101 protein-coding genes and 1 tRNA gene (2 of these 102 cut by a window edge) are annotated in these 113,799 nt (G+C 71.6%); 51 read left to right on the top strand and 51 right to left on the bottom strand.

The window, feature by feature from the left end; genetic code table 11:
• Both OHO83_RS34755 and OHO83_RS34750 read left to right on the top strand, forming a co-directional pair.
• A protein-coding gene (locus OHO83_RS34755) for an XdhC family protein (RefSeq protein WP_266668657.1) crosses the window boundary here: on the top strand, positions 1–1,009 show its 3' portion. It extends 86 nt beyond the left edge of the window; the window shows 1,009 of its 1,095 coding nt (coding positions 87–1,095); its start codon lies beyond the left edge, outside the window; it ends in the stop codon at positions 1,007–1,009.
• Between the two features lie 180 nt (positions 1,010–1,189).
• Positions 1,190–2,380, top strand: a complete 1,191-nt coding sequence (locus OHO83_RS34750; RefSeq protein ID WP_330280249.1) for a TetR/AcrR family transcriptional regulator — start codon at positions 1,190–1,192, stop codon at positions 2,378–2,380.
• A 79-nt stretch (positions 2,381–2,459) separates the two neighbouring features.
• Here OHO83_RS34750 and OHO83_RS34745 read toward each other — a convergent pair whose 3' ends face one another.
• Positions 2,460–3,824, bottom strand: a complete 1,365-nt coding sequence (locus OHO83_RS34745; RefSeq protein WP_266668659.1) for an MFS transporter — start codon at positions 3,822–3,824, stop codon at positions 2,460–2,462.
• A 299-nt stretch (positions 3,825–4,123) separates the two neighbouring features.
• Between OHO83_RS34745 and OHO83_RS34740 the strand changes: the two genes are divergently transcribed.
• The 14 genes from OHO83_RS34740 to OHO83_RS34675 all read left to right on the top strand — a co-directional run bounded on the left by OHO83_RS34740 (position 4,124) and on the right by OHO83_RS34675 (position 17,422).
• Complete coding sequence (locus tag OHO83_RS34740; protein WP_266668661.1) at positions 4,124–5,608, top strand: aldehyde dehydrogenase; 1,485 nt, start codon at positions 4,124–4,126, stop codon at positions 5,606–5,608.
• Between the two features lie 24 nt (positions 5,609–5,632).
• Positions 5,633–6,571, top strand: a complete 939-nt coding sequence (locus OHO83_RS34735; RefSeq protein ID WP_266668663.1) for a VOC family protein — start codon at positions 5,633–5,635, stop codon at positions 6,569–6,571.
• A complete protein-coding gene (locus OHO83_RS34730) occupies positions 6,568–7,365 on the top strand; it encodes an aspartate dehydrogenase domain-containing protein (protein WP_266668665.1) in 798 nt (265 codons plus the stop codon). Before OHO83_RS34735 ends, OHO83_RS34730 begins: the two co-directional genes overlap by 4 nt.
• A complete protein-coding gene (locus OHO83_RS34725; protein WP_330280248.1) occupies positions 7,362–8,141 on the top strand; it encodes an alpha/beta fold hydrolase in 780 nt (259 codons plus the stop codon). Before OHO83_RS34730 ends, OHO83_RS34725 begins: the two co-directional genes overlap by 4 nt.
• Before the next feature lie 10 nt (positions 8,142–8,151).
• Positions 8,152–8,673 (top strand): cupin domain-containing protein, encoded by a 522-nt coding sequence (locus OHO83_RS34720; protein WP_266668669.1) that lies wholly within the window; start codon positions 8,152–8,154, stop codon positions 8,671–8,673.
• Positions 8,666–9,418, top strand: coding sequence for an SDR family oxidoreductase (locus OHO83_RS34715; RefSeq protein WP_266668670.1), 753 nt, complete (start codon positions 8,666–8,668; stop codon positions 9,416–9,418). Before OHO83_RS34720 ends, OHO83_RS34715 begins: the two co-directional genes overlap by 8 nt.
• 19 nt (positions 9,419–9,437) lie before the next feature.
• Positions 9,438–10,220: an SDR family oxidoreductase gene (locus OHO83_RS34710; protein ID WP_116503067.1), complete on the top strand. Its 783-nt coding sequence runs from the start codon at positions 9,438–9,440 to the stop codon at positions 10,218–10,220.
• 10 nt (positions 10,221–10,230) lie between these two features.
• Positions 10,231–11,859 carry a thiamine pyrophosphate-binding protein gene (locus OHO83_RS34705; protein WP_266668673.1) on the top strand — a complete coding sequence of 543 codons (1,629 nt, stop codon included), beginning with the start codon at positions 10,231–10,233 and terminating at the stop codon, positions 11,857–11,859.
• A gap of 15 nt (positions 11,860–11,874) precedes the next feature.
• Positions 11,875–12,819, top strand: coding sequence for a PDR/VanB family oxidoreductase (locus OHO83_RS34700; RefSeq protein WP_330280247.1), 945 nt, complete (start codon positions 11,875–11,877; stop codon positions 12,817–12,819).
• A 20-nt stretch (positions 12,820–12,839) separates the two neighbouring features.
• Positions 12,840–13,064 (top strand): recombinase-like helix-turn-helix domain-containing protein, encoded by a 225-nt coding sequence (locus OHO83_RS34695; protein WP_266668678.1) that lies wholly within the window; start codon positions 12,840–12,842, stop codon positions 13,062–13,064.
• A gap of 5 nt (positions 13,065–13,069) precedes the next feature.
• Positions 13,070–14,062, top strand: a complete 993-nt coding sequence (locus tag OHO83_RS34690; RefSeq protein WP_266668680.1) for an aromatic ring-hydroxylating oxygenase subunit alpha — start codon at positions 13,070–13,072, stop codon at positions 14,060–14,062.
• Positions 14,059–15,327, top strand: a complete 1,269-nt coding sequence (locus OHO83_RS34685) for an MFS transporter (RefSeq protein WP_330280246.1) — start codon at positions 14,059–14,061, stop codon at positions 15,325–15,327. The genes OHO83_RS34690 and OHO83_RS34685 overlap by 4 nt, the downstream gene beginning before the upstream one ends.
• A 198-nt stretch (positions 15,328–15,525) precedes the next feature.
• Positions 15,526–16,197 carry a FadR/GntR family transcriptional regulator gene (locus tag OHO83_RS34680; protein WP_116503058.1) on the top strand — a complete coding sequence of 224 codons (672 nt, stop codon included), beginning with the start codon at positions 15,526–15,528 and terminating at the stop codon, positions 16,195–16,197.
• A gap of 184 nt (positions 16,198–16,381) precedes the next feature.
• Positions 16,382–17,422: a PAC2 family protein gene (locus OHO83_RS34675; RefSeq protein WP_329435931.1), complete on the top strand. Its 1,041-nt coding sequence runs from the start codon at positions 16,382–16,384 to the stop codon at positions 17,420–17,422.
• A 160-nt stretch (positions 17,423–17,582) separates the two neighbouring features.
• On the opposite strand, the gene mshC is transcribed toward OHO83_RS34675, so the two are convergent.
• From mshC to OHO83_RS34650, 5 genes are all read right to left on the bottom strand, one after another.
• The gene (gene mshC / locus OHO83_RS34670; RefSeq protein ID WP_266668688.1) at positions 17,583–18,812 is read right to left on the bottom strand and encodes a cysteine--1-D-myo-inosityl 2-amino-2-deoxy-alpha-D-glucopyranoside ligase; all 1,230 of its coding nucleotides are present in this window, start codon (positions 18,810–18,812) and stop codon (positions 17,583–17,585) included.
• Between the two features lie 92 nt (positions 18,813–18,904).
• Positions 18,905–19,345: an SRPBCC domain-containing protein gene (locus tag OHO83_RS34665; protein ID WP_266668690.1), complete on the bottom strand. Its 441-nt coding sequence runs from the start codon at positions 19,343–19,345 to the stop codon at positions 18,905–18,907.
• A 121-nt stretch (positions 19,346–19,466) separates the two neighbouring features.
• On the bottom strand, positions 19,467–20,303 hold the full coding sequence (locus OHO83_RS34660) for an SCO1664 family protein (RefSeq protein ID WP_266668692.1): 837 nt from the start codon (positions 20,301–20,303) through the stop codon (positions 19,467–19,469).
• Positions 20,267–20,857 carry a DUF3090 domain-containing protein gene (locus OHO83_RS34655; protein ID WP_266566185.1) on the bottom strand — a complete coding sequence of 197 codons (591 nt, stop codon included), beginning with the start codon at positions 20,855–20,857 and terminating at the stop codon, positions 20,267–20,269. Before OHO83_RS34655 ends, OHO83_RS34660 begins: the two co-directional genes overlap by 37 nt.
• Positions 20,858–20,957: 100 nt before the next feature.
• Positions 20,958–21,644: a histidine phosphatase family protein gene (locus OHO83_RS34650; protein ID WP_329435930.1), complete on the bottom strand. Its 687-nt coding sequence runs from the start codon at positions 21,642–21,644 to the stop codon at positions 20,958–20,960.
• 62 nt (positions 21,645–21,706) lie between these two features.
• Here OHO83_RS34650 and corA point away from each other — a divergent pair, with 62 nt between their 5' ends.
• The gene (corA, locus tag OHO83_RS34645) at positions 21,707–22,705 is read left to right on the top strand and encodes a magnesium/cobalt transporter CorA (protein ID WP_266668697.1); all 999 of its coding nucleotides are present in this window, start codon (positions 21,707–21,709) and stop codon (positions 22,703–22,705) included.
• Between the two features lie 19 nt (positions 22,706–22,724).
• On the opposite strand, the gene OHO83_RS34640 is transcribed toward corA, so the two are convergent.
• Both OHO83_RS34640 and OHO83_RS34635 read right to left on the bottom strand, forming a co-directional pair.
• Positions 22,725–23,513 (bottom strand): ferritin-like domain-containing protein, encoded by a 789-nt coding sequence (locus OHO83_RS34640; protein ID WP_266668702.1) that lies wholly within the window; start codon positions 23,511–23,513, stop codon positions 22,725–22,727.
• A 233-nt stretch (positions 23,514–23,746) separates the two neighbouring features.
• On the bottom strand, positions 23,747–24,802 hold the full coding sequence (locus OHO83_RS34635) for an LLM class F420-dependent oxidoreductase (RefSeq protein WP_266668704.1): 1,056 nt from the start codon (positions 24,800–24,802) through the stop codon (positions 23,747–23,749).
• Positions 24,803–24,930: 128 nt separating this feature from the next.
• Between OHO83_RS34635 and OHO83_RS34630 the strand changes: the two genes are divergently transcribed.
• Positions 24,931–25,914, top strand: coding sequence for an aldo/keto reductase (locus OHO83_RS34630; RefSeq protein WP_266668706.1), 984 nt, complete (start codon positions 24,931–24,933; stop codon positions 25,912–25,914).
• Positions 25,911–28,175 carry a helix-hairpin-helix domain-containing protein gene (locus OHO83_RS34625; protein ID WP_330280245.1) on the top strand — a complete coding sequence of 755 codons (2,265 nt, stop codon included), beginning with the start codon at positions 25,911–25,913 and terminating at the stop codon, positions 28,173–28,175. The genes OHO83_RS34630 and OHO83_RS34625 overlap by 4 nt, the downstream gene beginning before the upstream one ends.
• Before the next feature lie 78 nt (positions 28,176–28,253).
• Here the strand turns inward: OHO83_RS34625 and OHO83_RS34620 are convergent, their stop codons facing one another.
• Entirely contained in the window at positions 28,254–28,955 is a 702-nt protein-coding gene (locus tag OHO83_RS34620; protein ID WP_330280244.1) for a hypothetical protein, read from the bottom strand.
• Positions 28,956–29,002: 47 nt separating this feature from the next.
• Here OHO83_RS34620 and OHO83_RS34615 point away from each other — a divergent pair, with 47 nt between their 5' ends.
• Positions 29,003–29,191 carry a DUF5703 family protein gene (locus tag OHO83_RS34615; RefSeq protein ID WP_067429589.1) on the top strand — a complete coding sequence of 63 codons (189 nt, stop codon included), beginning with the start codon at positions 29,003–29,005 and terminating at the stop codon, positions 29,189–29,191.
• A 76-nt stretch (positions 29,192–29,267) separates the two neighbouring features.
• Here the strand turns inward: OHO83_RS34615 and OHO83_RS34610 are convergent, their stop codons facing one another.
• The 3 genes from OHO83_RS34610 to OHO83_RS34600 all read right to left on the bottom strand — a co-directional run bounded on the left by OHO83_RS34610 (position 29,268) and on the right by OHO83_RS34600 (position 31,835).
• Entirely contained in the window at positions 29,268–29,984 is a 717-nt protein-coding gene (locus tag OHO83_RS34610) for a chaplin (protein ID WP_323186857.1), read from the bottom strand.
• 141 nt (positions 29,985–30,125) lie between these two features.
• Complete coding sequence (locus OHO83_RS34605) at positions 30,126–30,359, bottom strand: chaplin (protein WP_329435924.1); 234 nt, start codon at positions 30,357–30,359, stop codon at positions 30,126–30,128.
• 150 nt (positions 30,360–30,509) lie between these two features.
• Positions 30,510–31,835, bottom strand: a complete 1,326-nt coding sequence (locus tag OHO83_RS34600) for a M20/M25/M40 family metallo-hydrolase (RefSeq protein WP_165914451.1) — start codon at positions 31,833–31,835, stop codon at positions 30,510–30,512.
• Positions 31,836–32,023: 188 nt separating this feature from the next.
• On the opposite strand from OHO83_RS34600, the gene OHO83_RS34595 reads away from it, so the two are divergent.
• Positions 32,024–32,111 (top strand) — tRNA-Leu (locus OHO83_RS34595).
• A 13-nt stretch (positions 32,112–32,124) separates the two neighbouring features.
• On the opposite strand, the gene OHO83_RS34590 is transcribed toward OHO83_RS34595, so the two are convergent.
• The 15 genes from OHO83_RS34590 to tkt all read right to left on the bottom strand — a co-directional run bounded on the left by OHO83_RS34590 (position 32,125) and on the right by tkt (position 50,691).
• Positions 32,125–33,351 (bottom strand): ROK family transcriptional regulator, encoded by a 1,227-nt coding sequence (locus OHO83_RS34590; protein WP_330280243.1) that lies wholly within the window; start codon positions 33,349–33,351, stop codon positions 32,125–32,127.
• On the bottom strand, positions 33,348–34,334 hold the full coding sequence (locus OHO83_RS34585; RefSeq protein WP_330280242.1) for an ABC transporter ATP-binding protein: 987 nt from the start codon (positions 34,332–34,334) through the stop codon (positions 33,348–33,350). The genes OHO83_RS34590 and OHO83_RS34585 overlap by 4 nt, the downstream gene beginning before the upstream one ends.
• Positions 34,331–35,302, bottom strand: coding sequence for an ABC transporter ATP-binding protein (locus OHO83_RS34580; protein WP_266668718.1), 972 nt, complete (start codon positions 35,300–35,302; stop codon positions 34,331–34,333). The genes OHO83_RS34585 and OHO83_RS34580 overlap by 4 nt, the downstream gene beginning before the upstream one ends.
• Positions 35,295–36,218 (bottom strand): ABC transporter permease, encoded by a 924-nt coding sequence (locus tag OHO83_RS34575; RefSeq protein WP_266668720.1) that lies wholly within the window; start codon positions 36,216–36,218, stop codon positions 35,295–35,297. Before OHO83_RS34575 ends, OHO83_RS34580 begins: the two co-directional genes overlap by 8 nt.
• A gap of 7 nt (positions 36,219–36,225) precedes the next feature.
• Positions 36,226–37,215: an ABC transporter permease gene (locus OHO83_RS34570; RefSeq protein WP_266668722.1), complete on the bottom strand. Its 990-nt coding sequence runs from the start codon at positions 37,213–37,215 to the stop codon at positions 36,226–36,228.
• A 10-nt stretch (positions 37,216–37,225) separates the two neighbouring features.
• Positions 37,226–38,920: an ABC transporter substrate-binding protein gene (locus OHO83_RS34565; protein ID WP_329435915.1), complete on the bottom strand. Its 1,695-nt coding sequence runs from the start codon at positions 38,918–38,920 to the stop codon at positions 37,226–37,228.
• A gap of 31 nt (positions 38,921–38,951) precedes the next feature.
• Positions 38,952–39,818 carry an ROK family protein gene (locus OHO83_RS34560; RefSeq protein ID WP_266668726.1) on the bottom strand — a complete coding sequence of 289 codons (867 nt, stop codon included), beginning with the start codon at positions 39,816–39,818 and terminating at the stop codon, positions 38,952–38,954.
• A 196-nt stretch (positions 39,819–40,014) separates the two neighbouring features.
• Positions 40,015–41,706 (bottom strand): carbohydrate binding domain-containing protein, encoded by a 1,692-nt coding sequence (locus tag OHO83_RS34555; RefSeq protein WP_266668728.1) that lies wholly within the window; start codon positions 41,704–41,706, stop codon positions 40,015–40,017.
• A gap of 112 nt (positions 41,707–41,818) precedes the next feature.
• Complete coding sequence (locus tag OHO83_RS34550) at positions 41,819–42,418, bottom strand: histidine phosphatase family protein (protein WP_330280241.1); 600 nt, start codon at positions 42,416–42,418, stop codon at positions 41,819–41,821.
• 20 nt (positions 42,419–42,438) lie between these two features.
• Positions 42,439–43,314, bottom strand: coding sequence for a phosphogluconate dehydrogenase (NAD(+)-dependent, decarboxylating) (gene gnd / locus OHO83_RS34545; RefSeq protein WP_266676216.1), 876 nt, complete (start codon positions 43,312–43,314; stop codon positions 42,439–42,441).
• 17 nt (positions 43,315–43,331) lie between these two features.
• Positions 43,332–44,978, bottom strand: a complete 1,647-nt coding sequence (pgi, locus tag OHO83_RS34540; protein WP_330280240.1) for a glucose-6-phosphate isomerase — start codon at positions 44,976–44,978, stop codon at positions 43,332–43,334.
• Entirely contained in the window at positions 44,971–45,906 is a 936-nt protein-coding gene (opcA, locus tag OHO83_RS34535; protein ID WP_329435911.1) for a glucose-6-phosphate dehydrogenase assembly protein OpcA, read from the bottom strand. The genes pgi and opcA overlap by 8 nt, the downstream gene beginning before the upstream one ends.
• Positions 45,903–47,435: a glucose-6-phosphate dehydrogenase gene (gene zwf, locus OHO83_RS34530; RefSeq protein WP_266668736.1), complete on the bottom strand. Its 1,533-nt coding sequence runs from the start codon at positions 47,433–47,435 to the stop codon at positions 45,903–45,905. The genes opcA and zwf overlap by 4 nt, the downstream gene beginning before the upstream one ends.
• Positions 47,432–48,568, bottom strand: coding sequence for a transaldolase (gene tal, locus OHO83_RS34525; protein ID WP_405601914.1), 1,137 nt, complete (start codon positions 48,566–48,568; stop codon positions 47,432–47,434). Before tal ends, zwf begins: the two co-directional genes overlap by 4 nt.
• 38 nt (positions 48,569–48,606) lie before the next feature.
• Positions 48,607–50,691, bottom strand: coding sequence for a transketolase (gene tkt / locus OHO83_RS34520; protein ID WP_330280238.1), 2,085 nt, complete (start codon positions 50,689–50,691; stop codon positions 48,607–48,609).
• Between the two features lie 193 nt (positions 50,692–50,884).
• Here tkt and OHO83_RS34515 point away from each other — a divergent pair, with 193 nt between their 5' ends.
• The 8 genes from OHO83_RS34515 to OHO83_RS34480 all read left to right on the top strand — a co-directional run bounded on the left by OHO83_RS34515 (position 50,885) and on the right by OHO83_RS34480 (position 60,810).
• Entirely contained in the window at positions 50,885–51,799 is a 915-nt protein-coding gene (locus OHO83_RS34515) for a helix-turn-helix domain-containing protein (protein WP_330280237.1), read from the top strand.
• A gap of 178 nt (positions 51,800–51,977) precedes the next feature.
• The gene (locus tag OHO83_RS34510) at positions 51,978–53,258 is read left to right on the top strand and encodes an ABC transporter substrate-binding protein (RefSeq protein WP_330280826.1); all 1,281 of its coding nucleotides are present in this window, start codon (positions 51,978–51,980) and stop codon (positions 53,256–53,258) included.
• Positions 53,259–53,299: 41 nt separating this feature from the next.
• Positions 53,300–54,238: a carbohydrate ABC transporter permease gene (locus OHO83_RS34505; RefSeq protein WP_266668744.1), complete on the top strand. Its 939-nt coding sequence runs from the start codon at positions 53,300–53,302 to the stop codon at positions 54,236–54,238.
• Between the two features lie 14 nt (positions 54,239–54,252).
• Positions 54,253–55,098, top strand: coding sequence for a carbohydrate ABC transporter permease (locus OHO83_RS34500; RefSeq protein ID WP_330280236.1), 846 nt, complete (start codon positions 54,253–54,255; stop codon positions 55,096–55,098).
• A gap of 47 nt (positions 55,099–55,145) precedes the next feature.
• A complete protein-coding gene (locus OHO83_RS34495; RefSeq protein ID WP_266668747.1) occupies positions 55,146–56,144 on the top strand; it encodes a LacI family DNA-binding transcriptional regulator in 999 nt (332 codons plus the stop codon).
• A gap of 31 nt (positions 56,145–56,175) precedes the next feature.
• A complete protein-coding gene (locus OHO83_RS34490) occupies positions 56,176–58,110 on the top strand; it encodes a glycoside hydrolase 5 family protein (RefSeq protein ID WP_330280235.1) in 1,935 nt (644 codons plus the stop codon).
• Positions 58,107–60,368, top strand: coding sequence for a glycoside hydrolase family 3 N-terminal domain-containing protein (locus OHO83_RS34485; protein WP_330280234.1), 2,262 nt, complete (start codon positions 58,107–58,109; stop codon positions 60,366–60,368). Before OHO83_RS34490 ends, OHO83_RS34485 begins: the two co-directional genes overlap by 4 nt.
• 49 nt (positions 60,369–60,417) lie before the next feature.
• On the top strand, positions 60,418–60,810 hold the full coding sequence (locus tag OHO83_RS34480; RefSeq protein WP_330280233.1) for a YchJ family protein: 393 nt from the start codon (positions 60,418–60,420) through the stop codon (positions 60,808–60,810).
• A gap of 16 nt (positions 60,811–60,826) precedes the next feature.
• On the opposite strand, the gene OHO83_RS34475 is transcribed toward OHO83_RS34480, so the two are convergent.
• Positions 60,827–61,528 carry a FadR/GntR family transcriptional regulator gene (locus OHO83_RS34475; RefSeq protein ID WP_330280232.1) on the bottom strand — a complete coding sequence of 234 codons (702 nt, stop codon included), beginning with the start codon at positions 61,526–61,528 and terminating at the stop codon, positions 60,827–60,829.
• A 130-nt stretch (positions 61,529–61,658) separates the two neighbouring features.
• On the opposite strand from OHO83_RS34475, the gene OHO83_RS34470 reads away from it, so the two are divergent.
• The 4 genes from OHO83_RS34470 to OHO83_RS34455 all read left to right on the top strand — a co-directional run bounded on the left by OHO83_RS34470 (position 61,659) and on the right by OHO83_RS34455 (position 65,572).
• Positions 61,659–62,171 carry a gluconokinase gene (locus tag OHO83_RS34470; protein WP_266668753.1) on the top strand — a complete coding sequence of 171 codons (513 nt, stop codon included), beginning with the start codon at positions 61,659–61,661 and terminating at the stop codon, positions 62,169–62,171.
• Between the two features lie 72 nt (positions 62,172–62,243).
• A complete protein-coding gene (locus tag OHO83_RS34465) occupies positions 62,244–63,641 on the top strand; it encodes a GntT/GntP/DsdX family permease (protein WP_266566119.1) in 1,398 nt (465 codons plus the stop codon).
• A 99-nt stretch (positions 63,642–63,740) separates the two neighbouring features.
• The gene (locus OHO83_RS34460; RefSeq protein ID WP_266668755.1) at positions 63,741–64,514 is read left to right on the top strand and encodes an SDR family oxidoreductase; all 774 of its coding nucleotides are present in this window, start codon (positions 63,741–63,743) and stop codon (positions 64,512–64,514) included.
• Between the two features lie 26 nt (positions 64,515–64,540).
• Positions 64,541–65,572: an L-idonate 5-dehydrogenase gene (locus OHO83_RS34455; protein WP_330280825.1), complete on the top strand. Its 1,032-nt coding sequence runs from the start codon at positions 64,541–64,543 to the stop codon at positions 65,570–65,572.
• Between the two features lie 10 nt (positions 65,573–65,582).
• Here the strand turns inward: OHO83_RS34455 and OHO83_RS34450 are convergent, their stop codons facing one another.
• The 5 genes from OHO83_RS34450 to OHO83_RS34430 form a co-directional block, all read right to left on the bottom strand.
• A complete protein-coding gene (locus OHO83_RS34450; RefSeq protein ID WP_266668757.1) occupies positions 65,583–66,227 on the bottom strand; it encodes a cytochrome b/b6 domain-containing protein in 645 nt (214 codons plus the stop codon).
• A complete protein-coding gene (locus OHO83_RS34445) occupies positions 66,211–66,876 on the bottom strand; it encodes a molybdopterin-dependent oxidoreductase (RefSeq protein ID WP_266676222.1) in 666 nt (221 codons plus the stop codon). Before OHO83_RS34445 ends, OHO83_RS34450 begins: the two co-directional genes overlap by 17 nt.
• A 141-nt stretch (positions 66,877–67,017) precedes the next feature.
• The gene (locus OHO83_RS34440) at positions 67,018–68,580 is read right to left on the bottom strand and encodes an APC family permease (RefSeq protein ID WP_330280231.1); all 1,563 of its coding nucleotides are present in this window, start codon (positions 68,578–68,580) and stop codon (positions 67,018–67,020) included.
• A 70-nt stretch (positions 68,581–68,650) separates the two neighbouring features.
• Positions 68,651–69,610 carry a hypothetical protein gene (locus OHO83_RS34435; RefSeq protein WP_330280230.1) on the bottom strand — a complete coding sequence of 320 codons (960 nt, stop codon included), beginning with the start codon at positions 69,608–69,610 and terminating at the stop codon, positions 68,651–68,653.
• 235 nt (positions 69,611–69,845) lie between these two features.
• A complete protein-coding gene (locus OHO83_RS34430) occupies positions 69,846–71,513 on the bottom strand; it encodes an FAD-binding dehydrogenase (protein ID WP_266668763.1) in 1,668 nt (555 codons plus the stop codon).
• 186 nt (positions 71,514–71,699) lie between these two features.
• On the opposite strand from OHO83_RS34430, the gene OHO83_RS34425 reads away from it, so the two are divergent.
• The 4 genes from OHO83_RS34425 to OHO83_RS34410 are packed head-to-tail and all read left to right on the top strand — an operon-like array spanning position 71,700 to position 73,961.
• Entirely contained in the window at positions 71,700–72,590 is an 891-nt protein-coding gene (locus OHO83_RS34425; protein ID WP_266668765.1) for a DMT family transporter, read from the top strand.
• Between the two features lie 37 nt (positions 72,591–72,627).
• Positions 72,628–73,206: an NUDIX hydrolase gene (locus OHO83_RS34420; RefSeq protein ID WP_266668767.1), complete on the top strand. Its 579-nt coding sequence runs from the start codon at positions 72,628–72,630 to the stop codon at positions 73,204–73,206.
• Between the two features lie 9 nt (positions 73,207–73,215).
• Positions 73,216–73,608: a YidH family protein gene (locus OHO83_RS34415; RefSeq protein WP_266668769.1), complete on the top strand. Its 393-nt coding sequence runs from the start codon at positions 73,216–73,218 to the stop codon at positions 73,606–73,608.
• Positions 73,605–73,961 (top strand): DUF202 domain-containing protein, encoded by a 357-nt coding sequence (locus tag OHO83_RS34410; protein WP_330280229.1) that lies wholly within the window; start codon positions 73,605–73,607, stop codon positions 73,959–73,961. The genes OHO83_RS34415 and OHO83_RS34410 overlap by 4 nt, the downstream gene beginning before the upstream one ends.
• Before the next feature lie 85 nt (positions 73,962–74,046).
• Here the strand turns inward: OHO83_RS34410 and OHO83_RS34405 are convergent, their stop codons facing one another.
• Positions 74,047–74,979, bottom strand: coding sequence for an NADP-dependent oxidoreductase (locus OHO83_RS34405; protein WP_266668773.1), 933 nt, complete (start codon positions 74,977–74,979; stop codon positions 74,047–74,049).
• 86 nt (positions 74,980–75,065) lie between these two features.
• Between OHO83_RS34405 and OHO83_RS34400 the strand changes: the two genes are divergently transcribed.
• Entirely contained in the window at positions 75,066–75,362 is a 297-nt protein-coding gene (locus OHO83_RS34400; RefSeq protein ID WP_266668775.1) for a hypothetical protein, read from the top strand.
• Between the two features lie 101 nt (positions 75,363–75,463).
• Here the strand turns inward: OHO83_RS34400 and OHO83_RS34395 are convergent, their stop codons facing one another.
• From OHO83_RS34395 to OHO83_RS34385, 3 genes are read right to left on the bottom strand one after another with little or no spacing between them, the layout of a single operon-like run.
• Entirely contained in the window at positions 75,464–76,057 is a 594-nt protein-coding gene (locus tag OHO83_RS34395; protein ID WP_266676224.1) for a TetR/AcrR family transcriptional regulator, read from the bottom strand.
• A gap of 26 nt (positions 76,058–76,083) precedes the next feature.
• Positions 76,084–77,751 (bottom strand): class I adenylate-forming enzyme family protein, encoded by a 1,668-nt coding sequence (locus tag OHO83_RS34390; RefSeq protein ID WP_330280228.1) that lies wholly within the window; start codon positions 77,749–77,751, stop codon positions 76,084–76,086.
• Positions 77,748–78,515: an SDR family oxidoreductase gene (locus OHO83_RS34385; RefSeq protein WP_329435893.1), complete on the bottom strand. Its 768-nt coding sequence runs from the start codon at positions 78,513–78,515 to the stop codon at positions 77,748–77,750. Before OHO83_RS34385 ends, OHO83_RS34390 begins: the two co-directional genes overlap by 4 nt.
• Positions 78,516–78,664: 149 nt before the next feature.
• On the opposite strand from OHO83_RS34385, the gene OHO83_RS34380 reads away from it, so the two are divergent.
• A complete protein-coding gene (locus tag OHO83_RS34380) occupies positions 78,665–79,915 on the top strand; it encodes an exo-beta-N-acetylmuramidase NamZ family protein (protein WP_330280227.1) in 1,251 nt (416 codons plus the stop codon).
• Between the two features lie 84 nt (positions 79,916–79,999).
• On the top strand, positions 80,000–81,325 hold the full coding sequence (locus tag OHO83_RS34375) for an MFS transporter (protein WP_330280226.1): 1,326 nt from the start codon (positions 80,000–80,002) through the stop codon (positions 81,323–81,325).
• A gap of 50 nt (positions 81,326–81,375) precedes the next feature.
• On the opposite strand, the gene OHO83_RS34370 is transcribed toward OHO83_RS34375, so the two are convergent.
• A complete protein-coding gene (locus OHO83_RS34370) occupies positions 81,376–84,231 on the bottom strand; it encodes a penicillin acylase family protein (RefSeq protein ID WP_266668785.1) in 2,856 nt (951 codons plus the stop codon).
• A gap of 257 nt (positions 84,232–84,488) precedes the next feature.
• Here OHO83_RS34370 and OHO83_RS34365 point away from each other — a divergent pair, with 257 nt between their 5' ends.
• On the top strand, positions 84,489–85,091 hold the full coding sequence (locus OHO83_RS34365) for a hypothetical protein (RefSeq protein WP_266668787.1): 603 nt from the start codon (positions 84,489–84,491) through the stop codon (positions 85,089–85,091).
• 77 nt (positions 85,092–85,168) lie between these two features.
• Here OHO83_RS34365 and OHO83_RS34360 read toward each other — a convergent pair whose 3' ends face one another.
• The 3 genes from OHO83_RS34360 to OHO83_RS34350 form a co-directional block, all read right to left on the bottom strand.
• Positions 85,169–85,681 carry a hypothetical protein gene (locus tag OHO83_RS34360; protein WP_330280225.1) on the bottom strand — a complete coding sequence of 171 codons (513 nt, stop codon included), beginning with the start codon at positions 85,679–85,681 and terminating at the stop codon, positions 85,169–85,171.
• 105 nt (positions 85,682–85,786) lie between these two features.
• Positions 85,787–86,638, bottom strand: a complete 852-nt coding sequence (locus OHO83_RS34355) for an ABC transporter permease (protein WP_266668791.1) — start codon at positions 86,636–86,638, stop codon at positions 85,787–85,789.
• A complete protein-coding gene (locus OHO83_RS34350; RefSeq protein ID WP_266668793.1) occupies positions 86,635–87,573 on the bottom strand; it encodes an ABC transporter ATP-binding protein in 939 nt (312 codons plus the stop codon). The genes OHO83_RS34355 and OHO83_RS34350 overlap by 4 nt, the downstream gene beginning before the upstream one ends.
• A gap of 133 nt (positions 87,574–87,706) precedes the next feature.
• Here OHO83_RS34350 and OHO83_RS34345 point away from each other — a divergent pair, with 133 nt between their 5' ends.
• Positions 87,707–88,933 (top strand): sensor histidine kinase, encoded by a 1,227-nt coding sequence (locus tag OHO83_RS34345; RefSeq protein WP_330280224.1) that lies wholly within the window; start codon positions 87,707–87,709, stop codon positions 88,931–88,933.
• Positions 88,930–89,592, top strand: coding sequence for a response regulator transcription factor (locus tag OHO83_RS34340; protein WP_329435884.1), 663 nt, complete (start codon positions 88,930–88,932; stop codon positions 89,590–89,592). The genes OHO83_RS34345 and OHO83_RS34340 overlap by 4 nt, the downstream gene beginning before the upstream one ends.
• Before the next feature lie 11 nt (positions 89,593–89,603).
• On the opposite strand, the gene soxR is transcribed toward OHO83_RS34340, so the two are convergent.
• The gene (soxR, locus tag OHO83_RS34335; protein ID WP_266668799.1) at positions 89,604–90,071 is read right to left on the bottom strand and encodes a redox-sensitive transcriptional activator SoxR; all 468 of its coding nucleotides are present in this window, start codon (positions 90,069–90,071) and stop codon (positions 89,604–89,606) included.
• A gap of 125 nt (positions 90,072–90,196) precedes the next feature.
• On the opposite strand from soxR, the gene OHO83_RS34330 reads away from it, so the two are divergent.
• Positions 90,197–90,658 carry a MaoC family dehydratase gene (locus OHO83_RS34330; protein ID WP_330280223.1) on the top strand — a complete coding sequence of 154 codons (462 nt, stop codon included), beginning with the start codon at positions 90,197–90,199 and terminating at the stop codon, positions 90,656–90,658.
• Positions 90,659–90,670: 12 nt separating this feature from the next.
• On the opposite strand, the gene OHO83_RS34325 is transcribed toward OHO83_RS34330, so the two are convergent.
• From OHO83_RS34325 to OHO83_RS34315, 3 genes are all read right to left on the bottom strand, one after another.
• A complete protein-coding gene (locus OHO83_RS34325; RefSeq protein WP_266668800.1) occupies positions 90,671–91,309 on the bottom strand; it encodes a TetR/AcrR family transcriptional regulator in 639 nt (212 codons plus the stop codon).
• Positions 91,310–91,383: 74 nt separating this feature from the next.
• Positions 91,384–91,674: a YiaA/YiaB family inner membrane protein gene (locus tag OHO83_RS34320; protein WP_266668801.1), complete on the bottom strand. Its 291-nt coding sequence runs from the start codon at positions 91,672–91,674 to the stop codon at positions 91,384–91,386.
• Positions 91,675–91,775: 101 nt separating this feature from the next.
• Positions 91,776–92,927: an acyl-CoA dehydrogenase family protein gene (locus OHO83_RS34315; protein WP_266668802.1), complete on the bottom strand. Its 1,152-nt coding sequence runs from the start codon at positions 92,925–92,927 to the stop codon at positions 91,776–91,778.
• A gap of 79 nt (positions 92,928–93,006) precedes the next feature.
• Here OHO83_RS34315 and OHO83_RS34310 point away from each other — a divergent pair, with 79 nt between their 5' ends.
• The 3 genes from OHO83_RS34310 to OHO83_RS34300 are packed head-to-tail and all read left to right on the top strand — an operon-like array spanning position 93,007 to position 95,569.
• A complete protein-coding gene (locus tag OHO83_RS34310) occupies positions 93,007–93,654 on the top strand; it encodes a TetR/AcrR family transcriptional regulator (protein WP_266668804.1) in 648 nt (215 codons plus the stop codon).
• Positions 93,655–93,697: 43 nt separating this feature from the next.
• The gene (locus tag OHO83_RS34305; protein ID WP_330280222.1) at positions 93,698–94,408 is read left to right on the top strand and encodes an ArsR/SmtB family transcription factor; all 711 of its coding nucleotides are present in this window, start codon (positions 93,698–93,700) and stop codon (positions 94,406–94,408) included.
• A gap of 51 nt (positions 94,409–94,459) precedes the next feature.
• Positions 94,460–95,569, top strand: a complete 1,110-nt coding sequence (locus tag OHO83_RS34300; protein ID WP_405601882.1) for an urea transporter — start codon at positions 94,460–94,462, stop codon at positions 95,567–95,569.
• On the opposite strand, the gene OHO83_RS34295 is transcribed toward OHO83_RS34300, so the two are convergent.
• From OHO83_RS34295 to OHO83_RS34285, 3 genes are all read right to left on the bottom strand, one after another.
• A complete protein-coding gene (locus OHO83_RS34295) occupies positions 95,535–96,863 on the bottom strand; it encodes an MFS transporter (protein ID WP_330280221.1) in 1,329 nt (442 codons plus the stop codon). The genes OHO83_RS34300 and OHO83_RS34295 overlap by 35 nt on opposite strands.
• Before the next feature lie 196 nt (positions 96,864–97,059).
• On the bottom strand, positions 97,060–98,142 hold the full coding sequence (locus OHO83_RS34290) for a Zn-dependent alcohol dehydrogenase (protein WP_330280220.1): 1,083 nt from the start codon (positions 98,140–98,142) through the stop codon (positions 97,060–97,062).
• Between the two features lie 16 nt (positions 98,143–98,158).
• The gene (locus OHO83_RS34285) at positions 98,159–99,547 is read right to left on the bottom strand and encodes an aldehyde dehydrogenase family protein (protein ID WP_330280219.1); all 1,389 of its coding nucleotides are present in this window, start codon (positions 99,545–99,547) and stop codon (positions 98,159–98,161) included.
• A 283-nt stretch (positions 99,548–99,830) separates the two neighbouring features.
• Here OHO83_RS34285 and OHO83_RS34280 point away from each other — a divergent pair, with 283 nt between their 5' ends.
• The 3 genes from OHO83_RS34280 to OHO83_RS34270 all read left to right on the top strand — a co-directional run bounded on the left by OHO83_RS34280 (position 99,831) and on the right by OHO83_RS34270 (position 108,704).
• Positions 99,831–102,419, top strand: coding sequence for a S8 family serine peptidase (locus OHO83_RS34280; protein ID WP_330280218.1), 2,589 nt, complete (start codon positions 99,831–99,833; stop codon positions 102,417–102,419).
• On the top strand, positions 102,419–105,349 hold the full coding sequence (locus OHO83_RS34275; RefSeq protein ID WP_330280217.1) for an FG-GAP-like repeat-containing protein: 2,931 nt from the start codon (positions 102,419–102,421) through the stop codon (positions 105,347–105,349). The genes OHO83_RS34280 and OHO83_RS34275 overlap by 1 nt, the downstream gene beginning before the upstream one ends.
• A gap of 85 nt (positions 105,350–105,434) precedes the next feature.
• Positions 105,435–108,704, top strand: a complete 3,270-nt coding sequence (locus tag OHO83_RS34270) for an ATP-binding protein (RefSeq protein ID WP_266668811.1) — start codon at positions 105,435–105,437, stop codon at positions 108,702–108,704.
• A 140-nt stretch (positions 108,705–108,844) separates the two neighbouring features.
• Here OHO83_RS34270 and OHO83_RS34265 read toward each other — a convergent pair whose 3' ends face one another.
• The 3 genes from OHO83_RS34265 to OHO83_RS34255 all read right to left on the bottom strand — a co-directional run bounded on the left by OHO83_RS34265 (position 108,845) and on the right by OHO83_RS34255 (position 112,400).
• Entirely contained in the window at positions 108,845–110,113 is a 1,269-nt protein-coding gene (locus OHO83_RS34265) for an MFS transporter (protein WP_330280216.1), read from the bottom strand.
• A gap of 5 nt (positions 110,114–110,118) precedes the next feature.
• The gene (locus OHO83_RS34260; protein WP_330280215.1) at positions 110,119–111,567 is read right to left on the bottom strand and encodes a CitMHS family transporter; all 1,449 of its coding nucleotides are present in this window, start codon (positions 111,565–111,567) and stop codon (positions 110,119–110,121) included.
• Positions 111,568–111,767: 200 nt separating this feature from the next.
• The gene (locus tag OHO83_RS34255; protein ID WP_389566049.1) at positions 111,768–112,400 is read right to left on the bottom strand and encodes a TetR family transcriptional regulator; all 633 of its coding nucleotides are present in this window, start codon (positions 112,398–112,400) and stop codon (positions 111,768–111,770) included.
• 101 nt (positions 112,401–112,501) lie between these two features.
• On the opposite strand from OHO83_RS34255, the gene hmgA reads away from it, so the two are divergent.
• A protein-coding gene (hmgA, locus tag OHO83_RS34250; RefSeq protein WP_266668814.1) for a homogentisate 1,2-dioxygenase crosses the window boundary here: on the top strand, positions 112,502–113,799 show its 5' portion. Its footprint extends 19 nt past the window's final position; only the first 1,298 of its 1,317 coding nucleotides appear in the window; it begins with the start codon at positions 112,502–112,504; its stop codon lies off the right edge, out of view.

The raw sequence follows: 113,799 nt of genomic DNA, 5'->3' as shown, positions 1-113,799 counted from the left end.
CGCCCCGCACGCCGCGGGTACGTCGATGCTGGTCGCCGAGGACGGCCGCGTGGTCGGCAGCGTCTCCGGCGGCTGTGTGGAGGCCTCGGTGTGCGCGGTCGCGGAGGACGTCCTCGCCGGTGCGGGGCCCGCCCGCGAGACGTACGGGGTCAGCGACGACGACGCCTTCTCGGTGGGCCTGACCTGCGGCGGAACCATAGAGGTGCTGATACGCGAGGTCACCGCCGACGCACCGCTCGCCCGTGTGGCAGCCGACCTCGCGGCCCATGTCCCGGTGGCGCTGGTGACGCCGGTGGAGGGCGGGCCGGGAAGCCTCGCCACGGGCGCTTCCGGGGTGAGCGGGACACTCGGCGACGCACGGCTCGACCGTGCCGCGGCTCAGGCCGCCGAAGCGCTGCTCACCCGCGGCACGAGCGGCCTCGTACGCGTCGGCGAGCCGGGCCCGGACCCGTCGTGCACGCCCGAGCGGGACCTGTTCGTGCAGGCCTTCGGGGTGCCGCCGCACCTCCTGGTGTGCGGCGCGGTCGAGTTCGCTCGCCCCCTCGTACGGATCGGGGCGCTGCTCGGACACCGGGTGACCGTGTGCGACGCCCGCCCGGCCTTCGCCACGGCCGCCCGTTTCCCGGACGCGCACGAGGTCGTCGTGGACTGGCCGCACCGCTGGTTCGCGGCCCACGAGGACCAGGTGGACGCGGCCACCGCCGTGTGCGTGCTGACCCATGACGCCCGCTTCGACGTGCCCGTCCTCGAACTGGCTCTGCGCAGCAGGGCCGGGTACGTGGGCGCCATGGGCAGCCGGCGTACGCACGAGGACCGGCTGGCACGACTGCGGGCCGCGGGGCTCGGCGAGGCCGAACTGGCGCGGCTGCGCTCACCGATCGGCCTCGACCTCGGCGGGCGCGGGCCGGAGGAGACGGCCGTGTCCATCGCGGCGGAGCTCATCGCGGTGCGGCGGGGCGGCAGCGGCCGGGCGCTGAGCGGTCTCGCGGGGCCGGTGCACGCGTCGTGAGCCATTTTTGAACGGGCGTTTTGAACGGCTGTTCCCGAACGCGCTCCGCGCGCGCTCGCCGGGCAGGCGCGGGCCGGTGATGGTGGCCCGGGCCCGTGGCGGCGACGGCGGCCCGGGCAGGTCACCGCCGTACGGCCGGCACGAACACCCCATTCTGAACACTCGTTTAATCTGAGGCACGTGGACGCAGAGCACAGCACTCCGGACCGGACCGCCCCCGAGCCCCGTCGCGGCCGCTCCCACGACCCCGAGGGGCGGCGCAGCGCCGTGCTGGAGGCGGCCCGTCGGCTGTTCGCGGCCCAGGGCTACAAAGGGGTCGGCATCCGGGCCATCGCCGCCGAGGTGGGCGTCACCCCCGGCCTGGTCATGGCGTACTTCGGCTCGAAGGACGGACTGTTCCGCGAGGTCGTCGGCGGCGGGACCGGGGTCACCGAGGGCGTGCTCGACGATCCCTCGGTCGGCCGGGAGGAGCTGCCGCACGCGCTCGCCCACGACTATCTCGACCGCTGGGACCGGCTCCCCGCGCACGACCCCTGGCCGGCGCTGATCCGCTCGGGGCTCAGCCATCCCCCCAGCGCCGAGCTGCTGTCCACGATCCTCGACCGGCAGGTGAGCGAGCCCCTGCGACGGCTGCTCGGTGACTGCGACGCGGCGGACGCGCGGATCGCCATGATCCGCAGCATCCTCTTCGGCGTGATCATGGAGCGCTATCTGTTCGCCCACGAACCGGCCACGTCGGTACCGACGGACACCCTGGAGCCCGTCCTCGCGGACGTCCTGACGGCGGCGCTGACCGGGCGGATCCTGGAGCCGCAGACCCCGGAGCCGCAGGCCCCGGAACGGCAGATCCCGGGACCGCAGGTCGCCGAGCGGCAGGCCCCGGAGCCGGACCCCGCGTCGGCCCGCCTCAGGCCCGCGCGCGAGGCCCCCGGCGCGTCCGGCCCCGCCGTGTTCGCCGCCCTCAACGCCTGCACCGCGCGCTACCGGACCCTGATCGGCCGCGTCGTGAAGCGGCACGGCATCAGCCTGGCCGCCTTCGAGGTGCTGTCCGCGCTGCACGCGACGGGCGCCCCCTACCGGCGCACGATGGGCGAGATCGCCGCGGCCGGCGCGGTCAGCGCGGGCGGTGTCACCCAGCACGCCGACCGCCTCGTGGAGGCGGGCCTCATCGAACGCGAACGTGACGGCCAGGACCGCCGCATCGTCCACCTCCGCCTCACCCCGGCCGGGGCCGACCTGGTCGGCCGGGTGGCCGAGGAGCGACGCACACACGAACGGGAGCTGCTCGCGGGGCTCGTTCCGGGCGAGCAGCGGCAACTCGCGGCGCTGCTGGGCGGTTTGGGACGGTCGATGACGGCGGGACAGGACTGAGCCGACGCCGGGCACGCGAACGGCGCCGCCCCCTCGCACCCCCCGCGCGAGAGACCGGCGCCGCACACCCGTACCACCGTCAGGAGTTGAGCTCCTCCAGCGTCTTGCCCTTCGTCTCCACCGCGAACAGCGCGATCACCGCACCCACCGCGGCGACCGCGGCGAGCTGGGCGAAGACGATCGTGAGGCTGCCGCCCCCGCCGATGATCGCGCCGACCGTGATGGGGCCCAGGATGACGCCGAGGCGGTTCCACAGGCCGCCGAACGCGGCGCCCTTGGCGCGGTTGCGCGTCGGGTACAGCTCGGGTGAGTAGAGGTAGAGGCCCGCGTTGATGGCGTACACGAAGAACGTCGTGCAGGAGGCGAAGATCGCGACCTGGCTGCCCGACGTCACACCGACCAGGGCGAGCGTCGCGAGGGTGAACGTGGTGCCGCCGAGCGCGGCCACGAGGGCGGGGCGCCGGCCCACGCGGTCGATGACGAGGGCGACGCAGAGGGTGCCGAGGAGTCCCGTCACGTTGCTGAGCAGCGTGTAGACGAGCGCGGTGGTCAGGTCGAGCCCGAAGTTCTTGGTGTAGAGCGACGGCAGCCACGTGGAGATGCCGTGGTTGACGTAGTACGCGACGAACCAGAGCCCGGAGACCACGGTCGTGCGGCGCAGGTAGCGGCCGGTGAACAGCTCGCGCAGGCGGCCCCGGGAGGTCTCCTCCACCCGGTCCGCGGCCGGTTGCGGCAGGGGTTCCCCGGTGGCGGCGGTGACCTCCGCCTCGATCCGGGCGATGGCCTGCTCGGCCTCCTCGGTGCGGCCCTGGGACAGCAGCCACCTGGGCGACTCGGCGACGTGCTTGGGCAGGGCGGCGGCGAGCAGGACGGGCAGGGCGCCGATCACGAACATCGCGCGCCAGCCGAGGTTCGGCACCACCCACACGGCGACGAGGGTGGCCGCGGCCAGACCGGCCGGGAAGATCATCTCGTAGATCAGGACGAAGCGTCCGCGTTTGTCGGAGCGGGCGATCTCGTTGATGTACGTGGCCGCCACGGGGACGACGCCGCCGATGCCGAGGCCCTGGACGAAGCGGAAGAGCGAGAAGAGCTCGATGCCGTTCGAGAAGGCCACGGCGAGGCTCCCGAGCGCGGTGACGGCGACGCCGAGGGCCACGGTCCGCACCCGGCCGATCCGGTCGCCCAGCCATCCGGCGACCAGGGCGCCCAGGAGCATGCCCACGGAGCCGGTGGTGACCGCGAAGGTGGCCTGGCCCGTGGTCAGGTGCCAGTCCTTGATCAGAACGGGCAGCGCGGACGCGGCAAGGAGCTGGTCGAACGCCTCGAAGAACGTCACGGCACCGATCAGGAACCGGACCTTCACGTGCCAGCGGGATTGCGGGAGTCGTTCGAGCCGGGCTGCTATCGAGCCGAGGCCTGGCTTGCCGGCCACAGTCGTCATGAGGGGGTCCTTCCGCGACAACGCGAACAGAGGAGTTGCGCAGACACTAAGAGGACTTATCTAAGCGGTCAATGATTAACGACTTAGATACATCGGAAGTGACCGCACCGTCACCCTCACGTAACCCACCTCGGACACTGTCGCGCGACGACTTTTCCGCAGGGTCTTGCGGGAAAATACTTAAGCGCTTAGATTTCTAGCACCGAGCAAGCCGATGGGCGCGACCAACGTGAGTGAGCGCCCCGGTGAGCCCAACTCCCCCGCACCCGTTGGCCGTAGACCGCCTGGAGGTCCCGCCCGTGCCTCACCACCCCACCGACATCCTGATCGCGGGCCAGTGGCGACGCGGCGCGGGCGAGCCGGTCGAGACCGTCGACCCGGCGACCGGAGAGGTGCTCGCCACCGTCCACTCCGCGTCCGCGGACGAGGTCGACGAAGCCGCTCGGGCCGCCGCGCTCGCCGTGGCCGACCCGGCCTGGCGCGACCTCCTCCCCCACCAGCGGGCCCGGCTCCTCTACCGCATAGCGGAGTTGACCGAGGAGGCCGCCGGCGAACTCTCGGCCCTCCAGACCGCCGACACCGGCAAGACCCTCACCGAGACGAAGGCCCTCGCGCTCAGCGCGGCCGGCACGTTCCGGTACATGGCGGCGGCCCTGGAGACGGCCGAGGAGACCCTCACCCCGTCCCGCGGCCCGTACGTGACGATGAGCGTGTACGAGCCGATCGGCGTCGTCGGCGCGATCAACCCCTGGAACTCGCCGGTCGCCAGCGACGCGCAGAAGATCGCGCCCGCCCTCGCCGGCGGCAACGCCGTCCTGCTCAAGCCCGCCGCCTGGACCCCGCTGGTCTCCCTCGCGCTCGGGCGCCTGATCCACCGGGCGCTCGGCGAGCTCGGACTGCCCACCGCCCTGCTGTCGGTCCTGCCCGGCAGCGGCCGGGTCGTCGGGGACGCGATCGTGCACCACCCCCTGGTGACCAGGATCGGCTTCACCGGCGGCACGGAGACCGGCCGGTCCATCGCGGCGGTGGCGGCCTCGAAGCTGATCCCCGCCTCCCTCGAACTCGGCGGCAAGTCGCCGACGATCGTGCGCGCGGACGCGGACGTCGAGCAGGCCCTGGCGGGCGTGATGTTCGGGATCTTCTCGTCCAGCGGCCAGTCGTGCATCGCCGGTTCACGGCTCTTCGTCGCACGCGAGATCTACGACAGCTTCGTCGGCGAACTCGTCGAGCGCGTGAGCAAGTTGCGCGTCGGTCCCGGCACGGACCCCGGCACCCAGGTCGGACCTCTGGTCCACCACCGGCACCGGGACTCCGTCGCCGCCTATGTCGATCTGGCCCGCTCGGAGGGCGCCCGGGTGCTGTGCGGCGGCCGGGCGCCCGAGAGCGACGGGTACCAGGACGGCGCGTACTACCTGCCCACCGTCCTCGACGGGCTCCCCAACACCTCACGGACCTGCCAGGAGGAGATCTTCGGGCCCGTCCTGGTCGCCCTGCCCTACGACGACGAGGACGACCTGGTCCGCCAGGCCAACGACTCGGTCTACGGGCTCGCCTGCGGGATCTGGACCCGTGACCACCGGGCCGCGTGGCGCCTGGCCCGCCGGATCGAGGCGGGGACGGTCTGGATCAACACGTACAAGCAGTTCAGCGCGTCCACCCCGTTCAGCGGGATGAAGGACAGCGGTCTCGGTACGGAGAAGGGCCGCGACGCCATCCGCGCCTACCAGCGCCAGAAGTCCCTGTACTGGGGCACTTCGGACGCGCCCCTGCCCTGGGCCAACTGACCGCCCCGTCGTCTGGAGACACTCATGCCCCACCCATCGCCAGGACCCGTCGCCCGCCTGCGCTCCCTGCGCTACGTCGAGCTGCTCACCCCCGCCTTCACCGAGGCCGCCGACTTCTACGAGGAGGTCTGGGGCCTGCGGACCGTCGAGGCGGAGCGCGGCGCGGCGGCCTGGCTGCGCGGCACCGGCGAGGAGCACCACGTCCTGCACCTCACCCGCGCGGACCGCACGGGACTCGGCCGGCTCGCGTTCGCCGTCGCCACGCCCGCCGAGGTCGACGAGGCGGCCCGGCGCCTGGAGGCCCGCGGGATCACCCCGGTCTTCGGCCCCGGACCGCTCGACCAGGTGGGCGGCGGCTACGGCCTGCGCTTCACCGACCCCGAGCAGCGGCTCGTGGAGATCAGCGCGCAGGTCGAGGCGGTCGCACCGCGCGGCAGGGATGCCGCCGTCCCCGTCGGCGTCACGCACGCCGTCCTGAACACCGCCGACATCGACGCGTCCGTCGCGTTCTACTGCGACGTCCTCGGGCTGCGCGTCTCCGACTGGTCCGAGCACCAGATGGCGTTCCTGCGCTGCAACGCCGACCACCACTGCATCGCGTTCAACCAGGCCGAGTGGGCTTCCCTCAACCACGTGGCCTACGAGATGAGTTCGGTCGACCACTTCATGCGGGGACTCGGCCGGCTCAAGCACCACGGCATCGACCCGCAGTGGGGCCCGGGCCGCCACGGCCCCGGCAACAACACCTTCTCCTACTTCACCGACCCGTCCGGGCTCGTGTGCGAGTACACGTCCGAGGTCGCGCAGATCGTCGAGGACGCCTGGATCGCGCGGGTGTGGCGGCGCGTGCCCGAGCTGTCCGACCTGTGGGGCACGGCGGGCCCGCCGTCGAAGGAGATCCGCTGTCACATGGCCGGCACCCCCGACCCCGGCCCGCTCGCTTCCCTGGAGGTCAACGCATGAGCACGGTACGCAAGGTGGGCCTCGTCGGCTGGGGCGCGATCGGCCGCGTCGTCGGCACCGCACTCGCCGAACAGCAGGTCCCCGGGGCCGAGTTGACATGCATCATCGACAACCGCCCCCTCGGCGACACGGCGCCCGCGCCCCAGCGGACCTTCGACGAGGCCCTGGAGTGCTGCGACCTGATCGTCGAGGCGGCCGGGCAGGGTGTCGTACGGGAGTGGGGTGAGCGGGTCCTCGCCTCCGGCACCGATCTGCTCGTCGCGTCGACCGGGGCGCTGACCGACGACGAGCTGTCCAAGCGGCTGCTCGCGGCGGGCCCGGGCCGGGTGTACTTCACCGGCGGCGCGGTCGGCGGCCTCGACCTCCTCCAGGCGGTGCGCTCCCTCGGCCCCCTCGACGAGGTGCGGCTCACCACCACCAAGCTGCCGTCCACCCTCGAACAGCCTTGGATGGACGAGCAGTTGCTGTCCAAGCTGCGGACGGCGACCGGGCCCGTCGAGGTCATGTCCGGCACGGCGCGCGACATCCCCGTGAAGTTCCCCAAGTCGACGAACGTGGCCGCCTCGGTCGCCCTCGCCGTCGGCGACCTGGACGCTGTGCGGGTCCGGGTCGTCGCCGACCCGGGCGCCCGCCACACCCGGCACGTCGTCGAGGCGTCCGGCGCGCACGGCGCGTACCGCTTCGACGTCGCGCACCTGCCGGACCCGGGCAACCCCGCGACCAGCCAGGTCGTGCCGTACGCGGTGCTGCGCAGCCTGGCGGCGCTGGCCGGGCGGACGGGCCAGATCCTGTGAGCGCCGTCCACGTCGAGGAGGCGGGCGACCACGGCCCCCTGCTGCTGTGCCTGCACGGCATCGGCTCCTCGTCGGCGGCGTTCGCCCCGCAGCTGGCCGAGCTGTCCGCGTACGCGCGGGTGGTGGCCTGGGACGCGCCCGGCTACGCCAAGTCGCCGGATCCGGAGGGGCCGTTGGACCTCGACGGGTTCGCGGACGCGGCGGCCGAGGTCATCCGGGAGCGCGGCGGGCGCGCGCACGTCCTCGGTGTCTCCTGGGGCGGGGTGATCGCGCTGCGGCTCGCGGCCCGCCACCCGGACCTGGTCGAGTCCCTCGTCGTCGCCGACTCCAGCGCGGGCTCCGGCACCGACCCCGCCAAGGCCGAGGGCATGCGGGCGCGGGCAGCCGAGCTGGCCGAACTCGGACCGCGCGCCTTCGCCGAGAAGCGCGGGCCGCGGCTCGTGTCCGGCGGGGCGCCCGAGGAACTCGTACAGCGCGTCGTCGACACCATGGCCTGGTCCGTGCGGCTGCCCGGCTACGCCTACGCCGCCGAGTCCATGGCCGGCGCCGACCTGCGGCCCGAACTGCCCAGGATCGCCGCGCCCACGCTCGTCCTGTGCGGCGACCAGGACCAGGTCACCGGTGTCGAGGCCTCGCAGGTCCTCGCCGGCGGCCTCCACAAGACCGCCTACGTGATCGTCAAGGACGCCGGTCACCTGGCCAACCAGGAACAGCCCGCGCGCTTCGACGCGTGGGTCCTGTCCCACCTCCGCATCACCGCCCGCATCCCCGAGTAGGAGTCCAGCCATGCCTCTGACCACCACCGACTACGACAACGGCAGCGACCTCGGCAAGTACACCGACTCGCTCATCGCCACCAAGGAGTCCCGTGTCGCGGACTTCAACACGCTCTCCTTCCAGGAGAAGGCGGGCCCGCAGTACCGCCGCGGCCAGATCCGCTACGTCGGCTCCGGCGCCACCGGCAACCACGAGAACGACTCGCGGATCCTCCCGTCCGGCGGCTTCACCTTCTCCAACATGCTGCTTCCGCCCGGCGCCGAGGGCCCCGAGCACACCCACCACGACGTCGAGGAGGCCTTCTTCGTCCTGGAGGGCCAGGTCCGCGTCGGCATCCACCGCGGCGCCGACGAGGTCGAGTACCGCACCCTCGGCTACCGCGACATGATCGTCGTGCCCGCGGGCGTGGCCCGGTCCCTGAAGAACGAGGGCGACACCGACGCCCTGTTCTGCGTCGTCATCGGCACGCAGAAGCCGCAGGTCCCGTCGTACCCGGAGCACTCGCCGATGCACGGTGTCACCCGTGACTGACCCCTCAGGGGGCGCCGGCACCGTCGTCGTCACCGGGGCGGGCCGTGGCCTGGGACTGGCCATGGCCCGCCGGGCCGCCGAGGACGGCTTCCGCGTCGTGGTCGCCGAGCTCGACACCGAGCGCGGCACCGACGCGGTCGAGGGACTGCGCGGCGACGGGCTCGACGCCCACTTCGTGCGCTGCGACGTGTCCGACCCCGAGTCGGTCACCGAACTCGCCGACCGAGTACGGGAACTGGGTCCGCTGTACGGCCTGATCAACAACGCGGCTCTCGCCAACGGCGTGGGCGGCAAGGAGTTCCAGGACATCGACGTCGAGGTGTGGGACCGCCTGATGACGGTCAACGCCCGCAGCCCCTGGCTGGTGTCGAAGGCCCTGTACCCGCTCTTCGGCTCGCCGGGCCGGATCGTGAACGTCGCCTCGGACGCCGCGCTCTACGGCTCCCCCCGCCTCGCCCACTACATCGCCTCGAAGGGCGCGGTCATCGCGCTGACCCGGGCGATGGCCAGGGAACTCGGCGACAAGGGCATCACCGTCAACGCGGTCGCGCCCGGCCTCACCGAGTGCGAGGCCACCGAGACCGTCCCCGAGGAACGGCACGAGCTGTACCGCTCGGGCCGGGCCATCTCGCGGCCGCAGGAGCCCGGCGACCTCATCGGTCTCGTCGCCTTCCTGCTCGGCGAGGAGTCCCGCTATCTCACCGGACAAGTGATCGCCGTCAACGGCGGCTTCACGATGAACTGACCCACAGGAGTGCAGAATCATGGATCTGGGCCTCGCCGACCGGACCGTCCTGGTCACCGGCGGCAGCTCGGGCGTCGGCCTGGCCACGGTCCGCGCCCTTCTGGACGAGGGCGCGCGCGTCGCGACCTGCGGCCGTGACGCCGACCGCCTCGCGAAGGCGGCGGCGCGCCTCGGCAGCGACCGCCTCCTGACCGGCGTCTGTGACGTGCGGGACGCGACGGCCGTACGGGACTTCGTCCGGCATGCCGCCGACACCTTCGGGGGCCTCGACGGGCTCGTCAACAACGCGGGCCAGTCCCGTATGAAGAGCCTCGACGAGTCCACCGCCGAGGACTGGCGCGACGAGCTGGAGCTGAAGTTCTCCGGCGTCCTCAACCCGCTGCACGCCGCCCGCGCCCATCTCGCCGCGTCCGACGCCGCGTCCGTCGTGAACGTCAACGCGGTCCTGGCCAAGCAGCCGGAGACCCGGCTGATCACGACGAGCGCCGCCCGCGCCGGCATCCTCAACCTCTCCAAGTCCCTCGCCACCGAGCTGGCCCCCGAGGGGATCCGCGTCAACTCGGTCTGCCTCGGCCTCGTCGACACCGGCCAGTGGACCCGCCGGCACGCCGCCGCGGAGTCCGGGCTCTCCTACGAGGACTGGCAGGCGGAGCTCGCCGCCGACCGCGGGATCGCGCTCGGGCGGCTCGGCCGGGCCGAGGAGGTCGCGTACGCGATCGTCGCGCTGCTCTCGCCGCGTGCCTCGTACATCACCGGAACCAGCATCGACGTCTGCGGCGGAGTCGGCCGCTCCATCCTCTGAGGAGACCACCATGCGTTACGACACCGGAGGCGATCTCCTCGTCGCCGTTCTGCGGGAACTGGGCATCGACACGGTCTTCGGGATCGTCAGCGTGCACAACCTGCCGCTCGTCGAGGCCGTCGACCGCGAGCTGCGGTTCGTGCCCGTGCGCCACGAGGCGTCCGCCGTCAACGCGGCCGACGCCTACGGCAGGGCCCGCGGCACGCTCGGCTGCGCCCTCACGTCGACCGGGACGGGCGCCGGCAACGCGGCCGGCTCCCTGATCGAGGCGCTGGCGTCCGGCACCTCCGTCCTGCACATCACCGGCCAGGTCGAGTCGGAGTTCCTGGGCAGCGGCCGCGGTTTCATCCACGAGACCAAGGACCAGCTGGGCATGCTGACGGCGGTCTCCAAGTACGCCGCGACGGTGCCGTCCACCGACGCGGCGGGCCGCATCCTGCGCGAGGCCGCCCGTGCCGCGCTCACCGCCCCGGGCGGCCCCGCGAGCGTGGAGTGGCCGGTCGACCTCCAGTACGCGGCCCAGACCGACACCGCCGTGGAGGAGTCCGCTCAGGCCGCCGTGCCCGCGCCCGGTGACGACGAACTCGCCGCCGCGGGCGCCCTGCTGGCGTCGGCCGGACGCCCGGTGATCTGGGCCGGTGGCGGTGCCGCCCGCGCCCGTACCCAGCTCGCGGACCTGCTCGCCGCGACCGGCGCCGCTCTCCTGACGTCCAACTCCGGACGCGGTGCCGTCCCCGAGGACCACCCGCAGGTCGTCGGCAACTTCGCGACGACGCCGGCCGGGCGCGCCCTGCTCACCGACGCCGACGTGCTGGTCACGATCGGCACCCACTTCCGGTCCAACGAGACCGCCGACTACGGCCTCGAACTCCCCGCCGCCCACATCCAGATCGACCTGGACGCGGACGCGCTCGGCCGTGTCTACCCGGCCCCGCACGCGCTGCACGGCGACGCCGCCGGCGTACTGGAGCGGCTGCTCCCGTACGCGAAGCCCGCCGAGCCGGGCTGGACGGCGCGGGTCACCGCGGTCCGCGACGAGGTGCGCGCCACCCTGCACGACAACATCGGCCCGCAGGCCGCCGTCTGCGACGCGATCCGGGCCGCGCTCCCCCGCGAGGCCGTCGTCGCCCGCGACGTCACCATCCCGTCGAGCAGCTGGGGCAACCGGCTCCTCGACATGTACGACCCGCGCGACAACGTCTTCCCGCGCGGCGGTGGCATCGGGCAGGGCCTCGGCATGGGCATCGGGGCCGCGCTCGCCAGGCCCGACGCGCCCACGGTCGTCATCGCCGGTGACGGCGGGCTCGCCGTGCACCTCGGCGAACTGCTCACCCTCGCCCAGGAGCGCCCCCGTCTGACCCTCCTCGTGTTCAACGACGGCGGCTACGGCGTCCTGCGCAACATGCAGGACCGGCACAGCGACCGGCGCTCGGGCGTCGACCTCGCCACGCCCGACTTCGAACTTCTCGCCCGGGCCTGCGGGTTGCCGTATCTGCGGATCGCCGCCGCCGAGCACGCGGAGCCCGTCATCTCCGAGGCCGTCGCCTCCGACGGGCCGACGCTCGTCGAGGTCGACCTCGCGGCGCTCGGCCCGATGAAGAACCCGTTCACCCCGCCCGTGAAGATCCCCACCGCGTAGGGAGGCCCCGCAGCCATGACCGCAACCGACGAGACCCTCCTGGACCTCCTCGTACACCGCATGACCTGGGAGGCCGACGGCGTCCTCTCCGTCGAACTGACCCACCCGGACGGCAAGCCCCTGCCCGCCTGGGAGCCCGGCGCGCACCTCGACGTCCACGTGGGCGGGCAGGTCCGCCAGTACAGCCTGTGCTCGGACCCGCGCACCCCGGCGTCGTACCGCATCGGCGTCCTCAACGAGCCGTCGTCCCGCGGGGGTTCGCGCCATGTGCACACGAAGCTGCGCCCCGGCGGGCGGGTCACGGTGTCGGCGCCGCGCAACCACTTCGCGCTGGAGGACGCTCCGGGCTACGTCTTCGTCGCGGGCGGCATCGGTGTGACGCCGATCCTCGCGATGGCCCGCGAGGCCGCGCGCCGGGGCGCCGCGTGGCGCATGGTGTACGGCGGCCGCAGCCGTGCGTCGATGGCGTTCGTCGACGAACTCACCGCGCTGGGCGGCGGCCTGACGGTGGTGCCGCAGGACGAGCAGGGTCATATCGACCTCGCGTCCACTCTCGCCGGGCTGCCGGACGGGACGCTCGTCTACTGCTGCGGTCCCGAGCCGCTGCTCGCCGCCATCGAGGCCCTCTGCCCGGCGGACCGGCTGCGCGTCGAGCGGTTCGCGGCCCCGGTCGTCGAGCGGTCCGCGGACGACGAGGGCTTCGAGGTCGAGTGCCGCACCTCCGGGCTCACGCTCACCGTCGGCGCCGACACGTCGATCCTGGAGGCGGCCGAGGCGGCCGGCCTGGACGTGGCCAGCTCCTGCCGTGACGGGATCTGCGGGTCCTGCGAGACCCGGGTGCTCGACGGCACGCCCGACCACCGCGACTTCCTGCTCTCCGACGCCGAACGGGCCGCGGGCGCCTCGATGATGATCTGCGTCTCGCGCTGCGCCTCCGGCCGCCTGGCCCTCGACCTGTAACCCCTTTCCTGGAGGCACGTGTGACCACCACCTGGCCGTACCTGGACGTCCACCAGTCCCGTACGCACGAACCCACCCCCTACGAGTACAAGCTGGCCGCCACCCTCGAAGAGGTCTTCACCAAGGACGGCCACGAACTCACCGACGTCATCCGTGGGCTCAATGCCCGTCAGGTCCACGCCCCCGACGGCGCCCCGTGGACCGAGGACTCGTTCCGCGCCGAGATGCACCGACTGGGAGCGTGACCCCGATGACCGCCGACCACATCTACGCGACGGGCCTGCGCAACCAGTGGCACCCCGTCGTACCGTCCTCGTTCGTCGCGCCCGGCGCCATGCGCAAGGTGACCGCGCTCGACGAGCAGTGGCTCCTGTTCCGCCGTTCCGACGGCACGCTGTCCATGCTCGCGGACCGCTGCCCGCACCGCGGCGCGCCCCTGTCGCTCGGCAAGCACCTCGGCGACCGGGTGGCGTGCTGGTACCACGGCGTCGAGGTCGAGGGCGACGGCACCGTCTCCTCGGTGCCCGGCCTGCCCGGCTGCAACCTGGAGGGCAAGAAGCTCGTCAGGTCGCTGCCCGTGCGCGAGGTCGGCGGCGCGATCCTCGCGTACTTCGGTGACGAACAGCACCCGGAGCCCGTCGAGTTGACGCTCCCCGAGCCGCTCACCGACGCCGGCACGGACGCGATCCTGTGCTACGCGGAGTGGGAGGTGCCGTGGCGCTACGCCGTCGAGAACCTTCTCGACCCGATGCACGGCGCCTTCCTGCACCACGACTCGCACACCATGTACGACGGTGACACGACGGCCAAGTTCCGCATCCGCGAGACGGACCGGGGCTACTTCTTCGAGAAGACCGACCAGCGGGGCGTCAACTTCGACTGGGTCGAGCTGTGCCAGACCGGCATCGACTGGGTCGACCTGTCGATCCCGTACCCGCCGTCGGCCGGTCCCGGCGGCCCGTTCGGGATCGTCGGCATGGTCTGCCCGGTCGACGAGCAGCGCTGCGGTGTCTTCTTCTGGCGCTACCGCCGGGTCGAGGGCTGGCAGCGCGACACCTGGCGCTTCCTCTACAAGACCCTCATCGAGGAGCGCCACTGGGAGGTGCTCGAACAGGACCGCGTGATGCTGGAGGCCATGCCGGCGGACGCCGATCAGCGCGAGAACCTCTACCAGCACGACCTGGGCGTGGTGCGTCTGCGGCGCATGTACCGGGCTGCCGCCGCGGAGCAGGCACCCGCATGAGTCCGAGGGCCCGCTGGTTGGGTGTCCTCAGCCTTCTGGTCATCGTCCTGATCAGCTACGTGGATCGCGTGAACGTCTCCGTCCTCATCACCGACGAGGCGTTCACCGACCACTTCGGCATCACCGGTGACCGGGTGGCGCAGGGCGCCCTGTCGACCGTCTTCCTCCTGGGGTACGGCGTCGCGGCGTTCTTCCTCACCCCGTTCTACGAGACGACGCTCGGGGTGCGGCGCGGCCTGTTCGTGAGCGTGGCCCTGTGGTCGGTGATGACCCTGCTGTCGCCGTACGCCCTGGGCGCGCTCACGCTCACCGTGCTGCGTGCCCTGCTGGGCGCGGCCGAGGGACCGCTGTTCTCGCTCAAGACGATGTACGTGCGCGAGCACTTCTCGCCGCACGAGGCGGGAAGGCCGAACGCGGTCAGCTCGATGGGGGTGTCCCTGGGCACGGCCGCGGGCCTCCCCCTGATCACGTATCTCGTCTACCGCTTCGACTGGCACACGTCGTTCCTCGCCCTGGCCGCGCTCAACGCGGTGATCGGCCTGCCGCTGATCGCCCTGTTCGTCCGCGGCCGGGGTGTGGCGAGGGCCCGCCGGCCCGGGTTCGGTGCCACCCTCAAGGGCGCCCTGCGCATGCCGCGCCTGGCGCCGATCCTGCTCATCGAGATCGCCACGCTCGCGTATCTGTGGGGTTCGAGCGCCTGGCTGCCGTCGTATCTGCTGCAGGAACGGCACTTCTCCCTGGCCGCCATGGGCGCCGTGTCGTCGCTGCCGTTCCTGATGTCGCTGGTGTCCGGGTTCCTCGGCGGTCTGCTGCTCGACCGGCTGCCGCGGCGGCTGCTCGCGCTGCCGTTCGTCGTCGGCTCGGCCGGTACGGCGGTCTGTGTCCTCCTCGTCGCCGGGGCGGACAGCGACGGGGCGGCGGCGACGGGACTGGTCCTCGCGGGCGGGTTCTGGGGCCTGCAGGGCCCGGCGATACCCACGCTGGTCCAGCACTGCGCGCCGGCCCGTTTCGTGGGCAGCGCGTACGGGGTGGTCAACGGGGTCGGCAACCTGGTCTCGGCATTCATGCCGACGCTGATGGGCGTGGCCATCGCGGCGAGCGGCGGGCACGGCTTCGGCGCCGGGTTCGCGCTGCTGGCCGGGGCACAAGCGATCACGCTGGTGTGCGGGGCCTGGCTGCTCGCGCGGCCGGTTCAGGCTCCGTCGGACGCGAGTGCGCGGTCCACGACGGACCGCTCCGACCTGGAGAAGAGCCAGGCGAGTTGAGGACGCCCGGCCGGGGAGACCCTGGCCGGGCGTTGCGTCGTCCGTCGTGCGCGTGTTCCGCTCCCGCACCCGCACGATCAGGTCGTGGTTACGGGACTACGTCCCGCCCACCGCGTCCGTGCACACATAATGGGCCGATACATCGGAGGTATCGGCGCTCCAGACGGTGGCGCTCCAACCGAGGACAGGGAGGCCGCCATGGCTGTCACCGACGAGGCCATCGAGAAGATCAAGGGCATGATCGTCTCCGGCGCCCTGCGCCCGGGCGACCGGCTCCCCAAGGAGAGTGAACTCGCCGCCGACCTCGGCCTGTCCCGCAACTCCCTGCGCGAGGCCGTCCGCGCCCTGTCCCTCATCCGCATCCTCGACGTGCGGCAGGGCGACGGGACGTACGTCACCAGTCTCGACCCCCAACTCCTCCTCGAGGCCCTGAGTTTCGTCGTCGACTTCCACCGCGACGACACCGTCCTCGAATTTCTCGCGGTGCGTCGCATCCTGGAGCCGGCCGCGACCGCGATGGCCGCCACCCGGATCGACGAGGCACGGCTCGACGCGCTCGCGGCCCAGCTGGACGCGCTCGGCGCCGCGCCCTCGGTGGAGGAACTCGTCGCCTCCGACCTGGAGTTCCACCGCGGCATCGTGCAGAGCTCGGGCAACTCGGTCCTGTGCTCGCTCCTCGACGGCCTGTCCGGCCCGACGACCCGGGCCCGCGTCTGGCGCGGCCTGACGCAGGAGGACGCGGTCAGCCGGACCCTGCACGAGCACCGGGCGATCCTGGCGGCGTTGCGCGACGGTGACGCGGAGGCGGCGCGGTCCTGGGCGACGGTGCACATCGCGAGCGTGGAGCAGTGGCTGCGCTCCACACTCTGAGGCGGTTTCCGCTACAGGCGTGAAGGGGGAGTGCGAGGGCGGATCGCGGGGCAGTGATCCGGTCACTCCCCCGTACAAGGGGGCTGCGGATGGCCCTCGCGCACGCCGTAAGGTGGGCAGGTACGCGATGGGGGTCTCTCCCAGGCCGTCAGGGCACTGGGGGAACGTCGGAAGGAGGCGCTGGGTGATCGAGCTCGAGGGGGTTCCCGAGCTGGTCGACCCGGTCATGGTGGCCGCGTTCGAAGGCTGGAACGATGCCGGTGACGCCGCATCCGCCGCGGTCGCGCATCTCGACAAGGAGTGGAAGGGCGAGGTGTTCGCGGCGCTCGACGCCGAGGACTACTACGACTTCCAGGTCAACCGGCCGACGGTGTGGCTCGACGGCGGCGTGCGCAAGATCACCTGGCCGACGACCCGGCTCTCCGTGGTCAGGGTCGGCGGCGACAAGCCGCGCGACCTGGTCCTGGTCCGGGGCATCGAGCCGTCGATGCGGTGGCGTTCGTTCTGCAACGAACTGCTCGGCTTCGCGCACGAGCTGGGCGTCGAGCTGGTCGTCATCCTGGGCGCGCTGCTCGGCGACACCCCGCACACGCGGCCCGTGCCGGTCAGCGGCGTCACGTCCGACGCGGACCTGGCGCGCACCATGGACCTGGAGGAGACCAAGTACGAGGGTCCGACGGGCATCGTCGGCATCCTCCAGGAGGCCTGCACACACGCGGGCGTCCCCGCGGTCTCCCTGTGGGCGGCGGTGCCGCACTACGTGTCGCAGCCGCCGAACCCGAAGGCGACGCTGGCGCTGCTCAACCGCCTGGAGGACCTCATCGACCTGCGCATCCCGCTGGGCGAGCTGGCCGAGGACTCCCGGGCGTGGCAGCTGGGCGTGGACCAGCTGGCGGCGGAGGACAGCGAGGTCGCCGAGTACGTGCAGTCGCTGGAGGAGGCGCGGGACACCGCGGAGCTTCCCGAGGCGTCCGGCGAGGCGATCGCCCGCGAGTTCGAGCGCTATCTGCGGCGCAGGGACGGCGGCGGCCCTCCGGGCGGACCGGCCGGCCACGCGACGGACGGCGGCGACACGGCGTCGTACCTGCGGGACACCCCGAGCGAGCGCACCCGGCCGCCGCGGCCCCAGCGCCCCGATGCGGGCACGGAGACCCCCGGCGGGACGGGTGACACGGACACGTCCTCGGACTCCGGGGACGATTCCTCCGAGGACTCGCCGGAGTAGAGCGACAGATGGCTCGGAAGGGGCGGTGCACACATGGTGTGCACCGCCCCTTCGCTGTGCGCCTGTCGTCGCACGGGCAGACGTGACCGCCCCCGAACTCCGTGGAGTTCGGGGGCGGTCGAGGGATGGTGCCCCGGGGCCGGGCCCGGGGCCGAGGTGTCTAGAGCGCCACTCCGAGCAGGGCGTCGACCGCGCGGGACACCACGCCGGGCGCCCCCTCGTCCGTACCGCCCTGCTCCGTCTGAAGGGCGGCCCAGCGGTCCACCGCGAGGAGCGCGGACGGTGCGTCGAGGTCGTTCGACAGCGCCTCGCGGATCTCCTCGACGAGTGCCGCGGCGGACGGACCGTCGGGGCGGGACACGGCGGCACGCCAGCGGCCCAGCCGCTCGACGGCGTCGCTCAGGACCTGGTCGGTCCACTCCCAGTCGGCCCGGTAGTGGTGCGCGAGGAGCGCGAGACGGATCGCGGACGGGTCGACCCCGTCGCGCCGCAGCTTCGAGACGAAGACGAGGTTGCCCTTGGACTTGGACATCTTCTCGCCGTCGAGGGCGACCATGCCGGCGTGGACGTACGCCTTGGCCATCGGGAACTCGCCAGTGAGGACCTGCGCGTGCGAGGCGCCCATCTCGTGGTGCGGGAAGGCCAGATCGGACCCTCCGCCCTGCACGTCGAAGCCCATGCCCAGGTGGTCGAGGGCGATGGCGACGCACTCGATGTGCCAGCCGGGCCGGCCGCGGCCCAGCGAGCCGCCGTCCCAGCTCGGCTCGCCCTCGCGGGCGGCCATCCACAGCATCGGGTCGAGCGGGCTCTTCTTGCCCGGGCGGTCCGGGTCACCGCCCCGCTCGGCGGACAGCAGCCGCATCGCGGCGGCGTCCAGGCGGGAGACCTGGCCGAAGTGGGGGTCGGACTCGACGGAGAAGTAGACGTCGCCCTCGAGCTCGTAGGCGGCGCCCATGTCCCGGAGCCGTTCGACGAGCGGCACGATGCCGGGTATCGCCTCGACGGCTCCGATGTAGTGCTGCGGCGGCAGCATCCGCAGGGCGGTCATGTCCTCGCGGAAGAGGGCGGTCTCGCGCTCCGCGAGTCCGGTCCAGTCGACGCCGTCACGGATCGCGCGCTCGAGCAGCGGATCGTCGACGTCCGTCACGTTCTGGACGTAGTGGACCTGCCGCTTGGTGTCGAGCCACACGCGCTGAACGAGGTCGAACGCGTTGTAGGTCGCCGCGTGACCCATATGGGTCGCGTCGTACGGGGTGATCCCGCAGACGTAGATACGGGCGACGGGACCGGGCTCGAGGGTGACGAGGCCATCGGTCGCGGTGTCGTGGATCCTCAGGTCGCGGCCCTTGCCAGGCAGGACGGGGACCTCAGAAGCGGGCCAGGCATGCATGCCATGAGCCTAACCGGACGGAGCTTCCGCATACGAACCGGACCGGGTCAGATGGCCGGGAAGGCCCTCTTGCGGTCCGCTCGGGTACCGTGTCAGGGCTCGACGGTGGCACGGATGGCGCCCGAGAGTCCGAAGTGACGGATGCCGTGCAGCAGATGGGCTCTGAGCCCCGTCACGAAGTACGTCCACCCCTGGGTCTGCCCGACGGCCCGCGCGGCGCCCTCCAGGTTCTCCCTCATGGGCTGCTCGGTGATCGTGAGCAGCGTGGCCGCGCCGTCGTCGGCCCGCTCCAGCTCGATGGTCACGTCTCCCCCGGGCCAGCTCCACGAGATCAGCCGGTCCGTCTCCACGGGCCCGACCTCGACGTCGAAGGTCGCGTCGACATGGCCGAAACGCCAGGTCACCGTGGTGTTGGGGATCATCGGGGCGGATGCGTCAGCTGTGAAGAAGCTGGACAGCCCCTCCGGGCTCACGATGGAGTTGAACACGTCCTTCACGGGCCGGTCGATCCGGTCCTCGACGATCAGTTTCACGGCGTGGCCTCCGTTCCAGGGATCCCCTGAGGGATCTCTTCGAACGTAGCCGCAGCCGCCGACATGCGCCCCCGGACGACGCGGACCGCAGGGCCCGGAAGACCGGCTCGGGCAGACCGGCTCAGACGGGCGGCCACGGGATGGCCGGCCACTCCCCGCTCGGCGCCCGGTGCTTCCCGGTCGTGAGCATCGCGTCGACCCGCGCGCGTACGGCGTCCAGCTCGGCCACGGTGATCAGCTCCGCGAGCCGCAGCGCGAGGGGTTTCCCGGCCCCCAGGGCGCCCGTGAGCGCCTTCAGGGCGTCGGTGGCCTCTCCGGTCAGGGGCTCCCCCGCCCAGCCCCACAGGAGCGTGCGCAGCTTGTCCTCGGTGTTGAAGGAGACGCCGTGGTCGATGCCGAACAGGCGCCCCTCGGCGTCGACCAGGAGGTGGCCGCCCTTGCGGTCGCCGTTGTTGATCACCGCGTCCAGCACGGCGAGGCGCCGCAGCCGTACGTCGTCGGCGTGCACGAGCAGCGCCGTGCGCCCCTCGCCGACCTCCGCGAACCCGACGGCCTTCCAGCCGTCGCCCGGCTCCTCACCCTCCACGAGAGCGAGCAGCTCAGCCCCCTCGGCGGGCTCCTCGGGCTGGTCGATCCAGAGCTGGCACATGCCCTCGCCGTACGGCCCGTCGCGCAGCACGGTCGGCGGCACGAGGCTCCACCCGAGGGCCTCGGAGACCTCGTAGGCGGCGACCTCGCGCCGGGCGAGGTTGCCGTCGGGGAAGTCCCACAGGGGGCGCTCGCCGGCGACGGGCTTGTACACGCACGACGCCTCTCGGCCCGCGTGGGTGACCGTGCACAGGAGCACCGCGTTCGACGCCTCACGGATGCGCCCCTGGACCGCCAGCTCGCCCCTGGTGAGGAGGTCCGTGTCCGAGACGGTCACGCTCCTCGTCGGTATCCGTTCTGACGCGGGCATACGTGTCCCTCCGGGTCGAGCGGCAGACTGCACAGGGGGCACGGCGGACGCCCCGCGTTCACGACGTCCAGAGCGCGCTTGGCGAACGCGCGCGCCTGTACGCCGGTGAGCCGGACCCGCAGCATCGGGGGGCCGTTCTCCTCGTCCTGGAGCAGCCGTTCCTCGGCCTCCGCGAGGTCCTCGTCGGAGTCCGCGTCGAGCTCGACGAGCGCCTGCGCCTCGACGATCATGCGCTCCTCCTCGCCGTCCCAGGCGAGGGCCATCGTGCCGACCCGGAACTCCTCGTCGACGGGCGCCTCGAGAGGCGCGGTGTCGTGGATCTCCGTGGGCACGACGGCGGGCACCGGCGCGTTCCCGCCGCTGCGGCGCACGACCTCGTCGAGGAGCTCGTCCATGCGCTCGGCGAGGGCGGCGACCTGGGTCTTCTCCAGGGCCACACTCGTCACACGGGCACCGGCCGAGGCCTGGAGGAAGAAGGTACGGCGCCCGGGGAGCCCGACCGTGCCGGCCACGAAGCGCTCCGGGGGGTCGTAGAGGAACACCTGACGGGACACGTCCTGTCTCCATTGGAATCGACTGCTGGGACCGACTGCTTGATCGGGCGCGGCAACAACTGCAGTTACTGCGACGGCTTCACCCTACTGCGGCGGACGATCACGGGGCGCCCGCGCCGCCCCCGACCGGGGCGTCCCCCTCGGACGGCTTCTCGCGCGGGGCGAGCGACGCGAAGTCGCCGGTGTCGCCCAGGCGGACGAGATAGGGACGGAGCCGGGTGTAACGGATCGCCGTGACCGAGCAGGGCTCCACGGAGATGCGCTGGAAGAGGTCCAGATGAAGCCCTATGGCGTCCGCGACGAGCGACTTGATGATGTCGCCGTGGGAGCACATCAGGTACGCGGCGTCCGGGCCGTGGTCGCGCTCCACGCGCGCGTTCCACTCGCGTACGGCCTCCGCGGCCCGGTGCTGCATGGCCCGCATGGATTCGCCGCCGGGGAACGCGGCGGCCGACGGATGCTGCTGCACGACCTCCATCAGCGGGTCGTCGACGAGCTCGGCGAGCTTGCGGCCCGACCAGTCGCCGTAGTGGCACTCGCCGATGCGGTCGTCGGTGTGCGGGGTGAGTTCCGGGCGGGCGGCGAGGAGCGGGGCCAGGGTCTCCTGACAGCGCTGGAGGGGGCTCGTGACGATCTCGGCGAGGGGCACCGCGGCCAGCCGCTGCGGCAGGGCGGCGGCCTGGGCGGCGCCGCGCTCGTCGAGGGACACACCGGGGGTCCACCCGGCGAGCAGGCCCGCGGTGTTGGCGGTGGAGCGTCCGTGCCGGACGAGAATCAGCGTGGGCATGCGGGCCAGCCTAGGCGCAGTGCGACGTGCGGCCCCGGCGCCCCCTGGGAAGAATACGAAGCGTGATCGTCGACTTCGGCATCTACCGGGACGGGCGCAGGACCGATGGGCCTGCGGACTTCTCCGACGCGCTCGCCGAGGCCAGGGCCGAGGGCCACTCCTTCGTCTGGATCGGCCTGCACGAGCCGACGGAGGACGAGTTCGAGCGGGTCAGCGCCGAGTTCGGGCTGCATCCGCTGGCCGTCGAGGACGCGCTCAAGGCGCATCAGCGGCCGAAGCTCGAGGTGTACGACGACTCGGTGTTCGTGGTGCTCAAGCCGGTCGTGTACGAACCGGCCAGCGACAAGGTCTTCTCCGGGGAGGTCATGCTCTTCATGGGCGACTCCTTCGTGGTGACCGTCCGGCACGGCGAGGGCGCGCCCCTGAAGGTCGTGCGCAAGCGGCTGGAGGCCGATCCCGAGGTGCTGCGGCACGGGCCCACCGCGGTCCTGTACTCGATCGCCGACGCGACCGTCGACCACTACCTGGAGGTCGCGACCGAACTGCAGACCGACATGGAGGAGCTGGAGGCGGAGGTGTTCTCGCCGGAGGGGGGCGGCTCACGCAACACGGCGTCCAGGATCTACACGTTCAAGCGTCAGATCCTGGAGTTCCGCAGGGCCACGGGCCCACTGCTGCTCCCGCTCGCACGGCTTTCCGGAACCGGCCAGTTCGTGGGATCCGTGCCCTTCGTGAACGACTCGGCGCGACCGTTCTTCCGCGACGTCAGCGACCACCTCCTGCGCGTCAACGAGTCGGTGGACGCCCTCGACCGGCTGGTCTCGGACATCCTGTCGGCGCATCTGGCACAGATGGGCGTGCGGCAGAACGACGACATGCGCAAGATCTCGGCGTACGCCGCCATGGTCGCGGTCCCGACGCTGATCGCGGGCGTCTACGGCATGAACTTCGACCACATGCCGGAGCTGCACTGGACGTGGTCGTATCCGCTGGTGATCCTCCTGATGCTCTCCCTGGAGCTTCTGCTGTTCCGGACGTTCAAGCGGCGCGGCTGGCTGTAGCGCGCCTCCGGCGGGAGGCCTAGGCGAACTCGACCGCGCTCGTCGCGGGCCCGCCGAGCGCGTTGCGCCGCTCCGGCATCTCCAGGGACACCATCCGCCGCCAGCCGAGCAGGCGTTCGTACGCGTACACGGCGTGGATGCCGGCCGCGAGCAGGGCCGCCTTGGGCTTAGACCAGCGCAGGATGTGCCCCATGTGCTCCATGACGGCGAGGCTGACATCGCGGTAGACGCGGATCTCCTCGAGGGCGCACTCGCGCAGGATGCGCTGGATGTCACGGCCGTGGCCCGCGTACGCGAAGCGCAGCAGCTCCTCGTGGCAGTACGCGAGGTGGTTGTCCTCGTCGTCCGAGATCATCTTCACCGCGCGGCCGATGTCGGGGTCGTCCGCGAAGTACTTGCGCAGCAGGTCCATCTGCTCGGAGGCCCGCTGCTCGGTGACCCGGCTGTGGGCGAGATACATGACGACATCCCCCACGGTGAGCGGCTCGTCGGCCTTGAGCTGCTGGTGCGCGAGGCCGATGCCGTGCTGCTCCAAGAGCATCGTGTAGTCGGTCTCCGGCGGTACGTCCACGGGTTGCAGGCCGCGCTTCTTCATCAGTGCGTTGAAGATCCGCCCGTGCTTGTCCTCGTCGGCGCCGTGCCGCGCCACCTTGGGCGCGAGGTCCCGCTCACTCAGAGGGACGAGCGCTGCGATACGGCCGTTCTCCCAGCCTCCCTGCGCCTCCCCGCTCGCCGCGATGGAGCAGAAGAGCCGGAAAGACTCGTCGTCGTCGAGGATCTCCTGGAACAGACTCTTGGCCGACAGCATCTGTGGCACCTCCGTGCGCGCCGCGTTCCTGCGGGGTTCCGCCGAAAACGAGTCAAATACGGCATGCCGGACCGGGCAACAGCTGTGTGGGGCCACTCGGCCGAAGGAAGGACCCCCCGAGAGGGTCCCGGGGCGTAACCAGGTGCCCGATGAGACGTTGTTACCCGTGACGGCCGTGGCGGGGAAGACCCCCGAGCCCCCACCACGGCCGCAGAACTTTCCCTCTCCCCGTGTTACGCCAGTCCGGCCCGCTCCAGCGCCTCGGTACCGGCCCGCAGGGCCGCGATCCGCTCGTCGAGCGTGAAGCCGGCGGGGGCCAGCGTCAGCGTCGTCACCCCGGCAGCCGCGTAGGCCTGCATCCGCTCGGCGATCCGGTCCACGGAGCCGAGCAGCGTCGTCGAGTCGATCAGCTGATGCGGCACCGCGGCCCCCGCACCCTCCTTGTCGCCGCCCAGGTACTTGTCCTGGATCTCGGCGGCCTCCTTCTCGTAGCCCATGCGCTGGGCGAGCTGGTTGTAGAAGTTCTGCTTCCGGCTGCCCATGCCGCCGACGTACAGGGCGGTGTACGGGCGGAACATGTCGGCGAGCGCGGGCACGTCCTTGTCGGCGCCGAGCGCGAGGGGCAGCGTCGGAACGACGTCGAAGCCCTCGAGGGTCTTGCCGGCCTTCTCGCGCCCCGCCCGCAGGTGCGTCAGGGCGGTCTCCTCCAGGTGCTCGGCGGCCGGGAAGATCAGCAGGGCGCCGTCGGCGATCTCGCCGGTCTGCTCCAGGTTCTTCGGGCCGATCGCCGCGATGTAGAGCGGGATGTGCTCGCGCTGCGGGTGCACGGTCAGCTTGAGCGGCTTGCCCGGGCCACCCGGCAGCGGCAGCGTCCAGTGCTCACCCTCGTACGACAGCCGCTCGCGGCTCATCGCGCGGCGCACGATGTCGACGTATTCGCGGGTGCGGGCGAGGGGCTTGTCGAACTTCACGCCGTACCAGCCCTCGGAGACCTGAGGACCGGAGACGCCGAGGCCGAGGCGGAAGCGGCCGCCGGACAGCGAGTCGAGGGTCGCGGCCGTCATCGCGGTCATCGCGGGCTGGCGGGCGGGGATCTGCATGATGGCGGAGCCGATGTCGATGCGCTCGGTCTGCGCGGCGACGTAGGAGAGCACCGTGGGCGCGTCCGAACCGTAGGCCTCCGCGGCCCAGCAGACGGCGTAGCCGAGCTTGTCGGCCTCCCGCGCGACGGCCAGGTTGTCCGCGTCCATTCCGGCGCCCCAGTAACCGAGGTTGATGCCGAGCTCCATGGCCGATCCCCTTACTGATCAGTAACGTCCTTTGTGCGGGCACCCTAGCGCGCCGGTCCGGGGGTCGGCAGAGGCCGGTTGTCCACAGGCCCCCAATAACCGACTTCCGGCCAGTAATCTCAGCGCCCATGGAGCAGAGGCATCTCGGCCGCACCGGCCTGCGCGTGTCCCGGATCGGGCTCGGCACCCTCACATGGGGCCGCGACACCGACGAGCACGACGCCGCGGACCTGTTGAAGACCTTCTGGGAAGCGGGCGGCACACTCGTCGACACGGCCGATGTCTACGGGGGCGGGGAGGCCGAGTACCTCCTCGGGCAGCTCGTCGAGGGCCTCGTGCCACGGCGCGATCTGGTCATCGCGACGAAGGCGGGCAGCGTGCCCGACCCGGACCGCCGCTTCGACGGCTCGCGCGCCCATCTCCTCTCCGCCCTCGACGCCTCCCTCGCCCGCCTCGGCACGGACTACGTCGACCTGTGGCAGGTCCACGCCTTCGACCCGGCCACCCCGCTCGACGAGACGCTCCAGGCCCTCGACATCGCGGTGAGCAGCGGCCGTGCCCGGTACGCGGGCGTCTCCAACTTCTGCGGCTGGCAGCTGGCCAAGGCCGGCACGTGGCAGCTGGCCGCACCGGGGATACGCACCCGCCTCGCCAGTACGCAGATGGAGTACTCACTGCTCCAGCGCGGGGTCGAACGGGAGGTCCTGCCCGCAGCGCTCGACCTCGGCATCGGACTGCTCCCGTCGTCGCCGCTCGGCCGCGGGGTCCTCACCGGCAAGTACCGCAACGCCACACCCGCCGACTCGCGGGGCGCGTCCGACCACATGGCGCCCTTCGTCGCGCCGTATCTCGACGACGCCGCGACCCGCATCGTCGACGCGGTCACCACGGCGGCGGACGGCCTCGCGGTGACACCGCTCCAGGTCGCCCTCGCCTGGATCCGCGACCGGCCCGGGGTGGCCGCCCCCATCATCGGCGCGCGCAACGCGCAGCAGCTCACGGCGGCATTGTCAGTGGAGGCCCTTAGTCTTCCTGACGAGATCTGCCAGGCGCTCGACGACGTGTCGGCGCCCGTGCACCGCTATCCCGATCAGGACTGGAGCACGCTGTGAGTACGGAGCCCGCTGCCGCGGAGGGCCACCCGGGCCCGGCCGACACCGACGCGCCCCGCGCCGGGCAAGGCGCGGAGGCCACCGGCCCCGAGGAAACCGCCGCCGAGGAAGGGGCCGGCGCCCCTGATCCGGCCGGGACGGACGACGGAGCCGATGACGGTGCCGGTGCCGCCGCGGAGCCCGGCGCCGAGGGCGAAGGCGTGTCCGAGGCCGCTGCCGAGATCGCCGCGCAGCGGGAGTTGCAGGAGCGGATCGCCCAGCGGAAGGCGGCCAAGGAAGGGCCCATCGCGGCCGGGGGGAAGCTGAGCGGTACGGCCGCCGATCTCCTCGCCGCGGTCCGGGCCGTCGAGAGCGGCGAGCGGCCCGCCGCCGTGTTCAGCGAGCCGGCACCGGCTCCCCGCAAGGTCGTCGCCGAGCCCGTCCGCCGTGCGCCGGCCGCCGCGCCCGCGGGGCCCGCCGAACCGGCCGCGGAGGCCGTCGACGCCGTGCGGGCCCTCCTGGCCGAGGGCGGCGCGCCCGCCTCGCTCGCCGCACCCGCCGCCGCGACGCTCGGCGAGGGCGCGGACAGCGCGCTCCGGGACGACCCGTGGCAGCTTCTGCGGGTCCCGGGCGTGCGCCCCGAGCAGGCGGACGGCTTCGCCCGCGCACTGCTCGGCGCCGAGTGCGGCCCCGACGACGCACGCAGGGGCCGTGCCGTGACCGTATGGCTGCTGGAACAGGCCGCGGTCGCGGGGCACACCGCCCTGGACGCACCACTGCTCGCTCAGGCGCTGGGCAAGCGCGCCGTGCCCGACCCGGACGAGGCGGTGCAGAGCGCCATCGCGGAGGGCGACGCGCTCGTCTTCCAGGACGCGCTGGAAGAGCCGCCCGGCGGGCCCGCCCGCGCCGCGGAGAGCGCCCAGGAGAGCGCAGCGCAGGACGGCTCGGAGGACGGCTCGCAGGACGGTGACGAAGCCGAGCGGCCGGTCCGGGTGCTCGTCGGCCTCGAGCGGTACGCGCTGGCCGAGGAGAGCCTCGCCGACGGTCTTGCCCGGCTGGTCAACTCCCTCTCCAAGGACGACAGTTCGCAGGCCCTCACGGACTGGGAGCCGGCCGCCGCGGCGGCCGCCGGTTCCACCGCCGAGCTGATCAGGGCGGCCGCCGGACACGGCCTCGTCCTGCACACGGGCGCCGAGGCGGCCCGCGCCGAGCCCGCCGCACTCGTCCAGGCCGCGGCCCGCCTCGGCCTGCGCGTGTGCGCCGCGGCGCACAGCGTCGACGGGCGGCGCCGCCTCGCCGAGCACTTCGGCCCCGGCGCCCCGGAGGGCACCGCGGTCACCGTGTCCGGCCTGCTGTCCGGCACCGAGGGCCCCGGCCGGGACCGGGACGGCGCGCTCGCGGTGGACCTGCTGGTGGTCCTGGACGCGCCGCAGCTCGACGTGGAGACGGCCGCGATGCTCGCCGAGTCGCTCCCGGACGGCGCGCGGCTCGTCCTCAGCGGCGACCCGTCCGTCCTGTGGTCCGCGGGCCCCGGCCGGGTCTTCGCGGATCTCCTCGCGGCCCGCGTGTGCCCCCAGATCGCCTCCCGCACCCCGGACCCCGGCCCGGTCGGCGAGCTGGTCTCCGGCATCGGCGTGGGCGAGCTGAACGAGGTGGCGGCCCCCGGCAAGGAAGTGGTGATCGTGCCGGTGCGCGACGCAGCGGAGGCGATCCACCGGGCCGTACAGCTGGTCGCCGACTCGGTGCCGCGGGCGATCGGCGTGCCCTCCGAGCAGACCCAGGTCATCACCCCCGGCCACGGGGGCGCCGCCGGGACCCGCGTGCTGAACGCGGCCCTCAAGGAGCGCCTCAACCCCGGCCCCGGCCGCTTCGGCGGCTTCGACCCGGAGGACCGGATCGCCTACGTACCGGCCCCTGGCCGCACGGTGCCCGGCCGGGTGGTGCGGGCCGACGGGGACGGCCTGCACCTGGACTGCGCCGGGACCCCGGTCGTCGTACCGCAGGACGCGGTGGAGCGGACCGTGCGGCACGGGTGGGCGCTGACCGCGCACCAGGCGGTGGGGTTGCGGTGGCCCGCGGCGGTGGTCGTGCTGCCGGGCGACGCGACACAGGCGCTGAGCCGCCCGTGGGTGTACACGGCGTTCGGCCGCGGTGAGCGGCACCTCTCGGTGGTGCACGGCGCGGACGCGGCCCTGCCGCGCGCCGTGGCCGAGGTCCCGGCCAAGCCGCGTACGACGCGTCTGCAGACGCTGCTGCGCGCGCAGGTCCCGCCGACACAGTAGGCACACGGCGGCAAGCGTCAGGGGCGGGCGGACCGAAGTCCGCCCGCCCCTGACTCGCTCACGCCGTCACCGGCCGTGTCAGGTCGGTTCCAGCTCGTCCTCCGCGGCGCCCGCGGCCGCGTCGGGCCCGTCGTCCGCGAGGTCGCCGTCCAGCTCGTCGTCGAAGACGGAGCTGACGTCGAAGCGGCAGACGACCCGCTGCGGATCGGCCTGGTCGAACGGCGCGTCCAGCCACTGCCCCGGCTCCGCCGGTTCGTCCGAGGCCGTCACCCACAGCGTGGAGTCGCCCTCCTCCAGGCCGAACTCCTTGTGCCGGGAAGCGATTTCGTCGGGTTCGAACTCTCCGAAGAGAACCCCGAGTGCGGCGTGCACGCTGCTCCCGATGGTCCCGACGGCCGCCGCGGCGCCGTCGCCGAGGTCCGAGTCGGCCTCCACGTCGGCGACCCGCTGGGCCTGTGCGAGCAGTCGCTGCGGCTCCACCACGGCGTAGTCGCGGCGGATGAGCACGCTCAGGGCGTTCGGTTCCTCGGGGCCGGTGTACGGGGGCAGCGAGTCCTCCGTACCGGGAATCTCGAAGGGGGTGACCTCGTCGTAGCGGTCGTAGAGGAGCTCGTCGTACTCCTCGGCCGCCGCGGCCAGTTCGTTGAACGCTTCGTAGACGGCCGGATCGTCCTCACCCGACCTGCGCTCGACAGCCGCCAGGTGGCGGTCGAGCGCAGCCTTGACCGCCTCGGCGGCGGCGCGTACCTCGGCAGCGGTGGGCTGCGCAGCATCAGACATAGAGCAGACGCTATCCGTACACGGCCCGTGCCCGCACAATAGATGCGATGCCGGAATACGAATTTGTCGACGTGTACGTCCCTCGCGGGGTCTCCCGCAAGGACGCCACACGCCTGCTGACCGACCACGCCGAGTACGGACACTGGGAGTTGGACCGCCTGAGCCTGCTGCGTGACGGCAGCCGCAGAGTGCGGTTGCGTCGGCGGATCATCCGCCAGCTGCGCGCCACGTGGTGAGTGAGCGGAGCGGGCCCCGTCGCTACTGGGCCCGCTCCGTTCCGCACCTTCTCAGTCACGCCGTGTCACACGGCGGTCACACGCCTGCCCGCGCCCGCCGGTAGAGGAGCGCGCCCGCGAGCAGGGCGCCCGCGCCGGCCGGCAGGACCGTACCCAGCGGCGTCGAGCTGCCGGTCTCGGCAAGCTGCTCCGAACCCTTGGGCTGGGTGACGGTCTGCGTCCCCGGGTGGTTCGGGGTGACGGGGTGGCTCGGCGTCGACGGCGTGACCGGGTGGTGGGGCGTGACCGGCACGGTCTTCGTCGGCGGCTTGGTCGGCGGGGTCGTCGGGGTCGTCGGCTCGTGGCCTCCCGACGAGTTCTCGCAGTCACTGCCGCCCGCGGGGTTGAGAAGCCCGATGACCGAGACGCTGTTGCCGCAGGCGTTGACCGGCACGTGGACCGGGACCTGCACATGGTTGCCGGAGCCGACACCGGGCGAATGGCTCGAACCCCCCTCGGCCGAGGCGCCGCCGTGGTGATGGCTCCCACCGTGGTGGCCGCCTCGCGGCTTCGACGTGTTGGCACAGTCGTTGCCCGACGCGGGGTTGAGCAACCCGACGACGTTCACTGTGTTGCCGCACGCGTTGACCGGGATGTCCACGGGGAGCTGGATCGTGTTGCCGGAGAGGACGCCGGGCGATCCCGACGAGCCCCCCTCGGCACCGGAGTCTGCGTGTGCGTAGCCACCGGACACGGCGAGTACGCCGGTCGCGGCCGCCACGGTGATCAGGCCTTTGCGCGTGACCTGTCGCATAGCTTTTAACCTGCCTTATGCCTTGCGGAATGCGCACGGGCATCCATACGCGTGCGCGGAATGGCCAATCGGCCCCGGAGCGCATGGCGCGCACTCCGGGGCCGACGGACTCAGGCCCTCAAGGGGCGATGCACAACAGCGTCACTTGTTGACGCAGGCGTTGCCGAAGGTGGGGTTCAGCAGCCCGATCACGGACACCGTGTTGCCACAGGCGTTCACCGGGACGTGGACCGGAACCTGGATGACGTTGCCCGAGATCACACCGGGAGACTTCACGGCGGCACCCTGGGCCCCGGCGTCGGCAGCGGCGATGCCCGCACCAGCGAGCACGAGACCACCCGTGGCAGCCGCAGCAGCGACGACCTTCTTGATCATTATTCCTCCTTGTTGGCAATGCAGTCCCAGCCGCGGACTGCACTCCCTGTAACGAGGAGGGGCTGATGAGGCTACGAGCCTATGTTTCCTTTCACTCTTTCCAGTCCGTACGTACGCGCGGTCGAATACCGGCAGCGCGGTCCCGCCGGGTCAGGACGCGTCGATGAACCGGTCGAGCACGCGCACACCGAACTTGAGCCCGTCGACCGGAACCCGCTCGTCGACGCCGTGGAACATGCCCGCGAAGTCCAGCTCCGGCGGCAGCTTCAGGGGGGCGAAGCCGAACCCGCGGATGCCGAGGTCGTCGAAGGACTTGGCGTCCGTACCGGCGGAGAGCATGTACGGCACCGCGCGGGCGATCGGGTCCTCGGCCTGGAGCGCCGTCTGCATGGCGTCGACGAGCGCACCGTCGAAGGTGGTCTCCAGGGCCTTGTCCGCGTGCACGTCCTCGCGCTTCACGTTCGGGCCGAGGATGCGGTCCAGGTCGGCGAGGAACTCCTCCTCGTAGCCCGGCAGATAGCGGCCGTCGACGTGCGCGGTGGCCTGCCCGGGAATCACGTTCACCTTGTAGCCGGCGCCCAGCTGGGTCGGGTTGGCGGTGTTCTGCAGCGAGGCGCCGATCAGCTTGGCGATGCCGCCGAGCTTGGCGAGCGTCTCGTCCATGTTCTCCGGGTCGAGCTCGGTGCCGAGCGCGTCGCCGAGCTCGTCGAGGAAGTGCCGCAGCGTCTTGGTGACCCGCACCGGGAACTTGTGCCGCCCCAGGCGCCCGACGGCCTCGGACAGCTCGGTGATCGCGTTGTCCTTGTGGATCATCGAACCGTGGCCGGCGGTGCCGTCCACGGTCAGCTTCATCCAGTGCATGCCCTTCTGGGCCGTCTCCACGAGATAGAGCCGCAGCTTCTCGTTGACGGTGAAGGAGAAACCGCCGACCTCGCTGATCGCCTCCGTGCACCCCTCGAAGAGGTCCGGGTGCTTGTCGACGAGGTGCCGCGCGCCGTACGTGCCCCCCGCCTCCTCGTCGGCGAGGAAGGCCAGGACGATGTCGCGCGGGGGCTTGCGACCGCTGCGCAGCCGGTCGCGGACGACCGCGAGGGTCATCGCGTCCATGTCCTTCATGTCGACGGCGCCGCGGCCCCAGACGCACCCGTCGGCGATCTCGCCGGAGAACGGGTGGTGGGTCCAGTCCGCCGCGTTGGCCGGGACGACGTCGGTGTGGCCGTGGATCAGGAGCGCGGGCCGCGAGGGGTCCTCGCCCTGGATGCGGGCGACCGTGGAGGCCCGGCCCGGGTGCGACTCGAAGATCTTGGGCTCGAGCCCCACCTCGGCGAGCTTCTCCGCCACGTACTCGGCGGCCTTGCGCTCGCCGGGGCCCGAGTGGTCGCCGTAGTTGCTGGTGTCGATCTGGATCAGCTCACGACAGAGGTCGACGACCTCGTCCTCGCCCGAGACCGTCCTGCCCGTGCTCGACTCGCTCACGCCTGTTCCTCCCACTGTCGTTGCTGGTGGTCCCCCTCATCCTCTCTCTCCGGACGCCGCGGCCCAAGGGCGGGCGGGGGTCGTCATCCGCCGTTCACAGCGAAGGGGTGGCGGGATCGGGCACCCCTTCGGGCCTGGTAATGTTCTCTCTGTCGCCGCGGGGAACACCCCGCGAAGACAGACACCTTGTCCGGGTGGCGGAATGGCAGACGCGCTAGCTTGAGGTGCTAGTGCCCTTTATCGGGCGTGGGGGTTCAAGTCCCCCCTCGGACACCAGCAGGAACCCCAGTCAATCTGGGGTTTTTTGCATTTCCAGCCCCTGTGCCGGGCCTCTCTCCGACCCCCTCCCTGTCAGACGCTCGAAGAGCAGCGGACGGGCGGCGCGCAGGGCCGTGGTGATCGCTCCGAACAGGACCGCGTCCGCTCCCGTCCTGCTGGGCTCGACGCGGGGACGCAGCGGGGTGAGGCGGTGCAGGGTCTCACCGACCGTGGCGAGCAGGAGATCCGCGCCGCGGCCCACGCCCCCGCCGAGGACCACCAGATCGGGGTCGAGGACGGCGGTCACGGAGGCGACGGCCAGGGCGAGGCGCTCGCCCTCCTGGCGTACGGCGGCCAGGGCGGCACTGTCGCCGGTGCGGGCGGCGTCGAAGACACGCTTGGCGGTGAGCGGCCCGGTCATGCCCAGGGCGCGGGCGGCCCGGACGACGGCGTCGGCGGACACCGCGTCCTCCAGCATGCCGCGCCGGGGGGCCGCGCCCGACGCGGGTACGCCGTCCAGTGGCAGGAAGCCGATCTCGCCCGCGGCGCCGTGCGCGCCGAGGAAGAGTTCGCCGTCGGCGACGACGCCCATGCCGAGGCCGGTGCCGATGAGGACGTACACGAACAGATGGCTGCCCGCGCCGGCGCCGAAGGTGTACTCACCGAGCGCGGCGAGGTTGGCGTCGTTGTGGACGGAGAGCGGGGTGCCGAGCCGGTCGCGCATGCGCTCGATGAGGCCGGGGCGCCCCCAGCCGGGCAGGTTGACGGCGTAGCGGACCCGGCCGGTGTGGCGGTCGAGGACGCCGGGGGTGGCGACGGCGGTGTGCACGATGTCGGCCTGGCCCAACCCGGCTTCCGCGATGGCCTGTTCGGCGCAGGTGACGGCCGCGTCGGCGACCGCTCCCGCGCTGCGGCCGCGGTTGCGTACCTCCGTACGGGAGACGACCGTGCCCGTCAGGTCGGCCACCGCCGTGCGCAGCCGGGCGCGGCCGATGTCGATGCCGAGGACGTGTCCGGCACGTGGGTCGGGTTCGTAGAGGACGGCGACGCGTCCCCTGCTCTGGGCGTGGGTGCCGGCCTCGCGGACCAGTCCCGCGCGTTCCAGGGCGGCGAGGGCGCTGGAGACGGTGGGTTTGGACAGGCCGCTGTCGCGGGCTAGTTGGGCGCGGGAGGCGGGGCCTTCGAGGCGTAGGCGTTCGAGGAGCAGCCACTCGTTGTTGCTGCGCAGGCGCAGGCGGTTCCAGGGGGGTGTGGTCACCGGGCGCCCTCGGGCGGGGCGGTGACGTGGCAGGCCGCCGTGTGGCCCTCGACGACGGGCTGCAGACGCGGGGTGACGTGGTGGCACTGGTCGACGGCGAGCGGGCAGCGGGTGCGGAAGCGGCAGCTGGGGGTGGGGTCGATGACGACGGGCGGGTCGGTCTTGGCGGCGGCCGCGTCGACGTCGAGCGGGGCGCGCGGATCGGGGACGGCGGACAGGAGCAGCTCGGTGTAGGGGTGGCGGGGGTGGGCCAGGACGTCCTCGGTGGGGCCGGTCTCGACGACGTGGCCGCCGTACATGACGGCGATCCGGTCGGAGAGATAGCGGGCGCCGGCGATGTCGTGGGTGATGTAGAGGATGGAGACGCCCTCGGACTCGCGCAGGTCGGCCATGACGTTGAGCAGGCCGATGCGGATGGAGACGTCGAGCATGGAGACGGGTTCGTCGGCGAGGATCAGTTTGGGGCGGTGGGCGAGGGCCTGGGCGAAGCCGATGCGCTGGCGCTGGCCGCCGGAGAGTTCGTACGGAAAGCGGGACAGGACCTCGGCGGCGGGGGTGAGGCCGACCGCCTCGACGACCCGCTCGGCCTCCGCCTGGCGCTCGGCGCCGCTCAGTTCGGGGCGGTGCAGCTTGAGGCCGCGCAGGATGCCGTGGGAGACACGGTAGGCGGGGTTGAGGGAGGCGAAGGGGTCCTGGAAGACCATGGGGACGTCGCCGCGGTAGGCGAGCCTGGCCCTGCGGCCGCGGTGGGCGGTCAACGGCTTTCCCTGGTACCGGATCTCGCCGCGGGTGGGCTTGTGGACCTGGGCGACGAGGCGGGCGAGCGTGGACTTGCCGCTGCCGCTCTCGCCGACGAGGGCGACGATCTCTCGTTCGCCGATGGCGAGGTCGACGTCGTCGACGGCGTGCAGGACGCTGCGGGTGAGCCCGGTGCCGACCTTGAAGTGGCGGGTGAGTCCGATCGTTTCGAGGAGAGGGCTCATGAGGCGGCCTCCGTGAGATGCAGCAGGCAGCGGGAACGGGCCGCGCCCACTTCGTACAGGGCGGGCTCGCTGACGTGGCACCGCTCGTGGACGAGGGGGCAGCGCGGGGTGAAGCGGCAGCCGGCCGGGGGTGCGGCCAGGTCGGGCGGGCTGCCGGGGATGCCGTGCAGCGGGACGCGGGGGCCGCGGATCGAGGGAAACGCTTCGAGGAGGCCGCGGCTGTAGGGGTGGGAGGGATGGTCGAAGACGGTGCGGGTGGGGCCCTGTTCGACGACCTGGCCCGCGTACATGACGAGGAGCTGGTCGGAGAAGTGGCTGACCAGGGACATGTCGTGGGTGACGAACACGACGGCGAAGCCCAGGAGCTGCTGGAGTTCCTTGATCTGGACCATGAGGGAGCGCTGGGCGACGACGTCGAGCGCGGAGGTCGGCTCGTCCATGATGACCAGGTCCGGGGTGAGCAGCAGCGCCATGGCGATCATGGCGCGTTGGCGCATGCCGCCGGAGAGCTGGTGCGGGTAGCTGTGCAGATGGACCGGGTCGATGCCGACGAGGTCGAGGACCTCGCCGGAGCGGTCGCGGATCTCCTCCTTCGTGTACGTCCCGTGGGCGGCCATGGCGTCCTTGTACTGGGCGGCGAGGGTGGCCACCGGGTTCAGGGCGTTCATGGCGGACTGCAGGACGACGGAGTAGTCGCGCCAGCGCAGGGCGTTGAGTTCGCGTTCGCCGAGGGTGACGAGGTTCTCGCCGCGGAAGCGGACGGTGCCGCCGGCGATGCGGGCGGGCGGGCTGAGCAGCTGCGCGACGGCGAACATCAGGGTGGACTTGCCGCAGCCGGATTCACCGACGACGGCGGTGAACTGTCCCTGTTCCACCGTGAGTTCGACGTGGTCGACGGCCGTGACCGGGCCGCGGGCGGTGTCGTGGACGACGGTCAGGTCGGTGACGCTCAGCAGGGGTTCAGGCACCTTTGCGCCTCCTTCGTACGGGACGCAGGGCCGGGTTGCCGATCTCGTCGAAGGCGTAGTTGACGAGGGCGAACGCGACGCCGAGCAGGGCGACGCACAGTCCGGGGGCGATGGACCACAGCGGGGTGCCGGTCTGCAGGGCCTGCTGGTTCTGGGCCCAGTAGAGCATCGTGCCCCAGCTCTGCGAGTTCGGGTCGCCGAGGCCGAGGAACTGCAGGCCGGCCGCGCTCAGCACCGAATAGAGCGCGGCCCCGAGGAAGTTGGCGACGATCAGTGACGTCATCGTCGGCAGGACCTCGCAGACGATGATGTACGAGCGCCGCTCGCCGCGCACCCGGGCCGATTCCAGGAAGTCCCGGTTGCGCAACGACAGGGCCTGGGCGCGCAGCTGGTTGGCGCCGTAGGACCAGCCGGTGAGGACGAGGACGGCGAGGATGACGGTGAGCGAGCCCTTGCCGGCGTACTTGGCGAGGATGATCACCAGCGGGAACGCCGGGATGACGAGGACGACGTTCGTCAGCAGGGACAGCAGGTCGTCGGCGAGGCCGCCGAGGTACGCGGCGGAGACGCCGACGATCACGGACAGGACGGTGGCGAGGGCGCCGGCGACGACCGCGATGACGAGCGACTCCCTTGTTCCGTATACGAGTTGGGAGTAGATGTCCTGGCCGAGCGCCGTGGTGCCGAGGAGATGGGCGGTGGACGGGGCCAGGCGGGGGGCGAAGTTCGCCTCGTCGGGGTGGTCGACGGAGGTGAACAGGCCCGGGAACGCGGCGACGACGGTGAACACGAGCAGGATCACCGCGCCCGCCATGGCTTTCCGGTTGCCCCGGACGGCCCGCCAGAGGCCGCCGCCCGCCCGGGTGCGGGCGGGGGCCTTCTCCGGGGGCGGCGCGGTGATGGCGGTGGTGGTCATCGGGCGCTCACCCCTTCGCCCTGGCTCGCGGATCCAGCCACACGGTCGCGATGTCCACCGCGAGCAGCGCCACCAGGACCGCGACCGTGAACAGCATGAACAGCGCCTGCATCAGCGGGTAGTCGACGTTCTGGACGGCGTTGTAGAGGAGGTAGCCGATGCCGGGGTAGTTGAAGACGTACTCGATGAGGATCGCCCCGGAGATGACGAAGCCGAGGGACATGGCGAAGCCGGCCAGGTTGGGCAGGATCGCGTTGCGGGCCGCGTAGCCGTACATGATGCGGCGGGAGCCGAGGCCCTTGGCACGGGCCATCCTGACGTAGTCCTCGGCCAGCGTGGTGATCATGTTGTTGCGCATGGTGAGGATCCAGCCGCCGATCGTCGTGATGAGCAGCGTCGCCGCGGGCAGGACCGCGTGGGACAGGACGCTGCCCACGAAGCCCGGGGAGAAGCCGGGCACGATCGTGGTGTCGTAGTTGAAGTTGGCGGGGAGCCAGCCGCCGGTGCCCTGCGAGAAGACCAGGATCAGCAGCAGGCCCACCCAGAAGTACGGCAGCGCCGAAGTGATCACGAAGATCGGGGGGAGGATCGCGTCGAGGGCGCCGCCACGCCGCCATCCGGAGACCGTGCCGATGAGCGTGCCGAACACGAACGCAAGGACCGTGGTGATGCCGACGAGGCCCAGGGTCCAGGGCAGGGCGCCGCCGATCAGCTTGGTGACCGGCTCGCCCAGCGTCTGGCCGATGGAGCGGCCCCAGTTCCCGGTGAACATGTGGCCCAGGTAGTCGACGTACTGGACCGCCACGTTCTGGTCGGGCTTGAAGCCGAACGACGTCAGCATCTGTTCGAGCGCGTCGCGGGAGACCCGGCCGCGGGTGCGCACGACGAGCGCGTCGACCGGGTCGCCCGGCATGAAGCGCGGGATGAAGAAGTTCAGGGTGAGGGCCGCCCAGAGCGTGAGGAGAAAGAACCCCAGGCGGCGCAGTATGAAGCGCACAGGTCACCGCCTACTGGGCCGACTTGGAGTACAGGTGGGTGAGCACCTGGCCCGTGTCGGGGAAGTTGTAGGCCGCGGGCTGGGCGTAGGGGTTGTCCTCGGTGGGCCAGCCGCCGATGTCCTTGGTGTTGTACTGGAACCAGTCGACCGACTCGACGACCGGGATCACCGGCACGTCGTCGATCATGTACTGGGCGACCTGCTTGACGATGTCGACCTGCTCGTTCTCGCTCGCGGAGGCGTAGTCGTTGAGGAGCTGGTCGACCTTCGGGTTCCTGTAGCGCTCCCAGTTGCTGGCGGCGTTCTTGCCGAGCGGCGCGGTGTTCGCGGAGTGCAGCATCTGGCGCAGCTCGTAGTACGGGGTGGGGCCGCTGGTCTGCTGGCTGTAGTAGGCCAGGTCGTAGTCGCCGGTGTAGAGCTTGCCCACCATGGTCTGCTGGGCGAGGTCCTGGACGGTGAGGTCGATGCCGACGGCCTTCAGGTTCTGCTTGATGACGTTGAGGGAGGCGTCCCAGTCGGTGTAGCCGGTGATCGTGATGATCTTCAGCTTGAGCGGCTTGGACGGGGAGTAGCCGAGCCCGGCCATCAGCTTCTTGGCGCGGGCGGGGTCCGGCTTGTCGAAGCCCGCCTTCTCGACGGCCGCCTTGTCGTAGTACTTGTCGAACGTCGGCGTGACGATGCCCGACTGGTTGGCGGCCGGCTCCTGCCCGCCGACCCCGATCTTCGAGACCTTGTCGCGGTCGATGGCGTACGAGATCGCCTGCCGGACCTTGAGGTTGCTGGTCATCTTGTGGGACGGGTCCAGGTTCGGGTGGATGCTGACGTTCTGGACGGGCGGTGACCACGTGTGGTTGTCGGGCGACTTGTCGAGGTAGAACTGCTTGATGCCCGGGATGAACTGGCTGCCCCACTGCGCCTTGCCGTTGGCGAGGTCGAGGTTGGCGGGGCCGTTGTCGAGGTAGGCCGGGTACTCGACCTTCTGGATGTACGGCTTGCCCTGCTGCCAGTAGTCGGGGTTGGCGGTGTACTGGATGTTGTTCGGCGAGCAGGGGTCGACCTCGAACGGGCCGGTGCCGACGGGCTTCTTGTCGACCCAGGTGTCGGGGTGGGCGGCGGCCGCGCCGGTGCCGAAGACGTGCTCCGGCACGATGGCGACCTGGTGGGCGAAGGCGTAGAAGTAGGGCTGCGCGGCCTTCTCGAACTTCAGGGTGACCTGGTCGCCAGAGGCGGTCGCCGACCGGAGTCCGGCCGTGGTCCACAGGGCGTACAGGTCGGTGGACTTGACGCGCTTCATGAGGTCGAAGGTGAAGGCGACGTCCTTGGCGGTGAACGGCTTGCCGTCGTTCCACTTCACTCCGGAGCGGATCGTGAAGTCGATCTGCGTCTTGTCGGCGTTCCACTTGTAGCTCTTGGCGAGCATCGGTGTCTCGGCCTGGTTCTTGAGGGTGTTGACGTGGATCAGGGGTTCGTAGACGAAGCCGATGGAGGTGTTGTAGACGGCCGGGTTGAACGGGTTGAAGTTGCAGGTCCAGGTCTGCCCCGCCGTGTTGGCGATGGTGACCGTACCGCCCTTCTTCTTCGGGCCGCTGCTCTGTGTGGCGTCGTTGCTGTCGGAGCCGCCTTTGTGCTTGGTCTCCGAACAGGCCGTCGCCGTCACGGCGAGCGCGCCGATGACCGCTGCGGCGAGGATGCGCGTGGGCCTCATGTCCTGCCAGTCCCTTCGTGGGCCGGGTGCGTCAGGTTCCGGTGCGCGCGGCCTCGACGGCCAGCGCGAGTGCCCCGAGCAGGGGCGCGTCGTACGGGTGCGCTGCGGGTACGAGCTGCGGCGGGTAGGGCACGGCCGCGTCCAGGGCGGTGCGCAGCGGTGCGTGCAGAGCACCCCAGGAGCGGACCATCCCGCCGCCGACGACGATCCGCCGGGGATCCACGGCGATGGCGAGGTTGACGAGGTGGAAGGCCAGCTCGTCGATGAACTCACCGATGTGCTCGGCGAGTTCGGTGGAGCCGTTCGCCTGCGCGGCCTGGCTGAGGGCCTTGCCGCTGACGACGTCCTCCAGCGGGATCCGGTCGCCGGAGCCCCGTCCGACGTCGGCGACCGTGCGCAGGTTGTAACCGATCTCGCCGGACGCGCCGTGCCGTCCGGCCACGACCGTGCCGCCGGCCACGATGGCGACGGCGAGCCCGGTGCCGAGGTTGACGTACAGGCCCGGGTCGCAGCCCTTCAACGCCCCGGCATCGTGCTCGTAGCGCGCCGCGGCCTTCACGTCGGTGGCCAGGCGGAGCTGCGACTCGGGGAATTCCAGGGCGAGTTCACGGCCGAGGGCCAGCTCTTCCCAGCCCGGGATGTTCGGGGCGAGGGCGACGCCTTCGGCGCCGGGGATGCCGATGGTGGACACCCCGACGGCGACGGGTTCACGGCCGTCGAGAAGTGTCCGGGCGGCGCCCACGGCCCTTTTGAGGCCGGCCCGTGCGCCGTGCTCCGCCGCGGTCTCGACGGTGAGGTCGTGCAACCGGGTGCCGTGCTGGTCTGCGACGGTCAGGGCCGTCTTGGTGCCGCCGAAATCCAGGGCGAGAACGACGGGCGTGGAGGGGGGCACGTTCACATGGAGCTCCTCACGCGGGAGGGAGGCGCCAGTAAAGTTACGTAACTAAACGAGGTTGCCCGGGACTGTACGCGCGATGCGTCTCCCGCGTAAGCCCTCGCGGTCACAACGAAGTCGAGGATCTTCCGAGGCTCCCGGGCGTTCGGCAACGACAAGGCCCCCGGGGATCCCGGGGGCCTGGCCGGTGCGCGGGTGCTCAGCCGGTGAACCCGGCTGTGATCTTCGTGAACTGCCAGTTGTCCTGGCTGATGCCGGAGCAGTTCTCCGCCACTCCCCCGCCCGCGCACGGCCGGTCACGGTTGACCGACCAGAAGGCGAGGCGGGCGATGTGGTGGCTGTTGGCCCAGTCCTTGACCTGGGTCCAGATCGCCGGCGTCGTGGTCTCCTGCTGGTCGCTGAGGCCGTTCATGCCGGAGATGCCGATGTGGGCGTACGCCGTCGTGTCGTCCCAGCCGAAGACCGACTTGAGCTTGGTCTTGAGGCCCTCGGCGGCGTTCACGGTGCTGCCGTACATGTCGGAGCCGCCGCCGAAGTCGAACGGCATGATCGTGAAGACGTCGATGTCCGCGTTCAGGGCCTTGGACTGCTCGATGAGGCGGTTGCCGTAGTACGTCGGTCCGGTGGTCGAGGTGCCGAAGGTGAGGATCGTGCGCAGGCCCGGGTTGTTGGCCTTGACGATCTTCAGGGCGCCCAGGATGCGGTCCTGGACGGCCTCGTTCTCGAACTCGTCGGAGTTCTCGATGTCGACGTCGATGGCCTTGAGCCCGTAGGCGTCGATGACCTTCTGGTAGGCGCCCGCGAGGGCTTCGGGTGTCGAGCAGTTGGGGCCGAGCTTGTTGCCGCTCCAGCCGCCGATGGACGGGACGATGTCGCCGCCCGCGGAGCGGATGGCGTTGATCGCGGTCTGGTCCTGGCCGCCGGTGAGGGCGCGCTGGCCGTCCCAGGCGGGGTTGCAGCCGCCGGAGGAGAGGACGAACGCCATCGTGAACCACTTGACGCCGGTCGCGTTCATCACCGTGGCCGGGCTGGGCGGGTCACCCCAGCCGGTGTAGAAGTACGGGGCCGCCTGCTTGAAGCCGGTGCCGCCGCCGGAGCCCTGATCCGTGGTCACGGAGACCGAGTTGGAGGCGGCTGAGGCGTTGCCGGCCGCGTCATGGGCCTTGACCGTGAAGGCGTACGCGGTGCTCGGCGAGAGGCCGCTGACGGTGGCGCTCGTACCGGAGACCGTCAGGAGCTTGTTGCTGCCGCCGCTGTAGATGTCGTAGCCGGTGACGCCGACGTTGTCGCTCGCCCCGGTCCAGGACAGGGAGACGCTCGTCGAGGTCTTGCCGGTGGACTTCAGGGCCGTGGGGGCGGTGGGCGCCTGGGTGTCGCCGCCTCCGCCACCGGGTCCGTCGAGGCTGATGTCGTCGGCGTAGTAGGTGCCTTGCGCGTACCAGCCCTGGGTGTAGATGGTGGCGCTGGTCTGGGAGGCGCCGGTCGTGAACTGCACCGTCAACTGGCTGTACGCGGTCGGGGACTGCGTCCAGGTCGAGGCCCCGCCGTCCACGCCGAGGTAGACGTAGTTGCCGCGCACCCAGCCCGAGAGGGTGTACGCGGTGTTCGGCTGGACGGAGACGGTCTGGCTGCACTTCGCGTTGTCGCTGGAACTGGCCGCCCCCGAGAGGGCTTTGGTGCCGCCGTGGACCGGGCTGGACACGACCGAGCCGAGCCCGCCGGAGCAGGTCCACGGGCTCGTGCTGCCGCTTTCGAAGCCCGCGTTGGACAGCACGTTCGCCGCCTGTGCGGTGGCGGGGAGGGCGACCGCGCCGGCCACGGCGAGTGCGGCGGATCCGATGAGGGCGAGAAGGCGGGGCCTTGCGGAGCGTCTCTTGCGTCTGGAGAACACATGAACTCCCGGTGGGGGCAAGGGGATTGGACCGGACACCAGCGGCGCGCGAGGCGCGACCACCAAGTTGGTATGGACCAATCCCCTTGTCAAGACCCCGCGTTCACCCGGTTCACTCGTGTCCGGGTGCCCGCACGTTCCACTCCGCGATCACCGGTCGCCCGTGCTCCGTCGAAAGGCGGCTCACCGTCCCGGTCGCCAGCTGGAACAGCCGGCCGTCCGCCGGGGCGAGGCCCAGGCGGCGGGCCGTGAGCACGCGCAGGACGTGGGCGTGGGCCACGAGGACCACGTCGCCCTGCGCGAGCGCGGGCGCCACACGGGCCAGGACGCGGTCGGCCCGCTCGCCGACGGCCTCCGGGGACTCGCCGGGCCCGCCCTGAAGACCCTGCGGGACGCCCTGGGTCCACAGGTCCCAGTCGGGGCGGGTGCGGTGGATCTCGCGTGTGGTGACGCCTTCGTAGGCGCCGTAGTGCCACTCGTGAAGATCCGCCTCCGGCCTGGCCCCGCTCAGGCCCGCGAGGTCGGCGGTGCGGACCGCGCGGCCGAGCGGGCTGGTGAGGACGAGGGCGTACAGGCGTCCGGCGAGGAGCGGGGCGAGGGACTTGGCCTGTTCCTCGCCGTGCTGGGTGAGGGGCTTGTCCGTCCAGCTGGTGTGCTGTCCGGACAGGCTCCACTCCGTTTCGCCGTGGCGGACCAGCAGGAGGTCGCCCATGGCTGTCGTCTCTCTCCTGATCACTTCTTCTCGACGGCGTGGCCGCCGAACTGATTGCGCAGGGCGGCGATCATCTTCATCTGCGGCGAGTCGTCCTGGCGCGAGGCGAAGCGCGCGAAGAGGGACGCGGTGATCGCCGGCAGCGGAACCGCGTTGTCGATGGCCGCCTCGACCGTCCAGCGGCCCTCTCCGGAGTCGGCGGCGAAGCCACGCAGCTTCTCCAGGTGCTCGTCGTCGTCCAGCGCGTTGACCGCCAGGTCGAGCAGCCAGGAACGGATGACCGTGCCCTCCTGCCAGGAGCGGAAGACCTCACGCACATCGGTGACGGAGTCGACCTTCTCCAGGAGCTCCCAGCCCTCGGCGTAGGCCTGCATCATCGCGTACTCGATGCCGTTGTGGACCATCTTGGAGAAGTGCCCGGCACCGACCTTGCCGGCGTGGACGTAGCCGAAGTCGCCTTCGGGCTTGAGGGCGTCGAAGACGGGCTGGACGCGGGCGATGTGCTCCTTGTCGCCGCCGACCATGAGGGCGTAGCCGTTCTCCAGGCCCCAGACGCCGCCGGAGACGCCGGCGTCGACGAAGCCGATGCCCTTGGTGGCGAGCTCGGCCGCGTGCTTCTCGTCGTCGGTCCAGCGGGAGTTGCCGCCGTCCACGACGATGTCGCCGGGCGAGAGAAGCTCCTTCAGCTCGTCGATCGTCGACTGGGTGGCGGCACCCGCGGGGACCATCACCCAGACCACGCGCGGGCCTTCGAGCTTCTCGACGAGCTCGGCGAGGGAGGCGACGTCGGAGACCTCGGGGTTGCGGTCGTAGCCGATGACGGTGTGGCCGGCGCGGCGGATGCGCTCGCGCATGTTGCCGCCCATCTTGCCGAGGCCGATGAGTCCGAGCTGTATCGCGGTCATGTCTGTCTTCACTTCTTCCGGAGCGTGCGGTAGGTGGCGACGAGCGCCTGGGTGGAGGCGTCGAGGCCGGGGACGTCGGCGCCCTGGGTGAGGGCGGGTTCGACGCGCTTGGCGAGGACCTTGCCGAGTTCGACGCCCCACTGGTCGAAGGAGTCGATGTTCCAGACGGCGCCCTGGACGAACACCTTGTGCTCGTAGAGGGCGATGAGCTGGCCCAGGACGGAGGGGGTGAGTTCCTTCGCCAGGACGGTGGTCGTGGGGTGGTTGCCCTTGAAGGTGCGGTGGGGCACCTGCGCCTCGGGGACGCCCTCGGCGCGGACCTCGTCGGCGGTCTTGCCGAAGGCGAGGGCCTGGCCCTGCGCGAACAGGTTGGCCATCAACAGGTCGTGCTGCTCGGCCAGTTGAGCGGAGAGCTCGCCGACCGGGCGGGCGAAGCCGATCAGGTCGGCCGGGATGACCTTCGTGCCCTGGTGGATCAGCTGGTAGTAGGCGTGCTGCCCGTTGGTGCCGGGAGTGCCCCAGACGACGGGCCCCGTCTGCCACTCCACCGGGCGGCCCTCGCGGTCCACGGACTTGCCGTTGGACTCCATGTCGAGCTGCTGGAGGTACGCCGTGAACTTGGACAGGTAGTGCGAGTACGGCAGGACCGCGTGCGACTGGGCGTCGTGGAAGTTGCCGTACCAGATGCCCAACAGACCCATCAGGAGCGGGGCGTTCGCCTCGGCGGGGGCGGTGCGGAAGTGCTCGTCGACGAGATGGAACCCGTCGAGCATCTCACGGAACGCGTCCGGGCCGATCGCGATCATCAGCGAGAGGCCGATCGCCGAGTCGTAGGAGTAGCGCCCGCCGACCCAGTCCCAGAACTCGAACATGTTGGCCGTGTCGATGCCGAAGTCGGAGACCTTCTCGGCGTTCGTCGACAGGGCCACGAAGTGCTTCGCGACCGCGGAGTCGTCGCCGAGCGCCTTGAGCAGCCAGCTGCGTGCCGCCGTGGCGTTGGTGATCGTCTCGATCGTCGTGAACGTCTTCGAGGCGATGATGAACAGCGTCTCGGCGGGGTCGAGATCACGCACGGCCTCGTGCAGGTCCGCACCGTCCACGTTCGACACGAAACGGACCGTCAGGTCCCGGTCGGTGAAGGAGCGAAGCACCTCGTACGCCATCGCGGGACCCAGGTCCGAGCCGCCGATACCGATGTTCACGACGTTCTTGATCCGCTTGCCGGTGTGGCCCGTCCACTCCCCCGAACGGACCTTGCCCGCGAAGACGGCCATCTTGTCGAGAACGGCATGCACCTGCGGGACGACATCCACACCGTCGACCTCGATCACCGCGTCACGCGGGGCCCGCAGCGCCGTGTGCAGCACGGCCCGGTCCTCCGTCGTGTTGATCTTCTCGCCACGGAACATGGCGTCGCGCTGTCCGAACACGTCGGTCGCGGTGGCCAGTTCCTGGAGCAGGGCGAGCGTCTCGTCCGTGATCAGGTGCTTGGAGTAGTCGATGTGCAGGTCGCCTACCTGGACGGTGTAGCGCCCGGCGCGGTCCGGGTCGGTGGTGAACAGATCCCGCAGATGAACCTGGCGCTGCTTCGCGCGGTGGTCCGAGAGGGCCGTCCACTGGGGGCGGACCGTGAGATGCGGGGTGGTGTCAGGCATGTTGAACGCGCTCCTTGGTGCCGTCGCCGCGCAGGGCGACGGCGTACATCTCGTCCGCGTCGAGGCGGCGGAGTTCTTCGGCGATCAGCTCGGAGGTGCTGCGGACCTTGAGGGCCAGGGTGCGCTGCGGCTGGCCGGGCAGGGTGAGCTGGGCGAGCGGGCCCTCGGGGCGGTCGATGCGGATCTCGCCGCCGGCCGTGCCGAGGCGGACGGCGGTGACGACCGGGCCCGCGGTGGTGACGCGCTCGACGGGCACGCCGAGGCGGACGCCCAGCCAGCGGGCGAGCAGCTCGGCGCTGGGGTTCTCGGCCTCGCTCTCGACGGCCGCCGAGATGATCTCGGCACCCGCCTGGTCGAGGGCGGCAGCGAGCATGGAGCGCCACGGGGTGAGGCGGGTCCAGGCGAGGTCGGTGTCGCCGGGGGCGTACGAGGCGGCGCGGGCGGCCAGCGCGGACAGCGGGTCCTCGACGGCGTACGTGTCGGTGATACGGCGCTGCGCGAGGGCACCCAGGGGGTCCTTGGCGGGAACCTCGGGGGCGTCGACGGGCCACCAGACGACGACGGGCGCGTCCGGGAGCAGCAGCGGCAGGACGACGGAGTCGGCGTGCTGGCCGACCTCGCCGTACAGGCGCAGCAGGACGGTCTCGCCGGTGCCGGCGTCCGCGCCGACCCGCACCTCGGCGTCGAGGCGGTTGCCCTGGCGGTCGCGGGGCGAGCGGGCGTGCCGCTTGATCACGACGAGGGTGCGCGAGGGGTGCTCGCGGGAGGCCTCCTCGGCGGCCTTGATGGAGTCGTAGGCGTTCTCCTCGTCGGTCACGATGACCATCGTGAGGACCATGCCCACGGCCGGGGTGCCAATCGCCCTGCGGCCTTCCACCAGGGCCTTGTTGACCTTGCTTGCCGTCGTGTCGGTCAGGTCGATCTTCATGGCCTGCGCCAGCTCCGTCCGTCTCGTGCGAGCATCTCGTCCGCTTCCTTCGGGCCCCAGCTTCCCGAGGCGTACTGCGCGGGCCGGCCGTGGGTGTCCCAGTGGCCCTCGATCGGGTCGAGGATCTTCCAGGACTCCTCCACCTCCTCCGTACGGGGGAAGAGGTTGGCGTCGCCGAGCAGGACGTCCAGGATGAGCCGTTCGTACGCCTCCGGGCTGGACTCGGTGAAGGACTCGCCGTACGCGAAGTCCATCGACACGTCCCGGATCTCCATCGAGGTACCCGGGACCTTCGAGCCGAAGCGTACGGTCATGCCCTCGTCGGGCTGGACGCGGATGACCACGGCGTTCTGGCCGAGTTCCTCCGTGGCGGTGGAGTCGAACGGGGAGTGCGGGGCGCGCTGGAAGACGACGGCGATCTCGGTGACGCGGCGGCCGAGACGCTTGCCCGTGCGCAGGTAGAAAGGGACGCCGGCCCAGCGGCGGTTGTCGACCTCGAGCTTGATGGCCGCGTAGGTGTCGGTCTTCGACTTGGGGTCGATGCCGTCTTCCTGGAGGTAGCCGGGGACCTTCTCGCCGCCCTGCCAGCCGGGCGCGTACTGGGCGCGGACGGTGTGCTCGCCGAGATTCTCGGGCAGCCGCACCGACTTGAGGACCTTGAGCTTCTCCGTGAGGAGCGACTCGGCGTCGAAGGAGGCGGGTTCCTCCATGGCGGTGAGGGCCATGAGCTGGAGGAGGTGGTTCTGGATGACGTCACGGGCGGCGCCGATGCCGTCGTAGTAGCCGGCGCGGCCGCCGATGCCGATGTCCTCGGCCATCGTGATCTGCACGTGGTCGACGTAACTCCGGTTCCAGACGGGTTCGTACATCTGGTTGGCGAAGCGGAGGGCCAGGATGTTCTGGACGGTCTCCTTGCCGAGGTAGTGGTCGATCCGGAAGACCTGGTCGGGGGCGAACACGTCGTGCACGATCGCGTTGAGTTCGCGGGCGCTGGCCAGGTCGTGGCCGAACGGCTTCTCGATGACCGCGCGGCGCCAGGAGCCCTCGGGTCCGTCGGCGAGGCCGTGCTTCTTCAGCTGCTGCACGACCTGCGGGAAGAACTTCGGCGGCACGGAGAGGTAGAAGGCGTAGTTGCCGCTGGTGCCGCGCTTCTCGTCGAGGTCGTCGACGGCCTCGCGCAGCTGCTTGAACGCCGTGTCGTCGTCGAAGTCGCCGGGGATGAAGCGCATGCCTTCGACGAGCTGCTGCCAGACCTCCTCGCGGAACTCGGTGCGGGAGTGCTCGCGCACCGCGTCGTGGACGACCTGGGCGAAGTCCTGGTCCTCCCACTCGCGGCGGGCGAAGCCGACGAGCGAGAAGCCCGGCGGCAGCAGTCCGCGGTTGGCGAGGTCGTAGACGGCCGGCATCAGCTTCTTGCGGGACAGGTCGCCGGTGACGCCGAAGATGACGAGCCCGGAGGGGCCCGCGATGCGCGGCAGGCGGCGGTCGCGGGGATCCCTCAGCGGGTTCTGCCAAGCAGTGGTGCTCACTTGGCCTGCGCCTCCTTGCCGGCGAGGCGGTTCGCGACGGTGCCGAGCAGGTCGTTCCACGCGACGTCGAACTTGGCGACGCCCTCGTCCTCGAGCTGCTGGACGACCTCGTCGTAGGAGATGCCGAGCGCGTCGACGGCCTTGAGGTCGGCGCGGGCCTGCTCGTAGCCGCCCGTCACCGTGTCACCGGTGATCTCGCCGTGGTCGGCGGTGGCCTTCAGGGTGCCCTCCGGCATCGTGTTCACCGTGCCGGGGGCGACGAGCTCGTCGACGTACAGGGTGTCCTTGTACGCGGGGTCCTTGACGCCGGTGGAGGCCCACAGCGGGCGCTGCTTGTTGGCGCCGGCGGTCTCCAGCTTCGTGGCGCGCTCGGAGGCGAAGACCTCTTCGTACGCCTCGTACGCGAGGCGGGCGTTGGCGAGGGCGGCCCTGCCCTTGAGGGACTTGGCCTCGTCGGTGCCGACCCGGTCGAGGCGCTTGTCGATCTCGGCGTCGACGCGCGAGACGAAGAAGGAGGCGACGGAGTGGATGCCCGCCAGGTCGATGCCCGCGGCCTGCGCCTTCTCCAGGCCCGTGAGGTAGGCGTCCATGACGGCGCGGTAGCGCTCCAGGGAGAAGATCAGCGTGACGTTGACGCTGATGCCGAGGCCGATGACCTCGGTGATGGCCGGAAGGCCCGCCTTCGTCGCCGGAATCTTGATCATGACGTTCGGGCGGTCGACCAGCCAGGCCAGCTGCTTGGCCTCGGCGACGGTGGCCGCCGTGTTGTGGGCGAGGCGCGGGTCGACCTCGATGGAGACGCGGCCGTCGCGGCCCTGCGTCGCGTCGTACACGGGGCGCAGGATGTCGGCGGCGGCGCGGACGTCGGCCGTTGTCATCATGCGGACCGCCTCGTCGACGGTGACGCCGCGGGTGGCGAGGTCCGCGAGCTGCTCCTCGTAGCCCTCACCGGAGCCGATGGCCGCCTGGAAGATCGAGGGGTTCGTCGTGACGCCCACGACGTGGCTGTTCTCGATCAGGCCGGCGAGGTTGCCGGACTCGATGCGCTTGCGGGACAGGTCGTCCAGCCAGATGGAAACGCCTTCGCCGGCAAGGGACTTGAGGGGCGTGACGGTGGAGTCGGCGTTGCTCATGTTCTTCATCTTCCTTCGGGTGTACGGGTGCGTACGGGTCAGGCGCGGGCGGCGGTGAGGGACTCGCGCGCCCGGGCGGCGATGTTGTCGGCGGTGAAGCCGTACTCGGCGAAGAGCGTGGCGGCGTCGGCGGAGGCGCCGAAGTGCTCCAGGGAGACGATGCGTCCGGCGTCGCCGACGTAGCGGTACCAGGTCAGCCCGATGCCGGCCTCGACGGCGACGCGCGCCTTCACGGACGACGGCAGGACGCTGTCCTTGTAGTCCTGCGACTGCTCCTCGAACCACTCGACGGACGGCATCGACACGACGCGCGTGCCGATCCCCTCGGCCTCCAGTTGCTCGCGGGCGGCCACGGCGAGGTGCACCTCGGAGCCGGTCGCGATCAGGATGAGGTCGGGCGTCCCGGTGGAGGCCTCGCGCAGCACGTAACCGCCCTTCGCCGCCCGCTCGTCGAGCTCGTACGTGGGCACGCCCTGACGGGTCAGCGCGAGGCCGTGCGGGGCCGGCCTGGTCGTGCCGCGGCGCAGGATCTCGCGCCAGGCGACGGTGGTCTCGTTGGCGTCGGCCGGGCGGACGATGTTCAGGCCCGGGATGGCGCGCAGGGAGGCGAGGTGCTCGACGGGCTGGTGCGTGGGGCCGTCCTCGCCCAGGCCGATGGAGTCGTGGGTCCACACGTACGTGACGGGGAGCTGCATCAGCGCGGAGAGGCGGACCGAGTTGCGCATGTAGTCGGAGAACACCAGGAAGGTGCCGCCGTAGATGCGGGTGTTGCCGTGCAGCGCGATGCCGTTCATCTCGGCGGCCATCGAGTGCTCGCGGATGCCGAAGTGGATCGTGCGGCCGTACGGGTCGGCCTCCGGCAGCGGGTTGTCCGCCGGCAGGAACGACGACGTCTTGTCGATCGTCGTGTTGTTCGAGCCCGCCAGGTCGGCGGAGCCGCCCCACAGCTCGGGGATGACCGGGCCGAGCGCCTGGAGGACCTTGCCGGACGCGGCGCGCGTCGCGACCTTCGTGCCCTCGTCGAAGGACGGGAGCGCCTGCTCCCAGCCCTCGGGGAGGCGGCCGGCGACCACGCGGTCGAGGAGGGCGGAGCGCTCGGGCTCGGCCGTGCGCCACTCGCCGAGCCGCTTGTCCCACTCGGCGTGCGCGTCGGCGCCGCGGTCGAGGGCCCCGCGGGTGTGGGCGATGACGTCGTCGGCGACCTCGAAGGTCTGCTCCGGGTCGAAGCCGAGGACGCGCTTGGTGGCGGCGATCTCCTCGGCGCCGAGGGCGGAGCCGTGGGACGCCTCGGTGTTCCGCGCGTTCGGGGCGGGCCAGGCGATGATCGTGCGCATCGCGATGATGGACGGGCGGGCGGTCTCGGCCTTCGCCGCGGCCAGCGCCTCGTACAGGGCCTGCACGTCGGTGTCGCCGTCGGCCTTGGGCTCGATGCGCCGGACGTGCCAGCCGTAGGCCTCGTACCGCTTCAGGACGTCCTCGGAGAACGCGGTGGCGGTGTCGCCCTCGATGGAGATGTGGTTGTCGTCGTAGACGAAGACGAGGTTGCCGAGCTTCTGGTGGCCGGCGAGGGAGGAGGCCTCGGCGGAGATGCCCTCCTCCAGGTCGCCGTCGGAGACGATCGCCCAGATGGTGTGGTCGAAGGGGGACTCGCCCTCGGGGGCCTCGGGGTCGAAGAGGCCGCGCTCGTAACGGGCGGCCATCGCCATGCCCACGGCGTTGGCTACGCCCTGCCCGAGGGGTCCGGTCGTCGTCTCGACACCGGCGGTGTGGCCGTACTCGGGGTGGCCGGGGGTCTTCGAGCCGTGGGTGCGGAACGCCTTCAGGTCGTCCAGCTCCAGCTCGTAGCCGGAGAGGAAGAGCTGGGTGTAGAGGGTGAGGCTGGTGTGGCCCGGCGAGAGGACGAAGCGGTCGCGGCCGGTCCACTCGGGGTCGGCCGGGTCGTGGCGCATGACCTTCTGGAAGAGGGTGTACGCGGCGGGGGCCAGGCTCATCGCCGTACCCGGGTGTCCGTTGCCGACCCGCTGCACGGCATCGGCCGCGAGCAGGCGCGCGGTGTCGACGGCACGCCGGTCGAGGTCACTCCACTCGAAGGGGCCGAGGGCGTCCGGTGTCTGCGTGCTCATCTGTACGACTTCCTTCGCATCCGTTGTGCATCCGAGGTACCGAAAGGCACCGCCCGGCCAGGCCGAAAGCGCTGGTCGAGCTACCTACGAATCTAAAGGTCATACTTTTGGCGCGGCAGGTGCCCCCGTGCCAGCGTTCGGTGAAAATGGGACACCTACAGGAGACCGAGCCGATTCGAGTCAAGGAAATTGGATGACGGAGCAGGGTGGCGCACATCCGAGCGCACATATGGGAGAGGGGGAGCACATCCGTACGTATCCCTTCGACCCCAGCGCCAGCGTGTCCGGGGTCGGAATACAGATCGGCCCGATGGGCACGGAGGGCCCCTGGGCGGGCGGCGTCGGCCTGTCGCGCCGGGTGCACCGGATCGACTTCCACGTCCTGCTCTTCTTCCGCGAGGGCCCGGTCCACCACATGATCGACTTCACGGAGTACGAGGTCGAAGCCGGCGACATCCTGTGGATCCGGCCCGGCCAGGTGCACGGCTTCTCGACGAGCCAGCGTTACGTCGGCACGGCGCTCACCATGCAGCCCGGCTTCCTGCCGCGCGCGATCGTCGAGGCGACGGGCCTGTACCGCTACGACCGGCCGCCCCTGCTCCATCCCGACGAGGCCCAACTCGCCGCCCTGGACGCCTCGTTGGAGCAGCTGAAGCGCGAGTACCTGGACACGTCGACGCTGCCGCTGAGCCTGCACACCTCCGTGCTGCGGCACTCGCTCACGGCCTTCATGCTGCGGGTGGCGCATGTGTCGGCGCAGGCGGCGGCGGACGAGTGCAGGCCGCAGCCGGACACGACGTTCAGCCGCTTCCGCACGGCGGTCGAGCAGGGCTTCACCACGAACCACAGCGTGAGCGCGTACGCCGACGAGCTCGGCTACTCCCGGCGCACCCTCGTCCGCGCGGTGCGGGCGGCGACGGGCCAGACCCCGAAGGCGTTCATCGACCGCCGGGTGACCCTGGAGGCGAAGCGCCTGCTGGCCCACACGGACCTGCCGGTGGGCCGGATCGGCGCGGCCGTCGGCATCGGGGACTCGGCGAACTTCTCGAAGTACTTCCAGCAGCACACGGGCGTGACACCGGCGGCGTTCCGGGCCGAACAGGCCTGATACACCTCACTTTCCGCAGGTATGCACAGACCCGCGAGGGCCTCGTTTCAGCATGCGCAACGAGGGGTTGACCGTTCCCTTCCCGCCCCTTACGGTGCTCGCACCTCCCACAGGTATATCGATTAACCACTCCGTCGTTACCCGTAACCCCGGTTGGAGACATACCGCTGTGCGCTCTGTGCCCTCGACGATGAGTCGGCGCGGATTCCTCGCCGCCGGCGGCGGACTCGCCGCCGCCTCCGCCCTGTCCGGCTGCTCCGCCCTCGCCGCCGCCGACGACGACCCCGGCACCCTCGTGGTGCACAGTCAGCTCGGCACCACCGCCCCCGGCTCCCCCACCTACCTCTCCGCCCTGGACCGGTTCCGCGAGGAGAACCCCGGCCTCAAGGTCAGGAACCTCGTCAACGGCGACGACCTCGCGCAGGTCTACGAGACCTCGCGGCTGGCCCGCAAGGAGCCGGACGTCGTCATGGTGAACCTCTACGACAAGACGCTGGCCTGGACCGATGTCGGCGCCACCGTGGACGTGAAGGGCTACCTGGACGACTGGGGGCTGCGCGAGCGGGTGCTGCCCGTGGCCCTGGCCGCGTGGACCGACGGCAAGGACCGGGTGCGGGCCTTCCCGTACTTCGCCACCAACTGGCCGGTCGCCTACAACCGGGCGCTCCTCGACAAGGCGGGCGTCGACCGCGTCCCGGCCACCGGCGACGAACTGATCGCCGCGGCGGGCAGGCTGCGCAGGAAGGGCATCGCGCCCGTCACGGTCGGCGGCAACGACTGGACCGGCCAGAAGCTGCTCGCCCAGATCATCCAGACGTTTCTGACCGAGGACGAGGCCAGGCACGTCTACTCGACCGGGGACTTCGGCAGCCGGGGCGCGCGGGAGGGCCTCGAGTACTTCGTGGAGCTGCGCGACGCCGGAGTGTTCGCCGACAAGGCCCAGGGCCTGACGTCGGACTCGATGACCACGCAGTTCAACACGCAGGCCGCGGCGATGCAGTCCGCCATGTCGTCGGCCCTGGCGAAGGTGCCGCCCGAGGTGGCGCGGCACACCGACGTGGGTGGCTGGCCGCTGGCCCCGGGGGCGGCGCACGACAGGCCGACGATCCTGCGGACGTACACGCTGATCGGCTTCTGGATCAGCCCGAACGGCACGAAGAAGATCGACGCCGTCGAGAAGTTCCTGCGGTTCATGTACCGCCCGGACACCGTCTCGCGGTTCATCAAGGAGGCCGGGCGCGACATGGCGCTGCGGTCCGACACGGTCAGCTCGGACTTCCCGCTGGTGGCGGCGGCGCAGCGGCTCGGCGGCGAGGTGAGCCAGGTGCTGCTGCCCGACCTGTTCGTCCCGCCGGCCGCGACGCAGCCGCTGATCACGGCGACGAGCACCTCCTTCACGCGCGGCACGAGCGCGGCCGAGGTCCGCTCGGTCCTCGAGGCCGCGTACCGCGGCGCCTGACCGCACGCCCCCCTCTCTCCTCATCCGTAAGGGAGTTGCTCATGACGACGATGACGTCGACAGCGGGCGAGACCGCGGTCCGCCGCCCCACCCCCTCTTCCCCCGACGCCGCCCGGCGGGCGCGCCGCCAGGGCGGCACGATCCTCGCCCTGCCCGCCCTCGTCTGGTACCTGGTCTTCATGGTCGGCCCGCTGGTCGCCATCTTCGTGGTCGCCGCCCTGCGCTGGCCGGGCATGCTGCAGCCCGTCTCGTTCGCCGGGTTCGACAATGTACGCACGGTCCTCGACGACCCGGTGTTCTGGGACGCGGTGAGCAACACGGCGATCCAGCTCGTCGTCGCCGTCCCGGTGATGATCGTCTGTGCGTACATGCTCGGCTACTACGTCGCGCAGAAGCCGCCAGGCCACAAGGTCATCCGGTATCTGCTGTTCATCCCCGGGCTGATCTCGACTCCGGCGAAGGCGATGGTGTTCTACGCGGCACTGTCCCCCGACGGGCTGGTCAACGGCGGCCTGAAGGCGGTCGGTCTCGGCTCGCTCGCCGACGCGTGGCTCGCCTCCCCCTCCACCGCCCTCGCATGCCTGATCGCGCTGGACATCTGGGCCGGGATCGGCTTCACGGCGGTGCTGTTCGCGGCGCGGCTCGGGAGCGTCCCCGAGGAGATCGGCGAGGCGGCGCAGCTGGACGGCGCCGGGCACTGGCGGACGATGTGGCGCATCCACTTCCCCGTCATCCGTGACTACGTGGGGGTGGTGACGATGCTGCAGTTCCTGTGGACGCTCTTCGGGTCGGCCCAGCACGTGCTGCTGCTGACGCAGGGCGGCCCCGGCAGCTCGTCGACAACGCTGTCATTCCTGGTCTACCAGAAGGCGTTCATCGCGGCCGACCTCGGCTACAGCCAGACCGTCGGTGTCTTCCTCTTCCTCACCGGACTCGTCGGACTGCTCGCCATCCGGCGCGCGTTCCGCCAGAACCACTGATCGGAGCCGTCGCCATGAAGTCCGCCAAGCACAGCCGCCTCGGCAGGTCCTGGCTCCCCGCCCACCTCCTCGTATGGCTCTACGCCGTGCTCCTCGTCGTGCCGCTCTACTACTTCGTCGCCTCGGCGTTCAAGACGAACGAGGAGATCTTCGCCCGTCCGTTCGCGCTGCCGTCGTCGTTCGGCCTCGGCAACTTCGGTACCGCCTTCCACAGTGCCGACCTCGGGCTCGCGATCGTCAACTCGGCCCTGGTCACGGTGTTCTCGCTCGTCCTGACGCTGGCGCTCGCGATCCCCGCGGCGTTCGCCCTGGCCCGTTCGACGGGCCGGCTCGCCTCCCTCGTCGAGAGTGTCTTCTCGCTGGGGTTCCTGATCCCGACGTTCGCGGCGCTCTTCCCGACGTTCCTGCTCGCCGCGGCCACCGGCCTGTTCCACACGCGCACGTTCATGATCCTGTTCCTGCCGGCCACGGCGATGCCGCTCTCGGTGGTGATCCTGGTCCAGTTCATGCGGACCGTCCCCAGGGAGATGGAGGAGGCGGCCCGCATGGACGGCGCCTCGACCTTCGCGGTGCTCCGGCACGTCTACACGCCGTTGTGCCTGCCCGGCATCGCGACGGTACTGCTCCTGAACTTCCTGACGTTCTGGAACGAGTACCTGTACTCGCTCGTCATCATCGGCCCGGACCCGGCGCAGCGCACGGTCCAGGTGGCGCTGCCCACCCTGAAGTCCATCACCGGGACGGACTACGGGGTCCTGACCGCGGGGACCGTCCTCACCCTCGTACCGGTGTGGATCGTCTATACGGTGCTCCAGAAGCGGATGCAGCAGGCACTCGTCAGTGGGGCGGTGAAGATGTGAGCGGGACCCGACCGAAACGGCCGACCGGTCGTCCGACCATCAAGGCGGTGGCGGCCGCGGCGGGAGTCTCGACGGCCGCCGTGTCGCAGGCCTTCAACGAGAAGGGCCGGCTCGCCGAGCCGACCCGGCGGCGGATCCTCGACGCGGCGGCGGAGCTCGGCTGGTCGCCGAGCGCGTCCGCCTCGGCGCTGCGCAGCGCCCGTACCCGCACGCTCGCGCTCGTCGTGCGCAGGCCCACCGACGTGCTAGGGGCCGACCCGCACTTCAGTGAGCTGATCACCGGTATAGAGGGCGAGTTGGCGCCGCGCGGCTACGGTCTGCTCCTGCATCTCGTCGCCGGTGTCGACGAGGAGAGCGCGCTGTACGAGCGGCTCGCCTCGGAGGGCCGGGTCGACGGTGCCGTCCTGACGGACGCGCGGGCCGACGACCCGCGCCCGGCGCTGCTGCGCCGCATCGGCCTCCCGTCGGTGCTGCTCGGCGCGCCCGACCCTGAGGCGTCCGTTCCGACCGTCGGGCTCGGCAACCAGGGGGCGGGCGTCCACGAGGCGGTCGACCACCTGCTCGGGCTCGGCCACCGGCGCATCGCGTACGTCTCCGGACCCCCCGAGCTCCAGCACACCCGGCTGCGCCGCACGGTCTTCGAGGAGACACTCGACCTCGCCGGGCTCCGTCCCGCCGCCGTCCTGAGCACCGACTTCTCGGAGTCGGCCGCCGTCGCCGCGACCGAGGAGCTCATCGGGCGCGCCGAGCGTCCGACCGCGATCGTGTACGCCAACGACTCGATGGCCGTGTGCGGCATCGGCACCGCCCAGCGGGCCGGCCTCGCCGTGCCCCGGGACCTGTCCGTCGTCGGCTACGACAACCTCCCCCTCGGCCGCTGGCTGCACCCGCGCCTGACGACCGTCGACCAGCAGGTGCAGCGGGTCGGCGCCGCCGCCGCGCGCGTGCTGCTCGCCCGGTGCGGCGAGGACGTCCCCGTGTCACCGCTCGAAGGGCGCCCGCACCTGGTCGTCCGCGAGTCGACCGGCCCCGCGACCCCCTGTTAGATACCGCATTTCAACGGAGCTAGGTACCACCATGCGACGCCACAGCGCCCACCTCACCCACGACTCCGCCGTCCTGCCCTGGCTCGGCGCCAACTTCTGGTCCCGCACCGGCGGTCCCCTGATGTGGCGCGACTACGAGCCGAAGACGGTGCGCGAGGAACTGGCGGTGCTGCGCGAGCACGGTCTGAACATGACCCGCTCGTTCTTCTACTGGCCCGACTTCCACCCCGAACCGCACCGGATCGACGAGGAGTTGTGCGAGCGCTTCCGCGACTTCCTCGACGCGCACACCGAGGCGGGCATGGGCACCGTACCGACGTTCATCGTCGGCCACATGTCCGGCGAGAACTGGGATCCGGCCTGGCGCGGGGGCCGGGACCTGTACGAGGACGTGTGGATGGTCGGCCGCCAGGCGTGGTTCGTGTCGCAGATGACGCGCCGTTTCAAGGACCACCCGGCGGTCACGGGCTGGCTGATCACCAACGAGATGCCGGGTTACGGGCGGATCTACCAGGTCGACCCGCCCTCCGGTGACGTCGTCACGGCGTGGGCGCAGGCCATGTGCAACGCGGTGCGCGCGGCCGGCGGCACCCAGCCCGTCTCCCTGGGCGACGGGGCGTGGGGCATCGAGGTGACGGGCCGCGACAACGGTTTCTCGCTGCGGGACACCGCGGAGTACGTCGACTTCGTGGGCCCGCACGTCTACCGCTCCGACACGGACCGGCCGCGCCAGCACTACCGGGCCGCGTTCGAGTGCGAGCTCGCGGCCGTCACGGGGCAGCCGGTGGTCCTGGAGGAGTTCGGCCTGTCGACGGACACCGTCTCCGCCGAGAACGCGGGCGTGTACTACCGCCAGACCCTGCACAACTCGCTGCTCGGCGGCGCGACGGGCTGGGTGGCCTGGAACAACACGGACTACGACGACCTGTGGGACCGGTCCCCCTACGACCACCACCCCTTCGAGATGCACTTCGGCATCACGGACAGCACGGGCGCCCCGAAGGCCCCGCTCGTCGAACTCGCCACTTTCGCCGAGGTGTTGGCGCGGGTCGACTTCGCGCGCTGCCGCCGCTCGGACGCCGGGGCCGCGCTGGTCGTGCCCGCCTTCCTGGAGCGCGGCTACCCCTACAGCCGCCCCGCCGACCGCCCGCTCATCTTCACCTCGCTCCACCAGGGGTACGTCGCGGCGCGCGCCGCCGACCTGGCGGTGGGTCTCACCCGGGAGGCGGACGGCATCAGCGAGGACGCTTCGCTCTATCTCCTCCCCGCCACACGGCAGTTGACGACCCGCACCCGGCGCGCGCTGGCACGGCGGGCCGCCGAGGGAGCGACGGTCTATCTGTCCTTCTGCTCGGGCGAGCACCCCGGGACGCGCGGACCGTGGTTCGACGACCTGGACGGTCTCTTCGGGGTCGAGATGCAGCTGTCGTACGGGGTGGCCGAGCCGATCGAGGACGACGTCCTGGAGATGACGTTCACGAAGGGCTTCGGGGGCATCAGGGCCGGTGAGATCCTGCGCTTCCCCGTCGCGGGCAACGAGGACAGCCGGGCGTACCTGCCGGTCGAGGCGCGCGACGCGGAGGTCGTCGCCGTCGACGCGCACGGCCGCCCGGCGCTGCTCTCGCGGGCCACGGGCCTCGGCCGCACCGTCCTCGCGACGTATCCGCTGGAGCACATGGCCGCCCGCACGGCGCACGTCAACCCGGAGCAGACGCACCGGCTGTACGCGGCGCTCGCCGAGGTCGCCGGGGTGGCACGGCCCGTGACGGTGGAGAGCCCGTACGTGTCGGCCGATGTGCTGGTCCATGAGGACGGGCGGCGGTTCGTGTGGCTGGTGAGCCAGTCCGGGCAGGAGGTGGCGGTGCGTCCGGAGGCGGACGGACCGCTGCACGACGCGGGGACGGGCGAGCCCGTCACGGACGTCACCCTGGACCCGTACGGCGTGCGCATCCTGGAACTGCGATGAGCGAGCCGCTGTACCGCGATCCCGCGGCCCCGGTGCCCGAGCGCGTGCGGGACCTGCTCGGCCGGATGACGCTCACCGAGAAGGTCGGGCAGCTCAACCAGCGGATGTACGGCTGGCACGCCTACGAGCGCACCGGCTCGGGCCACCGGCTCACGGACGCGTTCCGCTCCGAGGTCGCCGCGTACGACGGCATGGGCGCCCTGTACGGGTTGCAGCGCGCGGACCCGTGGTCCGGGGTGACGTTCGCCGACGGGATCACGGCGGCGGACGCGGCGGGCGTCGCGGACTCGGTGCAGCGGCACATGGTCGAGCAGACGCGCCTCGGCATCCCGGTGCTCCTGGTCGAGGAGGTCCCGCACGGCCACCAGGCGCTCGACGGCACCGTCCTGCCGGTGAACCTGGCCGTGGGGTCGACCTGGGACCCGGACCTCTACGAGGAGGCGGCGGCCGCGGCCGGGGCCGAACTGCGGGCCAGGGGTGGCCATCTGGCCCTGGTGTCGGCGCTCGACCTCGTCCGCGACCCGCGCTGGGGCCGTGCCGAGGAGTGCTTCGGCGAGGACCCGTATCTGGCGGCCCGGTTCACGGAGGCGCTCGTACGGGGCATGCGGCGGGCCGGGGTGGGGGTGGTGCTCAAGCACTTCGCGGGCCAGGGTTCCTCGGTCGGCGGGCGCAACAGCGCGGCCACCGAGCTGGGCGCCCGCGAGCTGCACGAGATCCATCTGGCGGCGGCGCGGGCGGGGGTCCGCGAGGGCGCCGCGGGCGTGATGGCGGCGTACAACGAGTTCGACGGCCTGCCGTGCGCCGCGAGCCGGTGGCTCCTGACCGAACTCCTGCGGGAACGCTGGGGATTCGACGGCATCGTGATGGCGGACGGGGGCGCCCTCGACCGGCTGACGCGGCTGGCCGGCGATCCCGCGGCGGCGGGCGCGCTCGCCCTGGCGGCGGGCACGGATCTGAGCCTGTGGGACGACTGCTTCCCGCGACTCGGGGAGGCCGTCGAGCGAGGGCTCGTGGCGGAGGAGACCGTGGACACGGCGGTGGAGCGCGTCCTCACGCTCAAATTCCGCCTCGGCCTCTTCGAGCGGCCCTACGTCGGGGAACCTGAACAGCCTTCCGGTGTACGTGAGTTGAGCGAGCGCGTGGCCCGGGAGTCGATCGTGCTCCTGGAGCACGACGGGGCGACGCTGCCGATCAGCCCTTCACTGGGCCGCATCGCGGTCGTGGGTCCCGGCGCGGACTCCGTTCCGGGCCAGATCGGCGACTACACCGCGCCGCAGCGGCCCGGCTCGGGTGTCACCGTGCTCGACGGGATCCGGGCGGGGGCCGGTCCCGGCTCCGAAGTGGCGTACGCGCGCGGCTGCGAGCTCGTCGGCGGCGATCTCTCCGGCGTGCCGGAGGCGGTCGCTCTGGCCGCGTCGGCGGACGTGGCCGTGCTCGTCCTCGGCGGGTCGAGCGCCCGCGAGACCGACACGCGTTTCGAGGCCAACGGGGCGGCCGTCGTCGCCTCGGGGAACCCGGTCGGCATGACCTGCGGCGAAGGCGTCGACCTGGCCGATCTGCGCCTGCCCGACGGGCAGTCGGCGCTGCTCGACGCGGTGGCGGCGACGGGCACCCCGGTCGTCGTGGTCCTGGTCCAGGGCCGCCCGCACGCACTGCCCGACCTCACGGGGAAGGCGAAGGGCGTGCTGTGCGCCTGGTATCCGGGTCCGTGGGGCGGACGGGCGGTGGCCGACGTCCTGTTCGGGACGGCGTCGCCGGCGGGCCGGCTCCCGGTGTCGGTGCCGCGGTCCGCCGCGCAACTGCCGGTGTTCTACAACGCCAAGGACCACGGCTACCGCGGCTACGTGGACCAGAGCGTGACCGCGCGGCACTCCTTCGGCCACGGCCTGTCCTACTCGACGGTCGAGTACGGGGCGCCCCGCCTCGCGCGTTCCACCGTCACAGTCGGTGAACCCGGCACGACGTGCTCCGTCACGGTGACGAACACCGGGACACGGCCCGTGCGCGAGACGGTGCAGCTGTATGTGCGCCGGGTGTCGGGCGGTACGTCGTGGCCGCGTGTGCGGGAGCTGCGCGGGTTCGTACGGCTCGATCTGGAGCCGGGTGGGAGTGCACAGGCCGTGTTCGCCGTCGACACCGAGGTGCTCGCCTCGGTCACCCGGGACCTGGACCTCGCCGTGGAGCCCGGCGAGTTCTCGATCGAGACCGGACCCTCGTCGGACCGCACGCGGGGCGCGGCGCTGACCGTGACGCGATGACGGGGGTGGGGGCCGGGTGATCGGCGGCGGAGCTGGTTGAATCGTCCGCATGTCACGCCCCGCCCCCACCTGCCCCTGCGGGCTCCCCTCCGCGTACGACACCTGCTGCGGCCGGTATCACTCCGGACGGGCGAACGCGCCGACCGCGGAGGCCCTGATGCGGTCCCGCTACTGCGCCTTCACCGTCAAGGACGCCGCGTATCTGCTGCGGACCTGGCACCCGGCCACCCGGCCCCCGGCCGTCACCTTCGAGCCGGGCATGAAGTGGACCGGTCTGGAGATCCTGGGGACGACCGAGGGTTCGGCGTTCCACAGCACCGGCACGGTGACGTTCCGGGCCCGCTACACCGACGGCGGGCGGCCCGGTTCGCTGCACGAGCGCAGCAGGTTCATACGGCTCGACGGCGCATGGGTGTACGTCGACGGCGACTTCATCGAATAGTCGCGGGCTTGCGCGCTCAGGGCGCGAGGATGTCCAGTTCCTCGAGCGCGCCCACCGCGATCTCGCGCGTGAGTGCCTCCGCGCGGGCCGCGTCCCCCTCGCGGACGGCCTCGGCGACCTGCACATGGAGTGACACGGCCGCCGGGTCCGGGTCCTCGAACATCACCTGGTGGTGCGTACGGCCCGCGAGGACCTCCGCGACCACGTCACCGAGCCGGGCGAACATCTCGTTGCCCGACGCGTTCAGGACGACCCGGTGGAACTCGATGTCGTGGACGAGGTACGCCTCCAGTTGCTGGCCGCGTGACGTGGCGACCATGCCGAGCGCGCACTCGGTGAGCGCCGCGCACTGCTCGGCCGTGGCGTGCGTCGCGGCGAGGCCGGCCGCGACCGGCTCGACCGCCGAACGCAGCACCGTGAGGGAGCGCAACTGCCGCGGCCGGTCCGCGCCGGCCAGCCGCCAGCGGATGACCTGCGGGTCGTAGACGTTCCACTCCTCGGTGGGCCGCACGGTCACGCCGACCCGGCGCCGGGACTCCACGAGGTGCATCGACTCGAGCACCCGTACGGCCTCCCGCATGACCGAACGTGACACCTCGTACCGCTGGGCCAGTTCGTCCGTGCGCAGCACGCTGCCCGGTGGGTACTCCCCGGCGGTGATGGCGGGGCCGAGGTTCTCCAGTACGTGGGCGTGCAGCCCCCGGCCCTGTGTGGTCATGACGTCAGCGTACGAGGCGGGTCGACGGAATAAAAAGTCAGACTTTTATGTCACAGTCCCTTGAATTTGTCCGACCATTCAGGTTTCAGTGGCGTGACACAGCGATGTCGAAGAAGACAGCGAGGACGCGATGAAGACACGACGCACCCCCCACGTCGTCGTAGTCATGGGCGTAGCAGGGACCGGCAAGACCACGATCGGCCCCCTGCTCGCAGACAGGCTCGGCGTCCCGTACGCCGAGGGCGACGACTTCCACCCGCCGGCGAACATCGCCAAGATGTCGGCCGGCACCCCCCTGACCGACGACGACCGGTGGCCGTGGCTCGACGCCATCGGCGAGTGGGCGCACGGAAGGGCGGGACTCGGCGGCGTCGTCAGCAGCTCCGCCCTCAAGCGGAGCTATCGCGACCGGCTCAGGGCCGAGGCCCCCGGAGTCGTGTTCGTCCACCTCACAGGCGACCGCGCCCTGATCGAGGACCGGATGTCGCACCGCCAGGGGCACTTCATGCCCACGGCCCTGCTGGACTCGCAGTTCGCCACGCTCCAGCCGCTCGCGGCGGACGAGGCGGGCGTCGACGTCGATGTGTCGGGCAGCCCCGAGGAGATCACGGAGCGGGCCGTCGCGGCCCTCGCCGACCTCTGAGGCCGGTCCCCGTCCCCCAGCGCCCGGCGCTGAAGTAGTTCCAGAAGTCCCCACCCACACCAAGGAAGAACCGTGACCAGTCTCAGCGTCGAGACGCTGGCAGCGGATGCCGTCGAACCGATCACCTCGGCGGGCCACGCCCAGCTGGGGATCGCCGTCCTCGCGGGCATCGCTGTCATCGTTCTGCTCATCACCAAGTTCCGGGTCCACGCCTTCCTGGCGCTGACCATCGGTTCCCTGGCCCTGGGAGCCTTCGCGGGCGCCCCCCTGGACAAGACCATCGTCAGCTTCACCACGGGCCTTGGTTCCACGGTGGCCGGTGTGGGTGTGCTGATCGCGCTCGGCGCGATCCTGGGCAAGCTGCTCGCCGACTCGGGCGGCGCCGACCAGATCGTCGACACGATCCTCGCCAAGGCGGGCGGGCGCGCCATGCCGTGGGCGATGGTCCTGATCGCTTCGGTGATCGGTCTGCCGCTGTTCTTCGAGGTCGGCATCGTGCTGCTGATCCCGGTCGTCCTGATGGTCGCCAAGCGCGGCAACTACTCGGTGATGCGCATCGGCATCCCGGCCCTCGCCGGCCTGTCGGTCATGCACGGCCTGATCCCGCCGCACCCCGGCCCGCTCGTCGCGATCGACGCCGTCGGCGCCAACCTCGGCGTCACGCTCGCCCTGGGTGTCCTCGTCGCCATCCCGACCGTGATCATCGCGGGTCCGCTGTTCTCGAAGGTCGCCGCCCGCTGGGTGGACGTCCAGGCCCCGGACAAGATGACCCCGGCGCGCGCCAGCGACGACCTGGAGAAGCGTCCCAGCTTCCGCGCGGCCGTCGCCACGATCCTGCTCCCCGTCGTCCTGATGCTCGCCAAGGCGCTCGTCGACATCGTGGTGGACAAGCCCGAGCACACCGTGCAGCGCGTCTTCGACGTCATCGGTTCGCCGCTGATCGCCCTGCTCGCCGCCGTGATCGTCGGCATGTTCACACTGGGCCGCGCGGCCGGGTTCACCAAGGACCGTCTGTCCTCCACCGTCGAGAAGTCGCTCGCCCCGATCGCGGGCGTCCTCCTCATCGTCGGCGCGGGCGGCGGCTTCAAGCAGACCCTCATCGACTCGGGCGTGGGCCAGATGGTCCTCGACATCTCCAAGGACTGGTCGATCCCGGCTCTGCTGCTCGCCTGGCTGATCGCGGTCGTCATACGCCTCGCCACGGGCTCCGCCACCGTCGCGACCATCTCGGCGGCCGGCCTCGTGGCGCCGCTCGCGGCCGACATGTCGACCGCGCACACGGCCCTGCTGGTCCTCGCGATCGGCGCCGGCTCGCTCTTCTTCAGCCACGTGAACGACGCGGGCTTCTGGCTGGTGAAGGAGTACTTCGGCCTGGACGTCGGGCAGACCATCAAGACCTGGTCCGTCATGGAGACGATCATCTCGGTCGTCGCCGGTGGCCTGGTCCTGCTGCTGTCCCTGGTCATCTAGGGCCCTTCCTCCGGATCGGGCGAGCACGTCAAGATCCGAAAGAAGGGCCCCGGCCACCACATGAGCAGGCTCCCTCCGGAGCGACTGGAGTACTGAGCGATGCCCCACCCCCTCTTCGACATCGGCGGCCGCACGGCCCTGGTGACCGGTTCCAGCCGCGGGATCGGGTTCGCCCTGGCCCGCGGCCTCCTGGAGGCCGGCGCGACCGTCGTCCTCAACGGACGTGACGAGTCCGCCCTCGCGGACGCGGCCGGGCGGCTGTCGGAGCAGACGGGCAACAGCCCGGTCCACACCGCGGCGTTCGACGTCACGGACGGACCGTCCGTCGCCGCCGGGATCGCCGGGGTCGAGGAGCGGGTGGGGCCGCTCGACATCCTCGTCAACAACGCGGGCATGCAGCTGCGCGCCCCGCTCCTGGAGTTCACCGACGCCGACTGGCACCGGGTCCTGAACACCAATCTGACGAGCGCGTTCCTGGTGGGCCGCGAGGCGGCCCGCGGCATGGTGGAACGCGGTCACGGAAAGATCATCAACATCTGCTCGCTGCAGAGCGAGGTGGTGCGGCCCGGCATCGCGCCCTACGCCGCCACCAAGGGCGCCCTGAAGATGCTCACCAAGGGCATGTGCGCCGACTGGGGCCCCTCCGGGGTCCAGGTCAACGGGCTCGGCCCCGGCTACATCGAGACCGAGCTCACCGAACCGCTCGTCCGCGACGAGGAGTTCAGCGCCTGGGTCCGCCGCCGGACCCCGGCCGGCCGCTGGGGCCGCACCGACGACCTCGTCGGCGGCACCCTGTTCCTGGCCTCCCCCGCGTCCGACTTCGTCAGCGGGCAGATCCTCTACGTCGACGGCGGCATGACGAGCGTTCTCTAGAAGACCTCATGGCTGGAGGAGACCTGATGCTGGGCTGCGTGATCCACGGCGCGGGAGATCTGCGCGTCGACGAACTCCCCTCCCCCGAACCCGGCCCGGGCCAGGCGCTCGTCGCCGTCCGCTACGGCGGGGTGTGCGGGTCGGACCTGCACTACTGGCGCCACGGCGGCGTCGGCGACTTCCGGCTCAAGGAACCCATGCTGCTCGGCCACGAGGTCGTCGGCACGGTCCTGTCGTACGGGGACGGCGCCACCGGTCCCGCGCCGGGCACGGCCGTCGCCGTGCATCCCGCCACCCCCTGCGGGACCTGCCCCGAGTGCGTCGACGGACGGCGCCACGTGTGCCGTGACACCCGCTACCTGGGCAGCGCGGCCCGCACCCCGCACGTCCAGGGCGGCTTCGCCGCGCGGATCGCCGTCCCCGCCGGCCAGTTGAGGGCCGTGCCCGACGGGCTTCCGCTCGACCGGGCCGCCCTCGCCGAGCCCCTCGCGGTGGCGCTGCACGCGGTGCGCCGGGCGGGCCCGGTCGCGGGCAAGCACGTCCTGGTGACCGGCTCGGGCCCGATCGGCTGCCTCGTCGTCGCCGCGGCCAAAGCCGCCGGAGCGGCACACGTGACCGCCACCGACCTTCTGCCCGAAGCGCTCCGTCACGCGCGGCTCGCCGGCGCCGACACCCTCGTACGCGCCGACGACCCGGCCGACAGGGGCTGGCCCGACGAGGCCGACGCGGCTGTCGAGGCGTCGGGCGTGGCCGCCGGGCTCGACAGCTGCCTGCGCCATGTGCGGCGCGGCGGTGTGGTCGTCCAGCTGGGGATGCTGCCGCCGGGGCAGAGCCCGTTCGCGGGGAACCTCGTGGTCAGCCGGGAGATCGAGCTGCGCGGGGCGTTCCGCTTCGACACGGAGTTCGACGACGCGCTGCGGCTGCTCGCGGAGCAGCCGGGGCTCGCGGAGCTGATCAGCGCGGTGGTGCCGGTGGCGGCCGCGGAGTCGGCGTTCGCGCTGGCCGCGGACCGCGCGCGGGCGTGCAAGGTACTCCTGGACTTCGGCGCGGGCGCGTAGTACGGCGCCGTCACGGCAGCCATTCGCCGTGCTCGCGCTCGGCCCACTCCCTCCCCACGAACCCGGTCCGCATCCCGAGGCGCGCCTCGGGGTCGGCCCACGCCTTCGCGATGTGCCCGGCGACCACGATGCCGAGGGCGAGGGACAGCCAGTCGTGCACGAAGGTGCTGCCCGTACGCCAGGTGAGGGGCACGATGGAGGTCCCCCCTGCTCCAGCGAAGCCGAGAGCTTGGGGGAGGGTGGACCACATGAGCAGGCCCGTGCCGAGCATCACCAGGACGGCTCCCGCGAGCCAGCCCGCGTACAGCTTCTGGCCCGCGTTGAACTTGCCCGCGGGCCTCGGGCCCGAGCGGCGCAGGGCGGAGCGCAGCCAGGTGCGGTCGTGCGGGACGAAGCGGTTCAGGCGGCGCAGGTCGGCGCGGAAGGCGCGGGACGCGAGGCCGGCGAGACAGGGCGCGGGCAGCAGGAGACCGGACCACTCGTGGAGCGTGACCACGAGTTCGCGGCGGCCGACGAGCTCCGCGAACTGGGGTACGTACAGGCAGGCCGCCGTCAGAATGCACACGCCCGTGAGGGCCGCCATGGACCAGTGGACCCAGGTCTCGGAGCGGGTGAAGCGCCTTACGTGCGCCGGGAGTTCAGTGGGTGGGTTCATCGTCGCGTCCGTTCGAGCGGCCGACCCACGCGTCCACGTCGTAGCCGCGGTTCTCCCAGTAGCCGGGTTCGACGCGGTCGGTGACGGTGATGCCGGACAGCCATTTCGCCGACTTGTAGAAGTACATGGGGCCGACGTAGAGCCGGACGGGCCCGCCGTGGGTGTGGCCGAGAGGCTTGTCCTGCATGCGCAGCGCGACGAGCACGTCGGCGCGGCGGGCCTGCGGCAGGGTGAGGCTCTCGCTGTACGTTCCGTCGAAGCAGGTCAGCCGCAGTGCCTTGGCCGAGGGCCGGACCCCGGCCGCGTCGAGGATGCTGGAGAGGCGTACGCCCTCGAAGGGGGTCTGCGGCACGCGCCATCCGGTGACGCACTGGACGTCGCGCACGAGCCGGGTCTGCGGGAGCGCCCGCAGCGCGGGGAGCGTGTAGGTGGTGGGCCGGTCGACGAGGCCGTCGACGGTGAGGCGGTAGTCGGCGGCCGATCTGTGCGGGACCGATGAGGCGACCGAGTAGTAGCGGAAGCCGCCGCCGTTCGGCAGGAGGTCCGTCAGACCGGTGGGGTCCTTGTCCGCGGCGCTGCCGAGGAAGGATTCGAGGCCGCGCTGGAGGGTGGGCGCGGCGGCGACGCCCAGGGCGCCGAGTCCGAGCATGCCGAGGACGAGGCGGCGGCCGACGGGCGCGCCGCGCTGCTCGTCCCGCTCGGGCGGTACGGGTTCTTCCGGGTTCACACACTGATTCGAGCACCCGTGACCTCCGGAGGCCAGGGGCCACGGGTGTTCGTCAGCGTTCTGTCACTTCTCGGCGGGCACGCCGGCCGCCTTCTCCAGCTGGAACGCCTCGTTGCCGAGGCCGATCCCGGCGTGTGCCTCGGGGTTCCGCCCGCGCAGGACGACGCCGTGGACGAGGCCGACGACGGCGGCCAGCGCGATGATGCCGGGCAGCACCCAGTTGAGGGAGGAGCCGGGGCCCGAGCCGACGAGGACGTCGAAGTCCTTGACCGTGTAGAACGCGATGACGAGCAGCGCGATCCCGGCGATGCCCGACGCGATCAGGCGCCAGATCTGGGCGCCCGCGGCGCCGCGCCTGACGAAGAAGACGATCACGGCCAGCGAGGCGGCGGCCATCAGCAGGATGATGCCGAGCGCGCCGACGTTGCCGCCCCAGGTGAAGAGCTTGAGCACGGGCGCCGTCGGGTCGCCCGCCTTGCCGTCGTCGGTGACCGCGAAGGCCACGACGACGATCAGGGAGAGAGCGGTCTGGAGCAGGGAGCCGGTGCCGGGCGCGCCGCTGGAGCTGTTGGTGCGGCCGAACGTGGCGGGCAGCAGGCCCTCGCGGCCCATGGCGAAGGCGTAGCGCGAGACGACGTTGTGGAAGCTGAGGAGCGCCGCGAACATGCCGGTGACGAACAGGACGTGGACGATGTCCGTGAAGGTGCCGCCGAGCCGGCTCTCCGTCAGGAAGAACATCAGGCCCGCGCTCTGCTTCTGCGCGGTCGGGATGATCGCGGAGGGCCCGGCGGCGACGGTGAGCGCCCATGAGCTGATGGCGAAGAAGACGGCGACGAAGCCGACCGCCATGAACATCACGCGCGGCACGAGGATGTGCGGGCGGCTGGTCTCCTCCGCGTACACGGGCGCCTGCTCGAAGCCGGTGAAGGCGGCGATGCAGAAGCACAGGGCGGTGCCGACGCCCGCGCCGGTGAGGGTGTCGGGGTTGAAGGCGTGCAGCGACAGGCCTTCCCTGGCCGGGTCGCCGATCGCCGCGACGTCGAAGACGACGACGAGCGCGACCTCGACGAGCAGGAGTACGCCGAGCACGCGCGCGTTCACGTCGATCTTCAGCAGGGCGAGCGCGCCGACGGCGAGCACGGCCACCAGCGCCGGGATCCACCAGGCGATGCTCAGGTCGAGGTAGGTGGCGAAGAGGTTGGACACCTCGAAGCCGAACATCCCGTAGATGCCGACCTGGAGGACGCTGTAGGCGACGAGCGCGACCAGGGCGGCGCCCGCGCCGGCGGTCGGGCCGAGGCCGCGGGATATGTACGCGTAGAAGGCACCGGCGTTGTGGACGTGCCGGCTCATCTCGGCGTAACCGACGCTGAACAGGGCGAGGACGACGCCCAGGATGAGGAAGAGCAGCGGCTGCCCGACGACGCCCATCACGGCGAACGTGGTGGGCATGACGCCGGCGACCACCATGAGCGGTCCCGTCGCGGCCAGCACGGACAGGAGCAGGCCCGCCGTGCCGAGGCGGCCGGCGCGCAGGGCGCTGTCCTGCCCCTTGAACGTGCTGATCCCCGCATCGGACTCGGGGGGTCGTGCCGTGTCGCTCGTGCTCGAACTGCCCGTCGTCATGGCGGGGTTGTCCCTTCCCTGTGGATGAGCGCTGCTGGTGCGGGTGTCTGGGTCTTCCGGGGGCGTCGCCCTAGGCCGTACCGAGCGCGGCACCGCGGGCGGCACGGAAGGCTTCGTGCGGATCGCGGTCCGGGTACGACCAGGGGGCGGCGGTGGCGTGCCGGCCGATGCGGTGGAACAGCGCGGCGGCCTCCGCGGGCCTGCCCTCGCAGGACTTGGCGTGGGCGAGGAAGTTCAGGTCGACGCGGCCGCGCGGATGGGCGGGGCGCTCCGGAGTGCCCCATTCGAGCCACCAGTCGAAGGCGGCCTTCATCACGAGGCGGGCGCGGCGGCCCGTCCAGTGTCCGGAGGCCTTGGGGTCGGACGGTTCGCTGCCGGCGGCGGCGAGGACCCGGTAGCGCTCGGCGTGCGCGATGACGGGGAGGACGGCGAGCGGTGATCCGGGGCCCGCCTGTTCGGCGGCCCAGGACGCGAAGTCGTACACCTCGTGCAGGGGGTCCTGGCCGGCGTCGGGGCGGCGTTCGGCGAGTCTGGCGACCATCAGGTGATGGGCGTGGTGGTGCTCGGCGTGGCGGTGGCGGATCTCGTCGAAGAGGCGGACGACGTCCTCCTCGCGGCCCATGTCCCGTTCCAGGAGCAGGAGTCCGAGCCAGGGCGTGGGGTCGGCGGGCACGAGGGCCGCCGCGTCGCGGCAGGCGTCGCGGGCCTTCTCGGGGCGCGTCTTGCCGGTCCGGGCGCGCTGCACGGCGGCGAGAGCGAGCAGGACGGCCGCGTCGGCGGATTCGGGTTCGGCGAGCCGCCAGTCCCTGACCCATGCAGTGGTCGTCGGTTCCTCGGCGAGGACGACGATGCGGTGGCCGCGGCGGTCCCAGTCGTCGCCGGTGGCCGAGATCAGTTCCCTGACCTCGGTCCAGCGCCCCTGAGCGAGGGCCGCGCGGGCGGCGACGAGGTCGCTGTCGTCGAGCGCGGAGTCGAACGGGGGAGCGGCCCGCTTGCGGGCACGCCCGAGTGGTGGCGGAGGTGGGGGCACCGCAGGAAATCCTCTACGACGCGGCTTGCTTGAGGTGATCACGCACAGCAAAGCGGTACCGGGTACTCCGAGTCAAGAGCAGACCAAGGGATGACCTTCACCAACTCGTTTCACAATCCTCCGAGTTCACCCTCGTGATCCACCAATTACCGCTCCCACCTCGACAGTTGAGATGGTGACACGAGACAGCTCCCCGGACCGTCAGGAAAGGTCCGGGGAGCTGTCAAGGCGAGATTCAGCCGGTCGCGGCGGCCGCGGCGCGGCCCGCCGTGCGGCCCGAGAAGAGGCAGCCGCCGAGGAAGGTCCCTTCGAGGGAGCGGTAGCCGTGCACTCCCCCGCCGCCGAACCCGGCCGCCTCCCCCGCCGCGTACACGCCCGGCAGCGGCTCGCCGCCCTCGGTCAGGACGCGCGAGGACAGATCGGTCTCCAGGCCGCCGAGTGACTTGCGGGTGAGGATGTTGAGGCGCACGGCGACCAGCGGGCCCGCCTTCGGGTCGAGGATGCGGTGCGGCGCCGCGGTGCGGATGAGGCGGTCGCCGAGGAACTTGCGGGTGCCGCGGATGGCGGTCACCTGGAGGTCCTTGGTGAAGGGGTTGGCGATCTCGCGGTCGCGGGCGACGAGCGTGCTGCGCAGCGCGGCCTCATCGATCAGCGGACCCGACGACTTCTCGGCGAGGGCGTTCATGCCGCGCACCAGGGCCGGGAGGTCCTTCTCGATGACGAAGTCGGCGCCATGGTCCATGAACGCCTTGACGGGCGCCGGCACGTCGGCACGGGCGCGGTCGATGACTCCGCGCACGGACTTCCCCGTCAGGTCCGGATTCTGCTCGGAGCCGCTGAGGGTGAACTCCTTGCCGATGATGCGCTGGTTGAGCACGAACCACGTGTAGCCGTACCCGGTCTTCATGATGTGGTCGAGGGTGCCGAGGGTGTCGAAGCCGGGGAAGAGCGGCACGGGCAGACGCTCGCCGCGCGCGTCGAGCCAGAGCGAGGACGGGCCCGGCAGGATGCGTATGCCGTGCTTGTCCCAGATGGGGTTCCAGTTCTCGATGCCCTCGGTGTAGTGCCACATGCGGTCGCGGTTGATGAGGTGCGCGCCCGCGTTCTCCGTGATCCCGAGCATCAGGCCGTCGACGTGCGCGGGCACGCCGGAGAGCATCTTCTCGGGCGGGGTGCCGAGGCGCTCGGGCCAGTTCGCGCGGACGAGGTCGTGGTTTCCGCCGATGCCGCCGGAGGTGACGATCACGGCCTGCGCCGTGAGCTCGAAGGAGCCCGTGACCGTACGACTGCTGCCCTGGCCGCGCTCGATGGACGACGGTTCGAGGATCTCGCCGCTGACGGTGTCGACGGCACCGGCGCTGCGGGACAGGCCGGTCACCCGGTGCCGGAACCTCAGCTCGACCAGACCGCGCGCCACCCCCTCCCTGACCCGGCGCTCGAAGGGCGCGACGAGGCCGGGACCGGTCCCCCAGGTGATGTGGAAGCGCGGCACCGAGTTCCCGTGCCCGTTCGCGTCGTAGCCGCCGCGCTCCGCCCAGCCGACCACGGGGAAGAACCGGACGCCCTGCCGGTGCAGCCAGGACCGCTTCTCGCCCGCGGCGAAGTCGACGTACGCCTCGGCCCATTTGCGCGGCCAGTGGTCCTCGGCGCGGTCGAAGCCGGCGGTGCCCATCCAGTCCTGGAGCGCGAGCGCATGGCTGTCCTTGATCCGCAGGCGGCGCTGCTCGGGCGAGTCGACGAAGAAGAGGCCGCCGAAGGACCAGTGCGCCTGCCCGCCGATGGACTGCTCCGGCTCCTGGTCCAGGAGGATCACCTTGCGGCCCGCGTCCACGAGTTCCGCCACCGCGGCGAGCCCGGCGAGGCCCGCCCCGATCACGATCACGTCCGCGTCGTACGTCGTCATTGGGGTCCGTCCCTCTCGAAAGTTACCGGTGGGTCAGATCTTGGGTACGGGGGTGGGCGGCGTCAACCTCGCCGACCGGGTCACTCGCGGGGCAGCCCGTCCCGCGGGGCGCTATCGTCGGCCTTACACCCGTGCAACGACCCGCCCATGGCCGATCTTGATACCTGCATTCTCGAGGTGCGCAGCGTGTCGGTTCTCGTACTCGTCCTCGCCGTCTCCGCGGCCTTCTGCCTGGGCGTCGGATTCGTGCTCCAGCAGAACGCGGCGCAGCACGCCCCGCTGAACGACTTCCTGTCGCCGCGCCTGCTCCTCGACCTCGTACGGGTGCCCCGCTGGCTGTTCGGCATAGGTTTCATGGTGGCCGGCATGGTGCTCGGCGCGATCGCGCTGGGCAACGGGGAGATCTCCCTCGTCGAACCGCTGCTCGCGACCAACCTCCTGTTCGCGCTCGCCCTCTCGCGCCACCAGACCCGCCAGCCCCTGGGCAAACAGGGGTGGTCGGGCCTGGCGCTGCTCGCGGGCGGGGTGACGGCCTTCATCGTGGCGGGCGAGCCACGCAGCGGCGACGCGGTCACCGACCCGCTGCGCCGCTGGCTGATCATCGGCGTGATGGTGGGCGGCGCGCTGCTGCTCACCGCGTACGCGAAGAAGTCACGGATGAGCTCGGCCCCCGTCCTGCTGGGCGTGGCGGCCGGGCTCCTCTACGGGGTGCAGGACGCGCTGACGCGGATGAGCGGGCAGCTCTTCTCGTCGGGCGGCCTGGGCGAGTTGTTCACCAGCTGGCAGCCGTACGGAGTCCTGGCGCTCGGCATCACGGGCCTGATCCTGGTGCAGAGCGCCTTCGAGATGGCGCCGCTGCGGATGTCGCTGCCCGCACTGACGGCCGCGCAGCCGCTCGCGGGCATCGCGTGCGGGGTCGGCTTCATGGGCGACCAACTGCGCACGGACGCCGGTGCGCTCGCCTGGCAGGCGACCGGGCTCACGGCGATCGTGGCGGGGATCGTGCTGCTCGGGATGCATCCGGCGATGCCGACCACGGGCCCTCGGGAGGGGGACCGGGCAGGGGTCGGGGTCTGATCCACCGAGGGTCTGCCGGGTCTGGTCTCATGGGCGCATGACCCCTCCCACCGATCCCACACACGCCGCCGACGCCCCGGATCCGGCGGCGGAGGTCCTCGACATCGTCGACGAGCACGACCGGGTGGTCGGGCAGGCCCCGCGCGGCGAGGCCTACGCCCGCGGACTGCGCCACCGGTGCGTGTTCATCCAGGCCAGGGACGGCGGCGGCCGGATCTTCGTACACCGCCGCACACCGACCAAGCTGGTGTTCCCGTCCCTGTACGACATGTTCGTCGGCGGCGTCGTGGGCGCCGGGGAGTCCTACGACGACGCGGCGCTGCGCGAGGCGGAGGAGGAGCTCGGCGTCTTCGGGCTGCCCCGCCCCGAGCCCCTGTTCAAGTTCCTGTACGACGACGGGGCGGGCCGGACCTGGTGGTCGTACCTGTACGAGGTGCGCTGCGAACTGCCCGTGAACCCGCAGGCCGAGGAGGTCGCCTGGCACGACTTCCTCACCGACGAGGAGCTGGAGCGGCGGCTTCCCGAGTGGCCGTGGGTGCCGGACGGGCTCGACGCGTACGAGCGGCTGCGGGCCCACCGGACACGGGCCGCGGGGCTGCCGCGGCCGCCCGGATAGGGTCGCCCCGTGATCGAATTTGTGCGCAGCGTCCGCCTCTGGTTCGCGCCCGAGCGGGTGCGGGACGACGGTGATACGCCCGACTACCGCTTCTCGCTGGCCAACGAGCGCACGTTCCTGGCCTGGCTGCGCACGGCGCTCGCGCTGATCGGCGGCGGGTTCGCCGTGGACCAGTTCCTGCCGGACCTGCGCTGGGCCTGGCGGGCCGGTCTCGCGCTCGCGCTGCTCGCGGCGGGCGCCCTGTGCTCCCTGCGGGCGGTCAGCCACTGGGTGCGCTGCGAGCGGGCGATGCGGCGGGGCGAGGACCTGCCCGTCTCGCGGTTCCCGGCGCTGCTGAGCGTGGTCGTGGCGCTGGTGGCCGTCGCGATGGTGGTGGTCGTGCTCGCCGGGTGGGCGGGGTGAGCGGCCCGTCGGAGCCACCCGTCGACGGACAGGGCGGCGCGGCGGCGGCCGGGCGCGATCCGGGGCTCCAGCCCGCGCGGACACGGCTCGCCTGGCGGCGGACGACGCTGTCGTGCACCGTGGCGGCGGTCCTCGCCGCCAGGGCGGCGCTGCACGGCGACACGGACACCCTCGGTGTGCTGGGCGCGGCCCTGTGCTTCCTGGCGTGGCTGGGGTTCCTGGCGGTGGCGCACCGCCGGATCCGCGATCTGGCACTGCACGAGGCGAGACCGCCGGTGATGACCGCCCGCGCGGCCGTGGTGGCGGTGGCCTGCTCGGTGGCGCTGGCCGCGTTCGCGACACTGGTGGTGTGACGCCCCCCGACGCGGCCCGACGCGGTGGGGGCCGTCTTCGGTCCCCGGCAGCCGGTCTCGATCGGTCGGTCAGTCGGTCAGTCGGTCAGTCGGTCCAAACGGTGACCACGATCTTGCCCCTGGTGCGGCCCTCGGCGCTCAGCCGCTGGGCGTCCGCGGCCCGCTCCAGCGGGAACGTCTCGTCGACGTGCACCGTGACCACGTCCTGTTCCGCGAGGTCCGCGAGGCGCGCGAGGTCGGCGGCGTCGGGGCGCACGAAGACGTAGTGACCGCCCAGGTCGACGACGGAGGCGTCCGCGATCGACGCGAGCCGGCCGCCCGGCGCGAGCAGGTCCGCGGACACCTTCAGGGCCTCCCCGCCCACCGTGTCGAACACGGCGTCCACGCCCTCCGGCGCGAGGGCCCGCACGCGTTCGGCGAGGCCTTCCCCGTACGTGACGGGTTCGGCGCCCAGCTCCCGCAGGAAGTCGTGGTTGCGCTCGCTCGCCGTGCCGATGACGCGGGCGCCGAGGTGGCGGCCCAGCTGGACCGCGATCGACCCGACGCCGCCAGCCGCCGCGTGCACCAGCACCACGTCGCCCTCCTGCACGGCGAGGGCTCCGGTCAGGACCTGGTAGGCGGTGAGCCCGGCGAGCGGCAGCCCGGCGGCCTCCTCGTAGGTCAGGTTCCGGGGCTTGCGGGCCAGGGTGCGCACGGGCGCGGCGACGTACTCGGCGAACGTCCCGCGGGAGAGGAAGTCCTCGCGTACGTAGCCGATCACCTCGTCGCCGGTGGCGAACTCGGTGACGGAGGCGCCGGGTTGGACCACGACGCCGGACACGTCCCAGCCGGGGATCACCGGGAAGACGGCGTCGAGCGCCGGGGCCAGGTAGCCCTCGCGGGCCTTCCAGTCGACGGGGTTCACCGCCGCGGCCCTGACCTTCACCAGGACGGTGTCGGGCCCCACCTTGGGGTCGCGCACCTCCCCGTACTCGAGCACCTCGGGACCGCCGTAGCCGCTGTAGCTGATCGCCTTCATCCGGCGTACTCCTCGCGAAGGTCACAGGAACAGCCATAAGGGTCCCATAGCAGAATCATTCGGGCATTTCCGGCTAGTCTGACTTCATGACCACTCTCCACCAGGAACACCCCGTCCACGAGCACACCCACGGCGAGGGCTGCGGCCACACGGCGGTGCCGCACGGCGACCACGTCGACTACGCGCACGAGGGGCACCTGCACGCGGAGCACAACGGCCACTGGGACGAGTGCGAGCCCGGCGCCCACACCACGCACCAGGGCCACGAGCACCAGCACGGCCAGGACTGCGGGCACCAGGCCGTCACCCACGGCGATCACGTCGACTACGTCCACGACGGTCACCGCCACGCGCGGCACGAGGGCCACTGGGACGACCACTGACGGTCCGCGGACAGTGACGCGGCGACCGTACGACAGCGAAGGGCCCCCGCACTCGGCGTGAGTGCGGGGGCCCTTGGCCGTGTGTCCGGGCCTGAGCGGCGTCAGGGACGCAGTGCGCGCAGCAGCAGGTCCGCCAGGTGGTCCGCGACCTCCTGGGGGGCGAGCGGGCCGCCCGGGCGGTACCAGGTGGAGAGGTGGTGCACCGACCCGAAGTGGTAGTCCACCACCAGGTCGGCGGGCGTGGCCGTGGAGAACACGCCGGCCTTCTGGCCCTCCTCGATCAGGGCCCTGAACCGCTCGTGGTAGCGCCGCCGCTCGGCCCGTACCTGCTTGTTCTTCTCCGGTCCGAGGTGGTGCATGGAGCGGAAGAAGATCGACGCGTCGTCGAGGTTCTCGATGGTCGTGACGACCACGTCGGCCGCGGCGTCGCGCAGCCGCTGCTCCACGGGCGCGTCGGCGTCCGCGAACGCGTCGAGGCGCTCCTGCTGCACGCGGAGCACGCGCGCGTACACCTCGTGCAGCAGATCGTCCTTCGAGCCGAAGTAGTGGTAGAGCGCGCCCTTGGTGACGCCGGCCGCCTCGACGATCTCCTGCACCGAGGTGCGGTCGTAACCGCGCTCGGCGAAGAGCCGGGTGGCGGCGGCGAGCAGCCTCTGAGGGACGGGCGTACCGTCTCCGTCCGACGTCCTGGGCACTGCCGCCACCTGCCTTTCTCCTGCGATCAGCTGTTCTGTGTACGGGAACGCAGTTCCCGCCGGAGGATCTTCCCACTTGTCGTCTTCGGCAGCTCGGGCAGGATCTCCACCTCGCGCGGGTACTTGTACGCGGCGAGCCGCTCCTTGCAGTACGCGGACAGGTCGTCCGGGCCCACCGAGGCGCCCGGACGCAGACTCACGTACGCCCTGACCGACTCCCCGCGGTAGGGGTCGGGGACACCCACGACGGCGGCCTCGCGCACGGCCTCGTGCGTGTAGAGGACGTCCTCCACCTCGCGGGGCCAGACCTTGAAGCCGGAGGCGTTGATCATGTCCTTCTTGCGGTCGACGACATAGAGCCAGCCGTCGGCGTCCATGAAGCCGATGTCCCCGGTGCGCAGTTCGCCGTCCGGGAACGACTCGGCGGTGGCGTCGGGACGCTTCCAGTAGCCCGGCACGACCTGGGGGCCGCGGACGGCTATCTCGCCCTGCTCGCCGAAGGGCACCTCCTGGCCGAGGTCGTCCACGATCCGGACGATGCTCTCGGGTCCCGGGACGCCGACGGCGAGGGTGCCGGAGACGGGGTCGACGGGGGCTTCCTTGCCGGGCGGCACGGAGGCACAGGGAGCGGTGCACTCGGTGAGGCCGTAGCCGTTGTGGATGTAGGGGCCGAAGCCGGCCCGGAACTTCTCCACGAGGGCGGGCGGCACCGGCGCGCCGCCGGACGAGATCGACTGGAAGGAGGCGAAGTGCTCGCGGGTCGCGGCCGGGTGCGCGGCGAGCGCCATGAACGCGGTCGAGGGGCCCACGGTGTAGGCGGGCCGGTGCTCGGCGAACGCGTCCAGGACGACGCCCGCCTCGAAGCGGTACGCGAGGACGAGGGTGCCCGTGTTCGCGAAGGAGGAGACCAGCTCGCAGACCATGCCCGTGATGTGGAAGAGCGGCGCGAGCCCGAAGTACGTGCCGCCTTCGGGGATGCCGAGTCCGGTGCGCTGGCGCTCGGCGTTGTACGCGATGTTGCGGTGCAGGTTCGTGGCGCCCTTGGGCGTGCCGCTGGTGCCGGAGGTGTAGCTGATGAGCGCGATGTCGTCCGGGCCCGGGTCGCGGCCTTCGGGCGCCCCGTGGCCCGCGCGGGCGACGGTCAGGAGGTCGTCGGCGTCCGCGGCCTGCGGCACGACGCGCTCGAACGTGAGGACCCGCTCGTCGCCCCGCGTCTGGAGGTCCAGTTCGCAGGCGGTGAGCACGATCCGTACGGGCGAGTCCGCCGCGGTCTCGCGCAGATACGCCTCCCAGGCTCGGTCCGAGCAGATCAGGGCGGTCACGTCGGCGTCGTGCAGGACGTGGGTGACCTCGCCCGACTTGTACATCGGGTTGACCGGGACGACGGTGGCGCCCGCCTTGTAGGCGGCGAGCAGCCCGATCACGAAGTGCGGGGAGTTCTGCAGCATGAGGGCGGCACGGTCGCCGCGCCCGAGGCCGCGCGCGGCGAGATGCCCGGCGACGGAGTCGCTGAGCTCGTCGAGTTCGCGGTAGCTGAGGCGGCCGTCGAAGTAGGCGACGGCGGTGCGGTCGGGGGCCTTGCGGACCGCGGCGCGGAAGGCGTGCAGCACGGAGTCGGCCGGGGTCACCGGGGCCCGCTGCGCCTCGGAGAGCTGCCCGAGCCAGGGCATGGCCGCGTAGATCGAGGAGCTCATTTCTGTGCCGCCTCCCACTTCTGCTGGATGTGGTTCATGTTCGACAGCCAGCGGTCGGGCGTCGCGGCCCTCGCCGCGTAGTACCCGGCGACGTCGGGGTGCGGGAGGATCAGGAAGCGGTCCTCCGCCATGCCCGCGAAGAGCGCGTCGGCGACGTCCTCGGGCTCGATCGCGGTCGGCGCGAGGACGAGCTCCCCGGCCGACCCGGAGGCGGTGAGCATGTCCGTACGCACGCCCTGCGGGCAGATCGCGTGGACCTTGAGCCCGCGGTGGCGGTAGGTGAGGGAGAGCCACTCGGCGAAGGCGTACGCGCCGTGCTTGGTGACGCTGTAGGGCGCGGCGCCGACCATCGTGAGCAGTCCGGCCGCGGAGACGGTGGAGACGAAGCGGCCGCTGCCGCGCTCCAGCCAGCCGGGGAGCAGGGCCTTCGCGGCGCGGACGTGCGCCATCACGTTGACGTCCCAGGCGGCGGCCCAGATCTGCTCGTCGGCGTCCTCGGTGCCGCCGGAGGCGAGCCCCGCGTTGGCGCAGTAGACGTCCACGGTGCCGTCCAGGGCGTCCAGCGCCTCGGGCACGATCTCGGAGGCGTCGCCCGGCACCGCCGTGGCGCCGATCTCGTCCGCGACCGCCTTGGCCTTCCCCGCGTCCAGGTCGTTCACGACGACGCGCGCTCCCGAAGCGGCGAACCGGCGGGCGAGTGCGGCTCCGATGCCGCCTCCCGCGCCGGTGACGACGACCCCCGTGCCGTGCAGGCTGTCCACCATCGGTCTCCCTTGACTCGACTTTCGGTCACAGACTAAGCAGTCGGTCAGCTCAACGGAAGAGGTGCCGGCGGTCGGCTTCGTTCCGCGGGGGCGCGGCGCACGCTAGCGTGCGTGCACATGCCACCTTCCGCGATCACGGAGGTCACCACATGAACGTGTCCAGACGGAGCCTGCTCGCCGCCACCACCGCCTCGGCGGTGGCCGCCACGGCGGGCGCGGCGTCCCCCGCGCTCGCCGCGGAGAAGGACGCCGGCCGGCTCCGCACCGGTTTCGAGCGGCTCGCGGCCGACGGATACCGGATCCTCGCCGGGCAGAAGGTCGGATTCGTGACGAACCCGACCGGCGTCACGCGCGACGTCAAGCACATCGTCGACGTGATGCACGCCGACGAACGTGTGCAGCTGACCGCGGTGTTCGGGCCCGAGCACGGCTTCCGCGGCACGGCGCAGGCGGGCGGCTCGGAAGGGCGCTACGACGACCCGGCGACCGGACTGCCCGTCTACGACACCTACTTGAAGAGCGGGCAGGCGCTGGCGGACGTCTTCACCGCGTCCGGCGTCGACACGGTCGTCTTCGACATCCAGGACGCGGGCGCCCGCTTCTACACGTACATCTGGACGCTGTACGACTGCATGGAGGCCGCGCAGCTCGCGGGCAAGAAGTTCGTGGTGCTCGACCGCCCCAACCCGGTGACCGGCCGGAACGCCTACGGGCCCGTCCTGCACAAGGAGTTCGCGACGTTCGTCGGCCGGCGCGAGATCTCCCAGGCCCACGGGATGACGGTCACGGAGCTGGCGCGTCTGTTCAACGGCGAGTACCTGGCGAAGCCCGTCGAGCTGGAGACGGTCCGGATGACGGGCTGGAAGCGGCGCGACTTCTACGACGCGTCGGGGCTGCCGTGGGTGCCGCCGAGCCCGAACATGCCGACCCCCGACACCGCGCTCGTCTACTCGGGCACCTGCCTGTTCGAGGGCACGAACCTCTCCGAGGGCCGCGGCACGACCCGCCCCTTCGAACTGCTCGGCGCCGAGGGCGTCGACGGGCGCTGGGCGGCCTCCGCCAATGAACTCCACCTGCCCGGCGTGGACTTCCGCGAGGCGTACTTCGCGCCGACCTTCTCCAAGTTCCAGGGCAAGACGATCGGCGGCGTGCAGATCCACGTCAGGGACCGGGCCGCGTACGACCCGGTACGCACCGGCATCGCGCTCCTGGTGACGGCGAAGAAGTCCTGGAGCGGCTTCGCCTGGCGCTCGGACAACTGGATCGACAAGCTCACCGGGTCCACCCAGGTGCGGACGATGATCGACGCCGGGGCGTCCACGGACGAGGTGGTCGCGGCCTGGCAGGGCGAACTCGCGGCGTTCCGGGCGGTGCGCAGCCGGTACCTGGCGTACAAGTAGGGCCCGGCACGTAGCGTCTCGCGATACGGGACGACCCGTTTCGCGTATTGACTGCCATGTACACGCACAACCACAGTGCAGTACGTGCTCAAAGACGACTCCACCAGGCAGAACACGGTCACCGGCGCGGATTCTGACGGGGACAGCCCCGAGAGCCTGCGCCGCGTGGCCGTCGCCAGTTTCATCGGGACCGCGATCGAGTTCTACGACTTCTACGTCTACGGAACGGCCGCCGCCCTCGTCCTCAACGAGGCGTTCTTCCCGAACCTCTCCTCCCTCAACGCGACCCTCGCGTCCCTCTCGACCTACGCGGTGGCCTTCGCGGCCCGCCCCATCGGCTCGCTCCTGTTCGGCCACTTCGGCGACCGCGTCGGCCGCAAGTCCGTCCTCGTCGCCTCGCTGCTCCTGATGGGCCTGTCGACGGCGTGCGTCGGCCTGCTGCCCGGGTACGGCACCTTGGGCGTGTGGGCGCCGCTGCTGCTCGTACTGCTGCGCTTCCTCCAGGGCGTGGGCCTCGGCGGCGAGTGGGGCGGGGCGGCGCTGCTCGCCGTGGAACACGCGCCGCGCGGCAAGCGCGGTCTCTTCGCGGCGTTCCCTCAACTCGGCCCGTCCGTGGGCTTCTTCGCGGCGACCGGCATCTTCTGGATCCTGTCGACGACGCTGGACGACGAGGCGTTCCACTCGTGGGGCTGGCGCGTGCCGTTCCTGCTCTCCTTCCTGCTGGTCGCCGTCGGCCTCTTCGTACGGCTGAAGATCAGTGAGACGCCGGTGTTCGCCAAGGTGATGAAGGAGCAGGAGGCGAGCAGGGCACCCGCGCTGGAGGTCTTCAAGCGGCACCCCCGCGAGATCCTGCTCGGCGCGGGCGGCATGGTCGTCGCGTACGGGCTCTTCTACACCGCGACCACGTACTGCCTCGCCTACGGCACGACGACCCTCGGCGTCCCGCGCAACACGATGCTGGCGGTCTCGCTCGTCGCCTGCCTCTTCCTCGCGGCGGGCACCTGGCTGGCCGCGACCCGCTCCGACGCGGGCGGGCGCCGCAGACTGGTGCTCGCCGGCGCCGGGCTCGCGGTGGTCTGGGGCCTGGTCCTCTTCCCGCTCATGGACACCGAGCAGCCCGTGCTGATCGCGCTCGCCCTGGGCGGCGCGCTGTTCTGCATGGGGGTCGTGTACGGGCCGATGGGCGCGTACCTGCCGGAGCTGTTCGGGGTGCGCGTGCGCTACTCCGGGGCGTCCTTCGCGTACAACCTGGGCGGGGTGCTCGGCGGCGCGGTGTCGCCGCTCGTGGCGACGCGGCTCCAGGGCGAGTTCGGCTCGTCCTCCGTGGGCTGGTACGTCAGCGCGATGGCCGTCGTCTCGCTGCTCTGCGTCCTCGCCCTGCCGGAGACGCGGGAGCGCGAACTGGGCTGACCCCCATGGGGCACGCGTGTGCGTGTGCGTGCCCCATGGGAGCGGCCGGACTACGGCCGGTGCGAGGGGAATTCGACGACCTGCTGGTACGTCGGACGGTTCTGCCACTGGATCCCGCGGTGCGTGATGCCGCCGAGCGCCCGGTGGATGATCGTGTCCGAGCACCACTGGTCGCCGGCCTTGCACGCGTCGTCGCCGGGGTAGACCTCGGCGGCGGGCCTGGCGACCGCCTGCACGAGTGTGGCGAGCAGCGCGTCACGACAGGCGTCGAGCTTGCCGCCGCCGCAGTAGGCGGCGCCGAGCTTGCCCTTCACCGGCTGCCCGAGGACCGTGCGCAGGTCCTTGTCCACATAGCCCCACCAGCCGTACTGGAACGCCGATCCCGCGTGCGCGCCGGTCGGACCGTGGCCGGCGGACGGCGACTCGTCGATGGTCAGTTCGCCGGTGAGCGCCCCGTACAAGTCGCTGCCGAGGCCCGGCTCGAACTCGGCCTTCACCAGGAGCGGCCACCAGGCGTCCATGATGCGTACGGCGTCCGGGTGCGCGTAGGTGTGCGAGCCGGCCGACGTCTGGTTGCGCTGGGCTCCTTGTTTGCGCCAGGCCTCCAGCTGCTGCACGGCCTTGTTCAGGGCGGGGTCGTCGACGGGCCTGCTGCGGATGACCTTGAGGATCTCGGGCAGCACCTGCTCGCCCCGCAGGTCCGTGAGGGCGGCCTCCTCCATGGCCTGGGTGAGCGAGGCCCTGGTGACGCCTCCCTCGGCGACGAGCCGCTTCACGCGCCCGTCGAGCAGATCGGCGCGGTGCACGGCCCCGAGGCTGAAGTTGGCGGCGCCGAACCCCTTGGCCTGCTTGTTGTTCCAGGAGACGTAGTAGTCCTGGTCGACGGAGTTCGGGTGCTGGGACGGCGGCGCGTACGCGGCCGTGTTGTCCGTCGGGTCGAAGTCCCGCCACTCGTAGGCCTTTTCGGCCTTCACCGGGAAGGAGTCGTCGACACCGGTCGCGCGCACCGGGTTGGCGCCGCTGTTGTAGTAGGCGATGTCGCGCGAGTCGGCGTAGAACCAGTTGAAGGCGTAGCTGATGTGCTGCGCGGCCTTCTCGAAGGTCGCCGCGTCCTTCACGTACGACGGGTCGTTCAGCATCTGGAAGCCGATGATGGAGTCGGCCTCGTGCCGGTACGTCGAGCGCAGTGAGGTGTACGCGACGGGCTTGCCGCCGACCGTCGCACGGTGCGTGACGATGCCGTACTTCGTGCGGAAGACCTGCATCCGGTACGAGCCGGCCGCTGTGGAGTCGGCGAGGGTCGGCTTCCAGGCGTTCTTCTTCTCCAGCTTCTCCATGGGGGTGCAGGTGCCGCGGTACAGGTAGTCCGTGGACTGCCGGGTGGGCGTCGCGCCGTCCGGCTCGCACAGTTCCACGGCGTACGTGTCCGTGATGTCCTGGCCCGCCGAGGTCGCCGACCAGGCGTAGTCCTGGCCGCGCCCGAGCTGGATGTACATGCCGACGCCCGCGAACGAGACGCCGCGCGCGCTGATGCCCGGACCCTGGAGCTCCTGCATCATCAGGAGCTGCGGGGCGAAGTACCCGGTCTGCGGGCCGAACACGGCGACCGGGTGGCCGGACGCGGTGTGCTTGCCGGAGACGAGGAGGGCGTTGGACATGCCCTTCTTGGAGTCGGAGTTCCGGAACGTGTCCGCGGGCAGCACCCCCTTGTCGTACATGCCCTGGAGCGGCTTGAGCTTCGCCGGTGCCTTGACGGGGGTCTTGCGCCCCGCCTCGGCCGGCTCGGCCGAGCCCTCACGGTCGTGGACGAGGGGTTCGCTCTCGACGGTGCCCTTGTCGGGCAGCGCCTCGCCACGCGGGTTCCGGGGCTTGGCACCGTAGGGGAAGCTCGTGCCGTCGTGGATGGTCGTCACGGCCTCGGGGTCGTCGCGTCCGCGGAAGGACTCCCAGACCTCGGTGCCCCGCTCGACGCCGTACTTCTGCTGCGCCGACAGGAGCGAGAGGGCCTGGCCGACCTCTCCCCCGCCGCCGCCTCCGAAGAGGCCGCCGACGACCGAGGCGAGCGCGATCATGTCGGTCACCTTGAACGGCTGGATCTCGCCCGCGTTCGTGATCGCGTCGATCTTGCCGGTCAGGACGTACTCGCCGGGGAAGTAGCGGCCGTTCTTCGACTTCTCGCGGTAGGCGTTGAGCCCGTCGATGTAGGCCTGCGCGTCGTCCATGGCCTGCTTGCCCCGGGCGCCCTGGGTGGTCCTGATGTACTCGACCTGCTTCTCCAGGTCCTGCTCGGTGTACGGGGCCTGCGGCCAGAACTCCTGCTCGAGTCCCTGGTTGGCGAGGGCGCCGCCCGCGAACGACGTGAGCTCGCCGCGGCCGATGTGCCGGAACAGGTCGATCAGCCACAGCCGGTCCTGACCTGCGGCGTAGCCGGCGCCGAACTCTGTCCCGTAACGCGTGGAACCTTTGACGTGGGGTACACCGTTCTTCTTGTCACGGGTGATCGTCACATCGTCGCGGGGGCGCGTGACGGAACCGACCTGACCATCGGGGACCCCGAAGGAGGAGTCGTTGAAGAACTGGGTGAGGGTGTCGTCCGTCAGGGACGGGTACCCGGCGGCGAGCGCGTCGTAGGGGCCGAGTTGATCGTCGGCGTGGGCCGGCTGGGTGCCCAGGAGACGGTGGCCGAGGATCTCGGCCAGCGTGGCGCTGCCGTTCGCGCCGGGCGGCAGGATGTCCGCGCACCGGCCCGCGCAGTAGTCGGGCGCCGGTGCCGGCTCCGCGGCGGAGGCCTCACCGGCCGGGGACAGCAGCCCCGCCGTGAGGACGAACACCGCGGTGGCGGCCGTGCGCCTGAGAGTCCTACGGAGGCTTCTGTGCTGGGTGGTTCGCGTGATGCGCCGTCGCATGCCTGATCCTCCCGACGATGGTGCGCCGGAGGTTACCGGCGGTAGGCAGCCAACTGGAGATGAACATGCGTCACCTTTTCGGAATCGCCACACGCGACCCCCTGGGACGAACGGACCCCAGGAGGTGCCGCTGATGGAGTCCATCGGAAATCGGATGGAGTGGCATGGATCCGAATCGAGTGTCGATACGTCTATTCGGCGACGTCCGTTCGACGACGACGCCGAAGTACATGTACGTGTGACGGAGGTGCAGGGCGATGGCCGGATTCCGGAGTCTGGCGAGACAGGCGCGCGACCCGCGCAATGATCTGGCGCTGCGGCGGTACTCGCTGCGCAAGTGCCTGGAGCGGTTTGCCCCTTACGGGCACCGGGCGACCTGGGACCACCTGTGCTCGCGGGCCGGGTTCGATCCCGAGGACCGGTCCCCCGAGCCGGCGCGGCTGACGGCCGCGCTCGACGAACTGGAGGAGGCGCGGGCGGTCTGGCTCGCGTACGAGACGCAGTTCGCGGAGCGCCGCCGCAAGGAGAAGCACGACGGGCTGCGCAGACCGGGCACGGTCGACGACTGGCACCGGCTGACCTGGGGCGGCTTCGGAGTCGCCTGGTGCGACGACCCGATGGTGCATCCCTCCGAGCCTCTCGCGGAGGTTCTGAACCGGCTGATCGCGGCCCTGGAGCGCGAGCCCGGCGCGGCCTGTCCCGTCTGTACCGGCACGGCGCTGCGCTGGGAGCACGACCTGGCGCACGAACCGTCGTCGGGACCGGTCTGCACCCACTGCGGCATCGTGGTGCCGCGTCCCGTCCTCACCCCCGCGTCCCTGGCCGGAGCCTGGCGGGCGCGGATCCTTGTCCCGGCGTGAAGCGCATCGGCACGAGCACGACTGTGTGAGTACGGGGGTGCCGCCCATGAGCAGCACCCCCGGTCCACTCACCTGCCTCAGCCGCTCGGTGTGATCACGTCCGTCTGGACGGCCAGCTTGAACTCGGCGAGGAGCAGCGGCGTACGGATCAGCGCGTCACCCGCTCCGCGTACCGAGATCTTCAGGCCGACCGGAGTTCCCGGGTGCACGAACATCTGCCAGGTGTACGACCGGTACTGACCGCCGCCGGTCGGCGCGGAGTCCGTCGTGGCGGTCGAGTCGTAGCCGGTCGAACCGGCGAGCGGGTCACGCACGAAGCGCGCCCTGAACTCGCGCGGTCCGGAATCCGGCTCCCAGAAGACCAGCGCGGACAGGGTGCCCCACCCGTCGTGACTCGGCCGGATGAGACCCGAGTGGGTGTCCGGGTACGTGGAGCCCTTCGGCGAGTCGTGCATCTTCCAGGGGTCGTACGACTCCTCGCCCGCCGCGTAGGGGAAGCGGACGAGGTGGTAGCCGTCGCGGTCATAGGTGATCTTCTGCGGGCCCGAGCGTGCGGCCTCGTACTTCAGCGAGCAGATGGCGAGTCCCATACGCGTCCCCCCGTGATCCGTCCTGCCGTCCTGCCCTCATTCATCCCCAACTCCCTTGCGGGTGAAGACTTCCGGACGTCCGGATCCGGTTGCGGACGGATACGGTCACACGTCCCGGCGCCGTACGACGACCAGCGCCAGGGCGAGCGCCACCAGCGGCCAGAGCACGTACACGGTCCAGCTCCCGGCGACCGTGGCCCCGTTGTACGCCTCGGCCGGCGTTCCGTAGATCTGGGCCAGACGCTGCCACGCGTTGCGCACCATCGCGTTGGCGAAGGCGGCGGACAGCGGCTTGCGGGACGAGAAGAAGACCGGCAGCAGGAGCAGGACGAAGGAGCCCGCGACGACGGTGGTGGCGCTGTGCCGGATCAGGACGCCCAGGCCGAGGCCGACGAGCGCGCACACCGGGCCGAGCAGGGCGGAGGCCGCGAACGCCCGCAGTGCGTCGGGGTCGCTGATCGGGATCGCGGCGTCCCGCCCTTCGAGGATGGCCTGGGAGACGAGGAACGAGCAGAGGGCGACGAGCGCACCGACCACGGCCCACAGGACGGCCTGCACGACGGCCTTGGCGAGGACCACGGCGCCGCGCGCGGGGACGGCCACCGTAGTGGTGCGGATGAGGCCGCTGCCGTACTCGCTGACCGTGGCGATCGCGCCGACGGCCACGGCGGCGAGCATCAGCGTCAGATACGCCTCCGCCGGAAAGGCGTCGCCCAGCGAGAACGGGTGGTCCCGTCGGGTGAGGGCGTCGTAGGACGGGAAGTTGTTGTAGTCGGCGAGGGCGCGGGCCGCGGCGACGCCGGTCACGACCAGCGTGACCAGGACGATCACCCAGGGGGTGGAGCGCAGCGACCGTACCTTGATCCACTCGGCGGCGACGAGGTCGGGGAAGCGGGCAGGCGGTTCACCCACGGCGGTGGACGTGGTGGCAGTGGCATGGGGAGTCGTGCTCGTCATCGGGGCTGACCCGCCTTTCCCGCGTCTCCCGACAGGTACTCGACGCTGCCGGCGGTGAGTTCCATGAACGCCTCCTCCAGCGAGGCCGTGCGGTTGGTCAGCTCGTGCAGCATGACCCGGTGCTCGAAGGCGAGCGCTCCGATGCGCTCGGCGGGCAGCCCGGTCACGGCGATCCTGGCCGCGTCCGGCGGACCGTGCGGCTCGACGGACGCCCCGGCCGCCGTGAGGACGGCCGTCAGCTCGCCGGCCTGCGGCGTCGCGACCAGCACGCTGAAGCGGGTGCTGCGGGCCGCGAACTCCCGTACGGACTCGGCGGCGATGAGACGGCCCTGTCCGATCACCACGAGCTGGTCCGCGGTGCTTTCCATCTCCGTCATCAGATGGCTGGAGAGGAAGACGGTGCGTCCCTCGGCGGCCAGGCGGCGGAAGAGCCCACGCACCCAGAGCACGCCCTCCGGGTCCATGCCGTTGATCGGCTCGTCGAACATCAGGACAGGAGGGTCGCCGAGCAGGGCCGCCGCGATGCCGAGCCGCTGCTTCATGCCGAGCGAGAACCCGCCGATGCGGCGCCCGGCCGCCTCGGTCAGGCCCACCTCGGCGAGCACCTCCGCCACGCGGCTCGCCGGGATGCGGTTCCCGCGAGCCAGGGCGCCGAGATGCGCGGTGGCGCTGCGCCCGCCGTGCACCTGCTGGGCGTCGAGCAGCGCGCCGACGTGGCGCAGGCCGCGCGGGTGGGTGCGGAAGGGGACGCCGCCGATGGTGGAGGTGCCGGCGGTGGGAGTGTCCAGGCCGAGGAGCATCCGCATGGTGGTCGTCTTGCCCGCGCCGTTCGGGCCGAGGAACCCGGTGACCTGCCCCGGCCGCACGGTGAAGGAGAGATGGTCGACGGCGGTCTTGTCGCCGTACCGCTTGGTGAGTTCGCTGACTTCGATCACGAGGGCAACGGTGCCGGTGCGAGGACGGGGCGCGCATCGGCCCGTCGGTGGCCCTCGCAGGAGGCGGAGTGCGCCCGTGGGATGCATCCCGTGGGCTCATGCCGGGGGCGGGCGGCGCGCCTACGATCCCTGTGTGGACGCCACCTCGACACCCTCGCCGCCCCGGCGCACGTTCGGGCGCTCCCGCTCCGTCCTGACCTGGATCGGCGCGGCCCTGTATCCGTTCATCGCGCTGCTCCCCGCGGTCAGCGCCGACCGGCGGGCGCCCGGCATCCTCCCGGCCTGCGGCTCGGCGCTCGCGACGGTCCTGCTCGTCGGCATGATCCGGCGCAGGCCCATGGCGGCCCTGGTCATGATGCTGCTCGTCACCGCCCTCCTGCCGCCGATGGCCAAGTACCACGGCCCTGTGTGGTTCGTGCCGTTCGTCGCGGTCGACATCACGCTCGGGTACGTCGTCGCGACCCGTACCCTGCGGGCGTCGGTGATCGCCGTCTGCCTCACGTTCCTCACGCAGTGTCTGACGATCCTCGGCTTCACGAGCGGGCCCGACAATCTCGTCGTGATCGGGACGATCGCCCTCCTCGCACTGGTCACCGCCTGCGTCGTGGGCCTCCTCGGCCGCGAGCGCCGGCAGCACGCGACGGAGCTGCGGTCGCACGAGGTGGCCGAGGCGATCACGGCCGAACGGCTGCGGATCGCCCGCGAGTTGCACGACCAGGTCGCGCACAGCATCGGCATCATCGCCATCCAGGCCGGCGTCGGCAGCCGGGTCATCGAGACGCAGCCGCTGGAGGCGCGGGCCGCCCTGAGCGCCATCGAGGCCACCAGCAGGGAGACCCTGTCGGGGCTGCGGCGCACGCTCGTCGCGCTGCGCAGGTCGGGCCCTTCGACTGAGCCCGGCACGGCGCCGCACGGGCCCGCGCCGGGCCTCGGCGACCTGGAGCGCCTGGCCGCCACGACCACGGACGCGGGCGTCGAGGTCGACCTGCGCTGGAGCGGGCAGCGGCGTCAACTGCCGCCCGACATCGGCCTGTCGGCGTACCGGATCACCCAGGAGGCGCTGACGAATGTGGTGCGGCACTCGGGCGCCGGGCGGTGCCGGGTGATGGTTGAGTTCGGGGAGGATGAGCTGTCCGTGGAAATCGTCGACGAGGGGCGCGGGATGCGGGGCGCGGGGGCGGGCACGGGGTTCGGGATCACCGGGATGCGGGAGCGGGTGGCGCTGCTGCACGGGGAGTTCAGCGCGGGGCCGCGGCCCGAGGGGGGCTTCCGGGTGGCGGCACGGCTGCCGCTGCCGGAGCCGACGGCCACGGCCACGGCCACGGACGACGCCGCCCCAGCCGGGGCGGACGCCCGATGACCGTGCGCGTGGTGCTCGCCGACGACCAGCCGCTCGTACGCTCCGGGCTGCGCGTCCTCATCGCCGACACCCCCGATCTGGAGGTCGTCGGGGAGGCCGCGAACGGCGAGGAGGCCGTCCGGCTGGCGAGGGAGGTCAGGCCCGATGTGATCGTGATGGACATCCGGATGCCGGGCATGAACGGGATCGAGGCCACGAGCCTGGTCACCTCGGGCCCGGGGGCGGCCCGTGTGCTGATCCTGACGACCTTCGACGAGGACGACCACGTCTACGGCGCGCTGCGCGCCGGCGCGAGCGGCTTCGCGGTCAAGGACATGGCGCTCGACGACATCCTCGCCGCGATCCGGGTCGTCGCCGCCGGGGACGCGCTGATCGCGCCGGGCATCACGCGGCGCCTCATCGCGGACTTCGTCGGCCGCCCCGAGCCGTCGCCCGCCCGCGCGCCGCGCCCGGTCGAGGGCATCACCGAGCGGGAGCGCGAGGTGCTGACGCTGGTGGGGCTCGGCCGGTCGAACAGCGAGATCGCCGACGAGCTGTACATCACCGTGGCCACGACCAAGTCGCACGTGGCGCGCCTGTTCACCAAACTGGGCGCCCGGGACCGGGTCCAACTCGTCATCATCGCCTACGAGTCGGGGCTGGTCTCCGCGCCCCGCTGAGCGGCGGCGCCTCAGGCGCCCTCCCGGTTCTCCTTCATCAGGCGGGATCCGGTGAGGCGCTCGCCGAACACGTCGCCCGGGTTCGACAGGACACAGTTCTCCAGGGACAGACAGCCGCACCCGATGCAGTCGGTCAGGTGGTCGCGCAGCCGCCCCAGCTGGTGGATGCGCTGGTCCAGTTCGGAACGCCAGGCCTCGGAGAGGTGTGCCCAGTCCTCGCGGGTCGGTGTGCGCTCCTCGGGCAGTTCGGACAGCGCGTCCCTGATCGTGGCGAGCGGGATGCCGACGCGCTGCGCGGCGCGGATGAACGCGACCCTGCGCAGGGTGTCGCGCTGGTAGCGGCGCTGGTTGCCCGTCGTGCGACGGCTGCTGATCAGACCCTTGGCCTCGTAGAAGTGCAGGGCCGAGACGGCGGCTCCGCTGCGCGCCGACAGCTGACCGACGGTGAGTTCGTGGATCTTCACTGGAATCTGGGGCACCGTGCCGAGCCTACTGCGCCGACCCTGCCGTCGTTGACAGAGGTCGCCCGCCCTAGCATGCTGAGCAAGCGCTTAGACATCCGCCTTAGACATCCACACATGGTGCATACATGGGAGGCCAGGACATGGCAGAGCCGAGGGTTTTCGCGACGGTCGACGAGCTGCGCGCGGCGGTGGGCGAGCAGCTGGGGTTCAGCGACTGGGTCGAGATCGAGCAGAAGCGGATCGACCAGTTCGCGGACGCCACGGGTGACCACCAGTGGATCCATGTCGACCCCGAGCGCGCCAAGGACGGGCCGTTCGGCACGACGATCGCTCACGGCTATCTGACCCTGTCGCTGCTCCCCCTCTTCGGACCGCAGCTGATCAAGGTCGACGGCATGAAGATGGGCGTGAACTACGGGACGAACAAGGTCCGCTTCCCCGCCCCGGTGCCGGTCGGCTCCCGGCTGCGCGCCACCGCGAAGATCACCGGCGTCGACGACGTGCCCGGCGGCGTCCAGGTCTCGGTCGCCTTCACCGTGGAGCGCGACGGAGGCGACAAGCCGGTGTGCGTCGCCGAGTCGGTGTCCCGCTACTACCTCTGAGCCCCGCCGGGGTCAGGAAACCCGGGCCCCCACCATCCTCAGGACGAGGTCGGCGTACAGCGCGCCGACCTCGTCGGGTGTCCGGCGGCCCTCCGTGTTGAACCAGCGCGCCACGTCGATGCAGAGCGACAGCACGGCCAGGGTCGTGCCCGGGACGTCGGGGACGTCGAACTCCCCCGCCTTCACACCGTCGTTGATGATCTCGCGCACGGTGGCGTCGCTCTCGCGGCGCAGGGCCACGATCTCCGGCCGGTGCTCCTCGCCGAGCGAGTCCAGCTCGTACTGCACGACGCGGGCCGTCAGGTGGCGGGCCGCGTGCCAGCGGACGAAGGACCGTACGGCCTCGGAGAGCCGCTCGGAGGCCGTGCCCTCCTCGGCGGCCGCGTCCTTGAGGATCTCCAGGGCCTTCTCGTGGCCGATGCGGCTGATGCGGAGGAGCAGGTCCTCCTTGGTCCGGTAGTGGATGTAGAGCGCGGCCGGGCTCATGCCGGCCCGGCTCGCGATGTCCCGGGTGGTGGTCGCGTGATAGCCGCGCTCCGCGAACGCCTGGACAGCGGCGATCAGCAGCCTCCTGGCCGCGTCCGGGGTGACCTCGGCCCAGGACATGTCGTCCGTGGCAGCCTCGTTCTGGCCGTGCCGCTCCGCGCTCATCGCTCGCTCACATCCTCCCGTGGACAGGACGAACACCATACCCCTACAGGTGAGCGAGCGCTTAGTTCCGTACGTCAGGCGACGGGCTTGAAGGGATCGTGCTCGGCGAGGATCTTGTCGATGCGGGCCTGGTCGATACGGCTGACGACCTGATCGACCTCCTGACGGTCCCGGATGACCTTGGCGAGCGTGAACGCGGAGGTCGTCAGATAGAGGACGGCGATGGCGAGGAAGCCGCGGACCCAGCCGCTGGCGTCGATGCGGTAGACCCCGACGGCGGTCGCCACGAGCGCGAGCGCGAAGGAGGCGACGGCCTGTCCGTAGAAGGCGTTGGTGGTCCTGTGCTTGACCGGTGTGTCACTCATGGGCGACAGCATGGAGCGGATGAGGGCGCACCCCCATCCGCTCGCGTACTCAGAAACGTACTCAGAAGCCGGACCCGGAAGCCGGGCTCGACAGCCCGGTCTCAGAAGGCCGACACACCGGTGAGCGCGCGGCCGATGATGAGCTTCTGGATCTGACTGGTGCCCTCGTAGAGGGTCATGACGCGGGCGTCGCGCAGGAGTTTGCCGACGGGGTACTCATCGATGTAGCCGTAGCCGCCGAAGACCTGGAGGGCGTTGTTCGCGCAGCGCACCGCGGCCTCGGAGGCGAAGAGCTTCGCCTTGGAGGCGGCGGTCGCGAAGTCCTCGCCGCGGTCGATGAGGTCGGCGACGCGCCAGGTCAGCAGGCGCGCGGCGTCCACGTCGACGGAGATGTCACTGATCAGCTCCTGCACCAGCTGGTACGAGGCGATGGATTTGCCGAACTGCTCGCGCTCCGCCGCGTATCCCACGGCGGCGTCGAGCGCGGCCTGCGCGATGCCCACGCAGCCCGCGGCCACGGACATGCGCCCCTTGGCGAGCGCCGACATGGCGATGGAGAAGCCCTTGCCCTCGGGCCCGAGCATCGCGGAGGCGGGGACCCGGACATCCTCGAGGACCAGTTCGGCGGTGGCCTGGCCGCGCAGGCCGAGCTTGCCGTGGATGGTGCGGCGGGTGAGGCCGGGGGTGTCCGTGGGGACCAGGAAGGCGGTGACGCCCTTGTGTCCGGGCGCGTCGGTGGAGCGGGCGAAGAGAAGGACCACGTCGGCCCAGGTGCCGTTCGTGATGAACATCTTGGAGCCGTTGATCACGTAGTCGTCGCCGTCACGGACGGCCCGGGTGGTGAGGCTGCCCGCGTCCGAGCCGGTCCCGGGCTCGGTGAGCCCGAAGCAGCCGAGGGCCTCGCCGGCCGTGAGCCGCGGCAGCCACTCCCGCTTCTGCTCCTCGGTCCCGTACGACTGGACGGTCTTGGTGACCAGGCCGAGCGAGACGGAGACGATGCCGCGCACGGACGAGTCGCCGCGCCCCAGCTCCTCCGTGACCAGGCAGTACGCGAGATGGTCGCCGCCCGAGCCGCCGTACTCCTCGTCGATGGTCAGGCCCAGGAAGCCGACGTCGCCGAGCTTCTTGACGATGTGGCGGTCGACCTCCTCGGCGCGGTCCCAGCCGACGACGTTCGGGGTGATCTCGCGCGCCACGAAGTCCCTGGCGAGCTGCCTCACGGCCGCCTGCTCCTCGCTGAGCTCCAGATTCATGGACCACACCTCAGGCATAAGTGAATGAGCACTAAATTAGCACTGCTAGTTTTTGGCTGACAGCCCTACTATGTGCCGCATGGCCCGACCGCGCAAGCCCCTCCTGAGCAGAGACCGCATCGTCACGGCGGCGCTCTCGCTCGTCGACGCCGAGGGCCTCGCCGCCGTCTCGACCCGGCGGCTCGCCGCCGAGCTGGGGGTGAGCGGCCCCTCGCTCTACAACCACTTCCGCACCAAGGACCAGATCCTGGAGGCGGTCGCCGACTCGGTGAGCGCGCAGGTCGACCTGGCGATGTTCGACCCCGCGGACGGGCGCGACTGGCGCACCTCCCTGCACGACTGGGCGGTGTCCTACCGGGCGGCCCTCCTCGAGCACCCGAACATCGTTCCCGTGCTCGCCCAGGGGCCCGGCCGCAGGCCCGCGGGACTCCGGCTCGCCGACGCCGTGTTCGGCTCGATGGTGGACGCGGGCTGGCCCCCGGCGCAGGCCACATCGATCGGCGCGCTCATGCGGTACTTCGTGACGGGCTCCGCGCTCGGCTCGTTCGCCGGAGGCTTCGTCGACGACGAGACGGCGTACGACCCCGCCGACTACCCGCACCTCGGCCAGGCGCACCTGCTCGCCGACCGGCAGGAACTGATCGACGAGCGGGCCTTCGAGACGGGCCTGCGGGCGCTCCTCGACGGGCTCGCGCAGCAGTACGAGCAGGTCGCGGCGCTGCACTGACGTTTCGGCCGCCACCGAACGGTGCCGGGCGCATGCTTGACCCATGAAGTCCAGGGAACCCGGCGCACCGCGCCTCGCCGCGCTCGCCGCACTGATGGCCGACGAGACCCGCGCGGCCTGCCTGCTCGCCCTGCTCGACGGGCGGGCGTGGACCGCCGGTGAACTCGCGCGGCACTCGGGCGTGGCCGCCTCGACCGCGAGCGAGCATCTGGGCAAGCTCGTCGCGGGCGGCCTGCTCGCCGAGGAGCGGCAGGGCCGCCACCGCTATGTGCGGCTCGCGGACGCGCGGGTGGCGGGGCTCGTGGAGGAACTGGCGGCGTACGCGCCGCCGGACGGCGGGGAGCGGCCGGCGACGCTGCGGGCGGCGAGCGCGCGGGACGCGATGGCCCGCGGGCGCACCTGTTACGACCATCTCGCGGGGCGTCTCGGTATCGCGCTCACGGACGCGCTGGTCCGGCGCGGGGATCTGCAGACGGACGCGGGGTTCGCGCTGACCCCGCAAGGCGTGGACCTGTTCGCCGCGTTGGGGATCGGCCTTGAGCGGTCGGGGCGCAGGCCCATGGCGCGGGCGTGCCTGGACTGGACCGAGCGCCGGCCGCATCTCGCGGGGACGGCGGGCGCGGCGCTCTGCAGCCACGCGTTCGACGCGGGCTGGGTCGTGCGGATCGGGTCCGAGCGGGCCGTGAGGGTCACGCCGGACGGGGAGCGGGCGTTCGGCGACGCCTTGGGGATCGGGGCGGAGTCGCTGCGCTAGCGGGGAGCGCGCTTCCTGCCGTGATAGGCCCCTTCTTCCGGACTTCGGGGGATGTCTGTACAGTGCCTCCGTTCTGCTCGGCGAAACAGGGACGTAACACGGGAGCATGGGATGCGGCAGGCCAAGAACGGCCCAACTCCTGGCGAATCAGCCCTTGATCGGGGTGCGGGTTGTAGGCGATTCGGCGTTCAGGTCCTGCGGGGGCAGGCTCAGGTCACCTTTCTGTCCAGCGTCCCGGCCGGACTGCTCTTCGCCGTGGCGCTGTTCGCGGCGGGGTGGGAGTACGGGCTCTACGGGATCGCCGGAACGGCGCTCGGCACGGCCACCTCGCGGCTGCTGGGCGCGGACCGCGAGCGCGTCTCGACCGGGCTCGAAGGGTTCAACGCCTGTCTGACGGCGCTGTGTTTCGCGGTGTTCCTGGGCGCCGACCATCTGTCGACCGCGCTGCTCGCGGCGGCCGGCTGCGTCGTCGTCACCGTCGTCACCGCGGCCGTCGTCAATCTGCTCGGCGTGTGGAACCTGCCGTCGCTGACGCTCCCCTACTGCCTCCTCGCGAGCGCGATGACCATCGCGGCACCGGGGTTCGAGCGGATCTGGCACCACGGCGACGGCCTCGCCGCCCTCACGAGCGCGGCGACGGGGCCGACCTCGCTCGGCTTCTCCGACCTGTGGCACGGGTTCTTCACCGGCTTCGCCGAGATCTTCTTCATGCCGCAGTGGTACGTCGGCGCTCTGGTCCTCGCCGCGCTCCTCGTCGCGAGCCGCCGGGCCGCCGCCGTGGCGTGCGCGGGCAGCCTCGTCGGGATCCTCTCGGCGTGGGCGCTCGGCGCTCCCGCCGCGCGGATCGCGGACGGGACCATGGGCTACAACGCGATCCTCGTGGCGCTGGCCCTGTGCGGGGTGTTCCTGGAGGCGGGCCCGCGCACTCTCGGGTACGCCGTGGTGGGCGCGTTCACCGCGACCGCCGCGACGCCGGCCCTGGCCGCGGTGTTCGCGCCGTCCGGCGGGCACACGTTCACCTGGCCGTTCGTCCTGACGACGTTCGCCTTCCTGGCTGCGGCCCGGTCCTTCCCCGGGCTGCGGACATCGGCTCCGGCGCCCACGGCGCCGGAGCCGATGGCGGCACTCAGCGCGCAGCCGCCCGCCCCGCAAGCACCTTGATGGAGATCAGGGCGATCACGCCGAGCCCGATGATGTAGCCGGAGACGGCCATCGACGTACCGGTCGCCTCCAGGAGCAGCACCATCACGAACGGCGCGAGCCCGCCGCCGAACACCGCGGCGATCTGGTAGCCGAGCGAGGCGCCGGTGTAGCGCATCTCCGCGGTGAACAGCTCGGCGAACAGCGCGGCCTGAGGCCCGTACATGATGCTCAGGAAGCAGCTGGTGACGAACGTTCCCACGGCCAGCCAGAGCAGTGAGCCCGTGTCGATGAGCAGGAACATCGGCACGGCCCACACGACGAGGCCCGCCGCGCCGAGTGCGTAGATCCGCAGCCGTCCGATGCGGTCGGAGAGGGCCGCCGACGCGGGGATCAGGGCGAGCTGGGTGAGGCTGATGCAGAGCGAGACGGTGAGGACGGCCTCGCGCTTCATGCCGAGTTCACGGGTCGTGTAGTCGAGGACTCCCGTGATGATGATGTAGAACGTCGCGGTGTTCACGGCGAAGGAGCCGCCCGCGAGGAAGACCGTGCCGAGGTGTTCGCGCAGGATCCTGCGCAGCGGGGAGCGGGAGCGGTCCGCCTCCGCCTTCGCCAGTTCCGCCTCCGCCGCCTTGAACTCGGGGGTCTCCTCGACCTTCGCGTGGATGTACCAGGCCAGCGCCAGGACGAGCAGGCCCACCAGGAAGGGGAGTCGCCAGCCCCACGCGGTGAACGCGCTGTCGCTGGTGAAGGCGCCGGCGACGAGGAACACGGTGTTGGCGGTCACCACGCCGATGGGGACGCCGAGTTGGACGAGGCTGCCGTAGAGGCCGCGCTTGCCCTCGGGGGCGTACTCGGTGGCCATCAGCATCGCGCCGCCCCACTGGGCGCCGACGGCGAGGCCCTGCACGACCCGCAGGGCGACGAGGAGGATCGGCGCGGCCACGCCGATCGTGTCGTACGTGGGGAGCAGGCCGATGCCCGTGGTGGCGAGGCCCATCAGGGTCAGGGCGAGGACCAGCATGGGCTTGCGGCCGCGCTTGTCGCCGAGCTGGCCGGCGATGACCCCGCCGAGCGGGCGGGCCAGGAAGCCGACGGCGAAGGTCGCGAAGGCGGCGAGGACGCCCGCCGACGAGCTGCCGGAGGGGAAGTAGAGGTCTCCGAGCACGAGGGCGGCCGCGATGCCGAAGACGAAGTAGTCGTACCACTCGACGGCCGAGGCGAGCGCGGCGGCGGTGGCGACCTTTCGTCGGGCGCGGGTCTCGGCTTCGGGGGAAGCGGGCGCTGCGGGGCGAGCGGATGGTGCCGTGTCCATGCGTGCACACTCCGGTGACTGCGGGGAGGGGACGGTCCGCGGCGCCGCGGTCCCGGGAACATACTGACCGGACGGTACGCGGGTCAACGGGTTGTGCATCAGCAGTTTTTGCCTGCACATGGGAAAGCTCCCGCCGTGCGCGGGCAGCCCTGTGGCCCCGGCCGCGCGGGGGCGGCCGGGGTCATGGGGCGCGGGCCTAGAAGACGACCAGCGCCCGCCCGCCCTTGCCCGCGACCATGTTGTCGAAGGCGGCGGGGATCCCGTCGAGGGCGATGTGTTCGGTGACGAGGGCGCTCAGGTCGAGGCGGCCCGCGCGGATGTGCCCGGCCAGGACCGGGAGGTCCTTCGCCGGGTCGGAGTTGCCGTAGACGCAGCCGGAGAGCGTGCGGCCGAAGTGGAAGATCTCCAGGGCGTTGAAGGTGACCTGCTGGTCCTTGCCGCCGATGCCGACGACCGTGGTGCGGCCGCCGCGCCGCGTGGACTCCCACGCCGTACGGATGGTCACGGCGCGGCCCACGCACTCGACCGCGACGTCCACACCCTGCTTGCCGGTGAGGCCGCGGATCTCGCGTGCGGTCGTCTCGGAGGCCACGACGTAGTCCGTGGCGCCGGCCTTGCGGGCCAGCTCCTCCTTCTCCGGGGAGACGTCCACGGCGATGATCTTCGAGGCGCCGGCGATGCGGGCCGCCTGGAGCGTGGCGAGGCCGACCCCGCCGACGCCGAAGACGGCGACCGTCTCGCCCTCACGGACCCGCGCCGAGTGGTGCACGGCGCCGTATCCGGTCAGGACGGCGCAGCCGAGGAGGGCCGCGTCGGTGAGCGGGACGCCCTCGGGGGCGCGCAGGACGCAGTTCGCGGCGACCACGGTCTCCTCGGCGAACGCGGCGACGTTCAGGCCGGGGTGGAGGTCGCTGCCGTCGTCGGAGCGGCGGGCGTACACGGAGCCCGCGCCGGTGAGGGCATCGGCGCACAGCCACACCTCGCCGAGCGAGCAGGCGTGGCACTTTCCGCACGCGGGCGCCCAGTTGAGGACGACCCCGTCACCGGGCGAAACGTGCGTGACACCCTCGCCGACGGAGACGACCGTGCCGGCGCCCTCGTGGCCGAGCACGGCGGGGACGGGCACGCGCATCGTGCCGTTGGTCAGGGACAGGTCGGAGTGGCAGACCCCGGCGGCGGCGAGCTTGATGCGGACCTGCCCGGGACCGGGCTCGGGCAGGTCGATGTCCGTGATCTCCAGCGGGGAGCCGACGGCGGGCAGTACTGCGGCGCGGACCATGTGGATCTGGACTCCCTTAGAACTGGAGGGACTTGGTCTGGAGGTACTCGGACAGGCCGTGGGCACCCAGCTCGCGGCCGACGCCCGACTGCTTGTAACCGCCGAACGGGGCGAGGGGGTTGAAGCGGCCCCCGTTGATGTCGACCTGGCCGGTGTCCATGCGGCGCGCGAACGCCACCGCCTCGGCGTCGTCGGCCGCCCAGACGGCGCCCGCGAGGCCGTACACGGTGCCGTTGGCGATGCGCAGGGCGTCGCCCTCGTCCTCGTAGCGGATGATCGAGACGACCGGGCCGAAGATCTCCTCCTGGGCGATGGTCATCTCGGGGGTGACATCGGCGAAGACGGTCGGGCTGACGAAGTAGCCCTGCTCGCGCGGGGCTTCGGGGCCGCCGGCGACGAGGCGGGCACCCTCGGCGACGCCCTTCTCGATGTAGCCGCGCACGCGCGTGTGCTGCTTGGCGTTGACGAGCGGGCCGATGCGGTCGCCGTACTTGGCGGCGGCCTCGGCGGCGAGCTCGACCGCCTCGTCGTACCGGGACGTGTGGACGAGCATGCGGGTCCAGGCGCTGCACGTCTGGCCGGAGTTGCCCATGACGTTCGCGATGCCGACACCGACCGCCTTGGCGAGGTCGGCGCTCGGCAGGATGACGTTGGCGGACTTGCCGCCGAGTTCGAGGGCGACGCGCTTGACGGCCCCGCCCGCGGTGGCGCCGATCTGCTTGCCGACGGCGGTGGACCCGGTGAAGGAGACCAGGTCGACGCCCGGGTGCTCGGCGAGCGCCTGGCCCGCGACGGGGCCGAGGCCGGTGACGAGGTTGAACACGCCCGCGGGGATGCCTGCTTCGTGGACGGCCTCGGCGAAGAGCTGGGCGGTCAGCGGGGTGTCCTCGGCGGGCTTGAGCACGACGGTGCACCCGGCCGCGAGCGCGGGGGCGACCTTCGCGACGATCTGGTGGAGCGGGTAGTTCCAGGGCGTGATCGCGCCGACGACGCCGACCGGTTCGGCGTAGACGGTGGAGTTGCCGACCTTCTCCTCGAAGGCGTACGAGGCGGCGAGCTCGGCGTACGAGCCGGCGACCAGGATCGGCACGCCCGCGTGCACCGTCTGCGAGAACTGGAGGGGCGCGCCGAGTTCGGCGGTGACCGTCTCGGCGATCTCGTCCTTGCGGGCGACGAGGACGTCGCGCAGGGCGGCGATCCGCGCGGCGCGTTCGGCCGGCGGGGTCGCGGCCCAGGCGGGGAACGCCTCGTGGGCGGCGAACACGGCGGCGTCGACGTCCTCGGCGACGCCCGCCGGGACATGGGCGATGACCTGCTCGTCGGCCGGGTTGACCACCGCGATCGTGTCCGTGCCCGCGGCGGCCCGCCACTCGCCGCCGATGTACATCCCGTCGTGGGCCTTCATGGCTGTTCCTCCCGGGGTGCCGCGTCCATGGCACAGTCGTCCGTTACGGCGTAGTCGTCCGCGGCCCAAACTAGCGCCGTTAGTTTTTGGGCGCCAGAGGCCACTTCCATGGCTCCCGTCACGGTGCCACGCCCAGCGCGCGAAGTCCGCCTCGTCCAGGCCGGTAATGCGCCAGTAACGGCCCCCTCTTAGCGTCCCGGACCAGCCCGCCCCGCCTCCGTACCTCCCCCGTGGGTACGGCGGCGGGCGGGCTCCCCCGTACCAGTCCTGGAGGAGCGCTCCTATGCACCTGCCCCGATCCCCCCGGCGCAGATCCTTCCCCAAGTTCTCGACTTCGCTCGAACAGGGGAGACCCCATTCATGGGCAGTGGCCGCGATCACGGCGGCCGCCGTCCTGATCGGCCCGGCCCCCGCCATCGCACAGTCCGACGCGGCAGCGAAGGGCACCGCCCCGAAGAGCACCGCCAAGGTCGACTCCGCCGTTCTCGACACCGTCGGGAAGGGCAAGGAAGCGACCTTCTTCGTCGTCCTCAAGAAGCAGGCGGACCTGTCCGAAGCGCAGGGCAGGAAGTCGCACGAGGCCAAGGCGAAGGCGGCGTTCGCCGCGCTGCGCGCCGAGGCGAAGGACAGTCAGCAGCCCCTGCGGTCCTACCTGGACAAGGAGAAGGTCGGCTACGAGTCCTTCTGGATCGCCAACGCGCTCAAGGTGACCGGCGACGAGCGGCTCGTTCAGGACCTGGCGAAGCGCGCCGACGTGGCGAGCATCGTCAAGGAGCAGAAGTACCAGCTGGACGCCACCGAGAGCCAGGTGTCGGACGCGGCCACCGACGCCGATCCGGTCACCCCCGAGTGGGGCGTCAAGGACATCAAGGCCGACCAGGTCTGGGACCAGTACGACGACCGGGGCGAGGGCGTCGTCATCGCCAACGTCGACTCGGGCGTCCAGTACGACCACCCGGCGCTGAAGGCCAACTACCGCGGCAACAACGGCGACGGTTCCTTCACGCACGACTACAACTGGTACGACCCGACCGGCCAGTGCCCCACCTCGGCGCCCTGTGACAACAACGGCCACGGCACCCACACGATGGGCACCATGGTCGGCGCGGGCGGCGTCGGTGTCGCGCCCGGCGCGAAGTGGATCGCCGCCAAGGGCTGCGAGTCCAGCTCCTGTTCGGACTCCTCGCTGCTCGCGGCCGGTCAGTGGATCCTCGCCCCGACCGACCACAACGGCCAGAACCCGCGCCCCGACCTCGCCCCCGACATCGTGAACAACTCCTGGGGCGGCGGCGACACGACGTTCTACCAGGACATCGTCGAGGCGTGGAACGCGGCGGGCATCTTCGAGGCGTTCGCCTCCGGCAACGACGGTGACGGCGTGACCTGCTCGACCGGCCACGCGCCGGGCTCGCAGGCACCGGCGTACGGCGTCGGCGCCTACGACGTCGACGGCAAGATCGCGTCCTTCTCCGGCTTCGGGCCCTCCCGGCTCGACGGCTCGATGAAGCCGAACATCTCGGCCCCGGGCGTCAACGTCCGCTCCACCTGGCCGGGCAACACCTACAAGGCGATCTCCGGTACGTCGATGGCGACCCCGCACGTCGCGGGCGCCGTGGCCCTGCTCTGGTCGTCGGCCCCCTCTCTCATCGGCAACATCGACGAGACCCGCAAGATCCTCAACGAGGGCGCCGTCGACGTCGACGACACACACTGCGGCGGCACCGCCGGCGCGAACAACGTATGGGGCGAGGGCAAGCTCGACATCTTCGCCTCCGTCGACAAGGCCCCGCACACGGCGGCCGTCGTCACCGGCAAGGTCACCGACAAGGCGACGGGCTCCGCGCTGTCCGGCGTCACCGTGAAGGCCTCGGGGGCCACCTCGACCCGCACCGTGACGACCGCGGCCGACGGCTCCTACCGGCTGACGCTCCCGGCGGGCACGTACGACTTCGCCCTCGGTGGCTACGGCTACGCGGACGGCGCCAGGTCGGGCGTCACCGTCACCACCGGCGAGCAGGCCACCGAGGACTTCGCCCTGAGCGCGGTCGCCTCGCACGCCGTGTCCGGCACCGTCCTCGACGTCACCGGCAAGCCGCTCGCCAAGGCCACCGTCCAGGTCGCGGGCACGCCCGTCGCCTCCGTCACCACGGACGCCACCGGCCACTTCACCCTGCCGAAGGTCGCCGAGGGCTCGTACGCGCTGACCGCCACGCCCGCCGCGCCCGTCCTGTGCAACGGCACGTACAACGGCAAGCTGACCGTGGACGGCGACGAGACGCTCACCGCCCGGGTGCCCGCCCGCTCCGACAGCGCCGGCAACAGCTGCACCCCCGCCACGTACTCCTGGATCGCCGGCAGCAGCAAGGTCGCGCTCAGCGGAGACGAGGACGCCAGGACGATCGCTCTGCCCTTCCCGGTGAAGGTGTACGGCGTCTCCTACTCCAGCGCGAGCGTCACCACGAACGGCCTGATCAACTTCATGGAGCCGCGGCTCGGCGACTACGAGAACGTCGCACTTCCGTCCGCGGACAAGCCGAACGGCACCGTCGCCGCGTTCTGGGACGACCTGACCCTGGACAAGAAGTCGAGCGTGCAGACCTCCACCACCGGTACGGCCGGCAGCCGGAAGTTCGCCGTCGTCTGGAACAACGCCGCCTTCGCGAACGGCAGTTCGGGCCGCGTCTCCTTCGAGGCCGTCTTCGACGAGGCCACCGGCGCCGTCACCCTCCAGTACCTCGCCGTGCCGGGCGGCGGGGCGAGCGCCACCGTCGGCATCGAGAACCAGGCCGGCACGGACGCCCTCCAGTACTCCTTCAACGAGCCGGTCCTCACGGACAAGGCCGCCATCCGCATCGCGCAGGGGACCAAGTGATGAGAAGCAACTCCCGGCGGGCACTGCGGCTCGCCTCCGCGCTGGTCGCGGCCGGTCTGGCGCTGAGCGCCGCGCCGCCCGCCCTCGCGGCCGACGACGACAGCTTGCTGCTGACGCTGACAGACAGCCAGGCCGAGAAGCTCGCGGACCACGCCCAGCTCAACCCCTACGCGGACGCCGACCGCGAGACGGTCGACCCGCAGGGCGCGACCAAGGACTCCGGCGCCTCCGGCACGGACGGGCAGGGCTCCGGCTCCCACCTCGACGAAGGCACCGGCACCGACGGCGCCGTCACCATCTCCCCCAAGTCCGCGCTGGAAGGCGTGCGCGGCCTCGCCGCCACCGTCCCCGCCAGGGGCAAGGGGGGCGACTACTTCACCCTGCACAGCCTGGGCAGCGTCCAGCGCAGCAAGGCCGACGGCACCGCCCTGTGGCGCCGCGACAACGCCTCGCTGTACGCGGACTGGGGCGTCAAGAACTCCCGGCCCTGGCAGACCGAGCCGTACCCGGCGCGCATCGTCATGGGCTACAACGCGGTCAGCCCCTTCACACCGGCCTCCGACCAGGGGTACGTGACCGGCGACCTGACCGGCGACGGCGTGGACGACGTGGTGTTCTCGGCCAGCGTCGGCGTAAACCCGTACCGCCCCTTCACCTCGCCCGGCTCCACCCTCGCCAACGGCACCTTCGTCACCGTCCTCGACGGGAAGACCGGCAAGACGCTGTGGTCGAAGCTGTACGCGTACGCCTACAACGTGAAGCTGGTCGGCAAGACGCTCGTCGTCACTGACGCGCCGTACTACAACCTCAACTCCCCGGCCGCCGCGACCGCCACGGTCTCCGGCATCCGCTTCTCGTACGCCGACGGGGCGCTGAAGCCCACCGACACGTGGACGTACGACACGGGAGTGCGCACCGGCACCGCGTGGGGCGCCCTGGAGGACCTCGGCGGCGGCCTGGTCGCCGCGTCGTACAACCAGCGCAGGACCGCCACGACGGCCGGGCGCGGGCGCACCCTCGTGCTCGACACCGCCGACGGCAAGGTCAAGTGGCAGACGGACAGCGCTCTTTACTCGCGCCAGCTGCACCTGGACACCGCGCGTGGCCGGCTCGTGGCCCTGGAGCAGTCCGACCCGAACGTCGGCGTGAAGTACGAGATCGACGCCTACTCCCTGGCCGACGGCAAGCGGACCACGCTCGACACCCGGGTCAACGCGCTGCCCACCGACATGACGATCGGTGACCTGCGCGGCGACCGGAAGCCCGAGTACGTGGTCAGCGAGTCCGCGCTCGACCCGTACCTGTACATCAACGCCAACACCGTCCGCGTCGTGGACGGTTCGGACCCGTCCTCCCTGCAGTGGTCCTCCACCGTCAAGCGGGCCGCCGACAACGGCCACGACGGGCCGAGCGCGTGGAGCCTCGACGTGGTCGACGGCAGCCTCGTGACGGCCGCCCAGGACGACACGGGCATGAACTCCGCGGAGAACCCCGGGGGCGGACAGTACGCCTCGCTCACCGTGTTCTCCGGCAGCGGCGACGTGCGCTGGCGCGAGAAGGGAGTCGGCGCCTCGCCGATGTTCGCCCAGGTCTACCGCGACGCCGACGGCCAGCACATCCGCACGGTCGACCAGAACCAGAACCTGCGCACCTACGGGTTCGGCAACGGCAAGCAGCAGGGCGTGCTGCCCTTCCAGGGCGATCTGTCGTCCTCGGCATCGGCCGATCTCGACGGCGACAAGAAGAACGACCTGGTCGTCGGCGGCAAGTCCAACGGCGTGTGGGCCTACTCGGGTCCCTCGCTGACCGCGGGCAAGCCGAAGCTCCTGTGGAAGGCCACCGTGCCGGGCCAGGTGCACCGGATCGAGAAGGGCGATGTCAACGGCGACGGCGTCGACGACTTCGCGGTGGCCGCGGACACGGCGGTCGCGGTCCTCGACGGCCGCACCGGCAAGGTCCTGGAACGCATCGACGGGAGGGGGCAGTTCGTCCGCTCCGTGACGGTCGCCGACCTGGACGGCGACAAGCGAGACGACGTCCTCGTGCCGACGGACAAGCTGCGGGCGTACCGCGGCAGCGACGGCTCTGCGCTGTGGACGTACGCGGCGCCGGACAGCGCGGGAAGCGTCGTGTTCGGCGACCCCGCGGTGGGCGAGGGCCGGGTGTACGCGCAGTACACCAGCAGCGACTCCCTCGAGAAGGACTCGCCCACGGTCGACGGCGTCGCACTCGACGCCGCGAAGGGCACCGTCCGCTGGACCGCGTCCCCGAAGGCCCCGGCCGAGGCGGTCGACGGCAAGCTGTACGGGGCCGCCCTGAAGAACGGCGTCTTCACCTCGCCGAAGATCCCGTACGCCGACGGGCACGCGGTCGTCTACACGTGGATGACGGCGACCTCCACGACCGCCTCGGGCACGCCTGACGCGACCAGCCTGACCAACGTCGTCGAGATCCGCGACAGCCGCACGGGCGAGGTCCTGCACCAGGGCCTGGCGGGCGGCGCCTGGACGCTCGGGAACTACTTCACCGGTCCGGAGGGGCTGAACCTGGCGGGGACCGCAGCGTTCCGCACCTACGCGGCCGGCGGCCAGGACTACTCGATCTTCACCATGGCCACCACGGAGACCGGAGGCTTCCTGGCCGGACCTGGCGGGAAGCGGCTCCTCGTCGCGGGCACGGATGCGGGCGCCGACCTCTACGACCCGGCCGTGCTCACCGCGGGCCGCAACTACCCCGGTGGGGTGGGCCGCGTGACGCTCATGGGCGCCAGGGAGTACTTCTCCGGCGACCTGGACGGTGACGGAGTCGACGAGCTCGTGAACCTCGGCTTCGACGAGACCGGCTATGACCGGATGACCGAACTGCTCGGCGGCCGGTACCTCCAGCAGTTCACCGCCATCTCCCAGATGACGGTGAACACACTCTCCTGACGTTCACCGCTTCCCCGCAGGCCCTCCGGACGTCCGTTCGGGGGGCCTGTGGCGTGCCCGGAGGGGGGAGTTAAAGTGCGCCCTTATGGGCGCGGAAGAGACGAACCACGGCACGCAGCCCGCTCCCCCACTGCTGCGCCTGCACCTTTTCGGCGGGTTCCGGGCGACTCGCGACAGCGGTCCCGCGCTCGCCGAGCGCTGGCCGCGCCCCAGTGCCCGCGCCCTCGTCAAACTCCTCGCGGTCTCCCCCGGCCACAGCCTGCACCGCGAACAGGCCATGGACATCTGCTGGCCCGACGCCGACCAGTCGTCCGCGCTCGGCAGCCTGCGCGTCGCCCTGCACGCCGCACGGCGCGCGCTGGAACCGGAACTCGCCCCGCGCGCCGCCTCCTCGTACCTCACCGCCGACGGGGCGCTCCTGCGGCTCGACCCGCACGCGGTGTGGATCGACGCCGACCACGCCGAGCAGCTGGCGGACAGAGCCCTCGGATCGGGCTCTTCCTCCCAACTGGCCGCCGCCCTGGACGCGTTCACCGGGGAGCTGCTGCCCGAGGACCGGTACGCGCCCTGGGCCGAGGCCCGGCGCGAGCAGCTGGCCGTGGTGTCCGAGCGGGTGCGGATCGCCCTCGCCGATGCGCTCCTCGACGAGGGCGCCCCGGAGGAAGCGGCGGCGGTCGCCCGGCGCGCCCTGGACGAGAACCCCGCCGACGAGCGCGCCCATCAGATCCTGATCGGCGCCTATCTGCGCCAGGGCCTGCGCCGCCAGGCCGTCCGCCAGTTCCACGCCTGCCGGGAGTCCCTGGACGCCGAACTCGGCGTGCGGCCGGGGCCCGAGACCGAGCGGCTCCATCTGCTCGCCCTCGACAGCGGCAGCTCCGCGGCCCCGGTGGCCCGGCCCGCGGGCGGCTTCGCCCCGCCGGCCGCCCTTCGCGGCCCGGCACCCACGCCCCTGCGCGGGCGTGAGGCGGCGCTCGGCCTGCTCCTCGCGCCCGACGCGCCACCCGTCCAACTCGTCGGCGGCGAGGCGGGACTCGGCAAGACGCGCCTGGTGACCGAGGCCGCGCGGCGGGCCGCGGGCGAGGGCGCGGCGGTGCTGTGGGGCGCGGGGCACGACGCGGAGGGGCACACGCCGTTCGGGGCGTTCGTCGAGGCGCTCGACGGATGGCTCGCGGACCGGCCGCCCGCCGAACGGGCCCGCGCCGGCGCCGAGTACCCCGAACTGGCCTCGCTGCTCCCGTCGCTCGGCCAGGCCGGCGGGGGCGCGGAACGCAGCCCCGAGGAGGAGCGGGAGCGGCTGTTCCGCGCGGCGGCCGGGCTGCTGGGCGACCTGGCGGGAACGGCGCCCGTACTGGTCGTCCTCGACGATCTGCACGCGGCCGACACGGGCTCGTTCCAGCTCCTCGGGCATCTGGCGCGGCGGGCCAGGACAGCCCGCGGCCCCCTGCGCTTCGTGGTGACGTACCGCGCGGAGGAGCTGACCGAGAACGATCCGCGCCGCGCGGGTCTCGACTCACTCGTACGCCAACGGCTCGCGCGCCACGTGGACCTGGGCCGCCTGGGCCGTGACGACTGCCTGACGCTCGCCGCCGACGCGCTGGGCCTGCCGACCGGCGCCGACGTGCCCGGGCGGGTGTGGGACCTGTCGCTCGGAAACCCGCTGTTCGCCCTCGAACTGGCGCGGGCGTTCGGCGACGGACGCCGGCGCCTCGGCACGGACGGGAGCGACGCGGAGCCTCAAACACCTTCGGGAGTACGGCAGTTGGTCGCCGCACGGCTCGCCGGGCTCGGGCCCGCCGCCCGACGCGTAGTGGAGGCCGTGGCGGTGGCCGGCGGGGACGCGGCGCTCGCCGAGGTGCTCGACGTCGCGAGCGCGGGGCTGCACCCGCTGCTCTCCGTGGCCGAGGCGACGTCCGGCGCCGACGCGGCCGTCGCGGCCTCGGTCCTCGCCGAACGGGACGTCGTCGCCGACGGGCGCACCGTGCCCGGTCTCACCTTCCGCCACCCCCTCGTACGCCTCACCTGCTACGAGCGCCTCTCGGCCGCCCGCCGCCGCCTCCTCCACTCGGCGTACGCGGAGGCCGTGCTGCGGCGCAGGCCCGACGCCGTGGACACGCTCGCCGCGCATCTGACCCGCGCCGACGACCCGCGCGCCACCGGCTATCTCCGGCAGGCCGCCGAGCGGGCCGCCGCCCTATGCGCGAACGACACCGCGGACCATTACTACGCCCAGCTCACCGACCGCCTCGACGCGTTCGCCGCCGAGTCGGCGCGAGCCAGGATCGACCGGGCGGCCGTGCTGCGCCGCATGGCGCGGTACGAGGACGCGGCACGGGTGCTGCGCGAGGCCCTCGACGACCTGGCGCGCCGCGGCGACGCGGACGGGCGCGTCCTGGCCTCGGCCCGGCTCGCCGAGGTCCTCGCGAAGACCCGCTCCACGGAGGAGGGGCTCGCCCTCCTCGACGCGGCGCCGCCCGCCGCGGGAACGGCGCTCGAGGCGGCCACCGCGCACCATCTCGCCCGCTCGATCCTGTACTTCGTCACCGGGCGCTACCCGGAGGCCGTCACCGCGGGAGAAGCGGCGCACGCGGCGGCGCTGCGCGTGACGGGTCCCGAACAGCGCGGCCTGCTCGCGCGTTCGCTCGCCACGCAGGCCACGTCGCTGGCCCTCGCCGGGCGCTTCGCGCAGGCGAGGCCCGTCGCGGACCGTGCGCTGCCGCACGCGGAGGCGTACGGGGATCCGCAGTTGCTCGGCTCGGTCCTGTCCGTCCTGCGGGAGCACGCGCGCCGGTCGGGGCGGCTGCGGGAGGCCGTGACGACGGGCGAGCGTGCCCTCGCGCTGGCCGAGCGCTCAGGCGACCCGACGGCGGCGGCCTTCGAGCGGGCCAATCTCGCCGAACTCCAACTGCTCCTGGAGGAGTACGACGCGGCGCACGACCTCGCGCAGGACGCGGTACGCGAGTCGGAGCCGCACACGGGCTGGTGCGCGCCGTATGCGCTGGCCGCGCTCGCACGGGTACGGATGAGGTCGGGTGACGCGGAGTCCTGCGCCGCCCTCCTGGACCGCGCGGGCCGGACCGCCGACGCGCAGGGCGACCGGCAGGCCCAGCAGGAAGTACGGCTGGCCCGGGCCGAGTTGGGTGTGCGCCGGGGCCGTCCCGAGGAGGCGCTGGCACTGCTGGCGGGCACGACGGACGCGGGCCACCTCCCGGCCTGGGCCCACCTGGAGGCAGGCCGCCCCGCCCAGGCGGCAACGCTCGCCGAGGCCGAAGCGACCCGAGCCCAACAGGCAGGCGAACGCCTGGCGGAGGCGGAGGCCAGGGCCATATTCGCCCGGGCCCAGGCCGCGCTGAGCTAGGCCCTTTCAGCCCCTCCGGCGTTTGAGGAGCGGGGTCCGGGGCGGAGCCCCGGTTCGGGAAGGGCGGGCCAGGCCGCACGCCAGGCCGCACCAGCCCCCATCAACCAGCCCCGCCTTCAACTCTCCGCCGCCCCACCCTTTCAGCCCCTCCGGCGTTTGAGGAGCGGGGTCCGGGGCGGAGTCCCGGTTCGGGAAGGGGCGGGCTTGGGGAAGAGACCCCGCCCGGAGGACCCCCCACCCCCGCTCCGCATCCCAACCCCCGCCGCCCCCACAAGAAGTACGCCCAGCATCAAGAACGGCGCCGCGACACCTGCAACCCCCGCCACGAGCCCGGCGGCGGCCGGCGCCGCCACCTGCCCCAGCCGGTTACCGGTGAGCCGCAGCGCGAGCGCCGTGGACCGGGCATCATCAGGCGCCGCCTGAACGACCGTCGTCATGGACAGCGGCTGCCCGACACCCAGGCAGAACCCGAGAACGGCAAGCATCAGCGCGAGCGCCCACACCGGCACAGGCAGCGCGATCCCCGCGCACATGACCCCGGCGACCAGACAGGTGGTGGCGAGAAGTGCCGCCCGTCCCAGGACACGCAGCATCGGCGTCATGACCAGCCGGCAGGCAATCGTGGCGCCCGCCCGCAGGCTCAGCAGCAGACCGACGACGGACGGCGCGATCCCCCGGTGCTCGCCGACGACCGGCAGATACGCCGTAAGGATGTCCGTGGCCGACAGCACGGCGAGCGAGATGAAGATGCCGCCGGGCACACCCCTGGTGCGCAGGATCCGGCCGACCGGCACACGTGGCCCGGAGGACGCGGCCGCACCCGTCGTCGTACGAGGGTGCTCGATGCGCCACAGCGAGGTGAAGGACACCGCGGCGACGGCGGCCGCGACGAGCAGCGCGAGCGCGCTCGTGGCCCCCAGATCGGGCCCGCCGATGAGCGCGCCCGCGACGATCGGCCCGACGAGCTGGCCGAGGGACGCGCCGATCGTGAAGTGACCGAAGTTGCGGTCCTGTTCGGCCGGAGCGGACTGGCGGGCGACGATCGACTGCGCGCCGATCACGAACGACAGATGACCGAGCCCCATCACCCCGCTCCACGTGGCCATCGCGGCGAGGGAGTCGGCGGTGCCGCTGAGCGCGCAGCCGCCGGCGATGAGGACGACGCCGACGGGCAACAGGGGCGCGCAGCGGCCGTGGTCGGTGCGGCGGCCGAGCGGTACGGCCGCGAACAGCGGAAGGAGCGCGTACACGCCCGCGATCACACCGATCGCGCGCTCGTCCGCACCGAGCGCGAGAGCCCGGTAGGAGACGGCGGGCCGCGCCATCGACACCGCCCCCTGCGCGAAGCTGAAGGCGATGACGAGGCGGAGCAGCCAGCCTCTCCTGCCGGGCTCTGTAGTGAGACTCATCGAGGTCAGAGGATCCCGAAGAGGAATCCGGCGCCGAGGATCACCAGCGCGGTGAGCGCGGCCCATTTGACCGTGAACTTCGTGTGGTCGCCGAACTCGACCTTGGCCATGCCGACGAGGACGAACACGGCGGGGACGAGCGGGCTCGACATGTGCAGCGGCTGGCCGATGAGGGAGGCGCGGGCGACCTCCAGGGTGGAGACGCCGTGCGCGTTCCCGGCCTCGGCGAGGACGGGCAGGATGCCGAAGTAGAAGCCGTCGTTCGACATGAAGTACGTGAACGGGATCGACAGGACGCCGGTGACGAGCGCCATGTGCGGGCCCATCCAGTCGGGGATGCCGCCGACGACCCACTTGGCCATGTGGTCGACCATGCCGGTGCCCTGGAGGACGCCGGTGAAGACAGCGGCGGCGAAGACCATGCCGGAGACGTTCAGGACGTTCTCGGCGTGGGCGGCGATGCGGGCCCTCTGGTCGGGCATGTGCGGGAAGTTCACCGTGAGGGCGAGCGCGGCGCCCAGGATGAACAGGACCGGGATCGGCAGCCACTCCATGATCATCGCGGTGAGCAGCGTCACCGTCATGAGCGCGTTGAACCAGTAGAGCTTGGGGCGCAGGGTGGCACGGTTCGGGTCGAGAGCCGCGAAGGTCTCGCCGTCCTCGTTCTCGTACGAGGGCGCGGCGGACCCGGAACCCGTACCGGCTCCACCAGAGGCCTTCTTGCCGGCTCCGGAACCGGTCCCGGAGCCGGAAGCCTTGCCGCCGGAGGCCCCCGCACCGACGAGCACCTTCTCGTCGGACGTCTCGGTGACGGTCTCGGTGACCTCGTCGAGGGACAGGTAGCCGAGGCGCTTGCGCTCGCGGCGGCCCAGCACGTAGGCGAGAGCGAAGACGAAGAGCAGACCGACGGCGAGCGCCGGGATCATCGGCACGAAGATGTCGCTGGCGTCGAGCTTCAGCGCGGTCGCGGCACGGGCGGTGGGGCCGCCCCAGGGCAGCGTGTTCATGACGCCGTTGGCGGTCGCGGCGACACCGGTCATCACGATCAGGCTCATCTTGAGGCGCTTGTACAGCGGGTACATCGCCGAGACGGTGATCATGAACGTGGTGGAGCCGTCGCCGTCGAGGGACACGATCGCCGCGAGCACGGCGGTGCCGACGACGATGCGGACCGGGTCGGCCTTCGCGAACTTCAGGATGCCGCGCACGACCGGATCGAAGAGGCCGACGTCGATCATCAGCCCGAAGTAGACGATGGCGAACATCAGCATCGCCGCGGTGGGCGCGAGATCGCCGATGCCCGCGACGACGTAGTCGCCGAGCTTGGCTCCCTTGCCCACGAAGACGCAGAAGAGAGCGGGGATGAGCACGAGCGCCGCGATCGGCGACACCTTCTTCATCATGATCAACACCAGGAAGGTGGCAATCATGCCGAAGCCGAGGATGGTCAACATGTGGATACCTAACGTTCGCCCTTGAACTTCCACCGGGGCCTTGCGGTCAGCGAGACGTTAGGGCGCGCACATCAGCGTTAACAAGATGTTGACGTGCGAGCAATAAGCGCAAAACTCCAGGTCACGGGGTTGGGCGACGATCGGGGCCGACGGTGAGGACATGTGGCACTCCGCGTACCCGCCCCGGCCGGGCCCCCGGATCAGTCCAGCACCCGCGCCAAATACACCCGCAGGAGCTCCCGTGTCTCCGCGATGACGTTCTCGTCGCCCGTCGGGTCGAGCCGGAACGCGAGCCGGACCAGGGCGTCCGCTGATTCGACGGCGATCAGGAACGCGCGCCGCAGCGTGTCGTCGGGCGTGCGGTCGAGGTGGACGGCGAGCAGCTCGGTGAGGCGGTCGGTGAGGCGGTGGTTGGGGCCGGCGTCGGCGCCGACGGGGATCTGGTTGCCGAAGTCGACGAGGGAGAAGCCGGGAGCGGTGCGCTTCATGGCGAGGTACTCGTCGAGGACGGCGTCCATCGCGCCGCGCCAGTCGGTCGCCGGGACCCCCGCGAGGCGCCCGGCGACGCGCTCGGCGTAGCGCTGGAGATTGCGTTCGGCGAGGGCGTCGACGAGGGCGCGTTTGTTGCCGAAGAAGCGGTAGACGGAGCCGATGGGCACCCCGGCGCGGACCGCCACGGCCCGGGTGCTGAGTTCCTCGTAGCCGCCTTCGTCGAGCAGTTGCGCGCAGGCGTCGAGTATCCGGCTCAGGCGTTCGGCGCTGCGCTGCTGGACGGGCGCGCGGCGCAGGGACGTGGAGTTGGTCACGGGTTCCACGGGCGGCGTCCACGGCATGACCCGGAGAGTAGAGGACTGTTCAGCTTCGCGGGGTGCTCTTGCGCGAGGAAAAAGGGAATCCTACGGTAGAGCATAGGAATCATGGACGAGGGAGCGACATGCGTGACGCGAGGAAGACCGCCGAGGGGCTTGCCTACCTCTCGGGCTTCGGCAACGAGCACAGCTCGGAGGCGGTGCCCGGCGCTCTGCCCCACGGACGCAACTCGCCGCAGCGGGCCCCGCTCGGTCTGTACGCGGAGCAGCTGAGCGGCTCCGCGTTCACCGAGCCGAGGGCGCACAACCGGCGTTCGTGGCTGTACCGGATCCGCCCGTCGGCCGCGCACCCGGCGTTCGTACGGACGGACAACGGCGCGCTGCGCAGTGCCCCCTTCACCGAGTCCGTCCCCGATCCGAACCGGCTGCGCTGGAACCCGCTGCCCGAGCCGGCCCCCGGCACGGACTTCCTGGCGGGCCTGTGGACGCTCGGCGGGAACGGCGACGCGACCCAGCGCACCGGTATGGCCGTGCACCTCTACCACGCCAACTCCTCCATGACGGACCGGGTGTTCAGCGACGCGGACGGCGAGCTCCTGATCGTCCCCGAGCGCGGCGGCCTGCTGCTGCGCACCGAGTTCGGCCTGCTGCACGTGGACCCCGGCCACGTCGCGCTGATCCCGCGCGGGGTCCGTTTCCGCGTCGAGCTCCTCGACGGCGATGCCCGCGGCTACGTCTGCGAGAACTACGGCTCCCCCTTCCGGCTGCCCGACCTGGGCCCGATCGGCGCCAACGGCCTGGCGAACGCCCGGGACTTCATGGTCCCCGTCGCCGCGTACGAGGACACCGAGGGGCCGGTGGAGGTGGTGAACAAGTTCTGCGGAAACCTCTGGCGCGCCACATACGACCACTCGCCGCTCGATGTCGTCGCCTGGCACGGCAGCCATGTCCCGTACGTCTACGACCTGCGCCGTTTCAATGTCATCGGGTCGGTCAGCTACGACCACCCGGATCCGTCGATCTTCACGGTCCTCACCTCGCCGAGCGACACTCCCGGGCTCGCGGGCGTGGACTTCGTGGTGTTCGCGCCGCGCTGGCTGGTCGGCGAGGACACGTTCCGGCCGCCGTACTTCCACCGGAACGTGATGAGCGAGTACATGGGCCTGATCGAGGGCGCGTACGACGCCAAGGCCGAAGGCTTCGTTCCGGGCGGTGGTTCGCTGCACAACATGATGTCGGCGCACGGCCCGGACCGTGAGACGTTCGACAAGGCGTCGGCGGCCGAGCTCAGGCCGCAGAAGGTCGACGACGGACTCGCCTTCATGTTCGAGACCCGGTGGCCGGTGACCGCGACCGCCCAGGCGGCGCAGGCCGATCACCTCCAGCGGGGCTACGACGACGTGTGGAGCGGCCTCGAACGGCA

It is taken from the genome of Streptomyces sp. NBC_00569, assembly GCF_036345255.1.
In the GTDB taxonomy this organism is placed as follows: Bacteria; Actinomycetota; Actinomycetes; order Streptomycetales; family Streptomycetaceae; genus Streptomyces.
The sequence above is the reverse complement of the archived record's forward strand: the minus strand, read 5'-3'. Positions and strand labels throughout refer to the sequence as shown.

What these genes read in the sequence shown, in the direction of transcription:
- OHO83_RS34615 (WP_067429589.1), top strand. Translation starts at nt 29,003, where the DNA reads ATGCCGGAATACGAATTTGTCGACGTGTACGTCCCTCGCGGGGTCTCC.
- OHO83_RS34340 (WP_329435884.1), top strand. Translation starts at nt 88,930, where the DNA reads ATGACCGTGCGCGTGGTGCTCGCCGACGACCAGCCGCTCGTACGCTCC.
- OHO83_RS34365 (WP_266668787.1), top strand. Translation starts at nt 84,489, where the DNA reads ATGGCCGGATTCCGGAGTCTGGCGAGACAGGCGCGCGACCCGCGCAAT.
- OHO83_RS34380 (WP_330280227.1), top strand. Translation starts at nt 78,665, where the DNA reads ATGAACGTGTCCAGACGGAGCCTGCTCGCCGCCACCACCGCCTCGGCG.
- OHO83_RS34290 (WP_330280220.1), bottom strand. Translation starts at nt 98,142, where the DNA reads ATGGTCCGCGCCGCAGTACTGCCCGCCGTCGGCTCCCCGCTGGAGATC.
- OHO83_RS34490 (WP_330280235.1), top strand. Translation starts at nt 56,176, where the DNA reads ATGCGACGCCACAGCGCCCACCTCACCCACGACTCCGCCGTCCTGCCC.
- OHO83_RS34730 (WP_266668665.1), top strand. Translation starts at nt 6,568, where the DNA reads ATGAGCACGGTACGCAAGGTGGGCCTCGTCGGCTGGGGCGCGATCGGC.
- OHO83_RS34690 (WP_266668680.1), top strand. Translation starts at nt 13,070, where the DNA reads ATGACCGCCGACCACATCTACGCGACGGGCCTGCGCAACCAGTGGCAC.
- OHO83_RS34630 (WP_266668706.1), top strand. Translation starts at nt 24,931, where the DNA reads ATGGAGCAGAGGCATCTCGGCCGCACCGGCCTGCGCGTGTCCCGGATC.
- OHO83_RS34680 (WP_116503058.1), top strand. Translation starts at nt 15,526, where the DNA reads ATGGCTGTCACCGACGAGGCCATCGAGAAGATCAAGGGCATGATCGTC.
- OHO83_RS34360 (WP_330280225.1), bottom strand. Translation starts at nt 85,681, where the DNA reads ATGGGACTCGCCATCTGCTCGCTGAAGTACGAGGCCGCACGCTCGGGC.
- tkt (WP_330280238.1), bottom strand. Translation starts at nt 50,691, where the DNA reads ATGAGCACGCAGACACCGGACGCCCTCGGCCCCTTCGAGTGGAGTGAC.
- OHO83_RS34265 (WP_330280216.1), bottom strand. Translation starts at nt 110,113, where the DNA reads ATGAGTCTCACTACAGAGCCCGGCAGGAGAGGCTGGCTGCTCCGCCTC.
- OHO83_RS34390 (WP_330280228.1), bottom strand. Translation starts at nt 77,751, where the DNA reads ATGAGCTCCTCGATCTACGCGGCCATGCCCTGGCTCGGGCAGCTCTCC.
- OHO83_RS34550 (WP_330280241.1), bottom strand. Translation starts at nt 42,418, where the DNA reads ATGGGCGACCTCCTGCTGGTCCGCCACGGCGAAACGGAGTGGAGCCTG.
- OHO83_RS34385 (WP_329435893.1), bottom strand. Translation starts at nt 78,515, where the DNA reads ATGGTGGACAGCCTGCACGGCACGGGGGTCGTCGTCACCGGCGCGGGA.
- mshC (WP_266668688.1), bottom strand. Translation starts at nt 18,812, where the DNA reads ATGCATGCCTGGCCCGCTTCTGAGGTCCCCGTCCTGCCTGGCAAGGGC.
- OHO83_RS34480 (WP_330280233.1), top strand. Translation starts at nt 60,418, where the DNA reads ATGTCACGCCCCGCCCCCACCTGCCCCTGCGGGCTCCCCTCCGCGTAC.
- OHO83_RS34280 (WP_330280218.1), top strand. Translation starts at nt 99,831, where the DNA reads ATGCACCTGCCCCGATCCCCCCGGCGCAGATCCTTCCCCAAGTTCTCG.
- OHO83_RS34305 (WP_330280222.1), top strand. Translation starts at nt 93,698, where the DNA reads ATGAAGTCCAGGGAACCCGGCGCACCGCGCCTCGCCGCGCTCGCCGCA.
- OHO83_RS34735 (WP_266668663.1), top strand. Translation starts at nt 5,633, where the DNA reads ATGCCCCACCCATCGCCAGGACCCGTCGCCCGCCTGCGCTCCCTGCGC.
- OHO83_RS34325 (WP_266668800.1), bottom strand. Translation starts at nt 91,309, where the DNA reads ATGAGCGCGGAGCGGCACGGCCAGAACGAGGCTGCCACGGACGACATG.
- OHO83_RS34430 (WP_266668763.1), bottom strand. Translation starts at nt 71,513, where the DNA reads ATGACGACGTACGACGCGGACGTGATCGTGATCGGGGCGGGCCTCGCC.
- OHO83_RS34650 (WP_329435930.1), bottom strand. Translation starts at nt 21,644, where the DNA reads ATGCCCACGCTGATTCTCGTCCGGCACGGACGCTCCACCGCCAACACC.
- OHO83_RS34585 (WP_330280242.1), bottom strand. Translation starts at nt 34,334, where the DNA reads ATGAGCCCTCTCCTCGAAACGATCGGACTCACCCGCCACTTCAAGGTC.
- OHO83_RS34635 (WP_266668704.1), bottom strand. Translation starts at nt 24,802, where the DNA reads ATGGAGCTCGGCATCAACCTCGGTTACTGGGGCGCCGGAATGGACGCG.
- OHO83_RS34500 (WP_330280236.1), top strand. Translation starts at nt 54,253, where the DNA reads ATGAAGTCCGCCAAGCACAGCCGCCTCGGCAGGTCCTGGCTCCCCGCC.
- OHO83_RS34355 (WP_266668791.1), bottom strand. Translation starts at nt 86,638, where the DNA reads ATGACGAGCACGACTCCCCATGCCACTGCCACCACGTCCACCGCCGTG.
- OHO83_RS34320 (WP_266668801.1), bottom strand. Translation starts at nt 91,674, where the DNA reads ATGAGTGACACACCGGTCAAGCACAGGACCACCAACGCCTTCTACGGA.
- OHO83_RS34270 (WP_266668811.1), top strand. Translation starts at nt 105,435, where the DNA reads ATGGGCGCGGAAGAGACGAACCACGGCACGCAGCCCGCTCCCCCACTG.
- OHO83_RS34610 (WP_323186857.1), bottom strand. Translation starts at nt 29,984, where the DNA reads ATGCGACAGGTCACGCGCAAAGGCCTGATCACCGTGGCGGCCGCGACC.
- OHO83_RS34640 (WP_266668702.1), bottom strand. Translation starts at nt 23,513, where the DNA reads ATGCTGTCGGCCAAGAGTCTGTTCCAGGAGATCCTCGACGACGACGAG.
- OHO83_RS34330 (WP_330280223.1), top strand. Translation starts at nt 90,197, where the DNA reads ATGGCAGAGCCGAGGGTTTTCGCGACGGTCGACGAGCTGCGCGCGGCG.
- OHO83_RS34710 (WP_116503067.1), top strand. Translation starts at nt 9,438, where the DNA reads ATGGATCTGGGCCTCGCCGACCGGACCGTCCTGGTCACCGGCGGCAGC.
- OHO83_RS34295 (WP_330280221.1), bottom strand. Translation starts at nt 96,863, where the DNA reads ATGGACACGGCACCATCCGCTCGCCCCGCAGCGCCCGCTTCCCCCGAA.
- OHO83_RS34255 (WP_389566049.1), bottom strand. Translation starts at nt 112,400, where the DNA reads ATGCCGTGGACGCCGCCCGTGGAACCCGTGACCAACTCCACGTCCCTG.
- opcA (WP_329435911.1), bottom strand. Translation starts at nt 45,906, where the DNA reads ATGAAGATCGACCTGACCGACACGACGGCAAGCAAGGTCAACAAGGCC.
- OHO83_RS34575 (WP_266668720.1), bottom strand. Translation starts at nt 36,218, where the DNA reads ATGACCACCACCGCCATCACCGCGCCGCCCCCGGAGAAGGCCCCCGCC.
- OHO83_RS34745 (WP_266668659.1), bottom strand. Translation starts at nt 3,824, where the DNA reads ATGACGACTGTGGCCGGCAAGCCAGGCCTCGGCTCGATAGCAGCCCGG.
- OHO83_RS34660 (WP_266668692.1), bottom strand. Translation starts at nt 20,303, where the DNA reads ATGCCCGCGTCAGAACGGATACCGACGAGGAGCGTGACCGTCTCGGAC.
- pgi (WP_330280240.1), bottom strand. Translation starts at nt 44,978, where the DNA reads ATGCCTGACACCACCCCGCATCTCACGGTCCGCCCCCAGTGGACGGCC.
- OHO83_RS34685 (WP_330280246.1), top strand. Translation starts at nt 14,059, where the DNA reads ATGAGTCCGAGGGCCCGCTGGTTGGGTGTCCTCAGCCTTCTGGTCATC.
- OHO83_RS34400 (WP_266668775.1), top strand. Translation starts at nt 75,066, where the DNA reads ATGACCACTCTCCACCAGGAACACCCCGTCCACGAGCACACCCACGGC.
- tal (WP_405601914.1), bottom strand. Translation starts at nt 48,568, where the DNA reads ATGAGCAACGCCGACTCCACCGTCACGCCCCTCAAGTCCCTTGCCGGC.
- OHO83_RS34450 (WP_266668757.1), bottom strand. Translation starts at nt 66,227, where the DNA reads ATGAACCCACCCACTGAACTCCCGGCGCACGTAAGGCGCTTCACCCGC.
- OHO83_RS34455 (WP_330280825.1), top strand. Translation starts at nt 64,541, where the DNA reads ATGCTGGGCTGCGTGATCCACGGCGCGGGAGATCTGCGCGTCGACGAA.
- OHO83_RS34505 (WP_266668744.1), top strand. Translation starts at nt 53,300, where the DNA reads ATGACGACGATGACGTCGACAGCGGGCGAGACCGCGGTCCGCCGCCCC.
- OHO83_RS34620 (WP_330280244.1), bottom strand. Translation starts at nt 28,955, where the DNA reads ATGTCTGATGCTGCGCAGCCCACCGCTGCCGAGGTACGCGCCGCCGCC.
- OHO83_RS34405 (WP_266668773.1), bottom strand. Translation starts at nt 74,979, where the DNA reads ATGAAGGCGATCAGCTACAGCGGCTACGGCGGTCCCGAGGTGCTCGAG.
- OHO83_RS34705 (WP_266668673.1), top strand. Translation starts at nt 10,231, where the DNA reads ATGCGTTACGACACCGGAGGCGATCTCCTCGTCGCCGTTCTGCGGGAA.
- OHO83_RS34460 (WP_266668755.1), top strand. Translation starts at nt 63,741, where the DNA reads ATGCCCCACCCCCTCTTCGACATCGGCGGCCGCACGGCCCTGGTGACC.
- OHO83_RS34275 (WP_330280217.1), top strand. Translation starts at nt 102,419, where the DNA reads ATGAGAAGCAACTCCCGGCGGGCACTGCGGCTCGCCTCCGCGCTGGTC.
- OHO83_RS34700 (WP_330280247.1), top strand. Translation starts at nt 11,875, where the DNA reads ATGACCGCAACCGACGAGACCCTCCTGGACCTCCTCGTACACCGCATG.
- OHO83_RS34470 (WP_266668753.1), top strand. Translation starts at nt 61,659, where the DNA reads ATGAAGACACGACGCACCCCCCACGTCGTCGTAGTCATGGGCGTAGCA.
- OHO83_RS34420 (WP_266668767.1), top strand. Translation starts at nt 72,628, where the DNA reads ATGACCCCTCCCACCGATCCCACACACGCCGCCGACGCCCCGGATCCG.
- OHO83_RS34565 (WP_329435915.1), bottom strand. Translation starts at nt 38,920, where the DNA reads ATGAGGCCCACGCGCATCCTCGCCGCAGCGGTCATCGGCGCGCTCGCC.
- OHO83_RS34485 (WP_330280234.1), top strand. Translation starts at nt 58,107, where the DNA reads ATGAGCGAGCCGCTGTACCGCGATCCCGCGGCCCCGGTGCCCGAGCGC.
- OHO83_RS34260 (WP_330280215.1), bottom strand. Translation starts at nt 111,567, where the DNA reads ATGTTGACCATCCTCGGCTTCGGCATGATTGCCACCTTCCTGGTGTTG.
- OHO83_RS34315 (WP_266668802.1), bottom strand. Translation starts at nt 92,927, where the DNA reads ATGAATCTGGAGCTCAGCGAGGAGCAGGCGGCCGTGAGGCAGCTCGCC.
- OHO83_RS34370 (WP_266668785.1), bottom strand. Translation starts at nt 84,231, where the DNA reads ATGCGACGGCGCATCACGCGAACCACCCAGCACAGAAGCCTCCGTAGG.
- OHO83_RS34605 (WP_329435924.1), bottom strand. Translation starts at nt 30,359, where the DNA reads ATGATCAAGAAGGTCGTCGCTGCTGCGGCTGCCACGGGTGGTCTCGTG.
- OHO83_RS34515 (WP_330280237.1), top strand. Translation starts at nt 50,885, where the DNA reads ATGACGGAGCAGGGTGGCGCACATCCGAGCGCACATATGGGAGAGGGG.
- OHO83_RS34445 (WP_266676222.1), bottom strand. Translation starts at nt 66,876, where the DNA reads ATGCTCGGACTCGGCGCCCTGGGCGTCGCCGCCGCGCCCACCCTCCAG.
- OHO83_RS34440 (WP_330280231.1), bottom strand. Translation starts at nt 68,580, where the DNA reads ATGACGACGGGCAGTTCGAGCACGAGCGACACGGCACGACCCCCCGAG.
- OHO83_RS34310 (WP_266668804.1), top strand. Translation starts at nt 93,007, where the DNA reads ATGGCCCGACCGCGCAAGCCCCTCCTGAGCAGAGACCGCATCGTCACG.
- OHO83_RS34475 (WP_330280232.1), bottom strand. Translation starts at nt 61,528, where the DNA reads ATGACCACACAGGGCCGGGGGCTGCACGCCCACGTACTGGAGAACCTC.
- OHO83_RS34720 (WP_266668669.1), top strand. Translation starts at nt 8,152, where the DNA reads ATGCCTCTGACCACCACCGACTACGACAACGGCAGCGACCTCGGCAAG.
- OHO83_RS34285 (WP_330280219.1), bottom strand. Translation starts at nt 99,547, where the DNA reads ATGAAGGCCCACGACGGGATGTACATCGGCGGCGAGTGGCGGGCCGCC.
- OHO83_RS34300 (WP_405601882.1), top strand. Translation starts at nt 94,460, where the DNA reads ATGTCTGTACAGTGCCTCCGTTCTGCTCGGCGAAACAGGGACGTAACA.